The following is a 98,478-nucleotide window of genomic DNA, read 5'->3' on the forward strand; positions in this document are numbered from 1 at the left end:
CGCCGGACTTCGCGACCACCCCGCCCCCCCCCGCACGGCGACCGAGTGGATCCGTTCGGACGGGCACGCCGGCGCGTGTCGGCCCGAGTGGATCCATCCGGGCGCGAGGCGGGTCCGGCACCGCCGCCGCTCCGCGCGCGTCCCGGCCCGCCCCACCGCGGCCCTAGGCTTCCGGGGTGACCACGCCCGACGCCCTCGACGCCCTCGACCCCGCCTGGCTCGCCCGCACCGTCGCGGTCGCCCTCGACGAGGACCTCGGCCCCGCGCCGGGCCGCGACGTCACGACCCAGGCCACCGTCGCCCCGGACGTCCCCGGCGTCGCCCACTTGGTGGCCCGGGAGGCGGGGGTCGTCGCCGGGCTGCCGGTCGTCGCCGAGGTGCTGCGCCAGGTCACCGACCGCCTCGGCCTCGCGCCGGCGACGGTCGACCAGCGGGTCGAGGACGGCACCGCCGTGGCCCCGGGCGACGTGCTGGCCGTGCTCACCGGCCCCGTGCAGGCGCTGCTGGTCGCGGAGCGCACCGCGCTGAACCTCGCGTCCCGCGCCTCCGGCGTCGCCACGCACACCCGCCGCTGGGCCGACGCCCTGGCCGGCACCGGCGCGCAGGTGCTCGACACCCGCAAGACCACCCCCGGCCTGCGGGAGCTGGAGAAGTACGCGGTGCGGCGCGGCGGCGGCACGAACAAGCGCATGGGCCTGCACGACGTCGCGATGGTGAAGGACAACCACGTGGTGGCGGCCGGCGGCGTGGCCGCGGCGGTCGAGGCCGTGCGCGCCCGGTTCCCCGACGTGGCGATCCAGGTCGAGGCCGACACGGTGGAGCAGGCGCTGGAGGCCGTCGCGGTCGGCGCCCGGTTCCTGCTGCTCGACAACATGCCGACGCCGGTCCTCGCCGCCACCGTCGAGGCGGTCCGTGCGGGGGAGGCCGCCACCGGGCGCGTCGAGCTCGAGGCCACCGGCAACCTCACGCTCGACCGGGCCGCCGAGGTGGCCGCGACGGGCGTCGACTACCTGTCGGTCGGGGCGCTCACGCACTCGTCGCCGATCCTGGACCTGGCGCTGGACCTGGTCGAGGGAGTCCGCGCCCCCGACCCGGCGGCGTGACGGCCGGGGGTCCGCCCGCTCGGTAGGATTCCGGCGTGACCGAGCCCCAGCAGACGCCCGCCGTCCCCGCCGCCGACGACCTCCCCGAGCAGCTCCGGGTCCGGCGCGAGAAGCGGGACCGGATGCTGGCGGAGGGCGTCGAGCCGTACCCGGTCGGCGTCCCCCGCACGCACACCATCGCCGAGGTCCGCGCCGCGCACCCCGACCTGGAGCCCGGCCAGGAGACCGAGGACGTCGTCGGCGTCGCCGGCCGCGTCGTGTTCCTGCGCAACACCGGCAAGCTGTGCTTCGCCACGCTGCAGGACGGCGAGGGCAACCGGCTGCAGGCGATGCTGAGCCTGGCGAACGTCGGCGAGGACCGGCTGGCCGCGTTCAAGGCCGACGTCGACCTGGGCGACCACCTGTTCGTGCACGGCACGGTCGTGGCGTCCCGCCGCGGCGAGCTGTCCGTGATGGCCGACGCCTGGACGCTGGCCGCGAAGTCGCTGCGCCCGCTGCCGAACCTGTACGCGAAGGGCGACGAGGAGGCCCCCGAGCTGTCCGAGGAGGTGCGCGTCCGCCAGCGGTACGTCGACCTCATCGTGCGCCCGGCCGCCCGCGACACCGTCCGGCTGCGCGCCGGCGTCGTGCGCTCGCTGCGGGAGAACTTCCACCGCCGCGGCTACCTCGAGGTCGAGACCCCGATGCTGCAGACGCAGCCCGGCGGCGCCGCGGCGCGCCCGTTCGTGACGCACATGAACGCGTTCGACATCGACCTGTACCTGCGGATCGCGCCGGAGCTGTTCCTCAAGCGCGCCGCGGTCGGCGGCCTGGAGCGCGTGTTCGAGATCAACCGGAACTTCCGGAACGAGGGCGCGGACTCCACGCACTCGCCCGAGTTCGCGATGCTGGAGGCGTACGAGGCCTACGGCGACTACGACACGATGGCCGCGCTGACCCAGGACCTGGTGCAGACCGCCGCGCAGGACGTGCTCGGGACCACGACGATCACGCTGCCGGACGGCGAGGAGTACGAGGTCGGCGGCGACTGGGCGCAGCTCACCATGTACGGCTCGCTGTCCGAGTCGCTCGGCGAGGAGATCACGCCCGAGACCTCGGTCGCGCACCTCCAGAAGATCGCCGACCGCCTCGACGTGCAGCTCGACCCGAAGCGGGTCAGCCACGGCAAGCTCGTCGAGGTGATCTGGGAGCACCGGGTGGGCGACCACCTGCACGCGCCGACCTTCGTGCGCGACTTCCCGGTCGAGACCAGCCCGCTGACCCGCGACCACCGCAGCATCAAGGGCCAGGTCGAGAAGTGGGACCTGTACGTGCGCGGTTTCGAGCTCGCGACGGCCTACTCCGAGCTGGTGGACCCGGTGATCCAGCGCCAGCGGTTCGAGGCGCAGGCGCTGCTGGCCGCCGCCGGCGACGACGAGGCCATGCAGCTCGACGAGGACTTCCTCGCGGCCGTCGAGTACGCGCTGCCGCCGACCGGCGGCATGGGGATGGGCGTCGACCGCCTGCTCATGGCCCTGACCGGCCTGGGCATCCGGGAGACGATCCTGTTCCCGCTCGTGAAGCCCCAGGCCTGATCGACGCGACGCCCGGCGGACCCTCGGGGCCGCCGGGCGTCGTCGTGAGCGGGCGTATTCTGGCGGCATGGACATCGGCCCCGCGCTAGCCGCGCTCATCCCGTCGGTCGGCGTCGGGGTGATCTTCTGGATCGCCATCCGGGCGCTCGTGAACGCCGATCGCACGGAACGCGCGGCATTGGCGCGGATGGATCGCGAGGACGCGGCCCGCGCGAATGAGGCGGAGAAGTCGACCGAAATCTGAACGAATGTCCACCCGTGCTTTGACGCGGGCCTTCCCGGCTGTCATGCTCTTTGACGAACGCACGTATTCACGCCGCTCGCCGACGGGGGCCTGCGACGGCGGCCGATGCTCGGGAGGGCGAAATGGCACAGAAGGTTCAGGTCCTGCTGGTCGACGACATTGACGGCGGCACGGCGGACGAGACGGTGACGTTCGCGCTCGACGGCGTGTCCTACGAGATCGACCTCACCAGCGCCCACGCGGCCGAGCTGCGCGACGCGCTGGGCACCTGGGTGGGCCACGCCCGCAAGGTCGGCGGCCGCGCGTCCTCGGGCCGTGGCAGCAGCGCCGGCAGCAGCCGCCCGCGCCGGTCCTCCGACGCCGGTGCCGTGCGCACCTGGGCCAAGGAGAACGGCTACGAGGTCTCCGAGCGCGGCCGCATCTCCGCCGAGATCCGCGACGCCTACGAGGCCGCCCAGGGCTGAGCCCCGCGGCACGCAGGACGGCCCGGCACCCCGCGTGGGGTGCCGGGCCGTCCTGCGTCCGGGCCGGCCGCGCGGGCTCAGCCGCGCGTGGCCGTGAGCTCGCGCACCGCGGCGTACTGCTCGCGGACGTGCGGGGCGGGGTCGGCCTCGTAGAGCTCGGACTCGCCCGCGGCGGTCCACGCCGGCGGCTGCTCCGACCCGCTCAGCACCCACGCCGCCTGCCGCGCGGCGCCGTCCGCCACGTACTCGCCCGGCGTCGGCACGGTCACGGCCGTCCCGAGGACGGCCGGCGCGATCCGCCGGACGGCCTCGGACTGGGCGCCGCCGCCGATGAGCGACACCCGCTCGACGGGCACGCCCTGCGCGCGCAGCGCGTCCAGGCCGTCGGCGAGCGCGCACAGCATCCCCTCGACCGCGGCCCGGGCCAGGTGCGCGGGGGTGGTGTTGGCCAGCCGCATCCCGTGCAGCGCGCCGGTGGCGTCCGGCTTGTTCGGCGTGCGCTCGCCCTCGAGGTACGGGACCAGCACGAGGCTGTCGGCGCCGGCGGGCGCGGACAGCGCGAGCCGCGACAGCCCCGCGTGGTCGACGCCGAGCATCCGCGCCGCGGCGTCCAGCACCCGGGAGGCGTTCAGGGTGCAGGCGAGCGGCAGGTAGGCGCCGGTCGCGTCGGCGAACCCCGTGACGAGGCCGGAGCCGTCGGCCGTCGGCGTGGCGGACACCGCGGACACGACGCCCGAGGTGCCGATGGAGATCGCGACGTCGCCGGCGACCATGCCGAGCCCGAGTGCGGCGGCGGCGTTGTCGCCCGCCCCGGCGCCCAGCGCCGCACCCGCCCGCACGAGCCCGGTGTCCCCGGCGACCCCCGCCGCCTCGCCCGCGCCGACGACCCGCGGCAGCACGACGTCGTGGCCGAGCGCCAGCTCCAGCAGGTCGCGGCGGTAGTCCTCGGTGAACGGCGACCAGTAGCCGGTGCCCGACACGTCGGACCGGTCGGTGGTGAGGGCCGTCAGGTCGGCGTTGCCCGGGCCGTACCCGGCGAGCCGCCAGGTCAGCCAGTCGTGGGGGAGCGCGACGGCGGCGACCCGCGCCGCGGCGTCCGGCTCGTGGTCGCGCAGCCAGCGCAGCTTCGTCACGGTGAGCGAGGCGACCGGCACCGACCCGATCGCGTCGGCCCAGGCCTGCGGCCCGCCGAGCTCGTCGATCAGCGCCAGCGCGGACGGCGCGGACCGGGTGTCGTTCCACAGCAGCGCGTCGCGGTCGACCTCGCCGTCGGCGTCGAGCGCGACCATGCCGTGCTGCTGCCCGCCGACCGCGACCGCGTCGACGTCGTCGAGGCCGCCGGCGTCGCGCACCGCGGTCTGCAGGGCGTCCCACCAGTGCCGCGGGTCGATCTCGGTGCCGTCGGGGTGCGACGCGCGGCCGGAGCGCACCAGCGCCCCGGTGCCGGCGTCGCGCACGACGACCTTGCAGGACTGGGTGGAGGAGTCCACCCCGGCGACCAGGCCCATGCTGCTTCCTCGCTCTTGCTGGTAGGGGAGAAGCGCCGAGGTCGAGGGTTCCACGCGAAACCGGGGGCAGGAACCCTCGACCTCGCCGGAAACCCTCGACCTCGGCGGTGGTGCGTGCGTCAGCGGGCGCCCAGGGCGTGCTCCAGGGCCAGCTGGTTCAGGCGGACGAAGCCGAAGCCGCGGGCGGCGACGCCCTCGACGTCGAAGTCCTCGTACGCGGACCGGTCGGCCAGCAGGTCGGCCAGGGTCTCGCCCTCGCCGATCGTCGGCTGCGAGAGCTCGAGCACGCCGGACGCCTCGAGGGCCTCCTGGACCTCCGGGTCGGCGCGGAACGCCTGCGCGCGCTCCTTCAGCAGCAGGTAGGTCGCCATGTTGGCCTTGGCCGACTCCCACACGCCGTCGAAGTCCTCGGTGCGGGACGGCTTGTAGTCGAAGTGCCGGGGGCCGTCGTAGCGCGGGCCGCCGGACGGGAAGCCGTTCTCGATCAGGTCGACCGTGGCGAACGCGGAGAACAGGTCGCCGTGGCCGAACACGAGGTCCTGGTCGTACTTGATGGACCGCTGGCCGTTCAGGTCGATGTGGAACAGCTTGCCGGCCCACAGCGCCTCGGCGATGCCCTGCGTGTAGTTGAGGCCCGCCATCTGCTCGTGGCCGGTCTCCGGGTTCAGGCCGACGATGTCGCCGTGCTCGAGCTTGGCGATCAGCGCCAGGGCGTGGCCGATGGTCGGGAGCAGGATGTCGCCGCGGGGCTCGTTCGGCTTGGGCTCGATGGCGATCCGGAGGCCGTAGCCCTTCTCCTTGATGTACGCGGCGACGGTGTCGATGCCCTCGGCGTACCGGTCGTGCGCGGCGTTCAGGTCCTTGGCGGAGTCGTACTCCGCGCCCTCGCGGCCGCCCCACATCACGAACGTGTCGGCGCCGAGCTCGGCGGCCAGGTCCACGTTGCGGATGACCTTGCGCAGGCCGTAGCGGCGCACGCGGCGGTCGTTCGAGGTGAACGCGCCGTCCTTGAAGATCGGGTGGCTGAACGTGTTGGTCGTGACCATCTCGACCGTGATGCCGGTGTCGGCCAGCGCCTGCTTGAACCGGCCGAGGATGCGCTCGCGCTCGGCGTCGTCGGAGCCGAACGGCACCACGTCGTCGTCGTGGAACGTCACGTGCGCGGCGCCGAGCTCGGCGAGCTTGTGCACCGACTCCACCGGGTCGAGCCACGGCCGGCTCGCGGAGCCGAACTGGTCCTGGGCGTTCCAGCCGACGGTCCAGAGACCGAAGGAGAACTTGTCGTCGCGGGTGGGCGTGCGCACCATCGTCTGCTCCTCATCGAGTAACCCTGCGGGGTTTGTCTTGTGAGTGAACTTATACGCGGGACCGGCTAGGGTCAACCGCGTGACCGACCCCGCCGCCGCGCCGCCAGAGGCGCCCGCCGTCGACCCCGGCGCGGCCCGCCCGGCCGCCGCCGGCCCGGCCGCGCGCCGTCGGGTCCCGGCCCGGCAGGGCTCGCTGCGGGAGCACAACCTGGCCCTCGTGCTCCGGCACGTGCTGGACGCCGCGGGCCCCGCCGCGGCGGACTCCACGGGGGGCGCCGCGCCCGCCGCGCCGCCGTCCCGCGCCGACGTCGCCACCGCGACCGGGCTGACCCGCGGCGCGGTGTCCGCCCTGGTCGACCTGCTGATCGGCGCCCGCCTGGTCGACGAGCTGCCGCCGACGGCCACCGCCCGCGCGGGCCGGCCCGCGGTCCCGCTGGTCCCGGCGTCCGGCACCGTCGTGGGCCTGGGCGCCGAGGTGAACGTCGACTACGTGGGTGTGCGCGCGCTCGACCTCGCCGGGCGGGTGCTCGCGCACCGGGAGACCCGCGGCGACTACCGGCACAGCGACCCCGAGCGGGTGCTCGGCGTGCTGGCCGCGCTGGTGGGGGAGGTGCGCGCCGCGCTGCCCGCCGGGGCGCGGCTGGCCGGGATGTGCCTGGCGCTGCCCGGCCTCGTCGACCGCGGCACGGGCCCGCTGCGGCTCGCGCCGAACCTGGGCTGGCGGGACGTCGACGTCGTCGCGCTGCTGGCCGGCCACCCGGAGGTCGACGGCCTGGGGGTGCGGCTGGCGAACGAGGCGAACCTGGCCGCGCGGGCCGAGGCGCGCGCCGGGGCCGCCGGGCAGTCGTTCCTGTACGTGTCGGGCGAGGTCGGCATCGGTGCCGCGATCGTGCTCGACGGCGAGGTGTTCGCGGGCCGGCACGGCTGGAGCGGCGAGCTCGGCCACACCGTCGTCGACCAGCAGGGACCGCGGTGCACCTGCGGGGCGCGCGGCTGCCTGGAGCAGTACGCCGGCAAGGACGCGCTGCTGCGCGCCGCCGGCCGGGACGTCGAGGAGCCGGTCGAGGCGCTGCTCGCCGCGGCCGACGCCGGGGACGAGCGCACCGCGCGGGCGCTGCGGTCGGCGGGGGAGGCGCTCGGGGTGGCGCTGGCGAACTTCGTCAACCTGGTCGACGTCGAGGCCGTCGTGCTCGGCGGGATCTACGCGCCCCTGGCGCCGTGGCTGACGGACGCCGTGGTGGCGCAGCTGCGGTCCCGGGTTCTCGCGGCGGCCTGGGCGGACGCGCGCGTCGGCGTCGCGGCGGGCGGGGAGCACGCGGCGATGGACGGGGCGGCGCTGGTCGTCCTCCGCGCCGTCGCCGACCACCCGGCCGCCTGGCTGCCCGCGCCCGCCGCCTGACCGCCCGGCCCCGCGACCGCCCGGCCCCGCCCGGCCCGGGCGGTCGCGGGGCGTCGGTGGCGTCGCCTACAGTCCTCGCCGTGACGGAGCACCTGCGCGACCTGTGGATCGGCACCTACCCCTCGGCCGGCGCGGGGACCCCCGCCGGGCTCGGCGAGGGCATCTGGCGGGTCGGCCTCGACGCGGGGACCGGGCGGCTCGCCGACCCCGTGCTCGTCGCCGAGACCCACGCCCCCTCGTTCCTCGCCGTCGACCGGCGGGCCGGCGTGCTGCTCGCCGTCGCCGAGCACGCGGCGGGCGCCGTGGCGGCCTTCCGCGTCGGCGCCGGCCCGGACGGCCGCCCGACGCTGACCGCCGCCGGCACCGCGAGCAGCGGCGGCGACGACCCGTGCCACGTGCTGATCGACCCCGCCGGGCGCGTCGCGTACGTCCCCAACTACTCGTCGGGCTCGCTGGCGGTGCTGGAGCTCGGCCCGGACGGCCTCGCCGCCGCCGAGCCCGCGCAGGTGCTGACCCACACCGGCTCCGGCCCGGACGCCGACCGCCAGGAGGCGTCGCACGCGCACTTCGCGGCGCTCACCCCCGACGGCGCGCACCTGCTGGTCTGCGACCTCGGCACCGACGAGATCCGCCGGTACCGCCGCGACCCGGGCACGGGGCTGCTGACCGAGGACGGCATCGCCGCGACCCTCCGCCCGGGCGCGGGCCCGCGGCACCTGGTGTTCTCCGCCGACGGCCGGATCGCCTACGTGGCCTGCGAGCTCGACGTGACCGTCGCCGTGCTCGCCTGGGACGCCGCGACCGCCTCCGGCCGGGTGGTCCAGCACGTGCCCGCGGCCGAGGACGGCACCGGGACCGGCTCCGGCGGGCGGCCGCTGCCCTCGCACATCGACCGGGCCGGCGACCGCGTCCTCGTGGCGACCCGCGGCACCGACGTGCTCGCGACGTTCGCGCCCGGCCCCGACGGCACGCTCGCGCCCGCGGGACAGACCGCGCTGCCGGGCGCCTGGCCCCGGCACTTCGCGGTCGTCGAGGGCTGGACGGTGGTCGCCGACCAGCGCGGCGACTCGCTCACCGTCCTGCGGGACGGCGCCGTCGTGTCGACCGTGGCGCTGCCGGCCCCGGCGTGCGTCGTGCCGGCGTGACCGCCGTGCCGGGGGCCGCGGCCCCGCGCACCCTCCCGCCGCTGCTGCCCGGGCCGCACCTGCGCCGGCTCGACGTGATCACGGTCGTCGCGACGTTCGGCGGCCTGCTGTTCGGCTACGACACCGGCGTCATCAACGGCGCGCTGGACCCGATGGTCGCGGACCTCGGGCTCACCCCGGCCACCGAGGGCCTGGTCACCAGCAGCCTGCTGGTGGGCGCCGCGATCGGCGCGCTGCTGTGCGGCCGGCTGGCGGACCGGGTCGGCCGGCGGCGGACCCTGGTGGTGCTGGCGGTGGTGTTCTTCGCGGGGGCGCTCGGCAGCGTCGTCGCCCCGTCGTTCGAGGTCATGGCGGCCACCCGGTTCGTGCTCGGGCTCGCGGTCGGCGGCGCGTCGGTCACGGTGCCGGTGTACCTGGCCGAGCTGGCGCCCACCGAGCGCCGGGGCGCGATCACCGGCCGGAACGAGATCGCCATCGTCGTCGGGCAGCTGGCGGCGTTCGTGGTCAACGCCGTCATCGGCACCGTCTGGTCGGACCACGCCGGCGTCTGGCGGTACATGCTCGCGGTCCAGGCCGTGCCGGCGGTCGCCCTGTTCGTCGGGATGCTCCGGATGCCCGAGTCACCCCGCTGGCTGCTGTCCCGCGGGCGGGACGACGACGCGCTCGCGGTGCTGCGCCAGGTGCGCGACCCCGGCCGCGCCGCCGCCGAGCTGCTCGAGGTCCGGACGCTGGTCGCGCACGAGCGCGCCGACGCCGTGCGCGGGCAGGGCGGCTGGTCCGAGCTCCGGCTCGCGTGGGTGCGCCGCCTGGTGCTGATCGGCGTCGGCGTCGCCGTCGTCAACCAGCTCGGCGGCATCAACGCGGTGATGTACTACGGCACCCAGCTGCTCCGGGAGTCGGGGTTCAGCGGCGACGTGGCGCTCGTGGCGAACGTGCTGAACGGCGTGTTCTCGGTGCTCGGCATGCTGATCGGCCTGCGCCTGATCAACCGGGTCACGCGGCGCGGGCTGCTGCTGGTCGGCCTCACCGGCATCATCGCGTCGCACCTGATGATCGCCCTGTGCTCGGCGGCGCTCCCCGAGGGCACCGCCCGGTCGGTCGCCGTGACGGCGTTCCTCGTGCTGTTCGTCGGGTTCAACCAGTCGTCGGTCGGGCTCGTGTGCTGGGTGATCCTCGCGGAGCTGTTCCCGCTGCGGGTGCGCGGGTTCGCGATCGGGCTGTGCGTGTTCTGGAACTGGGCGGCGAACGCCGTCATCTCCGGGTTCTTCCCGTCCGTGGTGGCGGGCATCGGCGTCAACGGGACGTTCCTGCTGTTCGCGGCCGTGAACGTGCTGTCCTGGCTGTTCGTGCGGTTCGTGCTCCCCGAGACCCGGGACCGGTCGCTGGAGCAGCTGGAGGAGGACTTCCGGGCCGCACGCCCCTGACCGCCGGGGCCCGGCGGCGCCCCGGATCCCGCCCGGACGGTCGGGGTCCCGTGTGCGGGACCCCGCGCATGGCCGACAATGGGGGAGTCCCGTCGATCATCCGTCCCCCCCCGGAGCCGCGTCGTGCCGCACGATCCGCAGCGCATCGCCATGCTGTCCGTGCACACCTCGCCCCTGGACCAGCCGGGCACCGGCGACGCGGGCGGGATGAACGTCTACATCGCGGAGCTGGCCCGGGCGCTGGCCCGGCGCGGCGCGGCGGTCGAGATCTTCACCCGCGCCACCTCGTCCGCGCTCCCGGACTCCGTCCACCTGGACCCCGACGACGACCGGGTCCTCGTGCACCACGTGCCGGCCGGGCCGTACGAGGGGCTGGACAAGAACGACCTGCCCGGCCAGCTGTGCGCGGTGACCGCGGGCGTGCTCCGGGTCGGCGCCACCCGGCCCGCCGGCTGGTACGACGTGCTGCACAGCCACTACTGGCTGTCCGGCCAGGTCGGCTGGCTGGCCGCCGAGCGCTGGGACGTCCCGCTGGTGCACACCATGCACACGATGGCCCGGGTCAAGAACGCCGCGCTCGCGCCGGGGGACAGTCCCGAGCCGGCGACGCGGGTGATCGGCGAGGAGCAGGTGGTCGCGGCCGCCGACGCGCTGGTCGCGAGCACCGCCGAGGAGGGCCAGGACCTCGTCGGCATGTACGACGCCGACCCCGAGCGGGTGCACGTCGTCGCGCCGGGTGTCGACCTCAGCACGTTCCGGCCGCGCGCCGACCGCGCCGCTCTGCGCCGGGACCTCGGGCTGCCCGTCGACCGGGACGTCGTCGTGTTCGCGGGCCGGGTGCAGCCGCTCAAGGCGCCCGACGTGCTGGTGCGGGCGCTGGGCGTGCTGCGGGCGACCGGGCGGCCGGTGCCGCTGCTCGTGGTGCTCGGCGGCCCGAGCGGCCGCGCGACCGCGCTCACCGAGCTGCAGGCGCTCGCCGCGACGTCGGGGGTGGCGGACGACGTGCGGTTCCACCCGCCCGTCGAGCGCGCCGACCTCGCGCGGTGGTTCGCCGCGGCCGACCTCGTGGCCGTGCCGTCGCGCAGCGAGTCGTTCGGGCTGGTGGCCGTCGAGGCGCAGGCCGCCGGCACCCCCGTCGTCGCGTCCGCGGTCGGCGGGCTGCGGTCCGTCGTGCAGGACGGCGTCTCCGGGCGGCAGGTCCGGGGGCACGACCCGGCCGTGTGGGCGGACGCGCTGGCGGCGGCGCTCGCCGACCCGGCGTCGCGCACGGCCTGGCGGGCGGGCGCCCGGCGGGTGGCCGAGCAGTACGGCTGGGACGCGACCGCCGAGCAGGTGCTCAAGGTCTACGCCCTGGCCGCCGAGCGCCGCGCGCGCCTCGCGGTCTGATCCCTCAGGCGGCGACCGGCTCCAGGACCAGGACCGGGATCACCCGGGACGTGCGGGTCTGGTAGTCCGCGTAGTCGGGGTACGCCTCGACCGCCCGCGCCCACCACAGCTCGCGCTCCGCGCCCTCGACCTCGCGCACGGTGTAGTCGCCCTTCGCCGGGCCGTCCTGCAGCTCGACCAGCGGGTGGGCCAGCAGGTTGTGGTACCAGACCGGGTGCGTCGGCGCGCCGCCCAGCGACGCGACCACGGCGTACACGCCGTCGTGCTCGACCCGCATGACCGGGATCTTGCGCACCTTGCCCGACTTCGCCCCGAGCATGGTCACGACCACGACGGGCATCCCGCGCATCGTCGTGCCCCGCGTCCCGCCGGAGCTCTCGATGAGCTCCACCTGCTCGCGCGAGCGCTGGTCGGTGCTGGGCTGGTACTCCCCGGTGATCGGCATGCCCCGTGCAACGCCCGGCGGGGGTGCGCGTGTTCCGCGGGCCGAACGTCCCCCGACGCGCGGGCGCGCGGTGCGGCAGGATGGGACCCATGACCTACACCCTCGTTCTGCTCCGCCACGGCGAGAGCGAATGGAACGCGAAGAACCTGTTCACCGGCTGGGTCGACGTCGCGCTGTCCGAGAAGGGCGTCGCGGAGGCCAAGCGCGGCGGGACGCTGCTGACCGACGCCGGCGTGCTGCCGGACGTCGTGCACACGTCGCTGCTGCGCCGCGCCATCACGACCGCGAACTACGCGCTCGACGCCGCGGACCGGCTGTGGATCCCGGTCAAGCGCTCGTGGCGCCTGAACGAGCGCCACTACGGCGCCCTCCAGGGCAAGGACAAGAAGCAGACCCTCCAGGAGTACGGCGAGGAGCAGTTCATGCTCTGGCGCCGCTCCTACGACGTCCCGCCGCCGGACATCGAGCTCGGCTCGGAGTTCTCGCAGGACAGCGACCCGCGCTACGCCGGCGAGCCGATCCCGCGCGCCGAGGCGCTCAAGCAGGTGCTCGACCGCGCCCTGCCGTACTGGGACGCCGAGATCGTCCCCGACCTGAAGGCCGGGAAGACCACCCTGGTGGCCGCGCACGGCAACTCGATCCGCGCGATCGTCAAGTACCTCGACGACGTGGACGACGCGACGATCGCCGGGATCAACATCCCCACCGGCATCCCGCTCGTCTACCACCTGGACGAGGAGACCCTGAAGCCGACCAACCCGGGCGGCACCTACCTCGACCCCGACGCGGCCGCCGAGGCCATCGCCGCGGTCGCGAACCAGGGCCGCTGACCGGCAGCACGCAGCACGCGCGACGGGGCCCGGTCCGACACCTGTCGGACCGGGCCCCGTCGTCGTCCCCGGCCGCCGACGCACGCGCCTCGCGATCCGCCGAGGTTGCAGAAGATGCGGGGTTCAGCGCGCCGAACCCCGCATCTACCGCAACCTCGGCGGCCGGCGGCCGGCGGCCGCCCGCGCGGCGACGTCAGCGGGTGCCGGGGGCGTCGCTCGCGAACTCGCCGGTCACCAGGTACACGATGCGGCGCGCGACCGAGACGGCGTGGTCGCCGAACCGCTCGTAGTACCGGCCGAGCAGCGTGACGTCGATCGTCTGCTGCGGGGTGCCCGTCCAGGACCCGCCGAGCAGGACGCGGAACGTCTCCTCGTGCAGCGAGTCGAGCAGGTCGTCGTCGCGCTCGATGCCCTCGGCCTCGGTCAGGTCGTGCGACGTGAGCACCTGGGTGGTGCGCTGGGCGACGCGGCGCGCTGCCTCGTTCATCTCGGTGAACACGCCGGTCAGCGCCGGGTCGATCGCGGCGTTCGGGTACCGGCCGCGGGCCACCTGCGCCACGTGCCGGGCCAGGTCGCCCATCCGCTCGAGCGTCGCGCTCATCCGCAGCGCCGACACGACGACGCGCAGGTCGGTGGCGACCGGCTGCTGCTGGGCGAGCAGCAGGACGCAGCGCTCGTCGAGGTCGCGCTCCAGGGCGTCGATGGCGAGGTCGTCGGCGATCACCGACTCCGCGAGCGCCAGGTCCTGGCGCAGCAGCGCCTCGCCGGCCGCGCCGATCGCGTGCTCCACCCGGCGGCTCATCGCCACCAGGTCGTCCCCGAGCTGCTTGAGCTCGGCCTCGAAGATCTCCCGCATGGCTTCCTCTCGTTCGCGCGCCGGTCGCGCGCGGGCGTGCGTGGGTGCACCAGTCTGGTCCCGGCCGCCCACGCTCGCACGCCTGGGTGAACGCCCCGGTGAACGCGGGGTCGACGCGCGGTGAACGGAGATGAACACTGCGACCGGCGTCCCCGGCTGCGGGCCGCGCCGGTCCCGGGCACGCTCCGCGCGACCGTACGCTGGCGCCGTGGAGGGTCTCAACGGTCTCGGAGCGCTGCTCGCCGGCGTGCTGGGTCTGCTCACCGGCATCGGGGCGACGCTGGCGTTCCGGTTCAGCGAGCGCGCCCAGCACACCGTCCCGGAGCGCCCGGCGCCGGAGGTGGACGACGGCGTGGTCCGGACGCTGGCGGTGCTGCGCTCCGCTGCGGTCGTGCTGGACGACGACGACCGGGTGGTGCGCGCGAGCCCGCCGGCCTTCGCCCTCGGCGTGGTCCGGGACGGGATGGTCGTGCACGCGGCGGTGCGCGAGCTGATCGCCGACGTGCGCCGCACCGGGCTGATCCGGGACGAGGAGCTGGAGCTGCCGCGCGGGCCCGTGGGTCCCGGCACCGTGATGCTCCAGGTGCGCGTCGCGCAGGTCGCCCCCGGCCTGCTGCTCGTCCTCGCGGAGGACCGCACGCAGGCGCGCCGGCTGGAGGCGATCCGCCGGGACTTCGTCGTGAACGTGTCCCACGAGCTCAAGACCCCGGTCGGCGCGCTGTCGCTGCTGGCCGAGACGGTCCAGGACGCCGCGGACGACCCCGAGGCGGTGCGGCGGTTCGCCGGCCGGATGGTGAGCGAGGCGCACCGGCTGTCCGAGCTGGTGCACGAGATCCTCGAGCTGTCGCGGCTGCAGGTGGCCGGCGCCCTGAAGGACATCGCGGTGGTCGACGTCGACGCGGTGGTGGCCGAGTCCGTCGACCGCGCGCGCACCGGCGCCGCCGCGAAGGAGATGACCTTCCAGGTCGGCGGGGAGTCCGGCACCCGGGTGTTCGGCGACCCCACGATGCTCGTGCAGGCCGTGCGCAACCTGCTGGACAACGCCGTGCGCTACTCGCCGGCCGGCACCACCGTCGGCGTCGGGGTGCGCACCCGGGACGGCCTGGTGGAGATCGCCGTCGTCGACCAGGGGGTGGGCATCTCGCCCGAGGAGCAGGACCGGGTGTTCGAGCGGTTCTACCGGGTCGACCCGGCGCGCAGCCGGGAGACCGGCGGCACCGGGCTGGGGCTGTCGATCGTCAAGCACGTCGCGGCCGACCACGGCGGCGACGTGCAGGTGTGGTCGCAGCCAGGCCGCGGCTCCACGTTCACCCTGCGGCTCCCGGTCGCCGTGGGCCAGCCGCCCGTCGCCGCGCCCGACGACCGCCCGCAGACCCTGGTCGTCCCCGACCGCCCCGGCCCGGACGCCCCGCGCGCCGAGGCCGCCCACCCCGACACCGCACCGGAGGCCTGACCCCGTGACCCGCATCCTGCTCGTCGAGGACGAGGAGTCCTACCGCGACCCGCTGGCGTACCTGCTCGGCCGCGAGGGGTTCCAGGTCACCACCGCCGCCACCGGCATCGAGGCCGTGGAGGCGTTCGAGTCCGAGGGGGCGGACCTCGTGCTGCTCGACCTCATGCTGCCCGGCCTGTCCGGCACCGAGGTCTGCCGCCGGATCCGGCAGCGCAGCGACGTCCCGGTCATCATGCTGACCGCGAAGGACGGCGAGATCGACAAGGTCGTCGGCCTGGAGCTCGGCGCCGACGACTACGTCACGAAGCCGTACTCGTCGCGCGAGCTGCTGGCCCGGGTGCGCGCGGTGCTCCGCCGCCGCCAGGCGCCCGCGGCGCAGGCGTCCGACGAGGAGCCCGAGGACGACGGCGTGCTCGCCGCCGGCCGGGTGCGGATGGACGTCGAGCGGCACACGGTCACGGTCGACGACGAGCCGGTGGCGTTCCCGCTGAAGGAGTTCGAGCTGCTCGAGCTGCTGCTGCGCAACGCCGGGCGCGTCCTCACCCGCGGCCAGCTCATCGACCGGGTGTGGGGGACCGACTACGTCGGCGACACCAAGACCCTCGACGTGCACGTGAAGCGGGTGCGCGCCAAGATCGAGCCGGACCCGGGGAACCCGACGCTCCTGGTCACCGTGCGCGGCCTCGGCTACAAGCTGCTCGACGACGACCCGGCCTGACCGGCCGGGCGTGACGCGCGCCACGCGGGTCCCCGCCAGGATTGTCCGCTCGTTCACCGTCCGTTCACCCGGCTACGGGAGCCTGGTCACCTGCGCTCCCTAGCGTCGGCGCCAGGTCGCGCACAGACGGGTGCGCGCCGCGTCACGACAGGACGGACAACACTGTGAAGCTCAACCGCGGTCGTACGGGTGCCCTCGCCCTCGCCGGCGTCGTCGCCCTCTCCCTCACGGCATGTGGTTCGGACAACCCGACCGGCGACACCCCCGAGACCTCGGGCTCCGACACCGGCTCGACCAGCTCCCTGTCGGGCGAGCTCGCCGGCTCCGGGGCCTCGTCGCAGGAGTCCGCGATGGAGGCCTGGCGCGCCGGGTTCCAGAACGCGAACCCCGACGTGACCGTCTCGTACGACCCGGTCGGCTCCGGCGGCGGGCGCACCGCGTTCCTCGACGGCTCCGTGAAGTTCGCGGGCACGGACTCCGCCCTCGACGAGGACGAGCTGGCCCAGGCGCAGGAGCGCTGCTTCGGCGCGAGCGCGGTGGACCTGCCGGTCTACATCTCCCCGATCGCCGTCGTGTTCAACGTCGAGGGCGTCACCGAGCTCAACCTCTCGGCCGAGACGATCGCGAACATCTTCAACGGCACCATCACGAACTGGAACGACCCGGCCATCGCCGAGGCGAACCCGGACGTGACGCTGCCGGACCTGGCGATCACCACCGTGCACCGCTCGGACGAGTCGGGCACCACCAAGAACTTCACCGACTACCTGTCGAAGGCCGGCAACGGCGCGTGGACGGCCGAGCCGTCCGGCGACTGGGCGGTCGAGGGCGGCGAGTCCGGCCAGGGCACCTCCGGCCTCATCCAGACCGTCCAGGGCGGCCAGGGCACCATCGGCTACGCCGACGCGTCGAAGGCCGGCTCGCTCGGCAAGGTCTCCATCCAGGTCGGCGACGAGTTCGTCGCCCCGTCGGAGGAGGGCGCCGCCGCCGCGCTCGACGTCTCCCCGCGCGACGACTCGCGCGCCGAGGGCGACATCGTCATCGACATCGACCGCACCACGACCGAGGCCGGCGCCTACCCGCTGATCCTCGCCTCGTACCTCGTCGTCTGCCAGTCCTACGACTCGCAGGAGGACGTGGACCTGGTCAAGGCGTTCGCGACCTACGTCGCCTCCGCCGAGGGCCAGGCGGCCTCCGAGTCGGCCGCGGGCTCCGCGCCGATCTCGGACACGCTGCGCACCGACGTCCAGGCCTCGATCGACGCGATCACCCTGGCGTCCTGACGACCGGGGGAGGGGCGGTCGTCGTGACCCGTCGGCCGCCCCTCCCGACCGGACCCCGGCCGGTCCACCTCGCGGTGGGCCGGCCGTCGGCGCGAGACACGCCTTCTCCCCTCCCCCTCCCACAGGAGACCGTGTGACCAGCACCCAGCCCCGCACCGCGGGGCCCACCGAGCCGGTGAAGCCCGGCACGACGGCCCGCAGGCTGCGCGCGGGCCACGGCGACCGCGGCGGCAGCCTGGCGTTCCGCTGGCTCGCCACCGGGGCCGGCGTCCTGATCCTCGTGATCCTCGCCGCCGTGGCCGTGTTCCTGGTCCAGCGCGCGTGGCCCGCCCTCACCGCGGACTCGTCCGAGCTGTCGGACGCGGTCAGCTGGTTCCCCGAGGACACCAGCCTGCTGGGCTTCGTCGGCCCGCTGATCTTCGGCACGCTGCTCGCGGCCGCGGTCTCGCTGCTGCTGGCGACGCCGGTCGCCATCGGCATCGCGCTGTTCACCTCGCACTACGCCCCGCGCCGGCTCGCCAGCGCGCTGGGCTACGTGGTCGACCTGCTCGCCGCCATCCCGTCGGTCGTCTACGGCCTGTGGGGCGGCCTGGTGCTCAGCCCGGTCGTGCAGCCGGTGTGGGAGTTCCTCGGGACGTACCTCGGCTGGATCCCGTTCTTCGGCGGCGTGGTGTCGCCGACCGGCCGCGTGATGATGACCGTGGCGGTCGTGCTCGCGGTGATGATCCTGCCGATCATCACCGCCATCTGCCGCGAGGTGTTCCTGCAGACCCCGCGCCTGCACGAGGAGGCCGCCCTGGCCCTCGGCGCGACGCAGTGGGAGGTCGTGCGGATGGCCGTGCTGCCGTTCGCCCGGTCCGGCATCGTGTCGGCCGCCATGCTCGGCCTGGGCCGCGCGCTCGGCGAGACGATGGCCGTCCTGATGATCCTGTCGCCCGGGTTCCTCTACTCGTTCCAGCTGCTCGCCGCCGGCCAGCAGCAGACGATCGCCGCGAACATCGCCGCGCAGTTCCCCGAGGCCAACCAGACCGGCGTCGCGACGCTGATCGCGACCGGTCTCGCCCTGTTCATCATCACCCTGGCCGTGAACATGGCCGCCCGCGCGATCGTCGCGCGGCGCAAGGACTTCTCGGGGGCGAACTGACATGACGACCACCCCGACCACCACCAGCCCGGCGGGCGCGTCGCTGCGCGAGGCGCTGCAGGCCACGGACCGCCGCCGGCGCCGCACCGACGTCACGATGCGGGTGCTGATCAGCGCGGCCTTCGTGCTGGCGATGATCCCGCTGCTGTCGCTCACCTGGACCGTGGTGTCCCGCGGCATCGGCCGGCTGGACTCCTACTTCCTGCTCCACTCCATGCGCGGCGTCTTCGGCGGCATGGACGCGGGCGGCATCTACCACGCGATCATCGGCACCCTCGAGATCACGCTGTTCGCGGCGCTCATCTCGGTGCCGATCGGCCTGCTGACCGCCATCTACCTGGTCGAGTACGGCAACGGCAAGCCGCTCGCGCGGCTGGTGACCTTCCTGGTCGACGTGATGACGGGCATCCCGTCGATCGTCGCCGGCCTGTTCGCCTACGCGCTGTTCGCGCTGCTCCTCGGGCCGGGTGCGAAGTTCGGCGCCATCGGCTCCGTCGCCCTGTCGGTGCTGATGATCCCGGTGGTCATCCGGTCCAGCGAGGAGATGCTGCGGCTCGTCCCGAACGAGCTGCGCGAGGCGTCGCTGGCCCTCGGGGTGCCGCGCTGGCTGACCATCATCAAGGTCGTGCTGCGCACCTCGGTGGCCGGCCTGACCACCGGCGTCATGCTGGCGATCGCGCGCGTCATCGGCGAGACGGCCCCGCTGCTGCTCACCGTCGGCGTGGTCGACTCGATCAACTTCAACCTGTTCGAGGGCCGCATGATGACGCTGCCCGTCTACGTGTACCGGCAGTACGCTCAGGGTCTGGTCCCGTGCACGGACGGCGACGCGAGCTGCATCCCGGACATCAACCTGCAGCGCGCCTGGGCCGCCGCCCTCACGCTCTTCCTCATCGTCATGGTGCTGAACCTGATCGGGCGCCTCGTCACGCGGCTCTTCGCCCCGAAGATCCGTTGACCGCCGCCCCCACCTCCCCTTCACCAAGCACAAGGAGACGACCGAGATGGCTCAGCGCATCGACGTCAAGGACCTGAACATCTACTACGGCGCCTTCAAGGCCGTCGAGGACGTGAACATGACCATCGAGCCCCGCTCGGTGACCGCGTTCATCGGCCCGTCCGGCTGCGGGAAGTCGACGTTCCTGCGCACCCTCAACCGCATGCACGAGGTCATCCCCGGCGCGCGCGTCGAGGGCACCGTCGCGGTCGAGGGCGTGGACCTCTACGGCGCCGAGATCGACCCGGTGGCCGTGCGCCGCCAGGTCGGCATGGTGTTCCAGCGCCCGAACCCGTTCCCGACGATGTCGATCGCGGAGAACGTGCTCGCCGGCGTCCGGCTGAACAACCGCCGGATCTCGAAGGGCGACGCGAACGACCTCGTCGAGGCCTCGCTGCGCGGCGCCAACCTGTGGAACGAGGTCAAGGACCGCCTCGACCGCCCCGGCTCCGGCCTGTCCGGCGGCCAGCAGCAGCGCCTGTGCATCGCCCGCGCGATCGCCGTGAAGCCCCAGGTGCTGCTCATGGACGAGCCGTGCTCCGCGCTCGACCCGATCTCGACCCTCGCCATCGAGGACCTGATCGCCGAGCTCAAGAGCGAGTACACGATCGTCATCGTCACGCACAACATGCAGCAGGCGGCCCGCGTCTCCGAGCGCACGGCCTTCTTCAACATCGCCGGCACCGGCCAGCCCGGCAAGCTCATCGAGATCGACGACACCGCCACGATGTTCTCGTCGCCCAAGGAGCAGGCGACCGAGGACTACATCTCCGGCCGCTTCGGCTGAGCCGCGGGGGGCACGGCGACCGGCGCGCGGGTCGGGAGGGGAACCGCGCGCCGACCGCCCGGGCCGTACGAGGCAGGCCCCGTCCGGGAATCCGGGCGGGGCCTGCGTCGTGCGTGGGGTCGCGGGGCGGGCCCGCGCGGGCGTCAGCCGTCGGTGCCGGTGGTCGCCTCGGCGGTCGGCGCGGTGGTCGCGTCGGTGCCCGGCTCGGTGGTGTCCTCGGCGGACGCGGTCCCGGTGGCGGTCGGCTCGGGGCTCTCCTCGACGACCTCGGGGACCAGGTCCGCGTACTCCGGCAGCGCGCCGTCGAGCACCGGGACCGGCACGGTCTCCTCGCCGGCCACGTCGGTGCTGAGCGTGAGCTCGACCGTCGCCCCCGGGGCGCCGGCGCTGTCGAACACGACCTGCTCGCGCTCGTCGCCGTCCGCGCCGCCCTCGCCGGGGCCGCCGCCGAGCAGCACGGTGGCACCGGACTCGACGCGCACGCGCTCCGACGAGCCCTCGAGGGACAGCTCGACGGTCAGGGTGTCGTCGCCGCGGTTGGTGAGGGCGCCCTGGAGCGCGCCCGGGGCGTCGGCCGCCTCGGCCACGATGAGCAGGTTCTCCGCGGTGAGGTCGCCGAGCGTCGCTCGCACCCCGTCCGACGCCGAGTAGACGCTCTGCGAGGTGATGTCGTTGGTCGCCGAGCAGCCGGACAGGGCCGCCGCGAGGACCAGGGCGGCCCCGACGACGACGGGGCGGGCGGACGTGCGGCTGCGGGCCACGGTGAACTCCTCGGTGCGGTGGGGCGGGCGCTGCGGTGCGCGGGGGGCGTCGGCACGCGCGCGGGCGTGCGAGGCCGAGCCTACGTGCGCGCGGGGGTGCCGTGCACGGCCTCGGCCGCGTGAGGTGGGTCTTCGGTCCCACGGACGGCGTCGTCGCAGGTCAGCGGCCCGTGCCGCGGTCGACGGGGTTGCACGGGGCCCGCGTCGGAGACTAGCCAGCCGGGCGTCGCCTGGCTGCACCTCGCGCGGCGTGTCGAATGTCTGACGTGGCCCACAACGCTCTGACCTGCACAAACGCTGCTGATCTCCACGAAATCCGCCCGTTGCCGCGTGGTAGACTGGGTTTCCGCGAAAGGGGACACCTGCAGATGACTTTCACTGTTGGGGAGACGGTTGTCTACCCGCACCACGGTGCAGCGTTGATCGAGGAGATCAAGACCAGGACCATCCGCGGCGAGGACAAGATCTACCTCAAGCTGAAGGTCGCCCAGGGTGACCTGACCATCGAGGTGCCGGCGGAGAACGTCGACCTCGTGGGTGTGCGGGACGTCGTCGGGGCCGAGGGCCTGGAGCGCGTGTTCGACGTGCTGCGCGCCCCCTACACCGAGGAGCCGACCAACTGGTCGCGCCGCTACAAGGCCAACCTCGAGAAGCTCGCCTCCGGCGACGTGATCAAGGTCGCCGAGGTCGTCCGCGACCTCTCGCGCCGGGACGCCGACCGCGGCCTGTCCGCGGGGGAGAAGCGCATGCTCGCCAAGGCCCGGCAGATCCTCGTCTCGGAGCTCGCGCTCGCCGAGCACACCGAGGAGGAGAAGGCCGAGGCCATCCTCGACGAGGTGCTCGCGTCCTGACGGCGCGCTGACCCTCCGACACCGGCCGACCGCGCCCGCATGCCCACCGCGGCGATCCTGACCGCCGCCGGCAGCGGCACGCGGCTCGGCCTCCCGGGACCGAAGGCGCTCGTCGAGCTCGCCGGGGTCCCGCTGGTCGTCCACGCCGCCCGGCGCCTCGCGGCGTCGGGCGTCGTGCTGTCCGTGGTCGTGACCGTGCCGCCCGGCCGCGCCGGCGGCTTCCGGGCGCTGCTCGGCGGGCCGGTGCGGCCCGGCGTCGGCGTCCCCGTCACCGTGGTCGAGGGCGCCGGGTCGCGGCAGGCGTCCGTGGCCGCGGGTCTCGCCGCGCTCGGGCCCGACGTCGACGTCGTCCTGGTGCACGACGCGGCCCGCGCGCTCGCGTCGCCCGCGCTGATCCGGTCCGTCGAGGCCGCCGTGCGCGCCGGGCACCGGGCCGTCGTGCCGGGGCTGCCGGTCGCCGACACCATCAAGCAGGTCGGCGAGCCCGTCGACGGCGCGGCGCCGGTGGTTGCCACCGTGCCGCGCGCGACGATGCGGGCCGTGCAGACGCCGCAGGGGTTCGAGCGGGACCTGCTGGACGCCGCGCACGCCCACGGGGCGCACCGGGCGGCCAGCGAGACCACGGCCGCGACCGACGACGCGGCGCTCGTCGAGGCGCTCGGCGAGCAGGTGTGGGTCGTGCCGGGGGAGGAGCAGGCCATGAAGATCACCACGACGCGGGACCTCGCGGTGGCGGAGCTGCTGGCGCGGGACGCGGCGGTGCGGGCGTGACCGGGCCGGCGGGCGCGGGGCCGGCGGGCGCGGGCCCGGCGGGTGCGGGGCCGGCGGGCGCGGGGCCGGCGGGCGGGGGGCCGGCGGGCGGGCCGCCCCGCGACCCGGGTGCGGGCTCGGGTCCGCACGCCGGCGTGCCGGGCCTACCGCGCACGGGCGTCGGCGTCGACGTGCACGCGAACCACCCCGAGCCGGCCCCGGGCGCCGTCTTGCACCTGGCGGGCCTGTCCTGGCCGGGTGAGGCGCCGCTCGCCGGCCACTCCGACGCCGACGTCGCCGCGCACGCCGCCGCCGACGCCCTGCTGTCCGCGGCCGGGATCGGCGACCTCGGCTCCGTGTTCGGCACGTCCCGCCCGGAGTGGGCCGGCGCCGCGGGCACGACCCTGCTCGCCGAGGCGGCGCGGCTGGTCCGCGAGGCGGGGTTCGGGATCGGCAACGTCGCCGTCCAGGTGATCGGCAACCGCCCGCGGCTGTCCCCCCGCCGCGCCGAGGCGGAGGCCGCGCTGACGGCCGCGGCCGGGGCCCCGGTGAGCGTCAGCGCCACGACGACGGACGGCCTCGGCCTCACGGGCCGCGGCGAGGGCATCGCCGCGATCGCCACGGCCCTCATCGCCCCCCGCGCGTAGCGCCGCCGCCGCGCCACCCCGCGCCCGCGCCGCCCCGCGCCCGCTCCGCCCCGCGCCCGCGCCACCCGCGCCCCGCGCCACCCGCGCCCCGCGCCACCCGCGCCACGCGCTGCCGCGCCCCGCGCTGCCGCGCCCCGCGTTGCCGCGCCCGCGCGCCCCCGTCGCCGAGTCTTCATCTCCGGTCTCTGCGTCCGCCCCGGTCGACAGTCCGAAAGTGGAGACTCGGCGATGGGCCGGCTCGTCGAGAGAGGGCAGCTCTCGGCTGTACGCGCGGGGTCCGGGACGGCCGAGAGTTGTCATCTCGACGTGGGAGCGGGCGGCGCGGAGGCGGGCGCGGGTGGCCCGGCGGCGAGCGCGGGCGCGAGGGCGGGCGCGGGGGTGAGAGGGGGCGCGGGGGTGAGAGGGGGCGCGGGGCGGCGCGGGGCGCGGGTCGCGATCAGGACGCCGCCCACGACCACCGCGCCCAGGGCGAGCTCGGCGGCGGCCGGCCGCTCCCCGAGGAACGCCCAGGACGCCCCGATGCCGACGACCGGGACCAGCATCGAGAACGGCGCCACCACCCCCGACGGGTGCCGCGCGAGCAGGGCGGTCCAGATCCCCGAGCCGACGACAGTCGCCACCAGCACGGTGAACGCCAGCCCCGCCAGGGCCCAGGCACCGGTCGCGGTCCCGAGGGTCGTCAGAGAGCGCCCGATCGCCTGCGGCCCGTCCACCACCAGCGACAGCGCGAGCATCGGCACCGGCGGTACCACCGACATCCAGAGCATGAACCGCAGCGGGCTGTCGGGGTGCGCCTGCCGGCTGGAGACGTTGCCGAACGCCCAGCCGAGCCCGCCGCACAGCGTGAGCACGACCGGCAGCAGCCCGGCCGAGGCCCCGGAGCCGGCGCGCAGCGCCGCGATGCCGCCCAGCCCGCAGAGCGCCACCGCCACGCCGACCGCCTGCCGGGCGGTGATCCGCTCGCGCAGCCACGCCGCGCCGAGCAGCACGGTGAACGGGGCGGACGCCTAGAGCACCAGCGACGCCAGCCCGGTGGGCATCCCCGTGTCCATCGCGAGGTACAGGAACGCGAACTGCAGCACCCCGAACCCGACGCCGTAGCCGATCAGCCACCGCACCGGCGCGGCGGGGCGCGGCACGAGCAGCAGCGTCGGCACCGCGAGCAGCGCGAACCGGAGCGCGACCAGGAAGAACGGCGGGAACTGCTCGAGCGACAGGTGGATCGCCGGGAAGTTCAGCCCCCAGAGCACGGCGACGACGAGGGCGAGCAGGCGGTCGCGGGTCGGCATGCGCCGATCCTCCGGCCGCCGCACCGTGCAGCACCATCGAAAAGTTCAGCAGGGTCCCTGTAGCGTCGCTGCATGGACACCCGGCACCTCGCGACCCTCCGCGCCGTCCGGGAGCGCGGCGGGGTGACCGCTGCCGCCGCCGCGCTGCACCTGACGCCGTCCGCCGTGTCCCAGCAGCTGCGGGTGCTCGCCCGGGACGCGGGCGCCGCCGTGGTCGAGCGGCACGGCCGCGGCGTCCGGCTGACCGGCGCCGGGCACGCCCTCGCCGACGCGGCCGCCGACGTCGCCGTGGCCCTCGAGCGGGCGGAGGCGGCCGTCGACGCGTTCCGATCCGCGCCGCGCGGGCTGGTCCGCGTCGCGGCGTTCCAGTCGGCGGCGGAGCTGCTGCTGCCGGGCCTGCTGCGCCGGGTCGCCGCGATGGACGGCGTGCGCGTCGAGCTCGGGGACGAGGACGTCGCCCAGGACGAGTTCCCCGCCCTGACGGCGGACTTCGACGTCGTGGTGGCGCACCGCCCGGACGGCGGCGCCGGCTGGCCGGCCGGGGTCGACGTCGTCCCGCTGCTGCGCGAGCCGCTCGACGTCGCGCTGCCACCCGGGCACCCGCTCGCCGCCCGCGCCACCGTCACCCCCGGCGACCTGGCCGACGAGCCGTGGATCGCGGTGCAGGCCGGCTTCCCGGTCGCGGGCGTGCTGGACGCGGTCGGCGCGGTGGCGGGGCAGCCGCTGCGGATCGTGCAGCGGTTCAACGACTTCGGCGTCGTCGAGGCGCTGGTCGCCGCGGGCCACGGGGTGAGCCTGCTGCCCCGGCACACCGCCGGCCGGCGGGGCGCGGTGCTGGTGCCGCTCGCGGGCGTCCGCGCGGGCCGCCGGGTCGACGCCCTCGTCCGCCCGGAGCGCGCCGCCCGACGGGTCGTCCGGGAGGTGCTGGACGCCCTGCGGGCCGAGGCGGCGGGGTTCGCGGACGAGCCGGCCCCCGGCGCCACCGGCCCGGAGCGCCCCGACCGGTAGCCTTGACCCTCGTGAGCCTGCGCCTGTTCGACACCGCCACCCGCGAGGTGCGCGACTTCGTCCCCGTCACCCCGGGCGCGGTCGGCATCTACCTGTGCGGCGCGACCGTGCAGGCGCCCCCGCACGTCGGCCACGTCCGGTCCGCCGTCGCGTTCGACGTCCTGGTCCGCTGGCTCCGCCGCACCGGGCACGACGTCACGCTGGTCCGGAACGTCACCGACATCGACGACAAGATCCTCGCGAAGTCGGCCGAGGCGGGCGTCGCGTGGTGGGCGTGGGCGATGCAGAACGAGCGGGCGTTCACCGCGGCCTACGACGCGCTCGGCGTGCTGCCGCCCACCTACGAGCCCCGCGCCACCGGGCACGTGCCCGCGATGGTGTCCCTGATGCAGCGCCTCGTCGACACCGGGCACGCCTACGTGGCGGCCGAGGGCGACGTCTACTTCGACGTGCGCTCGTACGCCGACTACGGATCGCTCACCAGCCAGCGGCTCGACGACATGGCCCCGGCGCCCGACGGCTCCGCGGGCGACAAGCGGGACCCGCACGACTTCGCGCTGTGGAAGGCCGCCAAGCCCGGGGAGCCGGAGACGGCCTCCTGGGACACCCCGTTCGGCCGCGGCCGCCCGGGCTGGCACCTGGAGTGCTCCGCGATGGCGCAGCGCTACCTGGGCGACACCTTCGACATCCACGGCGGCGGCCTGGACCTGCGGTTCCCGCACCACGAGAACGAGCAGGCGCAGTCCCGCGCCGCGGGCTACGGGTTCGCCCGGTACTGGCTGCACAACGGCTGGGTCACCCAGGCCGGCGCGAAGATGAGCAAGTCGCTCGGCAACGGGCTGCTGGTCAGCACGCTGCTGGAGACCGTGCGCCCGGCCGTGGTGCGGTACGCGCTGACCGCGGTGCAGTACCGGTCGATGCTGGAGTGGACCCCCGACACGCTCGCCGAGTCCGAGGCCACCTGGGACCGGCTCGCCGGCTTCGTGCAGCGCGCGACCGAGCGCGTGGGCGCGGTCGACGCCGCCGAGCTGGCGACCACGGAGCTGCCTGAGGCCTTCGGCGCCGCGCTGGACGACGACCTGAACGTGCCGGCGGCGCTCGCCGTCGTGCACGAGCACCTGCGCGCGGGCAACACCGCCCTGGCCTCCGGGGACGACGCCGCCGTGCGCGCGGGCCTCGTGGCGGTGCGCGCCATGCTCGACGTGCTGGGCCTCGACCCGGCCGGCGAGCAGTGGGGCACGGCCGCGGCCGACGACCGGCACGCCGAGGCGCTCGACGCCCTGGTGCGCGCCGAGCTCGACGCCCGCGCCGCGGCCCGTGCGGCCCGCGACTGGGCCACCGCGGACGCGATCCGCGACCGCCTGACGGCCGCGGGCGTGGCCGTCGAGGACAACGCCACCGGCGCGCGCTGGTCCCTCGCCGCGCGCCAGACGACCGAGGACGAGGACTGATGGCCGGCAACTCCCAGCGCCGCGGCGCGACACGCAAGGCGGGCTCCAAGAAGGGCGCCACCGTCGGCTCGGGCGGCCAGCGCCGCCGCGGGCTCGAGGGCAAGGGCCCCACCCCGAAGGCGGAGGAGCGGTCCTACCACCCCGCCGCCAAGAAGAAGGCGGCGGCCGAGCGCCGCGCGGTCGCGGGCACCCGCGGCTCGGGCAGCCGCCCGGCCGGCCGGGGCGGTGGCGCCGCGGGCAAGGCGCGGGGCGCCGGCGCGACCGAGGTCGTCGCCGGGCGGAACTCCGTGGTCGAGGCGCTGCGCGCCGGCATCCCGGTGTCCGCGGTGTACATCGCCACCCGGCTCGAGGCCGACGACCGCACCCGCGAGATCCTGCGCACCGCGACCGAGGCCGGCTACCCGCTGCTCGAGGTCACCAAGCCCGAGCTGGACCGGCTGACCGACGGCTCGGTGCACCAGGGCGTCGCGATCCAGGTGCCGCCGTACGACTACGGCGACGTCGAGGACCTGCTGGACGTCGCGGCCGCCAGCGACCGCGCGCCGCTGATCGTCGCGCTCGACGGCGTGACCGACCCCCGCAACCTCGGCGCCGTGCTGCGGTCCGCGGGCGCGTTCGGCGCGCACGGCGTGCTGGTCCCCGAGCGCCGCTCCGCCGGCGTGACCGCGTCGGCCTGGAAGGTGTCCGCGGGCGCCGCCGCGCGCGTCCCGGTCGCGCGGGCCACGAACCTGGTGCGGGCGCTGGAGCGGCTGCACGAGGCCGGCTGCTTCATCGTGGGCCTGGACGGCGGCGGCGACGTCGCGGTCGCGGACCTGCCGTACTCGGCCGACCCGCTGGTGCTCGTCGTCGGATCGGAGGGCAAGGGCCTGTCCCGCCTGGTGCGCGAGCACTGCGACGCGATCGCATCCATCCCGATCGCGGGCGAGGTCGAGAGCCTCAACGCCGGCGTCGCCGCGGGCATCGCCCTCTACGAGGTCGCCCGCACCCGCGCCTCCTGACCCGCCCGGCCCGACCGCGCCGTCGCGTGCCGTCGCACGCCGTTCCATGCCGCCGAGATAGGGCCCTCGCGCCGAGGTAGGACCGTGCACGGTCCTACCTCGGCGGGACGGTCCTATCTCGGCGGAAGGGCAGCGGCCGCGCGCCCCGGGGTGCGGTCACCCCGGGCCGGGCGGACAGTGGTCGCATGAGCCACGACACCACCGATCCCGTCCGCACCGTCGCCGGGATGCTGAAGGACGAGCGCCTCGGGGTGCTCACCACCGTCGCCCCCGACGGCACCCTCATCGCGCGCCCGATGGCGCTCCAGGAGGTCGAGTTCGACGGGGACCTGTGGTTCTTCGCCGAGCGCGGCTCCCGCAAGCTGGCGCACGTCGCCGCCGACCCGCGGGTCAACGTGACCGTCGGGTCGGGCGCGACCTGGGTGTCGGTCGCGGGTGTCGCCGAGCCGGTCGAGGACGCCGCGAAGAAGCGCGAGCTGTGGAGCGCCGGCGTCGAGGCGTGGCTCCCCGACGGCCCGGACTCCCCGCAGGCCGTGCTGCTGCGCGTGCGTGCGGAGTCCGCCGAGTACTGGGACGCCCCGGGCGGCCGGGTCGCGACCCTGCTCAGCTTCGTGAAGGCGAAGGCGAAGGGCGAGCGCCTCGAGGGCGAGAACGAGCGGGTCGAGCTCTAGTCAGTCCGGGAGGACCGGCAGCGGATCCGCGTCCTCGCGCAGGTCGGCCGCCGAGACGCCGAGCACCGACTCCTCGTCGGGGCGGGTCGGCAGGATGTCCTTCGTGTAGGACTTCACGGCCTCCCGCATCGGCACGTCGCGCTTCTGCGCCTCCGACAGGAACCACCGGTGGTCGAGCAGCTCGTGGTAGAGCTGCGCCGGCTCGAGCTTCGGCCGCAGGTCCCGCGGCACGGCGCGCACGGCGGGCTCGAACACCTCGGTGAGCCAGTCGTGCGCGACGAACGTCTCGTCGTCGTTCTGCCGGTCCATCGCGGCCCGGTACTGGTCCAGGTCGTTGAGCAGCCGTCGGGCCTGGTTCTCCTGCACGTCCAGGCCGGTGAGCCGCATGAGCCGCCGCGAGTGGTGCCCGGCGTCGACGACCTTCGGCTGGATGCGGACGGTGGTGCCGTCGATGTCGGTGGTGATGTCGAGCTCGCCGACGTCGAAGCCCAGGTCGTTCAGCCGCTCGATCCGGGCCTGCACGCGCCACCGCTCGTTCAGCCCGAACGACTCGGAGCTGGTCAGCGCGGACCACAGCTCCTCGTAGCGCTCGGCCAGCGCGTCGCCGATCGCGACCGCGTCGACGTCCTCCTCCAGGAACTCGCCGGCCTGCAGGTCCATCAGCTCGCCGATGATGTTGACCCGCGCGACCTCGAGGTCGTACCCGCGCTGCCCCGGGGTGAGCTCGTCGTGCAGGTCGCCGGTCTCGGCGTCGACCAGGTAGGCGGCGAACGTCTCGGCGTCCCGGCGGAACAGCGTGTTCGACAGGGACACGTCGCCCCAGTAGAAGCCCACGAGGTGCAGCCGGACCAGGAGCACCGCGAGGGCGTCGATGAGCCGGGTCGCGGTGTCGGGGCGCAGCGCCTGGCTGAACAGCGCGCGGTACGGCAGGGAGAACCGCAGGTGCTGCGTGATGAGCACGGCCTCCAGCGGCTCCCCGTCGGGCGCCGTCCGGCCGGTGATGACGCCGACCGGCTCGACGCTGGGCACGTCCAGGCGGCTGAGCTGCCGCAGCAGCTCGTACTCGCGGTAGGCGACCGTCTCGCCGATCTCCTTGATCGCGACGACCCGGCCGGACAGCCGCGCGAACCGCACGGTGTGCCGGGAGATGCCGCGGGGCAGGGCGGCGAGGCGCTCCGCCGGCCAGTCCACGAGCGGCACGTCCCAGGGCAGGTCGAGCAGCGCGGGGTCCGGCGCGGCCGCGGTGATCTGCAGGCGCGTGCGAGGGGTCATGGGGTCGATTCTCCCATCCGGACGCCGAAGGGGCGGGACCGGTTCGTGCCGGCCCCGCCCCTTCGGCGTGGAGATGTCGTGCGTCAGTGCGCGATGCGCTCGCCCGAGCCGGCGTGGAACAGGTGCTGCTCGCCGGTCCGGATGCGCACGGCGATGGTCTCGCCCTTGGCCGGGACCTGGCGCGGGTCGACGCGCACGATGACCTGCGCGTCGCCGGCGCCGGAGCGGACGTCCGCCGCGCCGGCCTCGCCGACCAGCGAGCCGTACACGAAGGCGTCGGAGCCGAGCTCCTCGACGATGTTCACCGAGACCGGGATCGAGTCCGGCGTGCCCTGCGGGACGACGTCCAGCGCCTCCGGGCGGAACCCGATGGTGATGGAGTTGTTGTCGTCCGCGGCGAGCGTGCCGATCACGTCGCGCGGCACCGCGATGCCGGCCGAGCCGACCTTCGCGACGCCGTCGGTGATCGGGAAGGTGCCGATGTTCATGGCCGGGGAGCCGATGAAGCCGGCGACGAACACGTTGGCCGGGGTGTCGTACATGTCGCGCGGGGTGCCGACCTGCTGCAGGAGCCCGTCCTTGAGGACCGCGATGCGGTCGCCCATGGTCAGCGCCTCGGTCTGGTCGTGCGTGACGTAGACCGTGGTGACGCCCAGGCGGCGCTGCAGCGACGCGATCTGGGTGCGGGTCTGCACGCGGAGCTTGGCGTCGAGGTTCGACAGCGGCTCGTCCATGAGGAACACGCGCGGCTGGCGGACGATCGCGCGGCCCATGGCCACGCGCTGCCGCTGACCGCCGGAGAGCGCCTTCGGCTTGCGGTCGAGGTACTGGGTGAGGTCGAGGATCTTGGCGGCCTCCTCGACGCGGGTGCGGATCTCCGCCTTCGGGGTGCCGGCGATCTTGAGCGCGAAGCCCATGTTGTCGGCGACCGTCATGTGCGGGTACAGCGCGTAGTTCTGGAACACCATCGCGATGTCCCGGTCCTTCGGCTGGACGTCGGTGACGTCGCGGTCGCCGATGAGGATGCGACCCGCGTTGACGTCCTCCAGGCCCGCCAGCATGCGGAGGGAGGTCGACTTGCCGCAGCCCGAGGGGCCGACGAGGACGAGGAACTCGCCGTCCTCGATGTGCAGGTCGAGGGCGTCCACCGCGGGACGCTCCGTGCCGGGGTAGACCCGGGTGGCCTTGTCGAACGTGACCGTAGCCATGATGCATCGATCCCTTCACCGGCAGGTACGTGCCGGACGATCCGTCGTGAAGAGTGTCAGAGTGTCTTCGCTGACACGGGTCGAGGGAGGTCTGCCGACCCCCCTCGGTCCACCGACATCCAACCACACCCGGCGGGTCCGCGGGTGGCGTGGCTCACGTCAGTTGAGGACGACGACGTCCGAGTCGCCGTAGCCCAGCAGGTCGCCGCCGTAGGGCCACACGCCCTGCACGTCGGCGGGCAGCCGCGTGGCCCACGCGGGAGCGCCGCCGGACAGCGTGAACGCGGCGAGCGCGCGCTGGGAGGCCTGCACGCCGGCGCGCCCGGGGTCCGCGCGACCGGAGGCGGTCGGGGCGTCGGCGACGGTCAGGCCGGCCCGTGCCAGCGCGTCCGGCCGGGCGACGACCATGAGGTACCGGCCGTCGGTCATCACCGAGGCGCCCTCCCCGGACACCTCGACGTCGGTGCGCCACACCTGCCGGCCGGTCGCGACGTCGAGCGCCCACACGCCGTCCGTGTCGGCGCCGTAGAGCGTGCCCTCCAGCAGCACCGCGGCCGGGTCCGACCAGCGGGGGTGCGGCGACGACCACAGCTCCGCGCCGGACTCGGCGTCCACCCCCACCAGCACGCGGCCGTCCGAGGTCGAGGACGCGACGAGCTCCACCCCCGGCACCGAGCCGTCGTCCACGGACAGCCACAGCGGCTGGCCCGGGAGGTCGGTCAGGGGGGCGCCGGTGTCGTCGAGGAGCTGGGCGCCCGCGCCGCCGCTGGACAGGAGGCGACCGGTCCGGGAGACGGACAGGTACTCCGTGCCGGAGGCCTGCAGCCGCCCGTCGTCCGCCGCGAACGCCCAGGACCCGAGCTCGCCCTGCACCAGCACCCGGCCCGGCGCGACGGACACCGACGGGGGGTAGAACAGCCGCTCGGCGGCCGTCGCGTCGACCAGCGGCACGTCGGTCCGCCACAGCGGGGCGCCGGCGCCGTCGTCGGGCCCGCCGCGGTCGGCGGCGGTGTCCCAGGCGGTCACGCGCAGGGTGCCGTCCGTGATCGAGGCGAGCACCTGGAGCCCGTCCGCGGCGCCCCAGCCGGACATCGGCGCGACCTGGCGGGTGCTGCGCAGCTCGCCGGTGGCGGCGTCGAGCGCCACCAGCCGGGCCGCGCTCGGCGGGGCCGGCGCCCAGGTGCCGGAGTCGTCCGCCGCGTCCGCCGCCCCGCGGTCCAGCACCAGGCAGCGGACCACCGCGACCGGCTCGGCGTCGGCGACGCAGGTGGGGTACTCCATGCCGACGTCCGGCTCGGCGCGGCCGCCGTCCTCGAGCGAGGTCGACCAGACCTGGGTGCCGTCGCGGTCGAGCGCGACCAGCTCGCGTGCGGCGTCCCACGGGGGCGACGCGACCCCGACCCGCAGGTCGCCGACCGGGATGCCCGACAGCACCACGGACGCCGTCTCCTGGCTGTAGCGGTGCGCGGCGGGCAGCCCGGGGGCGACGCCCCGGAGCACGCCGGCGACCTCCTGCCGGGCGGCGACCCGGCCGTCCTCGCGGGCGTCGAGCACGGCCTGGGTGCCGACCACCGTCAGCGCGGCCACGACGGGGACGGGCCACCAGCGCCGGAGGGCGCGCCGGCGTCGCGCCACCCGGCGGGCGCGCGCGGCCTCGACCGCGGGGTCCTCGGCCTCGGGTGCGAGCGGCAGGTCGGTGCCGACGTCGACCAGCTCGACGTCCTGCATCGACTCCCGTCGGCGCCCCACGAGCGGAACCTACGCCCCGGGGGGCACCTCGCGCGCGGGATCGGCTTCCCCGCCGCCCAGGTCCGCGGCCAGGCCGGCGAGCACGGCGGCCAGGGCCTCGGGGTCCGGCACGCGGTAGCGGGCGACCGTGGCGCCCTCGCCGACCTTGACCGTCAGGTCGTCCGCGCCGAGCGCGCGGAACGCGTTCTCGTCGGTGACGTCGTCGCCCGCGCAGAGCACCGTGCCGGCCCGCAGCTCGTCCCGGAGCGCCGACAGCGCGGCGCCCTTGTCCGCGTCCAGCACGGAGACCTCGACCACCTTCTTGCCGTGCAGGGTCACCGACCCCAGGCGCTCGCCCACCGCCAGGGCCTCGCGCTCGGCCGCGTCGCCCGTCGCCGGGTCCGCCATGCGGGTGTGCACGACGACCGCGGCGGGCTTCGTCTCGACCCAGACGCCGTCCCGGCCGCGGGCGACCGCCTGCAGCTCCCCGCCGAGCCGGGTGAGCCGGTCGGACTGGTCGTCCGTCAGCGTGAGCACGTCGCGGTCGAGGCCGTGCTCGCCGATCCGGGCCCGCTCGGCGCCGTGGCTGCCGATGAGCACGGTGCCGACGGGGACCTCCGCGAGCCGGTGCAGGTCGGCGGCGGGCCTGCCGGACACCAGCGCCAGGTGCACGGCGTCGGGGCGGTCGGCGAGGTCGCGCAGCGCGGTCACCGCCTCCGGGAGCAGCCGCGAGGCCTCCGGGTCGTCCTGGAGCGGGGCGAGCGTCCCGTCGAAGTCGAGCGCGACGAGCAGCGGCAGGCGCGCGGGGTCGGCGAGCAGGCTCCGCAGGGCGGCGCGCAGGTCGTCGGTCGCGCCGGGAGTCGGCGCGGGTGCTGCGGGCACGGCGGGCTCCTCAGACGTGGTGCTCGCGCACCGGGACGGCGGTCAGGACCGACAGGAACGACTCGGACCAGTGCGCGACGTCGTTCTCCAGCACCCGGCGGCGCAGGCGGCGCATCCGCTTGCGGGCCTCGCGGGGGTCGATGTTCGCGGCGTGCTGGATGGCGTTCTTCAGGCCGGCGATGTCGTGCGGGTTCACCAGGATCGCCGCGCCGCCGAGCTCGTCGGCCGCGCCGGTGAACTCGCTGAGCACCAGCGCGCCCCGGTCGTCGGACCGCGCCGCGATGTACTCCTTGGCGACCAGGTTCATGCCGTCGCGCAGCGCGGTGACCAGCATGACGTCGGCCGCGAGGTACAGGGCCGCCATCTCCTCCATCGGGTAGGAGTGGTGCATGTAGTGCACCGCCGCGTGCCCGAGCTCGCCGTGCTCGCCGTTGATCCGGCCGACCTGCGCCTCGACCTCCTCGCGCAGCTGCTGGTAGGCGCCGACGTTCTCCCGGCTGGGCGAGGCGACCTGCACGAGCGTCGACTCGGGCACGGTCATCCGGCCGTCCTCGAGCAGCTCCTCGAACGCCTTGATGCGGTGCCGGATGCCCTTGGTGTAGTCGAGCCGGTCCACGCCGAGCAGCAGCACCTGCGGGTCGCCGAGCTCCGCGCGGATCTCCTTCGCGCGCTGCTGCACCTCCGGGGTGCGGGCGAGGCGGTCGAACGCCTTGGAGTCGATCGAGATGGGGAACGCCGCGGCGCGCACGTGCCGCTCCACGCGGCCGTCGGAGTCGGTCAGCGTGATCATCTGGCCGCGGGTGGTGCGGTCGGTGAGCCGGCGGACCACCCGGACGAAGTTGGCCGCGTCGCCGCCGCGCTGGAACCCGATCAGGTCGGCGCCGAGCAGGCCCTCGACGACCTGGAGCCGCCACGGCAGCTGGGCGAAGATCTCCAGCGGGGGGAACGGGATGTGGTGGAAGTAGCCGATCCGCACGTCCGGGCGGAGCTCGCGCAGGAACTTCGGGACCAGCTGCAGCTGGTAGTCGTGCACCCACACCGTCGCGCCCGGCGCGGCCTGCGCCGCCGCCGCGTCCGCGAACCGGCGGTTGACCCGCTGGTAGGCGTCCCACCACTGCCGGTGGAACGTCGGGGGCTGGATCACGTCGTGGTAGAGCGGCCACAGCGTGTCGTTCGAGAAGCCCTCGTAGTAGTACGTCAGGTCGTCCTCGGTCAGCTTCACCGGGACGAGCCGCATGTCGTCGGCGTCGAACGGCTCGAGCTCGAGGTCGGCGGAGCCGCCCCAGCCCACCCACGCGCCGTCGGAGCGCTGCACGACGGGCTCGAGGGCGGTCACGAGGCCGCCCGGGGAGCGGGTCCAGCTCGGAGTGCCGTCCTCGCCCACGGTCACGTCGACCGGGAGGCGGTTCGCGACGACGACCAGGTCATAGCCAGCAGATGTCACTGAAGTTCAGCTCCTTGGTGTCGCCTCGACCTTAACGTGACCCCGCGCGGACCGCCCGGGAAGCGGGCCGCCGTCCGCGGGTGGTCGGGTGCCTTCACCGGACCCGCCGCGCGGCACCACGACCCCCGCGCGCGCGGCGGCTACCGTGCCCGCATGGAGCGCATCGGGCTGTCGCCGGGCGCCGAGATCGGCGGGTACACCATCCTGGCGCCGCTCGGCTCCGGCGGCATGGGCACGGTGTACCGGGCGGTCGACGGCGGCGGCACGCCGGTGGCGCTCAAGCTGCTGCACCCGCACATCGGCGCCGACCCGTCGTCGCGCGAGCGGCTGCGGCGCGAGGTGCTGGCGCTGCAGCGGCTGCGGCACCCGGGCGTCGCGGCGGTGCTCGACGCAGAGGCGGACTCGACGGAGGCGTTCCTGGTCACCGAGCTGGTGCCCGGCCTCGACCTCGCCGAGCACGTCCGGCAGCGCGGCCCGCTCGACGCCGCGGCGCTGCACGGGCTCGCGAACGGGCTGCGCGACGCGCTCGGCGCGGTGCACGCGGCCGGGGTCGTGCACCGCGACCTCAAGCCGAGCAACGTGCTCGTCACGCCCGACGGCCCGGTGCTCATCGACTTCGGCATCGCGCAGTCCGTGGACGAGACCCGGGTGACCTCGACCGGCTTCGTCGTCGGCACCCCCGGTTACCTCGCGCCCGAGCTCGTCGACGGCGCGGAGCCCACGCCCGCGACCGACTGGTGGGGCTGGGCCGCGCTGCTCGCGTACGCCGCGACCGGCCGCGCGCCGTTCGGCACCCGCCCCCTGGAGGCCGTGCTGGTGCGGACCCGCAGCGGCGACGCCGACCTCGCGGGCCTCGGGCCCGTGACCGCCGGGGCGCTCTGGGACGCGCTGGCCGCCGACCCCGAGGACCGCGCGCAGCCCGACGAGGTGGTGGCGGCGCTCGCCGAGGCTGATCGCCGGGGGGAGTCGTACGACCCCGCGGCGGCGGCCGCCGCGCTCGCGGCGGGCCCGCGGGGCGGTGGGGCGCTGCGCGGGGGGACCGCCGCCGGGGCGACGATCGCCCTGGGGGCGCCGACGGCGGCGACCGTCGCGCTCGGCACCGCGGGCGCAGCGGCGGCGCAGCCGGCCGGGACCGGGCCGCTGCCCGCCGGCGCCGCCGCCGCGACCGGTGCGACCGCCGTGCTCGGCCCCGACGGCGCCGCGGTGCCGGCGGCGGGCGAGGACGGGACGGCCGTGCTGCCCGCGCCGGGGGAGACCTGGGGCGCGCCGCCGGCGCAGGACGGGAGCACGCGGGCGTTCGGCGCCGCCGCGCCCGCCCCGGCGCCGCCGTCCGTGCCGCCCCGCTCGGCGGCGCCGCCGTCCTGGGACGCGACCGGCGAGGACGACCGGTGGGCGACCGGGGAGTCGCCGACGCAGGCCTGGGACACCCGCCCCTACGGCGCGGTGGCGCCCGGTGCGCCCGACGACGGGGGCTACCCGGACCCGGGGTACCCCGGGGAGTGGCCCGACGACCCGGACGCCGGGCCGCCGCCGGCCCCCGCGCCGCCGCGGCGCACCGGCTCCCTGCTCGGGCTCGCCCTCCTGACGCTCACCGCGGCGGCCCTGCGCCCCGGCGCGACCCTGCTCGTGCTCGTCCCGCTCGTGCTGCTCGCGCGGACCGTCGGGTCGGTGGCGGAGGCCCTCGGCCGGCGGAGGGAGCGGGTCGGCGCGCGGCGGTCGGACGGGCTGCGGGCCGTCGCGTCCAGCCCGTGGCACCTCCTCCGCTCCCTCGTGACGCTGCTGCCCTCGCTGCTGGTGGCCGCCAGCCTCGCCGTCATCGTCCTCGGGGTCGGCTGGTGGCTGGTCGGGTCGGGCGCGCTCGAGGCCGGGCCGCTGCGCGCGGCCGGCGACGCGCCCGCCCCGGAGTCGGTCGCGACGCTGCTCGTCATCGCCGCCGCCGCGGGGCTCGCCGGGCTGTGGTGGGGACCGGCCGCCCGGACCACCCGCGGCGGGGCGCGCCGGATGCTCGGCGCGGTCGCGCCCGGGCGGGGCGGGGCGACGGTCGTGGTGCTGGCCGCGCTCGTCGGGGCGGGCGTCCTCGTGGCGCTCGCGGTGACCGGCACGCTCGTGGACTGGGCGCCGTTCGCGGCTCCGGTGCTGCCGGTCGGGGCCTGACCGCCGCGCGCGCGAGGCGGGTCCCGGGTCCCCGCGATCCCGCCGCCCGAGGCCCAGGCCCGGCCCAGGCGCACCCCGTACGCTTGCCCGCATGACCGGGACCGCCGACGCGCGCGTGCCCGGCCCCCTGCTGCCCGGGGCCGGCGCGCCGGGGGAGCGCGCCACCGGGGCGCCGGTCGCGCCCGGCCGGGCCCGGCGTCCCGCGGCGCTGCCGCTGCTCACGGCGGTCGCGTCGCTCCTCGCGCTCGGCGGCGCCGCCTGGCTCGGCGCCGTCCGCACCGTCGTGCACCAGTGCGTCACGATCGACGGGCCGCTGGCCCTGCTCGGCGTGCGGTTCGCGCTGCTCCAGGACGCGGCCGACTGCCCGACCGGCATCGCGCTGACCCCCGGGGCGTCCCACGGCGCGGTGCTCGCGCTGGGCCTGGTCCTGCCCCTCGTCGCCGTGCACGCCGTCCTCGGCGCGCTGGGCCTCGGGCTGGCCGCCCTGCTCCTGCGCGCCGCGGGCACCGCGCGGACCGTCCTCGGTGCCGTGCTGCGTCCGCTGCCGCGTGCCGCCCACGCCCGCCCCGTCGGCGCCCCGCGCCCCGCGCCCGCGACCCGCGCGGGCCACGCCCGCCCGGCCGTCCTGGCCCGGGCCCTGCACCCGCACCGGGGTCCGCCCGCGGCGCTCGCCTGAGCAGCCGCAGCGCACCCGACCGAAGGAGAGCAGGACAGATGAGCAGCACCCCGAGCCCGGGCAAGGGCCGGCAGACGAAGAACGAGCGGCGCGACGCCGCCCGCGAGCAGGCGCGCGCGATGCGCGAGCAGCAGGCCAAGCGCGACCGGCGGAACAAGATCCTCGGCATCAGCATGCTGTCGGTCGCGGTCCTCGCGCTCGGCGGCGTCCTGGTGTGGGTCCTCACCCAGGGCGGCAGCAGCAGCGACGAGGCCCTGCCCGACTACCCCGACACCCCGCTGAGCGAGGTCACCGACGCCCCGGGCGCCGCGCTGCCCGAGGGTGGCATCCCGGTCAGCGCCGCGGGCGTGGGCGGGACCGTCGACGACAGCGTGACCCGGGTCGACGTCTACCTGGACTACATGTGCCCCGCGTGCGGCGCCTTCGAGGAGGCGAACGGCGACAACCTGATCTCGCTCGCCACCGAGGGCTCGGCCACCGTCGTGTACCACCCGATCGCGATCCTCAACCGGTTCTCCAACGGCACCGGCTACTCGACCCGTGCGGCCTCCGCGGCGGCGCTCGTCGCCGACGAGGCGCCCGAGCAGTTCGCCGCCTTCAACGAGCAGCTGTTCGCCGGCCAGCCCGAGGAGGGCACGAACGGCCTCACCAACGCCGAGATCGCGGACATCGCGCGCGAGGCGGGCGTGGCCGACGACGTCGCCGACCAGATCGCCGACGGCACGGCGCTCGACCGGTTCGGGCAGTGGGTGACCTCCGCGACCAACGAGACCTCGGCGAACCCGGACCTGGTCAACGAGCAGACCGGCAGCTTCGGCACGCCGACGATCACCATCGACGGCGAGCTCTGGACCGAGAACTGGACCGACCCGAGCGCGCTGCTGCAGGCGGTCGGCTCCTGACCGGCGGCTGACCCCGCCGCGCCGCGCGCAGCACGAGGGCCCCGGCCCTGGCGACGTCCCGGTGCCGGGGCCCTCGCGCGTCCGGCCGCCGGACCCGGCCCGGTGATCGCTGTACACGCCACGTAGACTCCCGCGGTGCCCTCCCTGCTCGTGGACGTGACCCCGCTGCGCGTCAGCCCCGAGTTCCGCCGGCTGTGGTGGGGCCTGTCCGTCGCGAACCTCGGGGCCCAGCTGACCGTGGTCGCGGTCGGCCTGCAGGTCTACGGGATGACCCGCTCGACGTTCGCGGTCGGCGTCGTCGGGCTGTGCGCGCTGGTGCCGCTCGTCGTGTTCGGGCTGTACGGCGGCGCGATCGTCGACCACGCCGACCGCCGCAAGGTCGCCCTGATCGCCTCGGCGGTCAGCTGGGTCGCGACCGTCGGCCTGGCGGTCCAGGGCTGGTCCGGCAACACCCACGTCGGGGTGCTCTACGCCCTGGTCGCGCTCCAGTCCGGGGCCGGCGCGGTGAACAGCCCGGCGCGGTCGGCGATCATCCCGCGCCTGCTCGAGCCCCGGCTGATGCCCGCCGCGAACGCGCTGCAGACGGTCGGCTGGAACGTCGCGCTGACCCTCGGGCCGCTGCTCGGCGCCGGCCTGGTGGCGCTGCTGGACTACGGCATCGTCTACACGCTCGACGCGGTGCTCTTCACCTTCGCGTTCACCGCGCTGCTCCGGCTCCCGCCGATCCTGCCGGAGCCGTCGGCGACCCGGCGGGCCCGGGCCGGGCTGGCGTCCGTGCTCGACGGCCTGCGCTACCTCGGGACCCGGCCCAACGTGCGGATGACGTTCCTGGTCGACCTCGTCGCCATGATCACCTCGTCCCCCCGCGTGCTGTTCCCCGCGGTCGGCCTGGTCTACCTGGGCGGCGGCGAGACCACCGCGGGCGTGCTGACGGCAGCCGTCGCGGCGGGCGCCATGCTCGCCGGCCTGTTCTCCGGCGGGCTGGCGCGGGTGCGCTGGCAGGGGCGGATCATCGTCGTCGCCATCACGATCTGGGGGCTCGCCGTCGCCGGGTTCGGCGCGGTGCTGGTGGCCGCCGGCCGGTCCGGGCCCGACCACGTGCTGTGGGCCGCGCTGGCGCTCGCGGTCGTCACGCTCGCCGCCGCGGGTGCCGCCGACGCGGTCAGCGCCGTGTTCCGCCAGACGATCCTGCAGACGGCCACGCCGGACGACATGCGCGGGCGGCTGCAGGGCGTGTTCGTGGTGGTCGTCGCCGGCGGCCCGCGGCTCGGCGAGCTGCTGCTCGGCTGGGTGTCGGGGGCGCTCGGCGAGGGCGGCGCGGCCGTCGTCGGCGGGCTCGCCTGCGTGCTGATCCTCTGGGTGCTCGTGCGGGCGCAGCGCGGGTTCTGGCGGTACGACGCGCTGGACCCGCAGCCCTGAGCCGGGCGGCGCGGGGGCCGCGGGGCCGGTGGTGCGGCCGGTAGGCTGGTCGCCGCGCGCGCTCCGGCGTGCGCCTGCCTCCTTAGCTCAGCTGGCCAGAGCAGCTGTCTTGTAAACAGCAGGTCGTCGGTTCGAATCCGACAGGGGGCTCTGCCGAGGGGTTGGAGAAAGTCCAGCGTCGAAGTTGGAGGAGATCCAACGTCCCTTCTGCGCCCCCCAGCAGGGGCGATGTCCGCTTCCCGAGGCTGACGACGACGCGCGCTGATGGTGTGCACATCGGGCCTCACCGTTGGCTCGGGGTGGCGAGTTGGAGGAAGTCATCGGGACGGGCTGGGCGTAGCTGAACCCGCGTCGGGTGTCGCTTGAGCGTCCGGGTCATGGTCGTGGGACCCGGTGGCGTCCTCGATGCAAGCCTGAAGGGACGAGTTCGCCGTCCAACAGGGCGGTCGCATGGTGAACTGAGACCATGCCGGCGCCGTTGCTCATTGATCAGGTCGCAGTCTCCTTCCGAGTCCCTGACGAGGACCTACGAGCGTGGGCCGCCGGCCGGCGCGTCTTCGTCTCCAGCCTGATCACGGACCTGCCCGAGGAACGCGCCGCCGTCCGCCGGGCCATCGTCGCGGTCGGCGGCGAACCGGTCATGTTCGAGGACGACCTCGGCGCCCAGGACATTCCCGCCGACCGCGCCTACCTCGCAGGCGTGCACACCTCGCAGATCTACGTGGGGCTGTTCGGTGAGAGATACGGCGTCCGCATGCCCGACGGTTACTCTGCGACACACGCGGAGTTTCTGGAGGCCGAGAGGTACGGGCTCCGGCTGTGCCTGTTCGTTCACGGCGTCGACGGCTCGCGCATGGACGGTGCGCAGAGGGACCTGGTGTCCAGCGTCCGCAACTCGTACACGACCAGCTCCTGGGCCGATCCAGACGACCTCGCCGAAAGGCTCACGCGCCGGCTGCGGGAGCTCGCCGCCGAGGAACTTGCACCGTGGGTTCGGCTCGGCAGGTGCGTGTTCCGTGCCACGCAGATCGACCATGACGGCAGCGGCATCGTCGTCACCGCTGACATCCGCAGCAACGCCGTGTTCGCCGAGCTAGAGCGGCTGCGCGAGAGCCGGGCGGGAGACCTCCCATTCGCCGCCCCACACCTCGTTCGGCGGGTGCAGGTCTCGGGTGTCAGCAGCAGCACCGCGTCGCTAGCTTCCCACCGGGTGCGCATCTCCCTGACGGTCCAAGAGCGCCGCGGTATCTCGATGCGGTTCGGATCGGTAAATGGTCGATCCGGGTTGGACCTGGCGCGGGATGGGCTTTCCGCGGCGCTGTTCGGCACACCTGTCCCTGACGAGCTCCGGCACTTCATCACGGTGACCGATCCGCTCGATCCGATCCGCGGGCTCGGGCTCGATGATGTGGTCGCCCGCCCTGTCGCACGGTTGCTCGTCACCGAGCATCTGCTGTCGGGCGACGACGTGTCGAGTGTCGACGCGTTCTCGCTCGGCCCGTCACGCCAGGGGCACCGGCGTCTGCGCATCACGTGGACTCCGCGGGCTATCTACACGAACCAGCCCGACCCTGCTCCTCTGACTCTCGACGGTGACGTGTCCGACGTCTAGCCCGAGCGGACCCAGCGGCGTCGGGACTGCCTGAAGCCCGCCTCGTCGAAAGCTCAACGCCACGTGATAGCGGGCGTCAGCCCAGGTGGACGCCTCGGACGAACACCCCGGGAAACGAGACACCGTGAGTTGCGGGCGCTGCCGGTTCGAGCATGGTCCCGTCCGCCGGGGGTTCGGGCTCACCACCGCAGAACTCGGAACCGAGCGTCAGCCACAGGCGCCGCCCCGCGGTCAAGGGCAAGGGCTCACTGACAACGATGCGGGCAGTCTTCAGATCGGTACCTGCCTCCGTCACCTGGAGGAACAGCGTCGTCACGGTGTCCCAGCGGTCATCGACCGGTAGCACGAGCTCGCTCGGATCAGACGGCGCGGCTAAGAACGCGTGACGGAACACCGCGACCGCGAACGCGTGGCGGACGCCATCTATGAACGGCGTTGGCTCGAACTTCCACGGGGCACGATCGTGGTCTTGCGGAAGCACCGGGTTCGACGACCGTCGGTTCTCGCTGGTCTGCGCCCACCGCCACGCCACGTCGCCGTGCAACGACAACTTCCACATGCTCCCGGTCTCGGCGCCGGCCATGTAGATCGAATCTTGCCTCGTCCACACGCGCCATCCGGGGCACGACAGGCCCGCGTTCGGTCCGTCCGTGATCTCGAACCTGAACCGCACCCGGTTCTTCTTGCTCACGACATCCCCTCCAGGTCCGATGCGCCAGCAGCGGCCGCGTCAATGCTCGAGGGCCTGGGCCTGCCACTCGTCGAGGACGTGCACGGGCAGTCGTAGCCCCCAACGTCCGAGGATGTCCTCGGTCAACGAGACGGCCACGGCGCGCGGAGCCGCCAGGAGGTCGACGGTCGTGACCTCGGCGGTGGCCTCCATCTCGTTCGCATGCTGGAGGTGGACGTCGAGCAGCTCGCGCTGCCACGTCCCTGTGATCAGCTCCCGCCCCGCGACGTTGACGAGGCCGAAGCGGATCGACACGCCGTCACATGCGAGGTCGGTCGCGAGCCGCGCCGCCAGCTCGCACACCTCGACTGCGTAGAACAGCACGTCCCAGATCGCGACGCTGCCGGTGGCCTCGGCCGTGGCCGGCCGGAGCTCCGCCGAGCTGACGTACTCGGTCGCAAGCGCTCGTCGTTGAAGGAACTGACCGCTCGAGCACAGCCACCACGCTTCGGCGCGGCGGACTGGCCGTGCCATCGCATCCTGGCCGATCCGGTCGCCAAACCGCTTCAGCACGCCTGCACGGAAGAACATCGGGACCGGCCACCCCCGCAACCGCACGGTCGCGCGCTCGACGACGTCGTCGAGGCGATCCGCGGGGATCCGCGAGGGGTCGAAAGGAAGAGGACGAATGGCCACGTCGAACATCGCTCTGTCCGCGAAGTCCGTGTCCCACGCCGAGGGCTCGGACCACGCTCGAGCGCGTTCAGCGTCGAACAGCTCGTCGTCGGTCGGAGCGGTGCTCGCGCTCAGCGCGAGCATCCCGGCCTGGCCGGCGCGCCGGATGAAGTCGCGCACTCCCTTGGTTGTCGCCAGATCCACGAGGTCCCGCATGTCGGCCGACGTCGGCACGTGCACCGACCTGGGCATGCCGCGAGGGCGCACATACGTCGCGCCGGCGGTCGTCTCGTGGGGGTAGTCCCGCTTGCAGATGTACGGCACGACGTCGAACTCGGTGACCTCGAGCGCCACGACGCGTGCCCCGTTGCTCAGGGTCAGTGGAACGGTCGTGAAGAGCAGGGCGGGATCGCTCAAGCGGGAGAGCTGGGTGCTGACCTCGTCGTGGTCAGACCACGACGCGAGCTCCTCGTCTGTTAGGCCGGGCTGCATCTGCGCGATCGCCGACTCGTCGATGCCGATGCAGATGAGTCCGCCGTCCCGCAGATTCCCCATCGCCATGGCCGCCCGGGCGACCTTCGCGCAGAACCCCCGGTCTCGGAGACTGCCGGGTCCCTTAACCTCGAACGCCCTCAGCTCGTGACCGAGCGCGAGGAAACTCTCCATCTCTGCTGGCGTGATCACAGGGAGAGGCTACGAGTGCTCGAGGCGGGCGCGTGGCCGTTCGACACGCTCGTCTCGGCCGCCGTCTTGCCGCCACGACTACGCCCACGGGCGCCGTCACCAGCAGCTCGGGCTCCTCGAGGTCAAGGTCATCGTCGGCACAATGATGAACGGCATCGCGACCATCGCCGCCCGGTGGATCTGCGAGAGCGTCGGAGCCGTCGACGACAACTCGCGAGCGCGGTGGGCCGAGCTCGTCGACTACTTCCTCTCGGGCCAGTGGTCCGAGATCGACCGCGATGACGCGGGATCGACGCGCTCCTGACGGGCACCGCGCACCGACCGGACCCCAGCGTCCAGCAAGAAGCTCCTGGTCTCATGCCCGGACGCACACTTCAGTCATGAGCGACGAGCAGCTCGGCTGGACCGACGAAGACGACGCGCGCTTCGCGTTCGAAGCGTTGCCCGATTGGCACCCCGCGGTGTTCGTGGACGTGTTCCGCGCGACACTGGGGCTCGAGGACAGGGAAGGGCGCACAGCGTTCCTGACCCAGGCGCTGGTCACTCCGGAGTCGGTGCCGCAGTGGGGGACCTTCGCGCGAGCAACTGCGCTGTTCGGCTCCGGGCTGAGGATGAGTCTGACCGCGCTCTACGCGCTCGACGCACCGGACGTCGCGTACGTGCGCCTGGTCGAGACGGCCGCGCACCAAAGCCCGAGCGTCGTCGACGTGCCCGCGACCGCTCACGTCACCCTCGTGTGGCGTCGCGACATCGCGATCGTGCCCCGGACGGGCTGGCGGGTCCACCACGTCGGCGAACCGATCGCTCCGAACTTCGTGCCCCGCTCCGCGCCCGGCGTCGATCCACATTCGCTCCGCTGAGCGGCGATCGCGACACTGGCGCGCCGGCACGACCCGGGTGAGAGCCACGATTCCGCGTCCATAGGGGTGCGCGCACCTGATCAACCAGACCGCGGTGGATGGGCCCGGCGGTGGGTCTTCCACCATCCGCACGGCCGCGACCTCGTCGACCAGTGGGACCTGCCGCAGCCCCGGGAGCATCACTTCGACGTGACCGACATGGACCCGCTTCAACGAACGGCGGCAGCGGACGTCGAACACGTCAGGCCGGCCCGTCGGAGCCGGCGTCGAGGAGCGGCCAGCGCAGACGGTCGAGCTTCGCGAGCCGCTCGCCGATCCGGGAGCCGGCGCGTTGGTCTTTGGGCAGCAGCGCCAGGTAGCGACGCAGCACCGCGCGCTCCTCGTCGTGGCGACGAAGCTTGCGCAGGATGATCGCGGCATGCTCGGTGTAGGCCGGTGGGGGAGTCAGTCTGTCGTGGGCGTGCTGCGCTTCCGCCCCGGTGATCGCGACGTAACAGAGCTCGAGCGCCTCCTCGAGGCGGCCTTCGCGTTTGAGCTGCTTGATCGGCTCGACCAGCTCCAGATAGTGGATGTTCTCGACCGTTCCGGCGCGGAACGCGTCCGCGCGCGCCCCGCCGTTCGCGAGAGCGTCGGACACCATCTCGCGGCGCTCGAGGTGGCCGTCGACCCGAGTCTCGGTGCGGGTGATTGGCGGCCACTTGTCGGCACTGAACTGCCAGCGCGGGGTGCTGTCCTCGAGCCACACCCACGCGGCGGCGCGAGCACGGCCGTCCTGTTCCTTCGCAAACAGCTGCACGCGCACGGATAGCGAGGCGTCTGTCGGCGGGTCGAGCCGGACAGCGACAGGGTGGGGCAGATAGCCGATCGGCTCACCGTCGACCAGCACGGCGACCGCGGCGGGGTCGGCCGGGTTTGCCGGCTCGCGTTGCGCGATGCCGTCCATCTCGACGTGCGCGGGCAGTTCCAGGCCGCGACGCGCGAGGAACGCGTCAACGGCATCGCGCGTGAACGTCGTGGTGCCGCTCAGCGGGTGGAGCGGACCGATGGTTCCCGCCGTCCGCGTCACGTGCACCCGCGGCGTGGGCTGCTGTGAGTCGTCGTCGGACGGTGCCGAAGTGGGAGGCGTCGGTGCCGATGTCAGTGCGGCCTTGATCCGAGCGAGGATGCCCATCGTCGTGTGCCGTTCAGTCGTCCGTGTCAGTCTCGAGAGAGCCGGCATCGGGCGGTGTGGCAAGCGACCCGGTCGCCGGGCCCTGAAAGTCCGCGCGGTCGGCGTCCGCGCTCGGAGCCGCCGCGAACGGAACCAGGACGCTCGCCACCGTCGCTTGGGCGTGCTCGAGATGGTTCGGCTGATCGTCGAAGTAGATGTGCGGGCGCAGCACCGACAGGACGTGAGCTTTGCGGACCCCGCCGAGGAAGAACGCGTCGTTCACCTGCACGTTCCAGTGCCTCAGTGTCCGCACCGCGCGTTCGTGAGCGGGGGCCTGTCGCGCGGTCACCAGCGCGAGCCGCACCCTGGGTCGGTAGTCGGTGAAGTCCTTGCTGTGCTGGCGTTCGGCCTCCTGGATCCGGCCGAGCGCGACGAGGAACTGCTTCATCGGCCCGTCGCCGAGCGGCTTGCCGGCGTTCTCGCTCTCGTACGCGAGGTACTCCTCGAACGTGGAGTTGTTGTAGACCTCTTCGGCTTCGTTGTCCGCAAGGACCCGGTCGAAGTCCAGCGCGACGAGCAGCGAGTCAGGGTCGTCGGCGTCCGGTTCGATCGCGGTGCGACCGAGCACCTGGCCCGCCGGGTAGCCGGCGGCCGAGGCCGCCACGGCGTCGGCGGCGTTCCCCGACAGGAACAGGCAGATGTTCAACGCGTCGATGTACTGGTACGGCGCCTTGCCCTCGGTGAACACTGCCCGGGTGATGTCGAGCTCGTAGTGCGCGATCGACTTCATGATCCGCAGACCCGTGGTCGCGTCGTCCTTCGCGAGCACGATCACCTCGACCAACGCGTCACCGGGCCGCAGGTCGTTCAAACCGAGCAGACGCTTGACGAATGGGAATGCGACACCCGGGGGCAGAGGGTCGTCGATGTGCTCGTCCTGGTAGGCCCGGTACTCGTCAAGGCCCTTGCGGAACGCGTCGTGCGAGTCGCGCACGTCGAACAGCGCGCTCGGGGTGATCCCGACGACGAGCTTGCCGAAGAGGTTGTATTCCGCCACGTTCGCAGGCTAGAAGTTCCCGGTCGTCCACGGGCCTGGAACCGCGCGAGGGGCGGCACGTTCCCACGAACGGCTCACGACGAGCGTCACGCGCGGCGCGATCAACCACCGCGTCGTGGGGGGCGTGAGGTCTGCTCGCGGCGCACGCCGCCCCGAGCGCATGGGCCTCGACGCGGTCCGCGATGTGGGTAGGGCTCAGCGGAGGCGGCGGACTCGCACGGCCTTGCGCATGCCCTGCACAAGCATCTTCCCGCTCTCGATCGTGACCTCCGGGCGGGAGGAGTACCGGTACGAGTACCAGTACTCCTCCTGCTGCCACTCCGACCCGTCCGTGAGCGTGACGACCGTGTCGCCGTCCCACCCGGTCCACTCGCCGTCCACGTACCGCTTCACGACTTCGCTCCCTCGTGTCCGATGGCAGCGGTGGCCGCTGACAGCGCGCAGTTCTCAGCCGCGTTACGACCGCCGAGAGCCTTGTAGGTGACGGTCCCGACGCCCGAGGCGATCGTGACGATCTCGCCGACCTGGGACACGACTCCGACCATCGCCGGGTGCGCGACGTAGGCCCACATCAGCAGTGCGAACGCCAGAACGGCCATGTAGGCCCCGATGGCGTACCGATCCCGTTCGGTCAGCACCGCATTTTCCGGGACTGCGTCCGCGACGGACTGCTCGACAGCCGTGGCGAGCGTCGTCTCGTCAACGGTCAGATCGAGATCGGTCAGCGCCGCCCCGAGCTTCTCGGCGACCACCGCCGAGGAGCCCAACCGCGCGAACGCGTCCTGGATCGTGAGCGTCGACAGAGCCTCGCGGTACACCTCGCTCGGGTCGAACGGGGCGATCGCCGTCGTGATCCACGGCGCAGGGTCGAGCCCGGCGATCATCGACCGGTAGGTGGCGGACACGTCCTGTATCGGTTGCAGCGCCTTCGCGGTCGACTCCGCCGCGAGGTTGCGTCCCATGACGTCATCCAACGTCTGCTTCCAGCCGCTGGTCAGCGTGCCCATACCGATCGTGTCCAGCTGCAGCGCACGGAACGCGTCCGCACCTGACGCGATCTTCACCACCGAGTCGATCTGCTCCTGCCAACGCGGCCCGAGACTCGACAGCGCACCGATCGTGGCGAACCGGTCGCGCGGCATCGCGGCCGCGACGACGTCGCGCACCGCACCACCGGAGAACGAATCCACCAGCTGCTCGAGGGCGGGCGGCTTCATGGCGGCGAGCAGCTGGTCCAGGACCGGCGACGGGACGGTCGGCATCGAGACGATCGACGCGATCTGGTCTCGGACACCGGCCATCGGGTCCGGCAGCTGCGGGCGCGGCTCCCGGTCATGCAGCTGCCGTCGGCTCATGCGCGGCTGCGGGTGCGGGCTGTCGACCAGTGCCCGGGCGTTTCGTCTTCACCATCCGCTGCCGGCGCACCGGGACGCTCGTCGTCTTCAGCTTCCCGATCCGTCATGCAGGCGAGTGCAGATCGCCGGTCCTGGCCGCCCGTTGGTGGACCACGGGACGAGCCCGACGATCCAAGCCGGTGTCTTGAGCGTTACACCCCGTTGATCCAGCGCCCGCCGTCTGGGCCGAACGACGGGATCAGGGTCAGGCAGGTCCCGGCCAACAGCCGCCCTTGGCCCGAAGGGCGACCGACGAGCAACATCATGATGCGCATTAATATACGCGTATAGTTATCGCATGCCCAGGCCAGCGCTCACCGAGGAGGAACGCGCGAACGGCCGCGCGCTCGGCTCGGTCCTGAGGGCGTTGCGCGGGTCGGCATCCGCCGCTCAGATCGCCGCCTCAGCGGGCGTATCGCTCGACACGCTGCGCAAGCTGGAGCAGGGCGCGGTCGCCGCACCCGGCTTCTTCCTCGTCGTCCGCCTCGCGGGCGCGCTCGGCACCACCCCCAACTACCTGGTCGCTCAGGTCGACCGCCAACGGGAGCAGACGTGACGCTCACCCTCACCGAGGCCCCGGTGCCGCGCGATGCCGAGCACTACAGTCGCGACGTGCTCCTGTCCGGAGGCGACTGGTCGCGCACCGTCGCGTGGTACGACCCGACACGTCTGGCGACGCCGGCGTTCTGGGTGGAGCAGGCGCGCCAACGGCCCCGCCCGCAGACGTACCAGGTCGGTTCCACGCTGCTGGAGGAGGTTGCGTTGTGCCTGCTCGGTGGGCACGCGATTACCGAGCAGATGGCCTACGTATCGTTCGCCCGGTTGCGGAGCGAAGGGCTGCTCACCGGGGAGCCGCAGCCGGAAGCGACGTTGCACGCGGCTCTTGCGCGTCCGTTCGACCTGCCCGACCGGCCCCGTCCGGTGCGGTACCGGTTCCCGGCGCTCAAGGCCCAGCGGCTCAGCGCCGTCATCGACATCCTCGGGGCTGCTACGCCCCCACCGGTCAGCGTTCCTCGCGAGCTGCGCGACTGGCTGACGGGGCTGCCGGGCGTCGGGGCGAAGACGGCGTCCTGGGTGGTGCGGAACCTGACCCGCAGTGACGACATCGCCGTCATCGACATCCACATCCGGCGCGCGGGCGTCGTCGCCGGCGTCTTCGACCCGGGCTGGAAGCTCCCGAGGGACTACGCGCGGTTCGAGGAGGCGTTCGTCGCGTGGGCGCGCGTCGGCGGGGTCCCGACCGCGGACCTGGACGCGTGCATCTGGGCGTCGTTGGCTGCCCTCGGCCGGCACGCACGCGTCGTGTTCGGGGTGAAGGCGCTGACCGACCTGGACTGATCGCACGAAACCGCCCACACGGCCGACCGCCCGGCGATATGTTGCCTCCACCAACTTCTCTCAGGGGGCTCTGATGGGTGGTAGCGGCGGCTCGACGTACAGCGACTACGTCGGGCGTGGCGGACAGGCGTCGGGTGCCTCGTGCGCGCTCCTGGGCTTCGAGGCGGCGGTGAACTCGCCCGACCCGGATGTCGTGCGGGTGCTGACCGTCGGGACGTTGTGCGAGATCCTGCTGGAGGGGGCACCTGCTCAGCTGCGGGTCTACCTGCGGCAGTCCGGTGCTCTGCTCGGCGCGATCACCGAACGCTGGCCGGAGCTGTCGGGGTGCATCGCGGACGGGTTCCGGTACGAGGCGGAGGTCATCACGCTGTTCCCCGCCGTGCGGGTGCGCGTCCAACCGCGCACCACATACGAGCTGCCGGTGCCGTTCCGCGCGCACATCGACGCGACCGTCGCGTTGACCGCCGCAGGGTCGTATGAGCTGACGCTCGGCTTCGACCGCAAGGTCATCGCGACCGCCGACGGGAATCCGGTGGGGACCATCCCCGAGGAGCCGGCGGCGCTCCCCGACGCCGTGGAGATTCAGCGGGCGACGATCGCGGTGGTGACCGACCCGGTCACCGGTGCGGTCGAGGTCCGGAAGGGCTGACCGGTGACCTCGACGTTGGCTGTCGTGGGCGGCACCTACCGCGAGCAGTGCGAGGAACCGCGCGTGCAGAGGCTGTGCGGGTCGGGGCTGCGCGCCACCCAGATCCTGCGAGGGCTGGGCCACGAGGTCCGGTTCGTCACGTGCATCGACGACCACCTGCGCCCGGAGTTCGACGCGGTGACCGCCGCGCTGCCCGGGGTGGACGTCGCCGCGTCACCTCGCACCGGGCCGATCGGGTTCACGTACGACACCCCGGTCCACTCCACGAACCGCGGCGGGACCGCCAACGCCGACCCGGTCACCGCGGCGGCGGACGTCGTCGTCGCGTTCGGCATGGTCGAGAAGACCGAGTGGACCGTCCAAACGCAGTGGGCGGTCATCGACCCGCAGCACGCACCGCTGCCGGACTTGCTGCGCAACGTCACCGCAGCCCATGTCGCGGTCGTCCTCAACGAGCACGAGGTCCGTACCCAGGCGAACGACGACGACCTCGACGCCGCGGCGCAGTTCGTCCTCGGCCTGGGCGTGCACGTGGTCGTGATCAAGCAGGGCGCCCGCGGGGGACTGGTCGTGACGAGCGCGGGGACCGCGACGTTCGGGGCGTGCCCGACCGAGGTCGTCGACCCGATCGGCTCCGGAGACGCGTTCACCGCCGGCTTCGCGCACTCGTGGGCGATCGAGCACAACCCGCCGGAGCAGGCCGCGCAGGACGCGTCACGGGTCGCGGCAGCGCACTCGCTGACCGGGGTCGCCGGGTTCAGCGCGAGCGCGCTGGACGCGGTCCCCGAACCGATCGAGTACGTCCCCGGCCCCGGACCGCAGGTGTACCTGGCCGGGCCGTTCTTCAACATCGCGCAACGGCAGCTGATCACCCTGATCCGCACGGCGCTGACTCAGCTCGGCGTCGAGGTGTTCTCCCCGTTGCACGAGATCGGCCGCGGTGGGGACGAGGTCGCCGAACAGGACCTCGCCGGGCTGCGCGACAGCAGCAGCGTCCTGGCCGTCCTCGACGGCGCCGACGCGGGCACGCTGTTCGAGGTCGGTTGGGCCACCGGGGCTGGCATCCCGGTCGTCGGGCTCGCCGAGCACCACCAGGACCATGCCTGGACGATGGTGCGCGGTACCGGCAGCGCGGTGGTGCCCGACCTGTCATCCGCCGTGTACCGGGCGGCGTGGGCCGCGCTGAGCACCAGCACGGCCGCGCCGTGAGCAGACTGCTGCTGCTGTCCGGGGGACTGGACTCTACGGCGCTGGCGGCGATGACCCGCCCCGAGCACTGCCTCGGGATCGACTACGGCCAGGTCGCCGCCCAAGCCGAGCATCGCGCCGCCACGCAGGTCGCCGTCGAGCTCGACCTGCCGTTCACGCACTTGCACGTCCCCGCCGGTGCCGTCGCGGCTGGGCTGATGAGCGGGGACACGACCTTCGCAGCAGTCGACGGGGTCGCCCCGGAGTGGTGGCCGTTTCGCAACCAGCTGCTGATCACCCTGGCCGCCGCGTGGGGCGTCACCCGAGGGTTCACCGAGATCCTCCTGGGGACCGTCGCCTCCGACGGGGTCCGGCACGCCGACGGCACCCCCGAGTTCCGCGCGGCGATCGACCACCTCCTGCGCCTCCAAGAGGGTGCGATGCGCGTGTCCGCGCCGGCTGCGGATCTGACCACCGACGAGCTGCTGACCCTGTCACACGTCCCGGAGAGCGTCCTCGCGTGGACGCACTCGTGCCACCGCGCGAACCTGCCATGCGCGAACTGCCCCGGATGCGTCAAGCGCACCACGACGCTGCACCGGGCCGGGATGCTGACGTGAACGCGGACCGCACCCGCGTCCGGGTCGTCACCGGTGTCCTGGTTGTCGCGTTCGCGTCCTGCGTCGTGCTCGCCAACTGGGCGATCCTCCACATCGGAGCGGACTACGGCCCGGCGCAGCCGCGCACGATCCCCGTGGGCTTCGGTCTGTCCGCGCCGTCCGGCGTGCTGTTCGCCGGCGCCCTGTTGACGTTGCGTGACGTGCTGCACGAGAGGCTCGGCTCGGGCCGCACCCTCCTGGTGATCGTCGCGACCGCGCCGCTGTCCGCGGTCACCTCCGCCCCTTCGATCGCGCTGGCGTCAATCGTGACGTTCCTGATCGCGGAGCTCGCGGACCTGGGCGTGTACGCCCGTGTCCGGGCTCGTAGCCGGGTCGCGGCGGTCGTGGCGAGCAACGTCGTGTCGAGCGTGGTCGACTCGGCCGTCTTCCTGACGATCGCGTTCGGCTCGCTGCCCGATCCGGGTGTGGTCGCAGGGATGGTGATCGGGAAGGTCGCGGTGTCGGCGCTGACGTTGGCCGTGCTGGCCCCGGCCTTGCGCCCGGCGCGTGCGGGCATCCCGGCAGCCGCAGCGGACCTGGTGTGAGACAACCGGTGGCCACGGCAGTTGTGCCCCCCCGGGCGGGGTCAGCGTGCGGCGGGCCGGCCGCCGTCCGCGGATGCTCCCGGCTGGCGCGACACGCCGATGCGGCCGCGAGCGACCCGGCAACTCCGCAGGTCACGGCCCCACCGCCTCTGAAGGTCCACCCCGACAGTCAACTCCTGGAGATCGGACAACGGACTCCCAGCCGGCAGCCCAGACATCCCAGGTGACCTGCGAAGTCCAACCGTTCTCTGCCGTACAGTCGCCGGCATGGGGACCTGGGGCGTGGGACCGTTCGACAGCGACGCCGCGGGCGACCTGCTCGCGATGATCCGGCACGGCGACTTCACCTTCGCCGAGGTCGACCCGTATTTCGAGGACGACGAGTACGTCGAGGCGGACGGCGGCCAGGCGGCGCTCGCGATGGTGGAGCTGGCGCTGGCGGTGCACGGCGCCCTGCACGCCGCGGTCCCCGAGGAGGAGACCCTGGTGCCGGCGTTCGCCGGGCACCTCACCCCCGACCGGACGCGGTGGCTCCTCGAGCAGGCCGACCGGGTGCTCGCCGACCCCGACACGTCCGAGCTGTACGAGCTGTGGACCGAGCCGGGCGCCGACGCCTGGCTGACGACCTCGCGCGCCTCGGTGGACCGGCTCCGCGCGCTCGCCACGGGCTGACGCCGCCCGGGACCCCCGCGCCGGCTGCCGCCCGCGGGCGTGCTGCCGCCGAGGTGGGCGCCCGCCGCGCTCGGCCGCCTCCGCGCGCCGAGTGTGCAACCGACACGTCGAGCGAGTAGTCGGCGATTGCACTCTCGACGCGTCGAGTACTCGCTCGGCGCGCGCGGCGGGCGGCGGGCGGCGCGGGTCAGCGGCGGCGCGGGACCGCGGTCGTGCCGCGGACGACCAGGTGCGTCGGGAGCCGCAGGTGCTGCCCCGCGCCGGGCCCTTCGCCCGCGCCGGCGTCGGCCCCCAGCAGCGTCAGCAGCATCCCCACCGCCGCGCGGCCGAGGTCCTGGATCTCCTGCCGCACGGTCGTGAGCGGCGGCGTCGTCGCGGCGGACTCCGGCACGTCGTCGAACCCGACCACCGACAGCTCGGCGGGCACGCGCACCCCGAGGCGGGCGGCCGCGTCCAGGATGCCCATCGCGGACAGGTCGTTGGCGGCGAACAGCGCGGTGGGCGGGTCGTCCAGGGCGAGCATCGCCGCGGTCGGGGCGTCGGCCGCGTCCCGCCGGTACTCCGCCACGTGCATCAGCGCCGGGTCGACCGGGATGCCGGCCTCGGCCAGCGCCGCGCGGTACCCGGCCTCCCGCAGCCGGGAGGACTCCAGGTCGGCGCGCCCGCCCAGGAACCCGATCCGCCGGTGCCCGAGCCCGAGCAGGTGCCGCACCGCCAGCACGGCACCGTGCAGGTTGTCGGAGTCGACGGTCGGCAGGCCGCCGGGGCCGGCGTGCGGGTCGACGGCCACCACCGGGACGGAGGCTCCCGCGTGCAGGACGGTGGGGGTGACCAGGACGGCGCCGTCGATGAGGGTGCCGCTCAGCCGCGCCAGGTAGCGGTGCTCCCAGCCCGCCCGGCCCGAGCCGCCTCCGGTGTAGGCGAGCAGCGCGTGGTCGGTGCCGCGCAGGGCGGCGCCGGCGCCCTTGAGGATCTCGGCGCTGAACGGCTCGAACTCCGCGACCAGCACCCCGACGACGCCGGTGCGGTGCGAGCGCAGGCCGCGGGCGACGATGCTCGACTCGTAGCCGAGCCGGTCCACGACGGCGCGCACGTGGGTCGCGGTGCCGGCCGCGATGCCGTCCCGCTGGTTGATCACCTTCGAGACGGTCGCCACCGAGACCCCGGCCTCGCGGGCGACGTCCGTGATCGTCACCCGGCGTGCCATGGCCGTGATCCTAGGTTGCTAAAACGTTATCGACAACGGTTGACACGCTGCTCCGGCGGCTGCCAGAGTCGCCGTGCAGTCAGCGATGACGAGGAGGGCCCGACCCCGGCACAGCCGCAGGGGTCGGCGTCACGAGCACGACGCACGGCGGTCACCCGCCGACGGCGAACGGTCCGGCCCCGGCGGGGAGGACCACGGTCAACTCAACGAAGAGGGCAGATCATGAAGGCACGCAAGACGCTGGCGGTCACGGCCGCGGCGATCGTGGCAGCCATGACCCTCGCCGCCTGCGGCGGCGGCGACTCGGGGTCCGGTGGCGAGGACGGCGGGGACGTCACGATGACGTTCTGGCACAACTCGACGACGGGCGACGGCAAGGCCTACTGGGAGGACACCGTCGCGGCGTTCGAGGAGGCCAACCCGGGCGTCACCATCAACATCCAGTCCATCCAGAACGAGGACATGGACGGCAAGCTCCAGACCGCCCTGAACTCGGGCGACGCGCCGGACATCTTCATGGCGCGCGGCGGCGGCAAGCTCGCCGACGTGGTCGAGGCGGGCCAGGCCATGGACCTGTCCGACGCGCTGACCCAGGAGACGCGTGACGCGCTCGGCGAGGCGTCCCTCGCGGCGTTCTCGGTCGACGGCTCGGTCTACGGCGTCCCGACGGCCGTGCTCCCCGGCGGCCTCTACTACAGCAAGGACCTGTTCGCGCAGGCCGGCATCACCGAGACGCCGACGACCGTCGACGAGCTGAGCGCCGCGGTCGACAAGCTCAAGGCCGCCGGCATCCAGCCGATCGCGCTGGGCGCCAAGGACGCGTGGCCCGCCGCGCACTGGTACTACTTCTTCGCGCTGCGCGAGTGCTCGCAGGACACCATGACGCAGGCCGCCAAGGACATGTCCTTCGACGACGAGTGCTGGACGAAGGCCGGCGAGGACCTGCAGGACTTCGCCGCGACGGAGCCGTTCAACGAGGGCTACCTGACCACCACCGCGCAGCAGGGCGCCGGCTCCTCCGCGGGCCTCATCGCCAACCACCAGGCCGCCATGGAGCTCATGGGCGCCTGGGACCCGGGCGTCATCGCCAACCTGACGCCGGAGCAGGAGCCGCTGGCCGACCTCGGCTGGTTCCCGTTCCCGGCCGTGGACGGCGGCGCCGGTGACCCCACCGCGATGATGGGCGGCGTCGACGGCTTCAGCTGCTACGTGGACGCGCCGAAGGAGTGCGCCGACTTCCTGAACTTCATCGCGGAGAAGGACAACCAGGAGGGCTACGCCGAGGCGTTCGTCACCCTGCCGGCCAGCAAGGACGCGCAGTCCGTCGTGACCGACCCGGCCCTGCAGGACGTCCTGGCGTCCTACAACGACGCGGCCTACGTGTCCGTCTGGCTGGACACCCTGTTCGGCCAGAACGTCGGCAACGCGCTCAACACCAGCGTCGTCGAGATGCTCGCCGGCAGCGGCAGCCCCGACAAGATCGTCGAGACTGTCAACGCCGCGGCGGCCAAGGAGTAGCACGACCATGAGCGACTCGCAGGGCGTGAGCCCGGTGGTCATCTCGTCGCCCGAGGGTCGCTCGGCGGCCGGGGGCGGTGCCGTCGCGGCACCGTCCCCGGCGCCCCTCCCGCGCCGGCGGCGCGGGAGCTGGCGTCAGCGGCTCGAGATCGGCATCCTGACCGGACCGGCCATCCTGATCTTCCTGGCGTTCGTCATCTTCCCCGTGGTGATGGCGGCGTACTACGGCTTCTTCAAGTGGAAGGGCTTCGGCCCGCCGACCGACTTCGTCGGCCTGGACAACTACGTCGCGATCCTGAAGGACCCGACGTTCCACGACGCGCTCCGGCACAACGGGTTCATCGTCGTGATGTCCCTGGTCCTCCAGGGGCCCGCGGCCGTGATCCTCGCGCTGCTGCTGAACCGCAAGATCCGCGGCCGGTCGCTGATCCGCGTCCTGATCTTCGTGCCCTACGTGATCTCCGAGGTCATCGTCGGCACCGGCTGGAGCCTCATGCTCCAGACGACCGGCGCGGTGAACAGCCTGCTCGAGAAGATCGGGCTCGGGTTCCTCACCGCCGACTGGTTGTCCGACCCGAAGATCGCCATCTGGTCGTTGATGATCATCATCACGTGGAAGTACATCGGCTTCGCGGTGATCCTGTTCCTCGCCGGCCTGCAGTCGATCCCCGAGGAGCTGCACGAGGCCGCGGCGATCGACGGCGCCTCCTACTGGCAGGCGCAGCGCTCGATCACGCTGCCGCTGCTCGGCCCGACGATCCGGATCTGGGCGTTCCTGTCGATCATCGGCTCGCTCCAGCTGTTCGACCTCGTCTACATCATCTGGGGCCAGTACGTCTCCGCCACGGCCGGGACGTCGACCATGGCCACGTACATGGTCTCCAACGGCCGCCTGGCCGGGAACTACGGCTTCGGCAACGCCGTCGCGGTCGTGCTGTTCCTGATCTCGCTGGCGATCGCGCTGACGTACCAGCGCTTCGTGCTCCGCCGGGACACCGAGGGCGCGCTGACCGAGAGGAAGAAGTGATGGCCGCCACCGCCGTCCAGACGCCCCCGCTGCCGGCGTCGCGCCCCGAGCCCCGTCGTCGCCGGCCCGGCCGCTCGCTCGAGCGCGTGAACCCGCTGGTCTACGTCGTCGCCTGGCTCCTGGTCGGCGTGTGCATCGCGCCGGTCGCCTACATCGTGCTGGGCGGCCTGCGGACGAACTCGCAGATCACGCTCGACCCGTCCGGCCTCCCGACGACGTGGGAGTTCGGCAACTACGTCGATGTCCTGTCCAGCTCGCTGTTCTGGCAGCAGTTCCTGAACTCGGCGATCTGCGGCATCGCGACGACGATCGGCGTCGTGGTGCTCGGGGTCATGGCGAGCTTCGTGCTGGCGCGGTACCAGTTCTCCGGGCGCGGGGCGATGTACTCGCTGTTCGCGGCGGGCCTGATGTTCCCGATGACGGTCGCGATCACGCCGCTGTACATCATGATCCGGCAGCTCGGGCTGATGAACAGCCTGGCCGGCATCATCCTGCCGCAGATCGCGTTCGCGCTGCCGGTGACGATCATCATCCTGGTGCCGTTCCTGCGGGCGATCCCGAAGGAGCTCGAGGAGGCGGCGGCCATCGACGGCGCGAGCCGGCTCGGGTTCTTCTTCCGGATGGTCGTGCCGCTGTCGGTCCCGGGCGTGGTGACCGTCGGCATCCTCGCGTTCGTCGCGAGCTGGAACAGCTACATGCTGCCGCTGTTCATCCTGAACGACGAGGGGCAGTACACGCTGCCGCTGGGCGTCCAGGCCTTCGCCTCGCAGTACTCCGTCGACACCGCCCGGGTGCTGGCGTTCACGTCGCTGTCGATGATCCCCGCGCTGATCTTCTTCTCGCTCTTCGAGCGGAGGATCGTCGGGGGTCTGACCGGCGCCGTCAAGGGCTGAGGCCGACGGCGGGGCGCCCTGCGCCGCCCCGCCGCCGTGCCCGCCACCCGCACGTCCTCGAACAGGAGCACCCTCGCGTGTCCGACACCACCGGCACCGCCGCCCCGGCTGCGGCGCCCGCCTCCGCCCGCCCCGACGCCGAGCCCGTCCCCGCGATGCCCGTCGTCTCCGACCGGGTCCGCGACCTGCACGCCCGCATGACCCTCGAGGAGAAGCTGGCCCAGCTGGTCGGCTACTGGCTCGACCAGAACGGCACGGTCGCCCCGATGCAGTCCGAGATGGCCGCGGGCCAGAAGGACTCCGGTCAGCTGCCCGAGATCACCCGGCACGGCCTCGGCCACTACACCCGGGTGTACGGCACCCGGCCGGTGGACCCGGTCGAGCGGGCGGCCTGGCTGTGGGCCGAGCAGCGCCGGCTGCAGCGGGAGACCCGGCTCGGCATCCCGGCGCTGGTGCACGAGGAGTGCCTGACCGGCCTGGCAGCGTGGCAAGCCGCGACCTACCCGACGCCGCTGGCCTGGGGCGCGTCGTTCGACCCCGACCTGGTGCACGAGGCGGCCCGCGCGATCGGCGACTCGATGCGCGAGCTCGGCATCCACCAGGGCCTGGCGCCCGTGCTGGACGTCGTCGGCGACCCCCGGTGGGGCCGTGTCGACGAGTGCATCGGCGAGGACCCGTACCTGGTCGGCACGATCGGCACGGCGTACGTGCGCGGTCTGCAGGAGGCCGGGGTGCACGCCACGCTCAAGCACTTCGCGGGCTACTCCGCGTCGGCGGCCGGCCGGAACCACGCCCCGGTCAGCGCGGGCCCGCGCGAGCTGCTCGACGTGTACCTGCCGCCGTTCGAGATGGCGGTCCGCGACGGCGGCGCCCGCTCGGTGATGAATGCCTACGTCGACGTCGACGGCGTCCCGATGGCGGCGAGCGCCGAGCACCTGACCGGCGTGCTGCGCGAGCAGTGGGGCTTCGACGGCGTCGTCGTCGCCGACTACTTCGCGGTGGCCTTCCTCGAGGTGATGCACCGGGTCGCGGCCGACCGCGGTGAGGCCGCCGCGCTGGCCCTGGAGGCCGGCATCGACGTCGAGCTGCCGACCGGCGACGCGTACCTGGAGCCGCTCACGGAGCGGCTGCGCGCCGGGCTGGCGGACGAGCGCCTGGTGGACCGCGCGGTGCTGCGCGTGCTGGCGCAGAAGGAGGAGCTCGGCCTGCTGGACCCCGACGCGTTCGCCGCCGGCCCGCCCACCGAGGTCGACCTGGACTCCCCGCGGCAGCGGGAGATCGCCCGGCGGCTCGCGCAGGAGTCGGTGGTGCTGCTCGCCAACGACGGCGTGCTGCCGCTCGCGCGGCCGCGGCGGGTGGCCGTCGTCGGCCCCAACGCCGACCGGCCCGAGGCGCTGATGGGCTGCTACTCGTTCGCCAACCACGTGCTCGCGCACCACCCGGGCCTGCCGCTCGGGTTCGAGATCCGCAGCGTCGGCGAGGCGCTGGACGCGGCGCTCGCGGGCACCGCGGAGGTCGTGCACGCCGCGGGCTGCGCGGTCGAGGGCGACGACACCTCCGGGTTCGCCGAGGCGGTCGACGCGGCCACCGGCGCCGACGTGGCGGTCGTCGTGGTGGGCGACCAGGCGGGCCTGTTCGGCCGCGGCACGGTCGGCGAGGGCAACGACGCCGAGTCCCTGGAGCTGCCGGGTGTGCAGCGGCAGCTGGTGGAGGCCCTGGTGGCGACCGGCACCCCGGTCGTGCTGGTGCTGCTGACCGGCCGCCCGTACGCGATCGGCTGGGCGCTCGACGGCGAGGGCGCGCGCCCGGCCGCGGTGCTGCAGGCGTTCTTCCCGGGCGAGGGCGGCGGCGACGCGATCGCCGACGTGCTCACCGGCGCGGTGAACCCGTCCGGGCGGCTGCCGGTGTCGCTGCCGCGGTCCGCGGGCACCCAGCCGTACCGGTACCTGCACCCGGTGCTCGGCGGGCCGTCCGACGTCACGTCGACCGACCCGACCCCGGTGCGGCCGTTCGGCTTCGGGCTCGGGTACACCGAGTTCGCCTACGGCGACCTCGCGGTGGACGCGTCCGTCGACTCGTCGGCCTCGTTCGAGGCGGCGGTCACCGTCACCAACGTCGGCGCGGTCGCCGGCACCGAGACCGTCCAGCTGTACGGGCACGACGTGGTCGCGACCGTGACCCGCCCGGTCGCGCAGCTGCTCGGCTACGCCCGCGTGGACCTGGCGCCGGGGGAGTCCCGCCGGGTGACGTTCCGGGTGCCGACGACGCGGTTCGCGTTCGCGGACCGCCGGCTGACCCGGGTGGTCGAGCCCGGTGACGTGCACGTCTGGGTCGCGTCGCACGCCGAGGCGGCGCCGCGGTCCGCCGAGGTCGCCGGCACCAACGGCGCGATCCGGATGGCCCGCGCCCGCACGGAGCGTGCCGTCGCCGGCACCGCCACGGAGCGCCGCGTGCTCGCGGTGACCGGCGGCGTGCACGAGGTGACCGCCGCCGACGCCCGCGTCGTCGAGGTGAAGGTCACCGCCCCGTGACGGCCGTCGCCAACCCGGTGCTGCCCGGCTGCCACCCGGACCCGTCGGTGTGCCGGGTCGGCGACGACTTCTACCTGGTGACGTCGACCTTCGAGTACCTGCCGGGCCTGCCGGTGTTCCGCAGCCGCGACCTCGCGCACTGGGAGCCGGTCGGGCACGCGGTGCACCGGCAGCTCGACATGTCCGGGCTGCCGTCGTCCAGCGGGCTGTACGCGCCGACGATCCGGCACCACGACGGGCTGTTCTGGGTGGTGTGCACGCTGGTGGACCAGCGGGCCGACGGCCAGGCGCCCGACGAGCGGCGCGCCGGGCTCGGGCACTTCCTGGTGACGGCCGCCGACCCGGCCGGGCCGTGGTCCGAGCCCGCGTGGCTCGGCGGCGACGGCATCGACCCGTCGCTGTTCTTCGACGACGACGGCCGGGCGTGGGTGCTCGCCACCCGGCCGGCCCGGGAGCCGGAGTGGCCCGGTCAGACGGAGGTGTGGCTCCGCGAGCTCGACACCGCGGCGCGGGAGCTGGTCGGACCGGAGCACGTGATCTGGACCGGCGCCGTCCGCGGGGCGGTGTGGGCCGAGGGCCCGCACCTGTACCGCGTCGACGGCCGGTACCTGCTGGTGGCGGCCGAGGGCGGGACCGAGGTGCACCACGCGGTGTGCGTCGCCCGTGCCGACGCGATCACCGGGCCGTACCTCGGCAACCCGTCGAACCCTGTGCTCACCCACCGGCACCTGGGCCGCGGCGTCGACGTGGTGGCCGCCGGGCACGCCGACCTGGTCGAGGCGCCCGACGGGTCCTGGTGGGCCGTGCTGCTCGCCATGCGGACCTCGGGCGGCTACCACTACCCGCTGGGCCGCGAGACGTTCCTGGTGCCCGTGGCGTGGGAGGACGGCTGGCCGGTGCTCGCGCCCGGCGTCGGCCGGATCCCGCCGGTCGTGGACGTCCCGGAGGTCCCCGGGTGGCCGGGCGAGCGCGTGGCCTCCGGGCGGCAGTCCGGGCCGGTGCCCGCCGCGGACCTGCGGTGGACCGCGGTGCGCGCGCTGCCGGAGGACGTCGCGACGCCCGCCGGCGACGGCTGGGAGCTGCCGCTGCGCCCCGCGACCCTCGCGGACCTCGACGTGCCGGCCTTCCTCGGCCTGCGGATCGAGCACCCCGCAGCGGACCTCGCGGTGCGGGTCGCCGTGGCGCTCGCGGACGGGGAGGAGGTCGCCCTGGCCGTGCGGCAGTCCGAGCGCGACCACGTGCGGCTGGCCGTGACCGCCGAGGCCCGCGGCCGGGTCGCCCGGGTGGTGCACGTGCAGGGCGGCGCGCCCCGGCAGGTGCTCGGCGAGGTCGCGCTCGCCGGCGACGGCGCCGATCGCGGGGACCTCACGCTCGTGCTCGAGGCGCGCGGGCCGGACCTGCGGCTGCTCGCCGCCGCCGGCGACGACGCGCCCGCCCTCGTCGCGACCGCCGACGCCCGCACGCTCGACAGCGTCGCGACCGGCGGGTTCCTCGGGCTGTGGGCCGGCGTCCTGGCGACCAGCGCGGGGCAGCCGACGACGACCGTGGCGCACGTCCGGTCCGTGGCATATTCACCGGTGCACTGACGCACCCCCGACAGGAGACCCCGTTGCTCCAGGACCTGCCCGAGCCCGCGCTCTGGGAGCACGCGAGCGCGCTCGTCGAGCCCGCCGACCTCGACGCCTTCTGGGCGCGCACGCTCGCGGACGCCCGCCGGCACGACGCCGCCCCGACGGTCGTCCCCGAGGCCACGCCCCTGACCACCCTGGACGTCTGGGACGTGACGTTCCCGGGCTTCGGCGGCGACCCGGTCCGCGCCTGGTACCGCCGCCCCGCCGGGGCCACGGGGTCCCTGCCGGTGGTCGTGCAGTACGTCGGCTACGGCGGCGGGCGCGGCGCGCCGACCGAGAACCTGCTGTGGGCGTCGGCGGGGTTCGCGCACCTGCAGATGGACACCCGCGGGCAGGGCTCGGGCTGGAGCCGCGGCGACACGCCGGACCCGTGGGGCACCGGCCCGCAGGCGCCCGGCGTCATGACCCGGGGGATCGAGGACCCGGAGACGTACTACTACCGGCGGCTGCTCACCGACGCCGTGCGCGCGGTCGACGCGGCCCGCGCCCTGCCCGGGGTGGACCCGGACCGGGTGGCGGTCGTCGGCGGCAGCCAGGGCGCGGCGATGGCGATCGCCGCCGGGGCGCTCGCCGACGTGCAGGCCGTCGTGGCGGACGTCCCGTTCCTCTGCGACGTCGCGCGGGCGATCGGGATCACCGACAGCAAGCCGTACGCGGAGGTCGTCGAGTACCTGGCCGTGCACCGCGGCGCCGAGGAGCGGGTGCTGCGCACGCTGTCCTACGTCGACGGCGTCGCCCTGGCGCGGCGCGGCCGGGCGCCGGCGCGGTTCTCCGTCGCCCTGATGGACGTGGTCGTGCCGCCCTCGACCGTGGTGGCGGCGCACCGCGCGTGGGGCGGCCCCGCGGACCTGCGCGTGTGGCGGTACAACGGGCACGAGTCGGGCGGTCCGGACCAGGACCGCGAGTCGGTCGAGTTCGTGGCGCGGGAGCTGGGCGCCGGGCCACACTGAGCGCCATGCCCTCGCGCGCGATCGTCTTCCACGGCACCGGCGGCCACCCGGACAACGTGTGGTACCCGTGGCTGGACCGGCGCCTGACGGCCCGCGGCTACACCGTCGAGCGCCCGGCGTACCCGGACCTCAACGTGGAGCCGGTCGGGAGCCTCCTGCCCCGCGTGCTCGCGGCGCACCGGTTCGACGCGGACACGGTGCTGGTCGGCCACTCCGGGGGCGCCGCGCTGCTGCTGGCCGTCCTGGAGCACCTGGACGCGCCCGTGGCCCAAGCGGTGCTGGTCGCCGGGTACTGGCGGCGGCCGAACGACTCCGAGGAGCCGGTGCTGCAGGACGACTACGACTGGGACCGGATCCGCGCCCGCGCCGGGGACCTGGTCTTCGTGAACTCGGTCGTCGACCCCTACGGCTGCGACGCGACCCAGGGGCGCGAGCTGCTGGACCGGCTCGGCGGCACCCTCGTGGTGCGCGACGAGGGGCACTTCGGGGACTGGGACCAGCCCTACCCGGAGTTCGGCCTGCTGGAGCGGCTGGTGCTCTGACGGGCCGGTGCGGGGCTGGTGGGTGACCGCGCGGTGTCCGGCGGACGGCGGTCCGGCGGCAGGTGGGTGTCAGCACCCGGACGAGGGCGCGGGACCGCTCACATCCCGGCCGCGGCGGTCGAACATGGCGGACGACACCGACTGGAGGACCGCCATGACCCCGACCCTGGCCCCGCGCCGCCCGCTGCACCCGCTCGACCCCGCCGAGCACGCCCCGTCCTGCACCCGCCCCGGCTGGCACGTCGACACGAGCCCCGTGCGGTTCGGCATGGTCGTCGCCCGGTGCACGCTGTGCGGCGCGATGGAGTGGCGCGAGCGCTGAGCGAGGCCCGTCCGGGCACGGAAAAGCCCTCGGCCGCGCAGGGGGCAGGCGACCGAGGGCGTTGCCCACTCTAGCCGCCTCGACCCGTCCGGGCCAAACGACTCACCCGATCAGACGCCAACGAACCCGACCGGGAGGTCAGTCGGCGCTCGCGGAGAACGGCCTCCCGGGCCAGTACGCCCACTCCTCGAAGTGCTCGACCCGCCCGTCGGCCGCGAACCGCAGCACCCACAGGTCGCGGTACTCCTGCGGCTCGTCGCCGCCGTACCGCACCTCGGCCCGGACGACCGCGCCCGCGCCCTCGACCGCCACCACCCGGGCGTCCAGGGTGAACGGGGTGGGGTCCGACCAGAACCCGCGCACCGCGTCCAGCCCCTCGAGCGGCGGCTCGTACGGCGAGCGCAGGTAGCGCACGTCCCCGGTGAACAGCGCGTCGAGCGCCCCGGCGTCGTCCTCGCGCCACGCCCGCTCGTAGGCGGCGACCCAGTCCCTCACGCCCGCGCGGTCCATCGCGTCCCCCTCGTGGTCGGAGCGGCCCGACCATCGTGCGCCCCGTCGCCGGGGCGCGTCGAGGGGTCGCGTCGAGGGTCAGGAGACCGGGCCGGTCTCCTCGAGCAGGCGCAGGGCCGCCGTCACCCGGGGGTTGCGCGACGGGTCGGCGTCGATCCCCAGCGTCGCGTAGATGCCGTTGATGTGGTTCTGCACCGACTTCTCGGTGATCCGCAGCGCCTCGCCGATGCCGGCGTTCGACAGCCCCTGGGCGAGCAGCCGCAGGACGGCGTACTGCCGGTCCGTGAGGCGGGACACCGCGGAGCCGGCGCGGGGCGCGACCCGGTCCAGCAGGGCGGGGTCCAGCGTCGTGCGCCCCTCGGCCGCGGCGCGGACCGCCGTGACCAGCGTGGCCGCGTCGGTGGACGAGGTCTTCGACAGGTAGGACCAGCCGGCGGCGACGTCCGGGGGCAGGTCCAGCAGGAGGTCCATCGCGTCGTGCGCCGACAGCAGCAGGATCCCGAGGTCGGGCTGGTGCCGGCGCAGCGTCACCCCCAGCGCGATCCCGTTGCCGTCGGGGAGGTCGATGTCGAGCACGGCGACGTCGGCGGCGCCGGGCCGCAGCGCGGCGGCGCCCTCCTTGACGGTGCCCACGGACGCGACGACGCGCACGTCGTCGGCGGCACCGAGGGTGAGCTCGAGCATCGACCGGAACAGGGGCTGGTCCTCGACGACCACCACGCGGGTCGTCCGGGCTGCGGAATCGGACATCGCGGACAGTATGGTGGCCCGGCCCGGTGAGCGGGCGACGGCACGCGGACGGTCCGCGGGGAGGACGGGGTCGGATGCCCACGCCACTGACGCGGGACGCGGCCGCGGTCCGCGCCGACCGGCGCACCCTGCTGCTGGCCGCGGGCATGCTGATGACGGTGTTCGCCGTCGGGGCCGCCGCGCAGACCGCCTGGGTGTATGGCAACCAGGGCGGGACGGTGCCGGTCGGCACCCGCATCCTGGCCAACCTGACCGCCGTCGCGTCGATGCTGCTGATCCTGGCGGTCACGGGGGTGTCGCTGCCCCAGCGCGGCACGCTGCCCCTCGTCGTCGGGGTGCTGAGCGCCGGGATCACGGCGTCCGGGGTGCGGTTCGCGTTCCAGCTGCTGCTCGACGTCTACGTGGACCCGTCCCGGCAGGTCATCTCGACGGAGCTCGCCAGCGGGGCCGTCGTCGCCTGGATCGCCGCGTCGATGGGGCTCGCCGCCATGCTGTCCCAGCGGCGCCTGCGCGCCGAGATCGCGGAGCGGGCCGAGGCGCGGCTGCAGATCGAGCTGGCGCTCGCGGCGCTGCAGCACGAGGAGGTGCGGGTCCGCCGCGAGGTGGCGGAGGGGCTGCACGGCAGCATGCAGCAGCGGCTCGTCCTGGTCGTCGCCCGGCTGGACCGGCTGATCGGCGAGCTGGGGACCGCGCCCGCCCGTGCGCTCACCCCCGAGGACGTGGCGCTGCTGCGCGAGGTGCGCGAGCAGATCGAGACGGTGCGCGAGGCGGACGTCCGCACCACCAGCCGCATGCTCTACCCCGAGCAGCTGGAGGTCGGCATGGTCCCGGCGATCCGCGCCCTGCTCGGCCGGATCCCGCGCACCGTGAACACCCGCCTGGGCGTCTCGGACGAGGTGCGGGTCGTGGACGACCCCGCCGACCCGCGCCTGACCCGCAGCGAGCGGCTGCTGGCGGTGCGCGTGGTCGAGGAGGCGATCAGCAACGCCCTGCGCCACGGGCAGGCCCAGGTGGTCGACGTCCGGGTGTCGCTGGTCGGCGACGCCCTCGAGGTGCGCGTGTCCGACGACGGCGACGGCTTCGGCGAGGACGCCGGCCGGCCGTCCGGCACGGCGCGGCTCGCGGACCGGCTCCGGCTGGTCGGCGGCGACCTCCGTGTCACCTCCGTGCCCGGCGACGGCACCCAGGTGGTCGCGCACCTTCCGGTGGAATCGCTCCGCGGCGCGGCGCTCTGACCTGCGGACCTCCGGTTTTCACCCACCCGGTTTGTCCGAATCGTCCGGATAAATGTTGCAACGTCGGTGTTGACGTGCAGTCACGGGGGTGCTGCCACCCAGGAAGCGCCTTCCCCGGGGGTGCGGCGGTCCTAGTGTTCGCGAGCCGCACCCGCCGGGACCCCCTGCTCCGGTGACGCGGTCAGCGCCCCGCCTCCCGGCTCCGCGGGTGCGCCCGTCCGCCGAGCCGCCCCCTGTCGAGGAGTGCCATGTCCGTCGCCACCGCCCCCGCCCCCGCCGCCGAGGCCGCTCCGGCCGCCCCGCGCCGCTCGGTCCGCCGCAAGGTCGTCGCCCTGACCGTGGCCGGGCTCGGCATCGCGGGCCTCGGCCTCGCGTCCGCCGCGCAGCTCAACCTGACCGCCGGCGCGCTCGGTGCGGGCACCACCGTCGTCGCCTCCTGCGACTCGAACGGCGTGGCCGTCGCGTTCACCAACGCGTTCACCACGTCCGTCAAGGGCTACACGGTCAGCCAGGTCACGCTCAACGACGTCGCGGCCGGCTGCCAGGGCCAGACGATCTCCGTCGACCTGCTCAACACCGACCCGACCGACGGCTCCACCGGCGCCTCGGTCAGCCACCTCACCGGCACCGTCCCCCAGGGCGGCGGCAGCGTGAGCCTCGCCGTCACCGGCGCCGTGAAGGCGGCCGACGTCAAGGGCGTCGCCGTCGTCATCGCGGGCTGACGCGAGCGCACCGTGCGCGCCGGGGCCGTCGACGCGGCCGGCGCGGGCAGCACCGCTGCCCGCCGCCGGCGCCTCGGCGTGCCCGGGCGCGCGGGCGTCGTCGGGCGCCTGCGCCGGGCCGCGCGCCCGTCCCGGGAGAACCGGGCGGTGCCGCCGGCCCCGCGCGCCCAGCGGACCGGCCGCGAGCGGGTGCGCAGCGCGTTCGGCTGGGCGGTCACGGCCGCGCTCGTCGGGGTGCTGGTGTGGTTCGGCTGGCCGAGCACCCTCGGCGGCTGCACGACCCTGACGATCGTCTCCGGCCACTCGATGGAGCCGACGTACTACACCGGCGACCTCGTGGTCTCACGCTGCGGCACCCCCGGGGCGGGCGACGTCGTGGTCTACACCCCGCCCGGCCTCGACCGCGGCCGGATCATCCACCGGGTGGTCGGCGGCGACGCGGCCGACGGCTGGGTGATCCAGGGCGACAACAACGACTTCCTCGACCCCTGGCGACCGCACGCCGGGGACGTGCTCGGCATCGCGCGGCTGCACGTGCCGGGGCTCGGGCGGGTGGCGTCGATCCTGCTGGACCCGTGGGCGTGGGCGTCGCTGCTCGTGGTCGCCGCCGGGGTGCTGCTGTGGCCCGCGCCGCCCGAGCGGGCCGCCTCGCCCGTGCCGGCGTCGCCGTCGGAGCCGCCGACCGCCGACCCGGGGGCGCTCCCCGCCGACCCGGGGGCGCTCCCCGCCGACCCGGCGGTGCCCGCCGCCCCGGCCTCAGCCGGCGCCCCCGCGCCGGGCGTCCCGTGACCGCCGCCGCCCGGCGCGCCGCCGCGCCCGCGGCGCTGCTCGTCGCGGTCGTCGCCGTGCTCGCCGCGCTGGCCCTGTCGCCCGCGAGCGCCGCCCGGCTCGTCGTGCGCGGCCCCTCGGTCACGACCGGCAGCGCCGCCCCGTGCGCCGCGACGGCCCTCGGCGCCGCCTCCGGCGCCGCGACCGCGTCCGGCACCTCGACCCAGGTGGTGCTGTCCGGGGTCCCGGCCGGGTGCCGCGGCCAGGTGGCGACGCTGCGGCTGTACGCCGCGGACGGCACCGCCCTGTCCGCCACCGACACCTCCGCCACGCTCGCCGCCACCGGCAGCACCGCCGTCACGGTGCCGTCCTACGCGGCGACCCGCGTCGCCGGGGTCGCCCTCACCGTCGGCACCTGGTCGCTGCCGGTGACCTGGACCCCGGCCGCCGGTGCGGCGGCCGGCCCCGTGACGCCGGGCGCGGGGACCACCTTCGGCGCCCTCACCTGGTCCCAGCTCGCGTCCTCGGGCACGCAGGCGTGCGTCACGGTGGACGTCTCCGGCGCCGGCGGGTCGTCCTGGCGCGTCGACCTGCACCTGCAGCAGCGCCCCTTCAACGGGGTGGCCTCCGGCTCCGGGTTCTCGGTGAGCCCGTGGTGGGCGGGGGTCCTGGACCCGCGGCCGGTCGACGGGGTCGTCACGGTGGGCGCGCGACCCGGTCAGGAGTCCTTCGCGACGGCGTCGGCCACGGTGACGATCTGCCACTACGGCCTGCCCGCACCCGCCCACGACCCGGCGCTGACCTACGCCCAGACCGCGGGCGCCGTCACCGGGACGGGCGCCTGGGCGTGCCAGAGCACCACGGTCCGGGTCGCCGGGACGCCGCAGTTCTACGCCGGGTGGCGGGCGGACGTGGACGTCGCCCCGCTGGTCGCCTGGTTCGCGGCGCGCGGGATGCGGGCCGACCTCACGACGCTGACGGCCCAGGGGAACTACGCCCTCGCCGCGCAGGGCGGCACCACGTACCGGGTGACCCCCACCGCGTGGGACACGTGGGGCGTCCGCGACGACACGCCGCGCACGTTCGACCTCTGCGCCCGCACCTGACCGGCCGCGCCCCGCCGCGCGGCTCGCGCGGCTCCCTCGGCTCCCGCGGCTCGCGAGCGTGCAACCGACACGTCGAGCGAGCAGTCGGCGGCTACCCCCTCGACGTGTCGGTTGCCCGCTCGGCGGCCGCGGCACCTGCGCCGGGGGGTCGGCGGCGCCCGCGCCGGGGGGCGGCGGCGCCCGCGCCGGCGGGTCGGCGGCACCTGCGCCGGGGGGTCGACGGCGCCCGCCTCCTGCCGGCGGCCGGTGCTGTGCGCGCCCGCGCGGGCGGGTGAGCGGGGTTCGCCCGTCCGGGTGGAGCGCCGCCCCGGATGCTCAACCGCGGGGCGCGCTCGACGATGGGGGCGCCAGGTCGACGGATCGACCGGGGCACGTCCACGGAGGGGGCGCCGATGGCGCACGAGCACGTCCGGGCCCGCCGCGCGGCGGGGGTCACGTTGGCGTGGCTGGGCTGCGCCGGCCTCGCCGTCTCCATGGCGCGGGCGATGACCTGGGAGGGCGGCGACGACGCCCCCGCGGGCGCCTGCGTCGTGAGCCGGATCTCGGTGGACTACGCCGTCGACTACGTCCCGGGCCTCGGCGGCTACGGCGTCACCGCGACGTCGCTGTCGGACGTGCCGGAGGACTGCGCGGGCCGGGAGGTCGCCGTCACCCTGCACGGGGCGGACGACGCGGCGCTGGCCGAGTCGCGCGCGCCGGTCACCGCCCCGACCTCCACCGTGCCGGTCACGGGCGACCCGGTCCCGGTCGAGCGGCTGGGCGGCGTGTCGCTCGCGCTGGTGACGGACGGCGACGCGGCGCCGGCCGGCGACCCGCTCGCGGCCGGCTGACCCCTCAGACCTCGGTGAGCGTCGGCAGCTTCGGCTGCCGGGTGTCGCCCGAGGACGTGCCGCGCAGCCGCCGGGTCGCCCACGGGTAGGCGTACAGCCGCAGCCACTGCGCGTCCTGGCGCGCCTGCACCGCGCGCGACGGCCGGGGCGCCGGCGCGAGCGGGGAGTCCCAGTCGGGGTCGTCCGGCGCGAGCCCGAGCGCGACCAGCGCCCCCTGCGCGACCCGCGCGTGCGCCTCGGAGGTCAGGTGGATGCGGTCGGGCGCCCACATCCGGATGTCGTGCAGGTGCCGCATGCCCCACAGGTCGAGCACGTGCGCGCCGTGCCGCCGGGCGATCGACCAGATGTGCGCGTTGTAGACACCGACCCGCGGGCGGGTGGTGGACACGATCGGGGAGCCCGAGGCGTCGAACCCGGTCGCGAGCAGCACGTCCGCACCCGTCGCCCGGATCCGCGCCACGGCCTGCTCCAGCCCGTGCGCGAGCCGGTCGGGGTCGGCGGTCGGGCGCAGGATGTCGTTGCCGCCGCCGACGAGGCTGACCAGATCGGGCTCCATGGCGAGCGCCTCGGGCACCTGGTCGGCCACGATCGGGCGCAGGAGCCGGCCGCGCACGGCGAGGTTCGCGTACTGCAGCGGTTCCGCACCCGCGGCCCGGCGGCGCTCGGACAGCAGCCCCGCGAGCACGTCGGCCCAGCCCCGGACCGGCCCGTCCTCGCCGTGCGGGGCGTCCCACAGGCCCTCGGTGAACGAGTCGCCGACCGCGACGTACCGGCGCCACGGGGGCGCGGTCGTCGGGTCGGTCGGCGTGCTTGCCTGCGTGCGGGCCGTCGCCCCGGCCCCCTCGTGCGTCGTCACCCCCGCAGTGTGCCCCCGTCGCGGGCCCCGGTTCCAGGAGGGACCCGGCGGCGCCCTACGGCAGGGACCAGTCCACGGGCTCGGCGCCCTGCTCGACCAGCAGGGCGTTCACGCGGGAGAACGGCCTCGAGCCGAAGAACCCGCGGCTCGCCGAGAGCGGGCTCGGGTGCGGGCTGGCGACCACCGGGACGTCGCCGAGCGCGGTCGCCAGCGACTGGGCGTCCCGTCCCCACAGCACCGCGACCAGCGGGCCGCCCCGCTCGACCAGCGCCGCGATCGCGCGGTCCGTGACCGCCTCCCAGCCGCGGCCGCGGTGCGACGCGGGCTCGCCGGGCCGGACCGTGAGCACCCGGTTGAGCAGCATGACGCCGCGGTCCGCCCAGGGCGACAGGTCGCCCGTCGTCGGCTGCGGCACGCCCAGGTCGGCCTGCAGCTCGGTGAAGATGTTCGCGAGCGACCGCGGGACCGGCCGGACGTCCGGCTGGACCGAGAACGACAGCCCCATCGGGTGCCCGGGGGTGGGGTAGGGGTCCTGGCCGACGACGAGCACGCGCACGTCCGCGAGCGGTCGGGTGAACGCGCGCAGCACGTCCGGCCCGGCGGGCAGGTAGTCGCGCCCCGCGGCGACCTCGGCCCGCAGGAACTCGCCGGCGGCGTGCACCAGGGGCTCGACGGGCGCGAGCGCCTCCGCCCAGTCGGGGGCCACCAGCTCGGACAGCGGCGCGGAGGTCACGGGGCCCGAGGCTAGCGGAACCGGCGCGCGCCTCCGGGCCCGCGCGTCGCCGGCCGGAGGAATGACACGCCTGTGATTCCCGCCGTACGATGACGCCGGGCCGGTCGTGGACGCCGGCCCGCGGCAGCACCGGGAGGAGCAGGGACGGATGGACGCGACGTCGGAGACGGCCGACCGGCCCGCCCTGGTGGCGGTCGAGGGCGGCGCGGGCGGCGCGGACGGCGACCTGTCCGAGCGCGACCGCGAGGTGCTCGCCTTCGAGCGGCAGTGGTGGAAGTACGCCGGCGCCAAGGAGCAGGCCGTCCGCGAGCTGTTCGACATGTCGGCGACCCGGTACTACCAGGTGCTGAACGCCCTCATCGACTCCCCGGCGGCGCTCGCCCACGACCCGATGCTGGTCAAGCGCCTGCGCCGCATGCGGTCCACCCGGCAGCGCGCGCGCAGCGCCCGCCGGCTCGGCGCCGACGGCTGACCGGCGCCGCCACCCCCGCGCGGCGCGCCGTGCGTGCCGGGGTGGACAGGCCGAGCCGTTAGCCTGTCCGCCGTGACCAAGGCGAGCGACCGGTACCCGGAGGACGAGTTCGACGCCGAGCCGGCGCCCGACGCGCCGATCGGTGTGCACCGCGCACCCCGCAGCTGGTGGAGCCGCTGGTGGCCGTTCGTCGCCGTGGTCGTGCTGGTCCCGGCCGTCACCGTGGGCCTGGTGGTGTGGGCGTCGTCCTGGGACGGCCGCCTGCCGGGGTTCGGCGACTCGACGGAGCCCGCCGCGGCGGCGCCGGAGACGTCGGCCGCCACGGAGGGCACGGAGGACCCGGCCGCCGAGGACCCCGCCGCCGAGGACCCGGCCTCGACCGAGGAGCCGCCGCCCGTCGCGGAGGAGCCCGCCCCCACGGCCGACCTGACCACCGCGGTGCGGGTGCTCAACGCCTCCGGCCGGTCGGGCCTCGCCGGCGGCGCCGCGAGCGACCTCGAGGACGCCGGGTTCACGTCGGTCGAGGCCGGCAACGGCAACGCCGGCGGGCTGCAGCAGTCGACGGTGTTCTACGCGAGCGCCGACCTGGCGCCGACCGCGCAGCAGGTCGCGGACACGCTCGGAATCGCGAACGTGGTGGAGTCGTCGGGCACCGCGCCGGAGGGCGTCGTCGTCCTCCTGCTGGCGGACTTCGCGGGCTGACCCCTTCCGCAGGTCGGAGGGCGGGGCTAGTCTCGGCCGCGTCGCGGTGACCGCTCTCCACCGGCCGGGGGAGACCACGGCCCCTGCGGCGCACCGATCATCCCGTTGTCAGGAGCACCGCATGCCGCAGGGAACCGTCAAGTGGTTCAACGCCGAGAAGGGCTACGGGTTCATCACCCCGGCCGACGGCGGTCAGGACCTGTTCGTCCACTTCAGCGCCATCCAGTCCAACGGGTACCGCAGCCTCGAGGAGGGGCAGTCGGTGGAGTTCGAGGTCGGGCAGGGCACCAAGGGCCCGCAGGCCGAGCAGGTCCGCCCGCTCTGAGCCGCCCGCCGCGCTGAGACGCCGTCGCGGGCCGGGGCAGGCCGCCCCGGCCCGCGACGTCAGCCGTCCAGCGCCGCCGCCGCCAGGACCACGCACGCCGCGGTCCACGCGAGCGGCGCGACCGCCGCGGGCGAGCCGTCCGCGAGCACCTTCTCCGGCAGGGCGCCCATCGCCGTGCGGTGCGCGTCCAGCCAGTCGAGCCGGGCCCGCGCCTGCGCGTCGTCGCCGTTCACCGCCGCGGTGAGCGCGTACAGCGACGTCTGCGGCGTCCACGAGATGCCGTCCTGCCGCCAGCCGGCCCCCGGCGCCAGCCCGCCCGCCGGGCGCGCCATCGCGGCCGCCGACGCCCGCCACGCGTCCTCGGCCCCGCTCAGCGCCGCCGGCTGGAACGGTGGCAGCACGAACGCGCTCGCCGCGTCGGCCAGGCCGCCGTCGGCGTACCGGCCGTAGGCGGTGTCGTCGCCGAACGCGCGCTCCACTGCCGCGCGGGTGCCGGCGGCGGCGTCCCGCGCGTCCGCGGCGGCCGCGGTGTCGCCGAGCAGGTCGAGCACCGGGCCCGCGGCCTCCAGGCCCGCCAGCAGCGGCGCGACGGTGCCCAGGGTGAGCGCGTCCTCCGGGACCTCCCAGTAGTCCGGGGAGGCCGGCGGCAGCCCGTCCCCGGCGACCAGCGCCACGGCGTGCGCGGCGCCGCGGCGCACGAGCGGGGCCAGCTCCGCGGCCACGGCCGCCTGCTCACCGGCCGGCGCGGCCGCGACCACCTCGCCCGCCGCCCAGAGCGACCACCCGGTGCCGTCCGTCTGCGGCGCGCGGTCGTCGGGGACCGCTCCCGAGCCGTCCGGCAGGTACCGGGCCTCGAACGACCCGTCCGCCGCCTGCACCCGCGCCAGGAAGCCCAGCACCTCGCGCGCGTCGGCGAGGTGCCCCGTCCGGGCCAGGGCGACCGCGACGAACGACGCGTCCCGCGGCCACACGTACCGCCAGTACGGCGTCCAGGCCGCGACGGCCGCGCCGCCGTCCTGGACCAGCGTGTGCAGGTCGAGCAGCGCGTCGGCGACCATGTCGGCGTACGGGCCGTCCGCGCCCGGCACCGTGCCCGCCGCGAGCCACGCGCGCTGCTCGGCGGCCAGGTCGTCGTCGGCGGTCGTCGCCGGGTCGACCGCCACGCGGGTGCCCTCGTGCAGCAGCGGGACCTCGCCCGCCGGGACCAGCTCCGGGCCGGCGGGGGTCGCGACGACGCCCTCGCTGTAGAGCTCGATCGTCCGGGTCCGCGGGCCGGACGCGCCCCAGGCGATCAGCCCCGCCGCGAGCGAGGCCAGCACGACGGCGGCGACGGCGGGGCGGCGGTGCATGCCCGGCAGGCTATCCGGCCCCGCGGGGCGGGCCGGCCGGGCGTCCGCCGAGGGCGGAGCGCCTTGCACTCGATGGGGTCGAGTGCTAACCATGTGCTTAGCACTCTCGGGTCGAGAGTGACAGAATGACAACCCAGGCCGACCCGGTGAGGTCCGCCGCCCGACGGGACATGACCGACGGGCCGGCGCGGCCGTCCGTCGCGGGCACCGACCGGCCGAACCACGAGCCAGAGTGAAGGATCGATAGCCCCATGGCCAAGATCATTGCCTTCAACGAGGAGGCCCGTCGCGGCATCGAGCGGGGTCTCAACACCCTCGCCGACACCGTCAAGGTCACCCTCGGCCCCAAGGGCCGCAACGTCGTCCTGGACAAGAAGTGGGGCGCCCCCACGATCACCAACGACGGTGTCTCCATCGCCAAGGAGATCGAGCTCGAGGACCCGTTCGAGAAGATCGGCGCGGAGCTCGTCAAGGAGGTCGCCAAGAAGACGGACGACGTCGCGGGCGACGGCACCACCACCGCCACCGTGCTCGCCCAGGCGCTCGTGCGCGAGGGCCTGCGCAACGTCGCGGCCGGCGCCAACCCCATCGCGCTCAAGCGCGGCATCGAGCAGGCCGTCGAGGCCGTCACCGCCGCCCTGCTGGAGCAGGCGAAGGAGATCGAGACCAAGGAGGAGATCGCCGCCACCGCGTCCATCTCCGCCGGCGACACCGCCATCGGCGAGCTCATCGCCGAGGCCCTCGACAAGGTGGGCAAGGAGGGCGTCATCACGGTCGAGGAGTCCAACGCCCTCGGCCTGGAGCTCGAGCTCACGGAGGGCATGCGCTTCGACAAGGGCTTCCTGTCGGCGTACTTCGTGACCGACCCGGAGCGCCAGGAGGCCGTCCTCGAGGACGCCTACGTGCTGCTCGTCGAGTCGAAGATCTCGAACGTCAAGGACCTGCTGCCGCTGCTGGAGAAGGTCATCCAGTCCGGCAAGCCGCTGTTCATCGTCGCCGAGGACGTCGAGGGCGAGGCCCTGGCCACGCTCGTCGTCAACAAGATCCGCGGCACCTTCAAGTCCGTCGCCGTCAAGGCCCCGGGCTTCGGCGACCGCCGCAAGGCGATGCTGCAGGACATGGCGATCCTCACCGGTGGCCAGGTCGTCTCCGAGACCGTCGGTCTGAAGCTCGACACCGTGGGCCTCGAGGTCCTCGGCCAGGCGCGCAAGATCGTCGTCACCAAGGACGAGACCACCATCGTCGAGGGCTCCGGCGACGCCGCCCAGATCCAGGGCCGCGTGAACCAGATCCGCGCCGAGATCGACAACTCGGACTCGGACTACGACCGCGAGAAGCTCCAGGAGCGCCTCGCCAAGCTGGCCGGCGGCGTGGCCGTCATCAAGGCCGGCGCGGCGACCGAGGTCGAGCTCAAGGAGCGCAAGCACCGCATCGAGGACGCCGTGCGCAACGCGAAGGCGGCCGTCGAGGAGGGCATCGTCGCCGGTGGTGGCGTGGCGCTCATCCAGGCCGGTGCCGTGGCGTTCGAGAAGCTCGAGCTCACCGGTGACGATGCGACCGGCGCGAACATCGTCAAGGTCGCGATCGACGCCCCGCTCAAGCAGATCGCGGTCAACGCGGGCCTCGAGGGCGGCGTCGTGGCGGAGCGGGTGCGCAACCTCCCCGCCGGCCAGGGCCTGAACGCCGCGACCGGCGTGTACGAGGACCTGCTGGCCGCGGGCGTCAACGACCCGGTCAAGGTCACGCGCTCCGCGCTGCAGAACGCGTCGTCCATCGCGGCGCTGTTCCTCACCACCGAGGCGGTCGTCGCCGACAAGCCGGAGAAGTCGGCCCCGGCCGCTCCGGACGCCGGCGGCATGGGCGGCATGGACTTCTGAGTCCCGCCGCGGGCGCTGAGCGCCCGCACCGCGCCTGACGGGCCGGTCACCCCAAGGGGTGGCCGGCCCGTCCTGCGTCCCGCCCCGCCCCGCCCCGCCCGCCCTGCCCGCCCCGCCCGTCCCGCCCGCCCCGCCCCGCCCCGCCGAGTCGCCATCTCGCCGAACCTGCACGAGCGGTCTGCGCGCGAGGGGTCGGGCACAGGCGCGTCGTGCAGAGTCGGCGAACCTGCACACGCGGTCTGTGCGGGAGGCGTCGGGTGCACGCGCGAGATGGAGAGTCGGCGAGGGAGGGCGAGGGGCGGCGAGCGCGCGCTGCGCCGCGCGGTCAGCGTGCGGCGCGCGGGCGGGCGTGCGCGGTCAGTGCGCCCGGCGCGGGCGGGCGTGCGCGGGGACGCGCAGACCGCTCGCGCGCAGGCGGCGGATGAGCTCGCCCGCCGGCACCGGCTCGGCGCCGAGGGCGACGAGCTCCGCGTGCATGTCGTCGGGGACGTCGTAGTGGTCCAGGTCGAACGCGCGCCGGGGGAGCCCGGCGCGCTCCGCGAAGGCGTGCAGCTCCGCCAGCGAGGCGTCGCTCACCAGGTGCGACCAGTACCGGCCGTGCCGGGGCCAGAGCGGCGGGTCGACGAGGACCGTCACGCCCCGGGCCGGACGGGGTGCCGCTCGGCGGTGCGCGCGGGCGGGACCGGCGCGTCGACGGGGCCGGCCGGTGCACCGGCGACGTCGGCGGGGCCGTCCGCGGCGTCGAGCTCCGCGAGCACCTTCTCGATCTTGTGCAGCTCCGCGCCGAGGTTCTGCCGGGCGGGCTCCTCCCAGGCGGCGCCGAGCGGGCTGACGAACAGGCTCGGGCGCTTGAGCAGCTTGCGGACGATCCGCTCCCTCGCGCGCAGGTAGTCCTGCACCGGGATGTCGGCGTACTCCTCGCGGACGTCGTGCAGGTACGCCTTGTAGCGCTGCGGCTCGGCGGCCAGCATCGCGAGGTCGGCGTCGCACAGCACGGCGCAGTCGAAGTCGCTCGGGTCGGCGGCGTGCCGGACGAGGGCGATGACCATCTGGTGCACCCGGTCGACGCGCTCGGCCGGGACGCCGAGGTCGGTGAGCTGCTCGCGGGCGAGCCGGGCCGAGGCGGCCTCGTCCTCGCCGCCGCGGTTGGCGTAGGCGGCGACCTGCGCGGCGTCGAACACGGCGCCGTGGTACCAGGCGGCCAGCCGGACCAGGTCCGGCTCGTGGGTCTCCTCGGCGAGCTCGTCCACCCGGGCCAGCACGTCGGTCAGGTGCCGGAGGTTGTGGTAGGTCCGTCCGGGGCCCGTCCACCGCTCCACGAGGTCGGACCCGACCTCCCGGAGCCGGTCCTCGGGTGCGGTCGCTCCCGCCCCCTTCGCGCTGCGGACGAACGCGGACAACAGCCACTGTGGCGCGTCGTAGACGCCCATGGGAACAGCCTCACTGCGACAGACGACCCTGCTCGGACGCGCCATCGTAGACCCATCCGGACGGGGTTCCGCCACGGGAGCGCCGTCACCGGACCGGGTGACCTCCGGCGGCCCCGGGACGTGCCGGTTCGCCCGCGTCGCGGCCCGCGGCGTCGCCGTCCGGCCCGCCCTCGCCGGCTCCCGCGGCGGGGAGCACGACGCGGATCGTGGCGCCGCCGCCCGGCGTCTGGGTGATCGCGACCTCGCCGTGGTGCGCCTCGACGATCGCCGCCACGATCGCCATGCCCAGGCCCGCGCCGCCGCCGGTGCCGTCACGGGTGCGGCTGGCGTCCACCCGGTAGAACCGCTCGAACACGCGCGCGGCGTGCTCCGGGGCGATGCCGGGGCCGTGGTCGCGGACCTCGAGCACCACCCGGTCGCCGACCCGTCCCACGCCGAGCTCGGCGGGCGTGCCGGCGGGGGTGTGCCGCGCGACGTTGCCGACCAGGTTGGCCACCACCTGCCGCAGCCGGGCCTCGTCGCCCCGCACGACCGTGCCGCCCGGGGCGCTCGCTCCGTCGGCCCCCGCGGAGCCGGCGAGCGGGCCGACCCGCACCTCCCGCGTCGGGTCGAGGGCGCGCAGGTCGTGGGCCGCGTCGGTGGCGAGCACGGCCAGGTCGACGGGCTCGGCGCGGCCGGGCCGGTCGGCGTCCAGCCGGGCGAGCGCCAGCAGGTCCTCGACCAGCCCGCCCATCCGGGTCGCCGACTGCTCGATGCGCCGCATGGTGTCGTCGACCTGGTCCTTCTCGGTCAGCGCGCCCATCCGGTACAGCTCGCCGTAGCCGCGGATCGCGGCCAGCGGGGTGCGCAGCTCGTGCGAGGCGTCCGCCACGAACCGGCGCATCCGCTCCTCGGACCGGGTGCGCGCGTCGAAGGCCGTCTCGATCTGGGCGAGCATCGAGTTGAGCGCGGCGCCGAGCCGGCCGACCTCGGTCGTCTCGGGCGCGGGCGGGACGCGCTGGGACAGGTCGCCGGCGGCGATCTGCGCGGCGGTGCCCTCGATCTCGCGCAGCCCGCGCAGCGAGCGGCGCACCGCCCAGGTGGCGACGACGGCGCCGATGACCAGGATCGCCACGGCGGAGGTCCACAGCAGGAACGCCGCCTGCCGGACCGTGTCCTGCACGTCGGTCAGGGGCTCCGCGTAGGCCACGTACCCGACGGCGGTGCCGTTGGGGGCGATCGGGGTGACCACGACCCGCCAGGTCGCGCCGCGCACCGTGCTGGTCACCGTCGAGTACGTGGTGCCCTGGATCCGGTCGAGGTCGACGCGCGGCAGGTGCGGCGTCCCCGACCGCTCGACCGTCGAGTCGTCCGGGGGGAAGGTCGAACCGCCGCCGAGCATCGACACGGCCAGCGCGTAGTCGCGCTCGCCCCAGGTGGGGTAGGTGAGCCCGTCGACGGTGCCGTACTGCTCGTAGGCCTTGATGACGCTCTCCCGGAACGCCAGTCCCTGGACCCGCATGCGGTCGTCGACCTGCCCCACCAGGAACCCGGACAGCGACGTGGTCGTGATCGCGCCGGCGAACGACAGCCCGAGCGCCAGCAGCACGGTGGTGATGCCCACCAGCCGCGCGAGCAGCGGCGTGCGGGCCCAGGTGTCCCGGACCCGGCGCGTCACGGCGTCGACCGGCCCGGGGGCGCGGCCCGGCCCCTCGTCCGACCGGCCCTCCGGCGCTTCGTGCTCCGCCGACGTCGTCGTCACGACCCGCTCGGCCGGCGCAGCATGTACCCAACGCCGCGCTTGGTCTGGATCAGCGGGTCGACCTTCGTGCCGTCCGCGCGCTCGACCTGGTCGACCTTGCGCCGCAGGTACGAGATGTACGACTCGACGATGTTCGCGTCGCCGCCCCAGTCGTACTGCCAGACGTGGTCGAGGATCTGCGCCTTGGACAGCACGCGGCCGGGGTTGAGCAGCAGGTAGCGCAGCAGCTTGAACTCGGTGGGGGACAGGTCGACGACCTGCCCGGCGCGGCGGACCTCGTGGCTGTCCTCGTCGAGCTCGAGGTCCTCGTAGGACAGCACGCTGGTGGACGCGACCTCGGCCTGGGTGCGGCGCAGGATCGCCCGGATCCGCGCCACGACCTCCTCCAGGCTGAACGGCTTGGTGACGTAGTCGTCGCCGCCGACGGTCAGGCCGGTGATCTTGTCGGCGGTGTCGTCCCGGGCGGTGAGGAACAGCACCGGGACGTGCTGGCCCTTGTCGCGCAGCCGGCGGGTGACGGTGAACCCGTCCATGTCGGGGAGCATGACGTCGAGCACCAGCAGGTCGGGCTGCACCTGCTTGGCCAGCCGGAGCGCGGCGCCGCCGTCGGCGGCCGCGTGCACCTCGAAGCCGGCGAAGCGCAGCGAGGTGGCGAGGAGCTCGCGGATGTTGGGCTCGTCGTCCACGACGAGGAGCGTCGCCTCGGGGGTGCGGTCTGCTGCGGTCACGGTTCCAGTGTGCTCCTCGACCCTGGAGGATTCCTGGGAGCGAACTGGCCGTGCCGGGATCGCGGTACCGTACCGCCCCGTGAGTGCAGCCGATTCTCCCACCGGTTCCCTGACGCCCGTCGTGACCGTCGTCCAGCTCGACGCCGCGGTGCCGCTCGACCGGTTCGCCGACCACCTCGACGGGGTGGACGTCCGCGTCGTCCGCGCGTACGCGGGCGAGCAGCCCGGGCCCGCGGAGGGCCTCGACGGGCTCGTCGTGCTCGGCGGCAACATGTCCGCCCACGACGAGCACGAGCCGGGCATCCCCGAGACCCGGGCCCTGCTCGCCGACGCCGTCCGCGCCGGCGTGCCGACCCTGGGCATCTGCCTGGGCGCGCAGCTGCTGGCGGTCGCCACCGGCGGCCGGGTCGACGTCGCGGCCCCTCCCGGGCGCGAGGCCGGCGTGGTGGACGTGCGCTGGCGCCCCGAGGCGGTGGCGGACCCGCTGGTCGGCCCGCTGGCGGCGGACGCCGAGCGCACGGCCGCCCGCAGCACGCCGATGCCGACCATGCACGCGGACGCGGTGGTCGACCTGCCGCGCCAGGCGACCTGGCTCGCCGCGTCGCGCACGTACCCGTACCAGGCGTTCCGGATCGGGGACGCGGCATGGGGCCTGCAGTTCCACCCGGAGGCGTCGCCGGAGCTCATGGACGCCTGGTCGGCCGACGCGGGCGACCCGGCCGAGGAGCGGGCCGCCATCGCGGCGGCCGTCCGCGACGTGGACGAGCAGGTCCGCGCCGAGGGCGCCCGGCTCGCGGCGACGTTCGCCGGCCTGGTGGCCGTGCGCGCCGCGGAGCGCACCCCCGTCTGACCCGCACGGCCCGGTCCTCGGGACGACGGACGGCCCGGCACCCCCCACGGGGTGCCGGGCCGTCGCGCGTCGGGAGGCTCAGGCCTCGATCTGCGGCGTCACCTGCGTGCCGCCGAGCTGCTGCGGCTGGCCGCCGCCCTTGAGCGCCGCGAGCCGGGCCTCGATCTCGATCTGCGCGCCGTCGGCCTCGAGCTCGGCGAACTGCGAGTCGAGCGAGGACGCGGCGATCTCCGCCTGGCCCATCGCGAGGGCCTCCTCGCGGCGCACCTTCTCCTCGAACCGCGCGAGCTCGCTGGTCGGGTCGAGCACGTTGATCGACGAGATCGCGGTCTGCACGGTCTGCTGCGCCTGGGCCGACTTCTGCCGGGCCACCAGGGTGTCGCGGCGCTGCTTGAGCTGGCCGAGCTTGTCCTTCATCTGCGCCAGGCCGGCCTTGAGCTTGTCGACCGTCTCGCGCTGCGAGGCGATCAGCGGCTCGGCGTCGCGGACCTCGCCCTCGGCGGCGATCTGCTTGCCGAGCGCGACCTTGGCCAGGTTGTCGAACTTGTCGGCGTTCGCGGCGTCGCCGGCCTGGCGGTACTGGTCGGCGCGCGACGACGCGGCGAGGGCCTTGCTGCCCCACTCGCGGGCCGCGGCGACGTCCTCGTTGTAGTCCTGCTCGGCGAGACGCAGGTTGCCGATCGTCTGCGCGATCGCCTTCTCGGCCTCGGCGATCGAGTTCGTGTAGTCCCGGACCAGCTGGTCCAGCATCTTCTGCGGGTCCTCGGCCTGGTCGATCAGCGCGTTGATGTTCGCCCGCGCGAGCTGGGTGATCCGCCCGAAGATGCTCTGCTTCTCGGTCATCGCCTCGTGCCTCTCTCGTGTCTTGCGTCTGCCGAACATGTCCTAGAACCCGCCCCCGCGGCCGCCGCCGCCGAAGCCCCCGCCGCCGCCGAACCCGCCGCCGCGCCCCCCGCCGCCGAAGCCGCCGCCACCGCCGCCCCAGCCGCCGCCGTGCGCGCCGCCGCCGCCCCAGCCGCCGCCACCGCCGCGCAGGATCGAGTCGATGAGGATGCCGCCCAGCACCATGCCGCCGACGTCGCCGAGCCCGCCACCGCTGCGGCCGCCCGGGCCGCCGCGGCGCTGCTGGTCGTACCAGTCGACGTCCCGCTGCGCGAGCTGCTGGGCCTCCCGCACCAGGCGGTCCGCCTGCTGCGCCTGCCCGAGCGCCGCCTCCGGGTCGGTGTCCCGCTGGTCGACCGCGGCGCGGAACATCCGGCCGGCCTCCGCGAGCCGGGTGCGCGCCTCGGGGCCGACCGCGCCGCGCCGGGTCTCGATGTAGTCGGTGGTGCCGCGCAGCGCGGAGTCCACCCGGCCGAGGGTCTGGTCGAGCAGCTGCCGGGCGCGCCCCGCGCGGTCCTGGGCCTCGCGCATGGGCGCCAGCGCCCGGTCGATGGCGGCCTCGGCGTCGGTGAGGCCGCGCAGGGCGGCGAGCGGGTCGCCGTCCCCTGCGCGCGCCGCCCGGCCGGTGGCGATGGCGGCGCGCGCGGCCTCGGCGCGGGCGGACACCTCGGGGTGCCGCGGCGCGAGCCGCTGCGCGTCGTCGACGTCGGCGGAGATGGAGGCGATCGCCGCGTCCAGGCGGGAGCCGATGGTGGCGAGCTCGGTGCCGGCCCGATCCACGCCGTCGAGCAGCGTGCGCACCTGGCCGAGCGCCTCCTCAGCGGCGCGGGCGTACCGGACGGCCACCCCGCGGTCACCGGCGGCGACGGCGGCGCGGCCCTGGGCGATCGCGGTGCCGACCTCGTCGAGCAGCGCGAGCGCCTGGTCCGGGTTCCCGGTCACCGAGGCGAGCGCGTCCGCGGGGTACCGCGCGGCGAGCGTGCCGAGCGTCGCGCGGGCCGCCTCGACCCGGGCGCGCAGCTCGCCGGCCGTGCGCTCGTGGGCGTCCAGCGCCTCGCCGGCGCGGGACTCGACGTCCCGGAGCCGGTCGAACGCCTCCTTCTGCTCGTCCAGCGCGGCGGACGCGGCACCCACCACGTGCAGGATGCGGGTCGCGGTCTCGCGGACCTGCGGCTCGGTGTCCGGCACGTCGTCGTCCAGGGTCTGCCGCAGCCGGAACGCCTCGGTCACGTCGGCCCGGGCGCGGGCGAGCACCTGCTCGAACTCGCGGGTGGCGTCCGCCCCGAACTGCGCCTGCGCGAACCCGAGCTCCTGCTCCGAGGCGCGCAGCGCGTCGTCGATGCCGACCAGCGCGGAGGCCGAGCGACGGTCGAGCTCGGCGGTCGGCAGCGCGGCGAGCTCGCCGGCCGGGCCCCCGGGGACCTGGGGGCCGCCGGGGAACCGCCCGGGCGCGCCGGCGCCCACCCGCTCGCGGGACGCGCGGCGGCGCGACGACGCCCACGCCGCGGCGGTGATCGCCGCGATGACGACCAGGCCGCCGACGAACAGCCAGCCCAGCGCGGAGCCGCCACCGCCGCCGGTCGCGGCGTCGCGGATGCCGTCGGCCGCGGCCACGGCGGCGCCGGACCAGTCGTCGGCGCGCAGCTGGTCCTCGACAGCCGCGTCCACCCGGTCCAGGTCGCCGGACGACAGGCCGGGGACCTCCATCGGCGCGAGCACGTACGCCCGCTGGTCGACCGCGACGGCCAGCACGAGGTCGTTCGCGCCGAGCCCGGTCAGGCTCGCGGTCTCGTCCACCCAGGCGATGGGCTCGGCGCCGCCGAAGTCGCTCACGTACACGACGTACAGCTGGTACTGCGTCTCCTCCGCCAGCTGGTCGAGGGCCGCCTGCACGGTGTCCTCGTCCCCTTGCAGGGCACCGACCTGGTCGGTGATCTCGCCGGTCAGCGCCTCGGGGTCGGCCGCGGCGAGCGGCGGTGCGGCGGGCAGCGCGGCCGGCGCGGCGGCGCCCGCCGGGGCGGCCCCCGCCAGCAGCGGGGCGGCGAGCAGCGCGGAGAGGAGCGGGACGGCGGCTGACCAGCCACGGGACGACGACGGCACCCGACGATCCTTTCTCAGGGCGTGCACCCCTCGCAACGACACGGCCCGCCCGGTGGTTCCCGGGCGGGCCGTGTCGCGGGGGTCCCCCGAGAGGTCGCCCGGTCAGGCCGGCTCCTCCGTCGCCTGCTCCAGGTCCTCGGCGTCGACGATCCGGTACGCGTACCCCTGCTCCGCGAGGAACCGCTGCCGGTGCGCCGCGAAGTCCTGGTCGACGGTGTCCCGCGCGACCACGGCGTAGAAGTGCGCGGTGCGGCCGTCGCCCTTGGGGCGCAGCAGCCGGCCGAGGCGCTGCGCCTCCTCCTGGCGGGAGCCGAACGACCCCGACACCTGGATGGCGACCGACGCCTCGGGCAGGTCGATCGAGAAGTTCGCGACCTTGGACACCACGAGCGTCGAGATCTCCCCGGCGCGGAACGCGTCGAACAGCCGTTGCCGCTCCGTCACGGACGTCCCGCCGGTGATGACGGGCGCGTCGATGTCGGCGGCGAGCTCCTCGAGCTGGTCGATGTACTGGCCGATGACCAGCAGCGGCTCGCCGCGGTGCTTCGCCACCAGGCGCTTGACGACCTCGGTCTTGCCCGGGGCGCTGGCCGCGAGGCGGTACTTGTCCTCCGGCTCGGCGGTCGCGTAGAGCATCCGGTCGCGCTCGGGCAGGGTCAGCCGCACCTCGACGCAGTCGGCCGGCGCGATGTAGCCCTGCGCCTCGATGTCCTTCCACGGGGCGTCGTACCGCTTGGGCCCGATGAGGCTGAACACCTCGTCCTCGCGGCCGTCCTCGCGCACCAGGGTGGCGGTGAGGCCGAGGCGGCGGCGCGCCTGCAGGTCGGCGGTCATCCGGAAGATCGGCGCCGGCAGCAGGTGCACCTCGTCGTAGACGATGAGGCCCCAGTCGCGGGCGTCGAGCAGCTCGAGGTGCGGGTAGATGCCCTTCCGCTTCAGCGTGAGGACCTGGTACGTCGCGATCGTGACCGGCCGGATCTCTTTGCGGGAGCCCGAGTACTCGCCGATCTCGTCCGGGGTCAGCGAGGTGCGCCGGATGAGCTCGTCCCGCCACTGGCGCGCGGACACGGTGTTGGTGACGAGGATGAGCGTGGTGGTCTTCGACCGGGCCATCGCCGCCGCGCCGACCAGCGTCTTGCCGGCGCCGCAGGGCAGGACGACGACGCCGGAGCCGCCGTGCCAGAACCCGTCCGCAGCCTCCGCCTGGTACGGCCGCAGCTGCCACGGGCGCGGTGCGCCGTCGGTGCCCACGTTCGACTCGCCGGAGGTGTCCAGGTCGATCGGGTGCGCCTCGCCGTCGACGTAGCCCGCGAGGTCCTCGGCGGGCCAGCCGAGCTTGAGCAGCGCCTGCTTGAGGGTCCCGCGCTCCGAGGCGTGCACGACGACGTCGGTCTCGTCGATCCGCTCGCCGACCAGGCCGGCGGTCCGCTTCGACCGCAGCACCTCGGCCATGACGGCGGCGTCGAGGGCGTGCAGCACCAGGCCGTGCACGGGGTGCGCGACGAGCTGCAGCCGCCCGTACCGGGACATGGTCTCGGCGACGTCGACCAGCAGCGCGTGCGGCACCGGGTACCGGGAGTACTCCAGGAGCGTGTCGACGACCTGCTCGGCGTCGTGGCCCGCCGCCCGGGCGTTCCACAGGCCCAGCGGGGTCAGCCGGTAGGTGTGCACGTGCTCGGGCGCGCGCTCCAGCTCCGCGAACGGGGCGATCGCGCGGCGGCAGGCCTCCGCCTGGTCGTGGTCGACCTCGAGCAGGAGGGTCTTGTCGCTCTGGACGATCAGGGGTCCGTCGGTCATGCGGTGTCCGTCTCCCGGGGCTCGGGTGTCTCGTCGGCGTCGGGTGCGCCGACCGGGGTGACCGCGGCGACGCGGTGGGCCGCGACCACGATCTCGGCGTCCCGGGCGGTGTCGACCACGCGCACCCGTCCGCCGTCGACCCGGACCGGCAGCACCCGCCGCCGCTCCAGGGCGCCGCGCGAGCCGACCACGTCCAGCCACACCTCGGTGTGCCCGGCGGCCGCCTCGCGCAGCAGCCCCAACGCCTCGGCGGGGTCGGCTGTTCCCCCGGAGGGCCGCGGGCCGCCGCGGGTGCCCGCGGCCGAGCCGGTGCCGGGCCGCCCGGCGCGCGCCGCGGCGGTGGCGGCGGCGACGCCGGAGGCGCGGTCGCGCAGCGTCGGGCTGCCGTCCGCGCGGGCGGCACCGGCCGCCTCGGCCGCCGCCGATCGCACCACGGCCCCCGCCCCGCCGGTCGAGCCGCCGGCGGCACGCGCCTCCTCGGCCCGGCGCAGGACGCCCACCAGCGCCGCGGCACGCTCGGCCGGCGGCTGCGCCCCGCGCCCGGGCTCGTCCGGGGCGAACCGGGGCCGGGCGGCGGCCACCCGCCGCACCGTGGGGGCGGCGTGCAGCACCTGCCCGTCGGGCGTCTCGGCGACCGGGGCCAGCCCGTGCGCCCGCAGCGCGGCGAGCAGCTCGTGCAGCGGCGCCTGCGCGGCCAGCACCGTCGGGGCGAGCCGGACCAGCCCGAGGTCCGCGTGCCTGGGGTCCTCCGCGAGCCCGGCGAGCAGCGCGGGGTCCTCGGTGCGGACGTACGAGGAGGCGGCGCCGGCGCGCAGCCGCCCGTGCCGGCGCGCGGCGTCCCGGACCAGGTACTCCAGCGGCTGCGGCACGCCGCCGCGGGCGTGGGACGCGAGGTCGGCGAGCAGGTCGTCGGCGGTGGCCCCGGCGTCCAGGGCGTCCCGCACCGACTCCGGGGTGAACCGCACCGTCACGGCCCCGCCGCGGGACTCCACCCGGGCGGACGCGTCGAGCAGCGCCTCGAGCTCCTGGCTCGGGCGGCCCGGCACGATGCCGGTGAGGTCGGCCTGGAGCAGCAGGTCGTCGACCGCCGGGGGCAGCGCCGCGCCCAGCCCGGCGGCCAGCGCGGGCCGCGGGTCGGCGTCGGGGTCCACCAGCGCGCGACCCGCAGCGGGCAGGGCGCCCGCCCCGAGCACGCCCAGCCAGCCCGCCTCGCGCAGCACGGCGGCCACCGCGTCGGCCGGGGGCACCGACCGCGGCGTCCGCCAGGCCAGCGCCTCCCGGACGGCGGTGGCGTCCGGTGCCGCGCCCGGTCCGGCGTCGGCGAGCAGGCCGAGCACCGCCTGCCGCAGCCGCGGCGCCCACGGGCGGCCGAGCTCCGGCCCGAGGGCGGGGCGGACCCCGCCGCGCTCGTCGCGGGTGCCGACCAGCGCGGCCCACCGCGGGGTGGCCGCCCACCACGCCGCGAGCCGGGCCCACCGGCCGGGCAGGTCGAGCGCCAGCCACTCGTCGGCGACCGTCGTCGGGACGTGGTGCGGGGACTCCTCGCCGTCGTCCCGGACCAGGGCGCCGACGCCCGCCAGCTCGACGACGAACGCGGCCTCGGGCTCGGTGACCTCCAGGGCGGCCGCGGTGCGGCGCAGGTCCCGCACACCCAGTCCGCCGGCACGGAGCACCACCGGCGGCGCCTGCCCCCACAGCCGCAGCAGCCCCGCCACCAGCCGGACCGCGCGTTCCGCGGCGCTCGCGTGCTCGGCCTCGACCAGGGCCGGGTCGCGGTGCGGCAGGTCCTCCGGCGCGGGCGGCGTGGCCGGCGCGCGGTGCGTGCGGCCGTCGCGCAGCGCGAGGGCGACGGTCCGGGGCAGCACGACGTGCCGGTCGTCGGCCCGCACCAGCAGGCCCGCGCGCACCAGCTCCGTGACGGCGTCCGCGGCCGGGCCGACCGCCGGGCGCACGCCCACCGGCGGGCCCCAGGTCAGCGCGTCGAGCACCGCGCGGCCCGCGGCGGGGGCGTCCGCGAGGAGACCGGGGACGGCCGCGGGGTCGGGGTCGTGCGGCGCGGGGGCCGCGAGGCCGGCGGTCGCCGGGCCCAGCAGCTCCGCCACGCCCGGCGCGGGCCGCAGCACCGGGTCCGACGCGCGGCCGCCCGCGGGATGCACCAGCGCGAGGTCGGTCGCCGTGGCCAGCGCGGCCCGGACCGCGGGCGTCTCCGCCCGGGAGGCGCCCACCGCCGCGACGACGTCCCGGGCCCGCACCCCGTCGGCGGGGTCCGTGGACCCGGCGAGCAGCGCCACCACGGCTTCGACCACCTGCAGCACCGCCGCGTCGACGCCGGCGAGCGCGCGCTCGAGGCTCGGCCGGCTCGTGGCGCGGGCGGCGAGGGAGGCGAGCGTGGCGGGCGACGGGTGCGCGAGGTCCGGGCGCCGCAGCAGCAGGCGCACCAGCTCGTCGTCCGACCTGCCGCGCAGGTGCTCGCTGAACGTGGCCATCCGCACCACGATACGTTCCGGCGGGTCCGGCGCGGGGCCGGGTCCGCCGGGGCGAGCCGCCGGGAGGCAGCGATGGCACGGGTGCGCAGGACACGGGTCGTGGTGGCGAGCACCGCGGGGATCTTCGTCGAGTCGCTGGACTGGACGATGTACGCGCTGCTCGCGCCGTACTTCGCGGGGCAGGTGTTCCCCGGCGACGACCCGGTGACGCGGGTGCTCGGCGCGTACGTCGTGTTCGCCGTCGGCTTCGTGGTCCGGCCGCTCGGGTCGTACGTGATGGGGCGGATCACCGACACGAAGGGCCGGCGCACCGGCCTGCTGGCGTCGGTGTCGCTGATCGCCCTGGGTGCCGCGGTCATCGCCGCCGCCCCGACCTATGCCGTCGCCGGCTGGTGGGCCGCGGTCGTGGTCGTGCTCGCCCGGATGCTGCAGGGCATCGCGATGGGCGGTGAGGTCGCCACGGCGGCGACCTACGTCGTCGAGGTCGCCCCGCCGGAGCGCCGGCACCGGTACGGCGCGTTCGCGTACTCCGGCGACGCGCTCGGCACGCTCGGCGGCACGGTGGTGCTCGCGGTGCTGCTCGGGGTGCTCGGCCCGGACGGCCTGCGCGACGGCGGCTGGCGGATCGCGTTCGTGGTCGCGGCGCTGTGCGGTCTGCTGGCGCTGTGGATCCGGCGCGGGGTGCCGGAGTCGGAGGTGTTCGAGCGGGCGCGGGACGCCGGGGTGGAGCCGGCCGGCCCGCTGCTGCGCCGGCACGCGGGCCGGATGGCGCTCGCGTTCATGCTCACCATCGGGTCGACGATGGGCGTCTACTTCGGGTCGGTGTACCTGCCGGAGTTCGCCGGGCACACCGGGCGCTACACCGAGACCCAGGCCGCCGCGCAGCACACCGTGGCGCTGATCTGCCTGCTGGTCGCGATGATCGTCTCCGGGTTCCTCGCCGACCGGTTCGGTCCGCTCGCGCTGATCCGCACCGGGTTCACCGCCGCGGCCGTCCTGGTCGTCCCCCTCATGCTCGGGCTGGCGGCCGGCGTCGTGCCGTACGTGGTGGCGGCGCCGGTGTTCACCGTCTGCGTGGGCCTGCAGCTCGGCGTCACGCCGGTGGCCGGGGCGCGGCTGTTCCCGGTGCCGATCCGGGCCGTCGCGCTGGGCGTCCCCGCGGGCGCCGCCATCGCGCTGTTCGGCGGTACGTTCCTGTTCGTGGCCGAGTGGCTGATCTCCCGCGACGCGCTGCGCCTGGTCCCGGTGTGGGCGGCGGCGGGGCTGACGGCGTCCGCCGTCGGCTCGTGGCTGGTGAGCGAGCGGCTGCTCTACCCCGTCGAGACGCTGGCGGGGACCCGTGCCGAGCCGTCTCCTGCACCCGGCCCCGCCGGTCCCGTCGCCGCACCGCACACCACGGAGGTCTGACATGCCGCTCGACCGCTCCGCCCTCGACGCCCTGCGCGCCGACGCCCGGGCGCTGCTGCCCGACACCGCCGGGCTCCGGCACGCGCTGCACCGCACCCCCGAGATCGGGCTCGACCTGCCGCGCACCCAGGCGCTGGTCCTCGAGGCGCTGGAGCCGCTGGGCCTGGAGGTCGGCACCGGCACCGGGCTGTCCTCGGTGGTCGCCGTCCTGCGCGGCGCGCGCCCCGGCCCCGCGGTGCTGCTGCGGGCCGACATGGACGCCCTGCCCGTGACCGAGGCGACGGGCGAGCCGTTCGCGAGCGAGGTGCCGGGCGCGATGCACGCGTGCGGGCACGACCTGCACGTCGCCGGCCTGGTCGCCGCCGCCCGGCTGCTGGCCGCCCGGCGCGAGGAGATCGCCGGCTCGGTCGTCCTCATGTTCCAGCCCGGCGAGGAGGGCGACCACGGCGCGCGCCGGATGATCGAGGAGGGCGTGCTCGACGCCGCGGGGGAGCGGGTCGTCGCGGCGTACGGGCTGCACGTCCTTTCGGCGATCCTCCCCACCGGGGCGATCACCAGCCGCCCCGGCACGCTGCTCGCCGCCGCGGACACCGTGCACGTCACGGTGCACGGCCGCGGCGGGCACGGCTCCATGCCGCACCTCGCGCTGGACCCCGTGCCGGTGGCCGCCGAGATCGTGCTCGCCCTCCAGGCGATGGTCACCCGCCAGTTCGACGTGTTCGACCCGGTCGTGGTGACCGTCGGGCGGATCGAGGCCGGCACCACCGACAACGTGATCCCCGCCGACGCCCGCATCGAGGCGACCGTCCGGACGTTCTCCGAGGCGGTGCACGGCGTGGTGCCCGAGCGGCTCGTCCGGGTCTGCGAGGGCGTGGCCGCCGCGCACGGCCTGTCCGTCACCGTCGACTACCGGCGCGGGTACCCGGTGACGTCGAACCGGCCCGAGGAGGCCGACCGCGTCGCACGGCTCGCGGCCGGGCTGTTCGGCGAGCGGTCCTACGTCACCGCGCCGCAGCCGCTCGCCGGCTCCGAGGACTTCGCATACGTGCTGGAACAGGTGCCCGGCGCCTACCTCGGCGTCGGGGCCACGCCCGCCGACCTCGACCCGCGCACCGCGCCGTACAACCACTCCGCGCAGGCGCGGTTCGAGGACGGAGCGCTCGCGGTGGGCCCGGCGCTGCTCGCGGCGCTGGCGCTGGACCGGCTCGCGCAGGGCTGACCCGGTCGTCCCGCACCCCCGGCGGACGCCCGACCGGGGGACGACCCCCGCCTGATCTGCGGCTCCACCCGCTCGAGCGCTCAGGTCCGCCTCACCCGTGCCGATGACAGGGGTCGACGCGCCCCTCGACGGGCGGCCACGCGCTCGAGCGGAAGGGACACGCATGTCGATCACGGCGGGGCACCTGCCCCGGGCCACGCGCGAGGTGTGCGTGGCGCGCCAGGGCATCTACGACGTGCTGAGCCGGCCGATCGGGCACGAGCTGCTGTTCCGGGCCAGCCCGGACGCCCTCGAGTCCGGCGTGCGCCCCGGCGTCGACGACAACCGCGCCACCGCGACGGTCATCGTGGCGACGCTGACGGAGTTCGGCGTCGAGGACCTGGCCGGCAACGGCGACCTCTTCGTCAACGTCCCGCGCTCGTTCATCGTCGACGAGCTGCCGGTCGCGCTGGACCCGCACCGCGTCGTGCTGGAGGTCCTGGAGAACGTCCCCGCCGACGACGAGGTGGTCGCCGGCGTCGAGCGGCTGCGCCGGCTCGGGTTCGGCATCGCGCTCGACGACTTCGTGCCCGGCGACCAGCGGTGGGACCTGCTCCCGCTGTGCGACTACGTCAAGGTCGACATGTCCGACGTCGGCGACCGGCTCGCCGCGTTCGCCGAGGAGCTGCGCGCGGTCGCCCCGCACGCCGCCCTCGTCGCCGAGCACGTCGAGGACGAGATCGACTTCCTCGCCGCGCAGGACGCCGGCTTCGACCTGTTCCAGGGCTACCACTTCCGCCGGCCCACCGTGCTCACCCGGCCGGCGCTCGCGCACCACGCGATGGTCGCCGGACGGCTGCTCGTCCAGCTGGGCGACCCGCAGGTGTCCTACCGCCGCCTCGCCCGGCTGACCGCCGCGGACCCCGCCATCGCGCTCAAGGTGTTCCGGGTCGTGAACTCGGTGTCGGGCGCCGGGCGCACCGTGCGCAACCTGCACCAGGCGCTGGTGCTGCTCGGGCGCGAGCGGTTCCGCGCGATGCTCGTGCTGGAGGTGCTCGCCACCGCGGGCCACCACGACGACGAGATCCCGCTCATGGCGCTCGCCCGGACCCGGGCTGCGGAGATCCTGGCGCCGCAGGACCCGCTGGAGGCGTCCACCGAGGCGTTGGTCCGCATCGTGTCCGAGCTGCTCGACGTGCCGGTGGCCGAGCTAGACCCCGAGCTGCACCGGTCCCAGCCGAGCGCCCGGGTGGTCGCCGCCTGCGACGTGCTCGACGCCTACCTGGACGCCATCGCCGAGGAGGCCGTGCCGTCGATCCGGTCGCCGTACTCCGCGCTGCACGTCTCGCTCGTGTACCTGACGGCGCTCCGCGAGGCGCGCGCCCTGCTCGCGACCGTCTACCAGCCCGTCCCGCGGCTGCAGGCCGTCCCCGGGGCCGGCGAGGACGTGGCGTTCGGCTGAGCCCCGAGCGGGCCGGCCGGTCCCCCCCGGGTGGTCCGGGGGCCCGGGGACGGGGGCGCCCGCCGGGCGGCGCGACCGGTAGCCTGGTGACGTGCGGCGCGACGCCGCGCGAGTTCCGACGAGCACAGGGGATCGCAGTGCCCACCGGCAAGGTCAAGTGGTTCGACACCGATCGCGGCTTCGGCTTCATCGCCGCCGACGACGGCACCGAGGTGTTCCTGCACGCGTCCGCGCTGCCCGCGGGCATCGGCACCCCCAAGCCGGGCACCCGGGTGGACTTCGGCGTGGCCGACGGCCGCCGCGGCCCGCAGGCGCTCGCGGTCAAGCTGCTCGACCCGGTGCCCTCGGTCGCCGCCGTCCAGCGCAAGCCCGCCGACGACATGGCCGTCATCGTCGAGGACCTCATCAAGGTCCTCGACCGGGTCGGCAACGACCTGCGCCGCGGCCGCCGCCCGGAGAAGTCCCGCGCCGAGCAGGTCGCCACCCTGCTGCGCGCCGTCGCCGACGACCTCGAGGCCTGAGCATGGCCACCGCGACCCAGGACGCCGTGCTCGGCGGCGCCGTCGACCTCGCCCGCGAGGCCGCCCTCGAGCTCGCCGAGCACCCGCAGGACGTCGGCGAGCACCTCGGGTACACCGTCGAGGCCGACCGGCTCGTCTCGCACCGGTTCGCCTGCACCGCCAAGGGCTACCGCGGCTGGGTGTGGACCGTGACCCTGTCCCGGGTGCCGCGCGCCCGGAAGGCCACCGTCTGCGAGGCCGTGCTGCTGCCCGGCGACGACGCCGTCCTCGCGCCCGCCTGGGTTCCGTGGGACGAGCGGCTGCGCCCCGGCGACCTCGGCCCCGGCGACGTGCTGCCGTTCCGCGCCGACGACCCGCGCCTGGAGCCCGGCTTCACCCCGACCGGCGACCCGGAGGTCGACGAGGTCGCGATCGACGAGCTCGCCCTCGCCCGCAACCGGGTGCTGTCGCCCGTGGGGATCGCGGAGGCCGCCGAGCGCTGGTACCGCTCCAAGCAGGGCCCCGCGTCCGCCGGCGCCGTGGCCTCGGCCGAGCCGTGCATGACGTGCGGGTTCCTCGTGCCGCTGCAGGGCCCGCTGGGCACCGTGTTCGGCGTGTGCGTCAACGAGTGGTCGCCGGACGACGGCCGGGTCGTCGCGCTCGAGCACGGCTGCGGCGCGCACTCCGAGACCGACGTCGAGCCGCGGCCGTCCGAGTGGCCGGAGGTGCCCGTCGCGCGCGAGCTCGACGTCGTGCCGACGGCGGACGTCGTCGGGGCCGGGCGCGACGCGGAGCAGGACGGCGAGGCCGTGCCGGGACCGGCCGCGGAGGGCGAGGCCGTCGTGGCCGGCGACCCGACCGAGGACGAGGCGACCGGCGACGCGTCGCCCGCGGAGGACGAGCCCCGGTCGTGACCCCCGACGTCTTCGGCACGCGCGCGCTGCGCGAGCGGGTGCTGGGGACGTGGCGCGCCGACCCGGCGCGCCTGCGCGAGGACGCGAACACCGAGGAGGACCACGCCCGCGGGTACTACCGCGACCGGGTGGTCGTCGAGCTCGCGCAGAACGCCGCCGACGCGGCGGTGCGCGCCGGGACCCCCGGGCGGCTGCTGCTGCGGCTGACCACGCCCGACGCGGCGGACGGCGCCGGAGCGGGCGGCGCCGGGCCGGGCGCCGCCGGGAGCCCGTGGGTGCTCGTCGCCGCGAACACCGGCGCCCCGCTCGACCCCGCGGGGGTCGCGTCGATGGCGGCCATGCGCGCCTCGGCGACCCGGGACTGGCCGGGGGCCGGCGGCGCGACGACCGGGCCGGGCCTGGTCGGCCGGTTCGGGGTGGGCTTCGCCGCCGTCCGCGCGGTCGCCGACGAGGTCCGGGTGCGGTCGACCTCCGGCGCCGTGCGGTTCTCGCTCGACGACACCCGCCGGGAGCTGGCGCTCGCCGCGGCCGACGAGCCGCGGCTCGCCGAGGAGGTCGCCCGCCGCGAGGGCTCGCTGCCCGCGCTCCGGCTGCCCCGCGAGGACGCCGGCCGGCCGCCCGAGGGCTACGACACGGCGGTGGTCCTCACGCTCCGCGACGACGCAGCCGTCGACGCCGTGCGGGCGATGCTCGCCGAGGTCGGCGACCCCCTGCTGCTCGCGCTGCCCGGCCTCGCGGAGGTCGTGGTCGAGGACGACCTCGCCGGGGACCGTCGCCGCGTCGCCGACGTCGACCGGCGGTGGCGCCGCCGCACCGTGGAGGGCGAGCTCGACCCGGCCCTGCTCGCGGACCGGCCCGTCGAGGAGCGGTCCCGCCGGCGCTGGCGCGTGACGTGGGCGCTGCCGTCCCACGAGGTCGGCGGGGCGGGCGGCGGCGACCTGCTCACGGCGCTGTCCGGCCGCGCGTCCGGCGACATCGGCGCGGGCTGGGACCGGGTCCTGCACGCGCCCACGCCCACCGACGACGCCCTGGACCTGCCCGCGCTGCTGGTCGCGACCGTGCCGCTCGACCCGACCCGGCGGCACGCCGCCCGCGGCCGCGCGACCGACGCCCTGCTCGACGTCGCGGCCGGGGCGTACGCGCTGCTCGCCGCCGACGTCGCCGCCGACGGCGCGGACGCGCTGGGGCTGGTCCCGCGCGGCCTGCCCGCGAGCGACCTGGACGCCGCGCTGCGGGGCCGGCTGGTCGAGGCGCTCGCGCGCACGCCCCTGCTGCCGGCGGCGCGGGGCGCGGCCGACGCGGGTCCCGCCGGGCCGGGCGCGGCCGGGCCCGGCGACCTGGTCGAGCCGCAGCGCGCCGTCGCGCTCGCCGGGCCGTCCGCCCCCGAGCTGACCCGGGCCCTGGCGCCGTGGTTCGCCGGCCTGGTCGTGCTGCCCGAGGGCGGCCTCGGCCCGGCGCGGTCCCTGGGCGTGGAGATCCGCGAGGCGGCCGAGTGCGTCGAGGAGCTGCCCGCGGCGTCCGGGCTGCCGCCCGAGCGGTGGCGGGCGCTCTACGCCGCCCTCGCCCCGGCCGCCGGCGACCCGCTGGTGCGGGAGGCCCTGGCCGCGCTGCCCGTCCCCCTGGCCGACGGCCGGGTGGTACGGGGCGCGCGCGGCCTGCTGCTGCCGGTCGCCGGCGCGCTCGACCCCGCGGGCCCGGTCGGCGCCGCGCTGGCGGTGCTCGGCCGCTGGGGCGTGCGCCTGGTGCACCCGGGCGCGGCGCACGAGGTGCTGGAGCGGCTCGGCGCGGCGCCCGCGGACCCCGCGTCCCTGCTGGCGCACCCGGGGGTGCGGCAGGCCGTGCTCGACCAGGCCGGCGAGGACGACGTGGCCGCCGCCGAGCAGATCAGCGACGCGGTGCTCGCCCTGGTACGGGCCGCCGTGGCCGACGGCGCGGTGCCGGCGGGCGCGGCGTCCGCGTCCGGCGACCCGGCCCCCGGCGGCGCTGGCCCCGTCCCGGTGGACCGCGCCCTCCTCGGCCTGCTCACCCTGCGCGCGGCCGACGGCGAGCCCACGCCCGCGCACGGCCTCGTGCTCCCCGGGTCCCGCGCGGCCCGGCTGCTCGACCCGCGGGTGCTCGCGCCGGTCGCCGCCGACGCCGTCGAGCGGTGGGGCCCGGACGCGCTCGCCGCCGCGGGCGTCCGCGCCGACCTGGTGCCGCTCGTCCTCACCGACGTCGTGGCGTCGGCGGACGACCTCGCGCTCGGGGACGACGACGCGGACCTGGTCACCGACGCGCTCGACGGCTGGGACGCGTGGCTGGCCGAGGTCGCGGGGGCGGCGGGGGAGGGCGAGACCCTGCCCGAGGTGCTGGCGGTCGCCGACCTCGACGCCGCCGACCCGGGTGCCTGGCCCGCGGTGCTCGCGCGGCTCGCGGAGCCCGGTCCGCTGCGCCGCGCGCTGCTCGACGAGGTGCGCGTGCCCGGTGGCCGCGCCGCGCCCGGGTACACGGCGTGGTGGCTGCGGCACCGTTCCGGGCTGCCGCTGGCGACGCCGTTCGCGGTGGCCGGCGCCGAGCCCGCGGTCGCCCGGCTGCTCCCGCCCGCGCCCGAGGAGGTCGCCGCGCTCGACCCCGCCGCGCAGGCGGCCCTGGGCGGTGTCGCGTCGCTCGGCGCGGTGCCGCCGGGCGCGTGGAACCCGCTCCTGCGCGCCGCCGCGCCGCTGGGCGGCCGGGTCGACCTGGACCTCGCGGCCGCGGTGTGGTCCGCGTGGGCCGGGCTGGCCGCCGCCGGACCGGAGGCCGCGCCGGACGTCGACGTGCTGCCGGCGCTGATCGCGCCCGACCGGGTCGCGCTGGTGCACGCCGAGGACGCGGCCGTCGCCCCGGCGCCGATGTGGTGGCAGCGCGGTGACGTCGCCGCGATGGTGCCGGTCACCGGCCACGTCGACCCCGAGGACCTCGCCGACGCGCTCGGCGTCCCGCTGGCGGGCGACCTCGCGGACGGCCTGGTGGACGAGGCGGACGGCGACGACGCCGGGTCGCTGTCCGCCACCCCCGAGGCGGTGCGGGTGCTGCTGCCCGGCGCACCGGACACCTGGATCGAGCACGAGTCGCTGCGCGTGGACGGGGTGCCCGTCGACTGGTGGGTGGACGGCACGGGCCCGGACGCGATCGTGCACGCGACGCACCTCGCCGGGCTCGCCCGCGGGCTGGCGCAGGCGTGCGGCGCGTGGCGGCTGCGGCACGCGGTGGAGCTCGTCCTGGTGGAGCCGGCGCGTGCCGCCGAGCTCGCCGTGGAGCAGGTCGCCGACGACGGGGGCATGATGGACGGCCGATGACCCGCAGCCTGCTGACCTCCGCCTACCTGCCCGCCCTGCTGTACGAGACGGGGCTCGGCGCGGTCACCCCGGTGGTCGCCCTGGTGGCCGCGGGGATGGGCGCGGGGCTGGACCAGGCGGCGCTGGTCGTGGCGCTGGTGGGCGTCGGGCAGATCCTCGGCGACGTGCCCGCGGGCGCCCTGGCGGCCCGGGTCGGCGACCGCCGGGCGATGCTCGTCGCGGCCCTCGTCGCGTGCGTCGCCCTCACCGTCGGCGCGCTGGCCCCGACGCTGCCGGTGCTCGCGGTCGGCGTCCTGCTCACCGGTGCCGCGTCGGCGGTGTTCCACCTCGCCCGCCAGGCGTACCTCACGGAGGTCGTCCCGGTGGTGAACCGGGCGCGGGCCCTGTCCACCCTCGGCGGGGTGTCCCGGATCGGGGTGTTCCTCGGCCCGTTCCTCGGCGCGGCCGTGCTGCACGTCGCCGATCTGCGCGCGGTGTTCTGGCTGGCGGTCGGCACCACGGTCGCCGCCGCGGCGGTGGTGGGGTTCGCGCGCGACGTCGACGACCGGCGGCCGGCCGCGCGCGACCGGCCGCGGGTGTCGACCGCGGGGCTCGTCCGGCGGCACCGGCGGCTGCTCGCGACCCTCGGGCTCGCGGTGGTGCTCGTCGGCGCCGTCCGCGCGACCCGGGGCGTGGTGCTGCCGCTGTGGTCCGAGCACCTGGGGTTCGCGCCCGCGACGACCAGCCTGGTGTTCGGCCTGTCGGGCGCCGTCGACATGCTGCTGTTCTACCCGGCGGGCAAGGTGATGGACCGGCGGGGCCGGCTGTGGGTCGCGGTGCCCTCGATGCTGGTGCTCGGCGGGGCCATCGCCGTGCTGCCGCTGACCTCCACGCTGACCGGGCTCTCCGTCGTGGCGATGGTCATGGGCCTGGGCAACGGCATCGGCTCCGGCATCCTCATGACCCTCGGGGCCGACGTGGCGCCGCCGGACGGCCGGGCGCAGTTCCTCGGCGTGTGGCGGGTGTTCCAGGACTCCGGCGCGGCGGCCGGCCCGCTCGTCGTCTCGGCCGTCGCCGCCGCGGGCAGCCTGGCCGCGGGCATCGTGACGATGGGGGCGGCGGGGGTGCTGGCCGCGGGCGCGCTGGCGGCGTTCGTGCCCCGGTGGTCCGAGCACGCCACGGCCCGGACCAGGGCCCGGGCAGCCGCCGCCCGCGCCGCCGCCGCCGCCCGCTCGGCGGCGGACCCGGGCGCGGCCTAGGCCGCGCGGCCCGCGCCGATCGGGCAGCCGCCCCGCTGCCCGCTGCCCGCCGCCCGCCGCCCGCCGCCGAGCGCGGTGGTCCGCGTCGACCGCGGTAGCTGCAGCCACCGCGCTCGGCTGGATCCACCGCGCTCGGCCGGAGCGCGCGGCCGGAGCGCGCGCGGCCGGAGCGCGCGCGGCCGGAGCGCGCGCGGCCGGAGCGCGCGCGGCTGGCGCGCGCGGCTGGCGCGCGCGGCCGGAG

At 75.4% G+C, this 98,478-nt stretch carries 93 protein-coding genes and 1 tRNA gene; 62 read left to right on the forward strand and 32 right to left on the reverse strand.

The annotated features are described in order from the left end of the window. Window positions 1–176: 176 nt before the first annotated feature. The 4 genes from nadC (at window position 177) to FS882_RS17800 (ending at window position 3,385) form a co-directional block, all read left to right on the forward strand. Window positions 177–1,103 (forward strand): carboxylating nicotinate-nucleotide diphosphorylase, encoded by a 927-nt coding sequence (nadC, locus tag FS882_RS17790; protein WP_158375093.1) that lies wholly within the window; start codon window positions 177–179, stop codon window positions 1,101–1,103. Between the two features lie 35 nt (window positions 1,104–1,138). Then, entirely contained in the window at window positions 1,139–2,677 is a 1,539-nt protein-coding gene (gene lysS, locus FS882_RS17795) for a lysine--tRNA ligase (RefSeq protein WP_158375095.1), read from the forward strand. A 67-nt stretch (window positions 2,678–2,744) separates the two neighbouring features. After that, complete coding sequence (locus tag FS882_RS21125; protein ID WP_187365355.1) at window positions 2,745–2,921, forward strand: hypothetical protein; 177 nt, start codon at window positions 2,745–2,747, stop codon at window positions 2,919–2,921. A 122-nt stretch (window positions 2,922–3,043) separates the two neighbouring features. Continuing rightward, a complete protein-coding gene (locus FS882_RS17800; protein ID WP_158375097.1) occupies window positions 3,044–3,385 on the forward strand; it encodes a histone-like nucleoid-structuring protein Lsr2 in 342 nt (113 codons plus the stop codon). Window positions 3,386–3,462: 77 nt separating this feature from the next. Here FS882_RS17800 and xylB read toward each other — a convergent pair whose 3' ends face one another. Together xylB and xylA are read right to left on the reverse strand one after the other, a co-directional pair. Beyond that, on the reverse strand, window positions 3,463–4,893 hold the full coding sequence (gene xylB, locus FS882_RS17805; RefSeq protein ID WP_158375099.1) for a xylulokinase: 1,431 nt from the start codon (window positions 4,891–4,893) through the stop codon (window positions 3,463–3,465). A 119-nt stretch (window positions 4,894–5,012) separates the two neighbouring features. Further along, on the reverse strand, window positions 5,013–6,200 hold the full coding sequence (gene xylA, locus FS882_RS17810; RefSeq protein WP_147795461.1) for a xylose isomerase: 1,188 nt from the start codon (window positions 6,198–6,200) through the stop codon (window positions 5,013–5,015). 79 nt (window positions 6,201–6,279) lie between these two features. On the opposite strand from xylA, the gene FS882_RS17815 reads away from it, so the two are divergent. From FS882_RS17815 to mshA, 4 genes are all read left to right on the forward strand, one after another. Beyond that, window positions 6,280–7,599, forward strand: a complete 1,320-nt coding sequence (locus FS882_RS17815) for an ROK family protein (protein ID WP_158375101.1) — start codon at window positions 6,280–6,282, stop codon at window positions 7,597–7,599. 80 nt (window positions 7,600–7,679) lie between these two features. After that, complete coding sequence (locus tag FS882_RS17820; protein ID WP_262348395.1) at window positions 7,680–8,744, forward strand: lactonase family protein; 1,065 nt, start codon at window positions 7,680–7,682, stop codon at window positions 8,742–8,744. Further along, on the forward strand, window positions 8,741–10,168 hold the full coding sequence (locus FS882_RS17825; RefSeq protein WP_158375103.1) for a sugar porter family MFS transporter: 1,428 nt from the start codon (window positions 8,741–8,743) through the stop codon (window positions 10,166–10,168). Before FS882_RS17820 ends, FS882_RS17825 begins: the two co-directional genes overlap by 4 nt. 150 nt (window positions 10,169–10,318) lie before the next feature. Continuing rightward, window positions 10,319–11,554 (forward strand): D-inositol-3-phosphate glycosyltransferase, encoded by a 1,236-nt coding sequence (mshA, locus tag FS882_RS17830; RefSeq protein ID WP_262348399.1) that lies wholly within the window; start codon window positions 10,319–10,321, stop codon window positions 11,552–11,554. Window positions 11,555–11,558: 4 nt separating this feature from the next. Here the strand turns inward: mshA and FS882_RS17835 are convergent, their stop codons facing one another. Continuing rightward, on the reverse strand, window positions 11,559–11,999 hold the full coding sequence (locus tag FS882_RS17835) for a nitroreductase family deazaflavin-dependent oxidoreductase (RefSeq protein ID WP_158375107.1): 441 nt from the start codon (window positions 11,997–11,999) through the stop codon (window positions 11,559–11,561). An 89-nt stretch (window positions 12,000–12,088) separates the two neighbouring features. On the opposite strand from FS882_RS17835, the gene FS882_RS17840 reads away from it, so the two are divergent. Beyond that, window positions 12,089–12,829 (forward strand): phosphoglyceromutase, encoded by a 741-nt coding sequence (locus FS882_RS17840; protein ID WP_158375109.1) that lies wholly within the window; start codon window positions 12,089–12,091, stop codon window positions 12,827–12,829. Window positions 12,830–13,022: 193 nt separating this feature from the next. Here FS882_RS17840 and phoU read toward each other — a convergent pair whose 3' ends face one another. Further along, entirely contained in the window at window positions 13,023–13,685 is a 663-nt protein-coding gene (gene phoU, locus FS882_RS17845) for a phosphate signaling complex protein PhoU (protein ID WP_158375111.1), read from the reverse strand. A gap of 208 nt (window positions 13,686–13,893) precedes the next feature. Between phoU and FS882_RS17850 the strand changes: the two genes are divergently transcribed. The 6 genes from FS882_RS17850 (at window position 13,894) to pstB (ending at window position 20,067) form a co-directional block, all read left to right on the forward strand. Next, window positions 13,894–15,138 carry a sensor histidine kinase gene (locus tag FS882_RS17850; RefSeq protein ID WP_158375113.1) on the forward strand — a complete coding sequence of 415 codons (1,245 nt, stop codon included), beginning with the start codon at window positions 13,894–13,896 and terminating at the stop codon, window positions 15,136–15,138. A 4-nt stretch (window positions 15,139–15,142) separates the two neighbouring features. Beyond that, window positions 15,143–15,856 (forward strand): response regulator transcription factor, encoded by a 714-nt coding sequence (locus FS882_RS17855; protein ID WP_158375115.1) that lies wholly within the window; start codon window positions 15,143–15,145, stop codon window positions 15,854–15,856. 164 nt (window positions 15,857–16,020) lie between these two features. Further along, window positions 16,021–17,139: a phosphate ABC transporter substrate-binding protein PstS gene (pstS, locus tag FS882_RS17860; RefSeq protein ID WP_158375117.1), complete on the forward strand. Its 1,119-nt coding sequence runs from the start codon at window positions 16,021–16,023 to the stop codon at window positions 17,137–17,139. Window positions 17,140–17,272: 133 nt separating this feature from the next. Beyond that, on the forward strand, window positions 17,273–18,283 hold the full coding sequence (pstC, locus tag FS882_RS17865; RefSeq protein ID WP_158375118.1) for a phosphate ABC transporter permease subunit PstC: 1,011 nt from the start codon (window positions 17,273–17,275) through the stop codon (window positions 18,281–18,283). Between the two features lies 1 nt (window position 18,284). Further along, window positions 18,285–19,241 carry a phosphate ABC transporter permease PstA gene (gene pstA, locus FS882_RS17870; RefSeq protein ID WP_158375120.1) on the forward strand — a complete coding sequence of 319 codons (957 nt, stop codon included), beginning with the start codon at window positions 18,285–18,287 and terminating at the stop codon, window positions 19,239–19,241. 46 nt (window positions 19,242–19,287) lie between these two features. Next, complete coding sequence (gene pstB, locus FS882_RS17875; RefSeq protein WP_158375122.1) at window positions 19,288–20,067, forward strand: phosphate ABC transporter ATP-binding protein PstB; 780 nt, start codon at window positions 19,288–19,290, stop codon at window positions 20,065–20,067. Window positions 20,068–20,210: 143 nt separating this feature from the next. Here pstB and FS882_RS17880 read toward each other — a convergent pair whose 3' ends face one another. Then, window positions 20,211–20,828 carry a hypothetical protein gene (locus tag FS882_RS17880; protein WP_158375124.1) on the reverse strand — a complete coding sequence of 206 codons (618 nt, stop codon included), beginning with the start codon at window positions 20,826–20,828 and terminating at the stop codon, window positions 20,211–20,213. A gap of 368 nt (window positions 20,829–21,196) precedes the next feature. On the opposite strand from FS882_RS17880, the gene FS882_RS17885 reads away from it, so the two are divergent. The 3 genes from FS882_RS17885 (at window position 21,197) to ispF (ending at window position 23,076) form a co-directional block, all read left to right on the forward strand. Then, window positions 21,197–21,679: a CarD family transcriptional regulator gene (locus tag FS882_RS17885; protein WP_147795473.1), complete on the forward strand. Its 483-nt coding sequence runs from the start codon at window positions 21,197–21,199 to the stop codon at window positions 21,677–21,679. Window positions 21,680–21,718: 39 nt separating this feature from the next. Further along, entirely contained in the window at window positions 21,719–22,450 is a 732-nt protein-coding gene (gene ispD / locus FS882_RS17890) for a 2-C-methyl-D-erythritol 4-phosphate cytidylyltransferase (protein WP_158375126.1), read from the forward strand. 134 nt (window positions 22,451–22,584) lie between these two features. Continuing rightward, window positions 22,585–23,076 (forward strand): 2-C-methyl-D-erythritol 2,4-cyclodiphosphate synthase, encoded by a 492-nt coding sequence (gene ispF, locus FS882_RS17895; protein ID WP_158375244.1) that lies wholly within the window; start codon window positions 22,585–22,587, stop codon window positions 23,074–23,076. 296 nt (window positions 23,077–23,372) lie between these two features. Here ispF and FS882_RS17900 read toward each other — a convergent pair whose 3' ends face one another. Both FS882_RS17900 and FS882_RS21765 read right to left on the reverse strand, forming a co-directional pair. Then, window positions 23,373–24,065 (reverse strand): EamA family transporter, encoded by a 693-nt coding sequence (locus FS882_RS17900; RefSeq protein WP_316043655.1) that lies wholly within the window; start codon window positions 24,063–24,065, stop codon window positions 23,373–23,375. Between the two features lie 18 nt (window positions 24,066–24,083). Further along, window positions 24,084–24,365, reverse strand: a complete 282-nt coding sequence (locus FS882_RS21765) for an EamA family transporter (RefSeq protein ID WP_316043656.1) — start codon at window positions 24,363–24,365, stop codon at window positions 24,084–24,086. A 72-nt stretch (window positions 24,366–24,437) separates the two neighbouring features. Here FS882_RS21765 and FS882_RS17905 point away from each other — a divergent pair, with 72 nt between their 5' ends. The 4 genes from FS882_RS17905 to FS882_RS17920 all read left to right on the forward strand — a co-directional run bounded on the left by FS882_RS17905 (window position 24,438) and on the right by FS882_RS17920 (window position 28,493). Continuing rightward, window positions 24,438–25,373 carry a LysR family transcriptional regulator gene (locus FS882_RS17905; RefSeq protein WP_158375128.1) on the forward strand — a complete coding sequence of 312 codons (936 nt, stop codon included), beginning with the start codon at window positions 24,438–24,440 and terminating at the stop codon, window positions 25,371–25,373. Between the two features lie 11 nt (window positions 25,374–25,384). After that, window positions 25,385–26,824, forward strand: coding sequence for a cysteine--tRNA ligase (cysS, locus tag FS882_RS17910; RefSeq protein ID WP_158375130.1), 1,440 nt, complete (start codon window positions 25,385–25,387; stop codon window positions 26,822–26,824). Further along, window positions 26,824–27,822 (forward strand): 23S rRNA (guanosine(2251)-2'-O)-methyltransferase RlmB, encoded by a 999-nt coding sequence (gene rlmB, locus FS882_RS17915; RefSeq protein ID WP_158375132.1) that lies wholly within the window; start codon window positions 26,824–26,826, stop codon window positions 27,820–27,822. The genes cysS and rlmB overlap by 1 nt, the downstream gene beginning before the upstream one ends. A 185-nt stretch (window positions 27,823–28,007) precedes the next feature. Then, a complete protein-coding gene (locus FS882_RS17920) occupies window positions 28,008–28,493 on the forward strand; it encodes a pyridoxamine 5'-phosphate oxidase family protein (RefSeq protein ID WP_158375134.1) in 486 nt (161 codons plus the stop codon). Here FS882_RS17920 and FS882_RS17925 read toward each other — a convergent pair whose 3' ends face one another. The 5 genes from FS882_RS17925 to FS882_RS17945 form a co-directional block, all read right to left on the reverse strand. After that, complete coding sequence (locus FS882_RS17925; RefSeq protein WP_158375136.1) at window positions 28,494–29,765, reverse strand: DUF4032 domain-containing protein; 1,272 nt, start codon at window positions 29,763–29,765, stop codon at window positions 28,494–28,496. Window positions 29,766–29,848: 83 nt separating this feature from the next. Next, complete coding sequence (locus FS882_RS17930) at window positions 29,849–30,973, reverse strand: ABC transporter ATP-binding protein (protein ID WP_158375138.1); 1,125 nt, start codon at window positions 30,971–30,973, stop codon at window positions 29,849–29,851. Window positions 30,974–31,132: 159 nt separating this feature from the next. After that, window positions 31,133–32,722 (reverse strand): PQQ-binding-like beta-propeller repeat protein, encoded by a 1,590-nt coding sequence (locus FS882_RS17935; protein WP_158375140.1) that lies wholly within the window; start codon window positions 32,720–32,722, stop codon window positions 31,133–31,135. Between the two features lie 9 nt (window positions 32,723–32,731). Further along, window positions 32,732–33,583, reverse strand: a complete 852-nt coding sequence (otsB, locus tag FS882_RS17940; protein WP_158375142.1) for a trehalose-phosphatase — start codon at window positions 33,581–33,583, stop codon at window positions 32,732–32,734. A gap of 10 nt (window positions 33,584–33,593) precedes the next feature. Then, complete coding sequence (locus FS882_RS17945; RefSeq protein WP_158375144.1) at window positions 33,594–35,027, reverse strand: trehalose-6-phosphate synthase; 1,434 nt, start codon at window positions 35,025–35,027, stop codon at window positions 33,594–33,596. 153 nt (window positions 35,028–35,180) lie between these two features. Here FS882_RS17945 and FS882_RS21130 point away from each other — a divergent pair, with 153 nt between their 5' ends. From FS882_RS21130 to FS882_RS17975, 6 genes are all read left to right on the forward strand, one after another. Next, entirely contained in the window at window positions 35,181–37,181 is a 2,001-nt protein-coding gene (locus FS882_RS21130; RefSeq protein WP_187365356.1) for a serine/threonine-protein kinase, read from the forward strand. A gap of 91 nt (window positions 37,182–37,272) precedes the next feature. Beyond that, on the forward strand, window positions 37,273–37,857 hold the full coding sequence (locus FS882_RS17955) for a hypothetical protein (protein WP_158375146.1): 585 nt from the start codon (window positions 37,273–37,275) through the stop codon (window positions 37,855–37,857). A gap of 38 nt (window positions 37,858–37,895) precedes the next feature. Further along, window positions 37,896–38,759, forward strand: coding sequence for a DsbA family protein (locus FS882_RS17960; protein WP_158375148.1), 864 nt, complete (start codon window positions 37,896–37,898; stop codon window positions 38,757–38,759). A gap of 135 nt (window positions 38,760–38,894) precedes the next feature. Then, complete coding sequence (locus FS882_RS17965; RefSeq protein ID WP_158375150.1) at window positions 38,895–40,178, forward strand: MFS transporter; 1,284 nt, start codon at window positions 38,895–38,897, stop codon at window positions 40,176–40,178. 76 nt (window positions 40,179–40,254) lie between these two features. Continuing rightward, a tRNA-Thr gene (locus FS882_RS17970) sits at window positions 40,255–40,328 on the forward strand. A gap of 316 nt (window positions 40,329–40,644) precedes the next feature. Beyond that, entirely contained in the window at window positions 40,645–41,790 is a 1,146-nt protein-coding gene (locus FS882_RS17975; RefSeq protein ID WP_158375152.1) for a DUF4062 domain-containing protein, read from the forward strand. Window positions 41,791–41,866: 76 nt separating this feature from the next. Here FS882_RS17975 and FS882_RS17980 read toward each other — a convergent pair whose 3' ends face one another. Both FS882_RS17980 and FS882_RS17985 read right to left on the reverse strand, forming a co-directional pair. Next, window positions 41,867–42,481: a hypothetical protein gene (locus FS882_RS17980; protein ID WP_158375154.1), complete on the reverse strand. Its 615-nt coding sequence runs from the start codon at window positions 42,479–42,481 to the stop codon at window positions 41,867–41,869. A 39-nt stretch (window positions 42,482–42,520) separates the two neighbouring features. Next, the gene (locus FS882_RS17985) at window positions 42,521–43,819 is read right to left on the reverse strand and encodes a hypothetical protein (RefSeq protein WP_158375156.1); all 1,299 of its coding nucleotides are present in this window, start codon (window positions 43,817–43,819) and stop codon (window positions 42,521–42,523) included. 142 nt (window positions 43,820–43,961) lie between these two features. On the opposite strand from FS882_RS17985, the gene FS882_RS21135 reads away from it, so the two are divergent. Together FS882_RS21135 and FS882_RS17990 are read left to right on the forward strand one after the other, a co-directional pair. Further along, window positions 43,962–44,123, forward strand: a complete 162-nt coding sequence (locus tag FS882_RS21135) for a hypothetical protein (protein ID WP_187365357.1) — start codon at window positions 43,962–43,964, stop codon at window positions 44,121–44,123. Window positions 44,124–44,199: 76 nt separating this feature from the next. After that, a complete protein-coding gene (locus tag FS882_RS17990; protein ID WP_158375158.1) occupies window positions 44,200–44,679 on the forward strand; it encodes a hypothetical protein in 480 nt (159 codons plus the stop codon). A 241-nt stretch (window positions 44,680–44,920) separates the two neighbouring features. On the opposite strand, the gene FS882_RS18000 is transcribed toward FS882_RS17990, so the two are convergent. From FS882_RS18000 to FS882_RS18015, 4 genes are all read right to left on the reverse strand, one after another. Beyond that, window positions 44,921–45,850, reverse strand: a complete 930-nt coding sequence (locus tag FS882_RS18000) for a hypothetical protein (protein ID WP_158375160.1) — start codon at window positions 45,848–45,850, stop codon at window positions 44,921–44,923. Between the two features lie 13 nt (window positions 45,851–45,863). Further along, a complete protein-coding gene (locus FS882_RS18005) occupies window positions 45,864–46,886 on the reverse strand; it encodes a 5'-nucleotidase (RefSeq protein ID WP_158375162.1) in 1,023 nt (340 codons plus the stop codon). 195 nt (window positions 46,887–47,081) lie between these two features. Further along, complete coding sequence (locus FS882_RS18010) at window positions 47,082–47,279, reverse strand: hypothetical protein (RefSeq protein ID WP_158375164.1); 198 nt, start codon at window positions 47,277–47,279, stop codon at window positions 47,082–47,084. Then, on the reverse strand, window positions 47,276–48,241 hold the full coding sequence (locus tag FS882_RS18015) for a hypothetical protein (protein WP_158375166.1): 966 nt from the start codon (window positions 48,239–48,241) through the stop codon (window positions 47,276–47,278). Before FS882_RS18015 ends, FS882_RS18010 begins: the two co-directional genes overlap by 4 nt. 337 nt (window positions 48,242–48,578) lie before the next feature. On the opposite strand from FS882_RS18015, the gene FS882_RS18020 reads away from it, so the two are divergent. From FS882_RS18020 to FS882_RS18050, 7 genes are all read left to right on the forward strand, one after another. After that, a complete protein-coding gene (locus FS882_RS18020) occupies window positions 48,579–48,836 on the forward strand; it encodes a helix-turn-helix domain-containing protein (protein WP_158375168.1) in 258 nt (85 codons plus the stop codon). Then, complete coding sequence (locus FS882_RS18025; protein ID WP_187365358.1) at window positions 48,833–49,618, forward strand: hypothetical protein; 786 nt, start codon at window positions 48,833–48,835, stop codon at window positions 49,616–49,618. The genes FS882_RS18020 and FS882_RS18025 overlap by 4 nt, the downstream gene beginning before the upstream one ends. Window positions 49,619–49,691: 73 nt before the next feature. Then, window positions 49,692–50,267: a hypothetical protein gene (locus FS882_RS18030; protein WP_158375170.1), complete on the forward strand. Its 576-nt coding sequence runs from the start codon at window positions 49,692–49,694 to the stop codon at window positions 50,265–50,267. A 3-nt stretch (window positions 50,268–50,270) separates the two neighbouring features. Then, entirely contained in the window at window positions 50,271–51,476 is a 1,206-nt protein-coding gene (locus tag FS882_RS18035; RefSeq protein ID WP_158375172.1) for a PfkB family carbohydrate kinase, read from the forward strand. Next, entirely contained in the window at window positions 51,473–52,075 is a 603-nt protein-coding gene (locus tag FS882_RS18040; RefSeq protein ID WP_158375174.1) for a 7-cyano-7-deazaguanine synthase, read from the forward strand. Before FS882_RS18035 ends, FS882_RS18040 begins: the two co-directional genes overlap by 4 nt. Continuing rightward, window positions 51,976–52,659: a VUT family protein gene (locus tag FS882_RS18045; protein WP_222848258.1), complete on the forward strand. Its 684-nt coding sequence runs from the start codon at window positions 51,976–51,978 to the stop codon at window positions 52,657–52,659. Before FS882_RS18040 ends, FS882_RS18045 begins: the two co-directional genes overlap by 100 nt. Window positions 52,660–52,926: 267 nt before the next feature. Continuing rightward, window positions 52,927–53,331 (forward strand): DUF4259 domain-containing protein, encoded by a 405-nt coding sequence (locus FS882_RS18050; protein WP_158375176.1) that lies wholly within the window; start codon window positions 52,927–52,929, stop codon window positions 53,329–53,331. 187 nt (window positions 53,332–53,518) lie between these two features. Here the strand turns inward: FS882_RS18050 and FS882_RS18055 are convergent, their stop codons facing one another. After that, complete coding sequence (locus FS882_RS18055; RefSeq protein ID WP_158375178.1) at window positions 53,519–54,538, reverse strand: LacI family DNA-binding transcriptional regulator; 1,020 nt, start codon at window positions 54,536–54,538, stop codon at window positions 53,519–53,521. A 222-nt stretch (window positions 54,539–54,760) separates the two neighbouring features. Between FS882_RS18055 and FS882_RS18060 the strand changes: the two genes are divergently transcribed. The 8 genes from FS882_RS18060 to FS882_RS21140 all read left to right on the forward strand — a co-directional run bounded on the left by FS882_RS18060 (window position 54,761) and on the right by FS882_RS21140 (window position 63,952). Further along, window positions 54,761–56,056: an extracellular solute-binding protein gene (locus FS882_RS18060; RefSeq protein ID WP_158375180.1), complete on the forward strand. Its 1,296-nt coding sequence runs from the start codon at window positions 54,761–54,763 to the stop codon at window positions 56,054–56,056. A gap of 7 nt (window positions 56,057–56,063) precedes the next feature. Then, on the forward strand, window positions 56,064–57,083 hold the full coding sequence (locus FS882_RS18065) for a carbohydrate ABC transporter permease (protein WP_158375182.1): 1,020 nt from the start codon (window positions 56,064–56,066) through the stop codon (window positions 57,081–57,083). Next, complete coding sequence (locus FS882_RS18070; protein ID WP_158375184.1) at window positions 57,083–57,976, forward strand: carbohydrate ABC transporter permease; 894 nt, start codon at window positions 57,083–57,085, stop codon at window positions 57,974–57,976. Before FS882_RS18065 ends, FS882_RS18070 begins: the two co-directional genes overlap by 1 nt. A gap of 155 nt (window positions 57,977–58,131) precedes the next feature. Further along, on the forward strand, window positions 58,132–60,507 hold the full coding sequence (locus FS882_RS18075) for a glycoside hydrolase family 3 N-terminal domain-containing protein (protein ID WP_158375248.1): 2,376 nt from the start codon (window positions 58,132–58,134) through the stop codon (window positions 60,505–60,507). Continuing rightward, the gene (locus FS882_RS18080; protein WP_158375186.1) at window positions 60,504–62,093 is read left to right on the forward strand and encodes a glycoside hydrolase family 43 protein; all 1,590 of its coding nucleotides are present in this window, start codon (window positions 60,504–60,506) and stop codon (window positions 62,091–62,093) included. The genes FS882_RS18075 and FS882_RS18080 overlap by 4 nt, the downstream gene beginning before the upstream one ends. Window positions 62,094–62,116: 23 nt before the next feature. Next, complete coding sequence (locus FS882_RS18085; RefSeq protein WP_158375188.1) at window positions 62,117–63,088, forward strand: acetylxylan esterase; 972 nt, start codon at window positions 62,117–62,119, stop codon at window positions 63,086–63,088. A gap of 5 nt (window positions 63,089–63,093) precedes the next feature. Continuing rightward, on the forward strand, window positions 63,094–63,630 hold the full coding sequence (locus tag FS882_RS18090) for an RBBP9/YdeN family alpha/beta hydrolase (RefSeq protein WP_158375190.1): 537 nt from the start codon (window positions 63,094–63,096) through the stop codon (window positions 63,628–63,630). 154 nt (window positions 63,631–63,784) lie between these two features. Then, on the forward strand, window positions 63,785–63,952 hold the full coding sequence (locus FS882_RS21140) for a hypothetical protein (protein WP_187365359.1): 168 nt from the start codon (window positions 63,785–63,787) through the stop codon (window positions 63,950–63,952). Between the two features lie 138 nt (window positions 63,953–64,090). Here FS882_RS21140 and FS882_RS18095 read toward each other — a convergent pair whose 3' ends face one another. After that, on the reverse strand, window positions 64,091–64,447 hold the full coding sequence (locus tag FS882_RS18095; protein WP_262348396.1) for a nuclear transport factor 2 family protein: 357 nt from the start codon (window positions 64,445–64,447) through the stop codon (window positions 64,091–64,093). 93 nt (window positions 64,448–64,540) lie between these two features. Continuing rightward, window positions 64,541–65,212, reverse strand: coding sequence for a response regulator transcription factor (locus FS882_RS18100; RefSeq protein ID WP_158375194.1), 672 nt, complete (start codon window positions 65,210–65,212; stop codon window positions 64,541–64,543). Window positions 65,213–65,286: 74 nt separating this feature from the next. Here FS882_RS18100 and FS882_RS18105 point away from each other — a divergent pair, with 74 nt between their 5' ends. From FS882_RS18105 to FS882_RS18125, 5 genes are all read left to right on the forward strand, one after another. Beyond that, complete coding sequence (locus FS882_RS18105) at window positions 65,287–66,447, forward strand: sensor histidine kinase (protein ID WP_158375196.1); 1,161 nt, start codon at window positions 65,287–65,289, stop codon at window positions 66,445–66,447. Between the two features lie 248 nt (window positions 66,448–66,695). Beyond that, window positions 66,696–67,169: a hypothetical protein gene (locus tag FS882_RS18110; protein WP_158375198.1), complete on the forward strand. Its 474-nt coding sequence runs from the start codon at window positions 66,696–66,698 to the stop codon at window positions 67,167–67,169. Window positions 67,170–67,181: 12 nt separating this feature from the next. Continuing rightward, window positions 67,182–67,958, forward strand: coding sequence for a S24/S26 family peptidase (locus FS882_RS21435; RefSeq protein WP_158375200.1), 777 nt, complete (start codon window positions 67,182–67,184; stop codon window positions 67,956–67,958). Continuing rightward, entirely contained in the window at window positions 67,955–69,043 is a 1,089-nt protein-coding gene (locus FS882_RS18120; RefSeq protein WP_158375202.1) for a hypothetical protein, read from the forward strand. The genes FS882_RS21435 and FS882_RS18120 overlap by 4 nt, the downstream gene beginning before the upstream one ends. A gap of 392 nt (window positions 69,044–69,435) precedes the next feature. Beyond that, window positions 69,436–69,873, forward strand: coding sequence for a hypothetical protein (locus tag FS882_RS18125; RefSeq protein ID WP_158375204.1), 438 nt, complete (start codon window positions 69,436–69,438; stop codon window positions 69,871–69,873). A 4-nt stretch (window positions 69,874–69,877) separates the two neighbouring features. Here FS882_RS18125 and FS882_RS18130 read toward each other — a convergent pair whose 3' ends face one another. Together FS882_RS18130 and FS882_RS18135 are read right to left on the reverse strand one after the other, a co-directional pair. Further along, complete coding sequence (locus tag FS882_RS18130) at window positions 69,878–70,729, reverse strand: SGNH/GDSL hydrolase family protein (protein ID WP_158375206.1); 852 nt, start codon at window positions 70,727–70,729, stop codon at window positions 69,878–69,880. Window positions 70,730–70,784: 55 nt separating this feature from the next. After that, the gene (locus tag FS882_RS18135) at window positions 70,785–71,462 is read right to left on the reverse strand and encodes a uracil-DNA glycosylase (protein ID WP_158375208.1); all 678 of its coding nucleotides are present in this window, start codon (window positions 71,460–71,462) and stop codon (window positions 70,785–70,787) included. A gap of 148 nt (window positions 71,463–71,610) precedes the next feature. On the opposite strand from FS882_RS18135, the gene FS882_RS18140 reads away from it, so the two are divergent. The 3 genes from FS882_RS18140 to FS882_RS18150 all read left to right on the forward strand — a co-directional run bounded on the left by FS882_RS18140 (window position 71,611) and on the right by FS882_RS18150 (window position 72,961). Further along, window positions 71,611–71,934: a DUF3263 domain-containing protein gene (locus FS882_RS18140; RefSeq protein WP_158375210.1), complete on the forward strand. Its 324-nt coding sequence runs from the start codon at window positions 71,611–71,613 to the stop codon at window positions 71,932–71,934. Between the two features lie 72 nt (window positions 71,935–72,006). Next, complete coding sequence (locus FS882_RS18145) at window positions 72,007–72,636, forward strand: LytR C-terminal domain-containing protein (RefSeq protein WP_158375212.1); 630 nt, start codon at window positions 72,007–72,009, stop codon at window positions 72,634–72,636. 121 nt (window positions 72,637–72,757) lie between these two features. Then, window positions 72,758–72,961, forward strand: coding sequence for a cold-shock protein (locus FS882_RS18150; RefSeq protein ID WP_158375214.1), 204 nt, complete (start codon window positions 72,758–72,760; stop codon window positions 72,959–72,961). Window positions 72,962–73,020: 59 nt separating this feature from the next. On the opposite strand, the gene FS882_RS18155 is transcribed toward FS882_RS18150, so the two are convergent. Further along, a complete protein-coding gene (locus FS882_RS18155) occupies window positions 73,021–74,310 on the reverse strand; it encodes a glycoside hydrolase family 15 (RefSeq protein ID WP_158375216.1) in 1,290 nt (429 codons plus the stop codon). Between the two features lie 251 nt (window positions 74,311–74,561). Here FS882_RS18155 and groL point away from each other — a divergent pair, with 251 nt between their 5' ends. Continuing rightward, window positions 74,562–76,187 (forward strand): chaperonin GroEL, encoded by a 1,626-nt coding sequence (gene groL, locus FS882_RS18160; protein ID WP_158375218.1) that lies wholly within the window; start codon window positions 74,562–74,564, stop codon window positions 76,185–76,187. A gap of 357 nt (window positions 76,188–76,544) precedes the next feature. Here the strand turns inward: groL and FS882_RS18165 are convergent, their stop codons facing one another. From FS882_RS18165 to FS882_RS18180, 4 genes are all read right to left on the reverse strand, one after another. Further along, the gene (locus FS882_RS18165; protein ID WP_158375220.1) at window positions 76,545–76,823 is read right to left on the reverse strand and encodes a DUF4031 domain-containing protein; all 279 of its coding nucleotides are present in this window, start codon (window positions 76,821–76,823) and stop codon (window positions 76,545–76,547) included. Beyond that, the gene (locus tag FS882_RS18170) at window positions 76,820–77,617 is read right to left on the reverse strand and encodes a hypothetical protein (RefSeq protein ID WP_262348397.1); all 798 of its coding nucleotides are present in this window, start codon (window positions 77,615–77,617) and stop codon (window positions 76,820–76,822) included. Before FS882_RS18170 ends, FS882_RS18165 begins: the two co-directional genes overlap by 4 nt. Before the next feature lie 85 nt (window positions 77,618–77,702). Further along, window positions 77,703–79,358 (reverse strand): sensor histidine kinase, encoded by a 1,656-nt coding sequence (locus FS882_RS18175; RefSeq protein WP_187365360.1) that lies wholly within the window; start codon window positions 79,356–79,358, stop codon window positions 77,703–77,705. Next, complete coding sequence (locus tag FS882_RS18180) at window positions 79,355–80,086, reverse strand: response regulator transcription factor (protein WP_154730503.1); 732 nt, start codon at window positions 80,084–80,086, stop codon at window positions 79,355–79,357. The genes FS882_RS18175 and FS882_RS18180 overlap by 4 nt, the downstream gene beginning before the upstream one ends. Before the next feature lie 121 nt (window positions 80,087–80,207). On the opposite strand from FS882_RS18180, the gene FS882_RS18185 reads away from it, so the two are divergent. Beyond that, the gene (locus FS882_RS18185; protein ID WP_262348398.1) at window positions 80,208–80,936 is read left to right on the forward strand and encodes a type 1 glutamine amidotransferase; all 729 of its coding nucleotides are present in this window, start codon (window positions 80,208–80,210) and stop codon (window positions 80,934–80,936) included. 78 nt (window positions 80,937–81,014) lie between these two features. Here FS882_RS18185 and FS882_RS18190 read toward each other — a convergent pair whose 3' ends face one another. From FS882_RS18190 to FS882_RS18205, 4 genes are all read right to left on the reverse strand, one after another. Next, window positions 81,015–81,779, reverse strand: a complete 765-nt coding sequence (locus FS882_RS18190; protein ID WP_158375224.1) for a PspA/IM30 family protein — start codon at window positions 81,777–81,779, stop codon at window positions 81,015–81,017. Between the two features lie 42 nt (window positions 81,780–81,821). Continuing rightward, a complete protein-coding gene (locus FS882_RS18195; RefSeq protein WP_187365361.1) occupies window positions 81,822–83,918 on the reverse strand; it encodes a TPM domain-containing protein in 2,097 nt (698 codons plus the stop codon). Window positions 83,919–84,020: 102 nt separating this feature from the next. Continuing rightward, window positions 84,021–85,715 carry a DNA repair helicase XPB gene (locus FS882_RS18200; protein WP_158375226.1) on the reverse strand — a complete coding sequence of 565 codons (1,695 nt, stop codon included), beginning with the start codon at window positions 85,713–85,715 and terminating at the stop codon, window positions 84,021–84,023. Further along, window positions 85,712–88,201 carry a helicase-associated domain-containing protein gene (locus tag FS882_RS18205; RefSeq protein ID WP_158375228.1) on the reverse strand — a complete coding sequence of 830 codons (2,490 nt, stop codon included), beginning with the start codon at window positions 88,199–88,201 and terminating at the stop codon, window positions 85,712–85,714. The genes FS882_RS18200 and FS882_RS18205 overlap by 4 nt, the downstream gene beginning before the upstream one ends. 72 nt (window positions 88,202–88,273) lie before the next feature. Between FS882_RS18205 and FS882_RS18210 the strand changes: the two genes are divergently transcribed. From FS882_RS18210 to FS882_RS18240, 7 genes are all read left to right on the forward strand, one after another. Continuing rightward, window positions 88,274–89,608 (forward strand): MFS transporter, encoded by a 1,335-nt coding sequence (locus FS882_RS18210; protein WP_158375230.1) that lies wholly within the window; start codon window positions 88,274–88,276, stop codon window positions 89,606–89,608. Between the two features lies 1 nt (window position 89,609). Beyond that, complete coding sequence (locus tag FS882_RS18215) at window positions 89,610–90,827, forward strand: M20 family metallopeptidase (RefSeq protein WP_158375232.1); 1,218 nt, start codon at window positions 89,610–89,612, stop codon at window positions 90,825–90,827. Between the two features lie 163 nt (window positions 90,828–90,990). Further along, entirely contained in the window at window positions 90,991–92,268 is a 1,278-nt protein-coding gene (locus FS882_RS18220) for an EAL and HDOD domain-containing protein (RefSeq protein ID WP_187365362.1), read from the forward strand. Window positions 92,269–92,405: 137 nt separating this feature from the next. Continuing rightward, the gene (locus tag FS882_RS18225) at window positions 92,406–92,789 is read left to right on the forward strand and encodes a cold-shock protein (RefSeq protein ID WP_147795518.1); all 384 of its coding nucleotides are present in this window, start codon (window positions 92,406–92,408) and stop codon (window positions 92,787–92,789) included. A 2-nt stretch (window positions 92,790–92,791) separates the two neighbouring features. After that, window positions 92,792–93,682, forward strand: coding sequence for a DUF3027 domain-containing protein (locus FS882_RS18230; protein ID WP_158375235.1), 891 nt, complete (start codon window positions 92,792–92,794; stop codon window positions 93,680–93,682). Then, complete coding sequence (locus tag FS882_RS18235) at window positions 93,679–96,999, forward strand: ATP-binding protein (RefSeq protein WP_158375237.1); 3,321 nt, start codon at window positions 93,679–93,681, stop codon at window positions 96,997–96,999. The genes FS882_RS18230 and FS882_RS18235 overlap by 4 nt, the downstream gene beginning before the upstream one ends. Beyond that, window positions 96,996–98,237, forward strand: coding sequence for an MFS transporter (locus FS882_RS18240; RefSeq protein ID WP_158375239.1), 1,242 nt, complete (start codon window positions 96,996–96,998; stop codon window positions 98,235–98,237). Before FS882_RS18235 ends, FS882_RS18240 begins: the two co-directional genes overlap by 4 nt. Window positions 98,238–98,478: the final 241 nt, after the last annotated feature.

Origin of the sequence: Cellulosimicrobium cellulans (assembly GCF_007679345.1) — a bacterium.
In the GTDB taxonomy this organism is placed as follows: Bacteria; Actinomycetota; Actinomycetes; order Actinomycetales; family Cellulomonadaceae; genus Cellulomonas; species Cellulomonas cellulans_A.

Bases quoted from the DNA above. Each gene is read 5' to 3' on its own strand.
- FS882_RS21125 (WP_187365355.1), top strand. From the start codon at position 2,745: ATGGACATCGGCCCCGCGCTAGCCGCGCTCATCCCGTCGGTCGGCGTC.
- FS882_RS17800 (WP_158375097.1), top strand. From the start codon at position 3,044: ATGGCACAGAAGGTTCAGGTCCTGCTGGTCGACGACATTGACGGCGGC.
- xylB (WP_158375099.1), bottom strand. From the start codon at position 4,893: ATGGGCCTGGTCGCCGGGGTGGACTCCTCCACCCAGTCCTGCAAGGTC.
- xylA (WP_147795461.1), bottom strand. From the start codon at position 6,200: ATGGTGCGCACGCCCACCCGCGACGACAAGTTCTCCTTCGGTCTCTGG.
- mshA (WP_262348399.1), top strand. From the start codon at position 10,319: ATGCTGTCCGTGCACACCTCGCCCCTGGACCAGCCGGGCACCGGCGAC.
- FS882_RS17835 (WP_158375107.1), bottom strand. From the start codon at position 11,999: ATGCCGATCACCGGGGAGTACCAGCCCAGCACCGACCAGCGCTCGCGC.
- FS882_RS17840 (WP_158375109.1), top strand. From the start codon at position 12,089: ATGACCTACACCCTCGTTCTGCTCCGCCACGGCGAGAGCGAATGGAAC.
- phoU (WP_158375111.1), bottom strand. From the start codon at position 13,685: ATGCGGGAGATCTTCGAGGCCGAGCTCAAGCAGCTCGGGGACGACCTG.
- pstA (WP_158375120.1), top strand. From the start codon at position 18,285: ATGACGACCACCCCGACCACCACCAGCCCGGCGGGCGCGTCGCTGCGC.
- pstB (WP_158375122.1), top strand. From the start codon at position 19,288: ATGGCTCAGCGCATCGACGTCAAGGACCTGAACATCTACTACGGCGCC.
- FS882_RS17885 (WP_147795473.1), top strand. From the start codon at position 21,197: ATGACTTTCACTGTTGGGGAGACGGTTGTCTACCCGCACCACGGTGCA.
- ispD (WP_158375126.1), top strand. From the start codon at position 21,719: ATGCCCACCGCGGCGATCCTGACCGCCGCCGGCAGCGGCACGCGGCTC.
- FS882_RS21765 (WP_316043656.1), bottom strand. From the start codon at position 24,365: ATGCCGACCCGCGACCGCCTGCTCGCCCTCGTCGTCGCCGTGCTCTGG.
- FS882_RS17905 (WP_158375128.1), top strand. From the start codon at position 24,438: ATGGACACCCGGCACCTCGCGACCCTCCGCGCCGTCCGGGAGCGCGGC.
- rlmB (WP_158375132.1), top strand. From the start codon at position 26,824: ATGGCCGGCAACTCCCAGCGCCGCGGCGCGACACGCAAGGCGGGCTCC.
- FS882_RS17920 (WP_158375134.1), top strand. From the start codon at position 28,008: ATGAGCCACGACACCACCGATCCCGTCCGCACCGTCGCCGGGATGCTG.
- FS882_RS17925 (WP_158375136.1), bottom strand. From the start codon at position 29,765: ATGACCCCTCGCACGCGCCTGCAGATCACCGCGGCCGCGCCGGACCCC.
- FS882_RS17930 (WP_158375138.1), bottom strand. From the start codon at position 30,973: ATGGCTACGGTCACGTTCGACAAGGCCACCCGGGTCTACCCCGGCACG.
- FS882_RS21130 (WP_187365356.1), top strand. From the start codon at position 35,181: ATGGAGCGCATCGGGCTGTCGCCGGGCGCCGAGATCGGCGGGTACACC.
- FS882_RS17955 (WP_158375146.1), top strand. From the start codon at position 37,273: ATGACCGGGACCGCCGACGCGCGCGTGCCCGGCCCCCTGCTGCCCGGG.
- FS882_RS17960 (WP_158375148.1), top strand. From the start codon at position 37,896: ATGAGCAGCACCCCGAGCCCGGGCAAGGGCCGGCAGACGAAGAACGAG.
- FS882_RS17975 (WP_158375152.1), top strand. From the start codon at position 40,645: ATGCCGGCGCCGTTGCTCATTGATCAGGTCGCAGTCTCCTTCCGAGTC.
- FS882_RS21135 (WP_187365357.1), top strand. From the start codon at position 43,962: ATGATGAACGGCATCGCGACCATCGCCGCCCGGTGGATCTGCGAGAGC.
- FS882_RS17990 (WP_158375158.1), top strand. From the start codon at position 44,200: ATGAGCGACGAGCAGCTCGGCTGGACCGACGAAGACGACGCGCGCTTC.
- FS882_RS18000 (WP_158375160.1), bottom strand. From the start codon at position 45,850: ATGGGCATCCTCGCTCGGATCAAGGCCGCACTGACATCGGCACCGACG.
- FS882_RS18015 (WP_158375166.1), bottom strand. From the start codon at position 48,241: ATGAGCCGACGGCAGCTGCATGACCGGGAGCCGCGCCCGCAGCTGCCG.
- FS882_RS18020 (WP_158375168.1), top strand. From the start codon at position 48,579: ATGCCCAGGCCAGCGCTCACCGAGGAGGAACGCGCGAACGGCCGCGCG.
- FS882_RS18030 (WP_158375170.1), top strand. From the start codon at position 49,692: ATGGGTGGTAGCGGCGGCTCGACGTACAGCGACTACGTCGGGCGTGGC.
- FS882_RS18050 (WP_158375176.1), top strand. From the start codon at position 52,927: ATGGGGACCTGGGGCGTGGGACCGTTCGACAGCGACGCCGCGGGCGAC.
- FS882_RS18055 (WP_158375178.1), bottom strand. From the start codon at position 54,538: ATGGCACGCCGGGTGACGATCACGGACGTCGCCCGCGAGGCCGGGGTC.
- FS882_RS18060 (WP_158375180.1), top strand. From the start codon at position 54,761: ATGAAGGCACGCAAGACGCTGGCGGTCACGGCCGCGGCGATCGTGGCA.
- FS882_RS18065 (WP_158375182.1), top strand. From the start codon at position 56,064: ATGAGCGACTCGCAGGGCGTGAGCCCGGTGGTCATCTCGTCGCCCGAG.
- FS882_RS18070 (WP_158375184.1), top strand. From the start codon at position 57,083: ATGGCCGCCACCGCCGTCCAGACGCCCCCGCTGCCGGCGTCGCGCCCC.
- FS882_RS18075 (WP_158375248.1), top strand. From the start codon at position 58,132: ATGCCCGTCGTCTCCGACCGGGTCCGCGACCTGCACGCCCGCATGACC.
- FS882_RS18090 (WP_158375190.1), top strand. From the start codon at position 63,094: ATGCCCTCGCGCGCGATCGTCTTCCACGGCACCGGCGGCCACCCGGAC.
- FS882_RS21140 (WP_187365359.1), top strand. From the start codon at position 63,785: ATGACCCCGACCCTGGCCCCGCGCCGCCCGCTGCACCCGCTCGACCCC.
- FS882_RS18100 (WP_158375194.1), bottom strand. From the start codon at position 65,212: ATGTCCGATTCCGCAGCCCGGACGACCCGCGTGGTGGTCGTCGAGGAC.
- FS882_RS18105 (WP_158375196.1), top strand. From the start codon at position 65,287: ATGCCCACGCCACTGACGCGGGACGCGGCCGCGGTCCGCGCCGACCGG.
- FS882_RS18110 (WP_158375198.1), top strand. From the start codon at position 66,696: ATGTCCGTCGCCACCGCCCCCGCCCCCGCCGCCGAGGCCGCTCCGGCC.
- FS882_RS18125 (WP_158375204.1), top strand. From the start codon at position 69,436: ATGGCGCACGAGCACGTCCGGGCCCGCCGCGCGGCGGGGGTCACGTTG.
- FS882_RS18140 (WP_158375210.1), top strand. From the start codon at position 71,611: ATGGACGCGACGTCGGAGACGGCCGACCGGCCCGCCCTGGTGGCGGTC.
- FS882_RS18150 (WP_158375214.1), top strand. From the start codon at position 72,758: ATGCCGCAGGGAACCGTCAAGTGGTTCAACGCCGAGAAGGGCTACGGG.
- FS882_RS18155 (WP_158375216.1), bottom strand. From the start codon at position 74,310: ATGCACCGCCGCCCCGCCGTCGCCGCCGTCGTGCTGGCCTCGCTCGCG.
- groL (WP_158375218.1), top strand. From the start codon at position 74,562: ATGGCCAAGATCATTGCCTTCAACGAGGAGGCCCGTCGCGGCATCGAG.
- FS882_RS18170 (WP_262348397.1), bottom strand. From the start codon at position 77,617: ATGGGCGTCTACGACGCGCCACAGTGGCTGTTGTCCGCGTTCGTCCGC.
- FS882_RS18190 (WP_158375224.1), bottom strand. From the start codon at position 81,779: ATGACCGAGAAGCAGAGCATCTTCGGGCGGATCACCCAGCTCGCGCGG.
- FS882_RS18200 (WP_158375226.1), bottom strand. From the start codon at position 85,715: ATGACCGACGGACCCCTGATCGTCCAGAGCGACAAGACCCTCCTGCTC.
- FS882_RS18205 (WP_158375228.1), bottom strand. From the start codon at position 88,201: ATGGCCACGTTCAGCGAGCACCTGCGCGGCAGGTCGGACGACGAGCTG.
- FS882_RS18210 (WP_158375230.1), top strand. From the start codon at position 88,274: ATGGCACGGGTGCGCAGGACACGGGTCGTGGTGGCGAGCACCGCGGGG.
- FS882_RS18215 (WP_158375232.1), top strand. From the start codon at position 89,610: ATGCCGCTCGACCGCTCCGCCCTCGACGCCCTGCGCGCCGACGCCCGG.
- FS882_RS18220 (WP_187365362.1), top strand. From the start codon at position 90,991: ATGTCGATCACGGCGGGGCACCTGCCCCGGGCCACGCGCGAGGTGTGC.
- FS882_RS18230 (WP_158375235.1), top strand. From the start codon at position 92,792: ATGGCCACCGCGACCCAGGACGCCGTGCTCGGCGGCGCCGTCGACCTC.
- FS882_RS18240 (WP_158375239.1), top strand. From the start codon at position 96,996: ATGACCCGCAGCCTGCTGACCTCCGCCTACCTGCCCGCCCTGCTGTAC.